The 111488-nt window shown below is 69.6% G+C and carries 113 protein-coding genes, 1 tRNA gene and 1 riboswitch (1 of these 115 running past the window's edge); of the genes, 62 read left to right on the forward strand and 52 right to left on the reverse strand.

The window, feature by feature from the left end; genetic code table 11:
• Positions 1–205 precede the first annotated feature (205 nt).
• Entirely contained in the window at positions 206–370 is a 165-nt protein-coding gene (locus tag ACGFNP_RS58940) for a hypothetical protein (RefSeq protein ID WP_393333626.1), read from the forward strand.
• 48 nt (positions 371–418) lie between these two features.
• On the opposite strand, the gene ACGFNP_RS58945 is transcribed toward ACGFNP_RS58940, so the two are convergent.
• Positions 419–1495, reverse strand: coding sequence for a hypothetical protein (locus ACGFNP_RS58945; RefSeq protein ID WP_358335256.1), 1077 nt, complete (start codon positions 1493–1495; stop codon positions 419–421).
• A gap of 107 nt (positions 1496–1602) precedes the next feature.
• Positions 1603–2040 carry a hypothetical protein gene (locus ACGFNP_RS58950; RefSeq protein ID WP_393333631.1) on the reverse strand — a complete coding sequence of 146 codons (438 nt, stop codon included), beginning with the start codon at positions 2038–2040 and terminating at the stop codon, positions 1603–1605.
• A gap of 221 nt (positions 2041–2261) precedes the next feature.
• Between ACGFNP_RS58950 and ACGFNP_RS58955 the strand changes: the two genes are divergently transcribed.
• Both ACGFNP_RS58955 and ACGFNP_RS58960 read left to right on the forward strand, forming a co-directional pair.
• Entirely contained in the window at positions 2262–2798 is a 537-nt protein-coding gene (locus ACGFNP_RS58955) for a peptidylprolyl isomerase (RefSeq protein ID WP_358335262.1), read from the forward strand.
• A gap of 66 nt (positions 2799–2864) precedes the next feature.
• Complete coding sequence (locus tag ACGFNP_RS58960; protein ID WP_358335265.1) at positions 2865–3737, forward strand: rhomboid family intramembrane serine protease; 873 nt, start codon at positions 2865–2867, stop codon at positions 3735–3737.
• 33 nt (positions 3738–3770) lie between these two features.
• On the opposite strand, the gene ACGFNP_RS58965 is transcribed toward ACGFNP_RS58960, so the two are convergent.
• A complete protein-coding gene (locus ACGFNP_RS58965; protein ID WP_214635368.1) occupies positions 3771–4016 on the reverse strand; it encodes a cell division protein CrgA in 246 nt (81 codons plus the stop codon).
• Positions 4017–4158: 142 nt separating this feature from the next.
• On the opposite strand from ACGFNP_RS58965, the gene ACGFNP_RS58970 reads away from it, so the two are divergent.
• From ACGFNP_RS58970 to ACGFNP_RS58980, 3 genes are read left to right on the forward strand one after another with little or no spacing between them, the layout of a single operon-like run.
• Positions 4159–4764, forward strand: coding sequence for a class E sortase (locus tag ACGFNP_RS58970; RefSeq protein ID WP_358335268.1), 606 nt, complete (start codon positions 4159–4161; stop codon positions 4762–4764).
• Position 4765: 1 nt separating this feature from the next.
• Positions 4766–4924, forward strand: coding sequence for a hypothetical protein (locus tag ACGFNP_RS58975; protein WP_214635370.1), 159 nt, complete (start codon positions 4766–4768; stop codon positions 4922–4924).
• The gene (locus ACGFNP_RS58980) at positions 4921–5493 is read left to right on the forward strand and encodes a gamma-glutamyl-gamma-aminobutyrate hydrolase family protein (RefSeq protein ID WP_358335271.1); all 573 of its coding nucleotides are present in this window, start codon (positions 4921–4923) and stop codon (positions 5491–5493) included. Before ACGFNP_RS58975 ends, ACGFNP_RS58980 begins: the two co-directional genes overlap by 4 nt.
• A 145-nt stretch (positions 5494–5638) precedes the next feature.
• On the opposite strand, the gene pknB is transcribed toward ACGFNP_RS58980, so the two are convergent.
• The 7 genes from pknB to ACGFNP_RS59015 all read right to left on the reverse strand — a co-directional run bounded on the left by pknB (position 5639) and on the right by ACGFNP_RS59015 (position 14380).
• Positions 5639–7489: a Stk1 family PASTA domain-containing Ser/Thr kinase gene (gene pknB / locus ACGFNP_RS58985; RefSeq protein WP_393333636.1), complete on the reverse strand. Its 1851-nt coding sequence runs from the start codon at positions 7487–7489 to the stop codon at positions 5639–5641.
• An 84-nt stretch (positions 7490–7573) separates the two neighbouring features.
• The gene (locus tag ACGFNP_RS58990) at positions 7574–8983 is read right to left on the reverse strand and encodes a protein kinase (protein WP_358335276.1); all 1410 of its coding nucleotides are present in this window, start codon (positions 8981–8983) and stop codon (positions 7574–7576) included.
• A 21-nt stretch (positions 8984–9004) separates the two neighbouring features.
• A complete protein-coding gene (locus ACGFNP_RS58995) occupies positions 9005–10468 on the reverse strand; it encodes a peptidoglycan D,D-transpeptidase FtsI family protein (protein ID WP_393333640.1) in 1464 nt (487 codons plus the stop codon).
• The gene (locus ACGFNP_RS59000) at positions 10465–11856 is read right to left on the reverse strand and encodes an FtsW/RodA/SpoVE family cell cycle protein (protein WP_358335282.1); all 1392 of its coding nucleotides are present in this window, start codon (positions 11854–11856) and stop codon (positions 10465–10467) included. The genes ACGFNP_RS58995 and ACGFNP_RS59000 overlap by 4 nt, the downstream gene beginning before the upstream one ends.
• The gene (locus tag ACGFNP_RS59005; RefSeq protein ID WP_393333644.1) at positions 11857–13152 is read right to left on the reverse strand and encodes a Stp1/IreP family PP2C-type Ser/Thr phosphatase; all 1296 of its coding nucleotides are present in this window, start codon (positions 13150–13152) and stop codon (positions 11857–11859) included. It lies immediately after the preceding gene.
• Positions 13149–13622: an FHA domain-containing protein gene (locus ACGFNP_RS59010; RefSeq protein WP_358335288.1), complete on the reverse strand. Its 474-nt coding sequence runs from the start codon at positions 13620–13622 to the stop codon at positions 13149–13151. The genes ACGFNP_RS59005 and ACGFNP_RS59010 overlap by 4 nt, the downstream gene beginning before the upstream one ends.
• 17 nt (positions 13623–13639) lie before the next feature.
• The gene (locus ACGFNP_RS59015) at positions 13640–14380 is read right to left on the reverse strand and encodes a DUF3662 and FHA domain-containing protein (protein WP_219537008.1); all 741 of its coding nucleotides are present in this window, start codon (positions 14378–14380) and stop codon (positions 13640–13642) included.
• Between the two features lie 202 nt (positions 14381–14582).
• Between ACGFNP_RS59015 and ACGFNP_RS59020 the strand changes: the two genes are divergently transcribed.
• Positions 14583–14665, forward strand: a tRNA-Leu gene (locus tag ACGFNP_RS59020).
• Positions 14666–14974: 309 nt separating this feature from the next.
• On the opposite strand, the gene ACGFNP_RS59025 is transcribed toward ACGFNP_RS59020, so the two are convergent.
• Together ACGFNP_RS59025 and ACGFNP_RS59030 are read right to left on the reverse strand one after the other, a co-directional pair.
• Positions 14975–15988, reverse strand: coding sequence for a hemolysin family protein (locus tag ACGFNP_RS59025; RefSeq protein WP_393333650.1), 1014 nt, complete (start codon positions 15986–15988; stop codon positions 14975–14977).
• Complete coding sequence (locus ACGFNP_RS59030; RefSeq protein ID WP_393333653.1) at positions 15985–17331, reverse strand: hemolysin family protein; 1347 nt, start codon at positions 17329–17331, stop codon at positions 15985–15987. Before ACGFNP_RS59030 ends, ACGFNP_RS59025 begins: the two co-directional genes overlap by 4 nt.
• A gap of 260 nt (positions 17332–17591) precedes the next feature.
• Between ACGFNP_RS59030 and ACGFNP_RS59035 the strand changes: the two genes are divergently transcribed.
• Entirely contained in the window at positions 17592–18869 is a 1278-nt protein-coding gene (locus ACGFNP_RS59035; protein WP_358335298.1) for an LCP family protein, read from the forward strand.
• Positions 18870–18915: 46 nt separating this feature from the next.
• Here the strand turns inward: ACGFNP_RS59035 and ACGFNP_RS59040 are convergent, their stop codons facing one another.
• Complete coding sequence (locus ACGFNP_RS59040; RefSeq protein ID WP_358335301.1) at positions 18916–19572, reverse strand: GPP34 family phosphoprotein; 657 nt, start codon at positions 19570–19572, stop codon at positions 18916–18918.
• A 23-nt stretch (positions 19573–19595) separates the two neighbouring features.
• Between ACGFNP_RS59040 and ACGFNP_RS59045 the strand changes: the two genes are divergently transcribed.
• Complete coding sequence (locus tag ACGFNP_RS59045; RefSeq protein WP_393333656.1) at positions 19596–20201, forward strand: TenA family protein; 606 nt, start codon at positions 19596–19598, stop codon at positions 20199–20201.
• Positions 20202–20244: 43 nt separating this feature from the next.
• Positions 20245–21123 (forward strand): DNA-formamidopyrimidine glycosylase family protein, encoded by an 879-nt coding sequence (locus tag ACGFNP_RS59050; RefSeq protein ID WP_358335307.1) that lies wholly within the window; start codon positions 20245–20247, stop codon positions 21121–21123.
• A 4-nt stretch (positions 21124–21127) separates the two neighbouring features.
• Here ACGFNP_RS59050 and ACGFNP_RS59055 read toward each other — a convergent pair whose 3' ends face one another.
• Complete coding sequence (locus ACGFNP_RS59055; RefSeq protein WP_358335310.1) at positions 21128–22549, reverse strand: MFS transporter; 1422 nt, start codon at positions 22547–22549, stop codon at positions 21128–21130.
• A gap of 76 nt (positions 22550–22625) precedes the next feature.
• Here ACGFNP_RS59055 and ACGFNP_RS59060 point away from each other — a divergent pair, with 76 nt between their 5' ends.
• Together ACGFNP_RS59060 and ACGFNP_RS59065 are read left to right on the forward strand one after the other, a co-directional pair.
• Positions 22626–23060, forward strand: a complete 435-nt coding sequence (locus tag ACGFNP_RS59060; RefSeq protein WP_358335313.1) for a helix-turn-helix domain-containing protein — start codon at positions 22626–22628, stop codon at positions 23058–23060.
• Complete coding sequence (locus tag ACGFNP_RS59065) at positions 23057–23380, forward strand: rhodanese-like domain-containing protein (protein ID WP_358335316.1); 324 nt, start codon at positions 23057–23059, stop codon at positions 23378–23380. Before ACGFNP_RS59060 ends, ACGFNP_RS59065 begins: the two co-directional genes overlap by 4 nt.
• A gap of 12 nt (positions 23381–23392) precedes the next feature.
• Here ACGFNP_RS59065 and ACGFNP_RS59070 read toward each other — a convergent pair whose 3' ends face one another.
• Positions 23393–23713 carry a hypothetical protein gene (locus ACGFNP_RS59070; RefSeq protein ID WP_358335319.1) on the reverse strand — a complete coding sequence of 107 codons (321 nt, stop codon included), beginning with the start codon at positions 23711–23713 and terminating at the stop codon, positions 23393–23395.
• Positions 23714–23834: 121 nt separating this feature from the next.
• Positions 23835–23947, forward strand: a riboswitch (TPP riboswitch).
• Here ACGFNP_RS59070 and ACGFNP_RS59075 point away from each other — a divergent pair.
• Positions 23938–25281: a cytosine permease gene (locus ACGFNP_RS59075; protein WP_358335322.1), complete on the forward strand. Its 1344-nt coding sequence runs from the start codon at positions 23938–23940 to the stop codon at positions 25279–25281. It overlaps the preceding riboswitch by 10 nt.
• Before the next feature lie 29 nt (positions 25282–25310).
• Here the strand turns inward: ACGFNP_RS59075 and ACGFNP_RS59080 are convergent, their stop codons facing one another.
• Complete coding sequence (locus tag ACGFNP_RS59080) at positions 25311–25877, reverse strand: methylated-DNA--[protein]-cysteine S-methyltransferase (RefSeq protein ID WP_393333661.1); 567 nt, start codon at positions 25875–25877, stop codon at positions 25311–25313.
• A gap of 96 nt (positions 25878–25973) precedes the next feature.
• Between ACGFNP_RS59080 and ACGFNP_RS59085 the strand changes: the two genes are divergently transcribed.
• Positions 25974–27842 carry a PAS domain-containing sensor histidine kinase gene (locus ACGFNP_RS59085; RefSeq protein WP_358335328.1) on the forward strand — a complete coding sequence of 623 codons (1869 nt, stop codon included), beginning with the start codon at positions 25974–25976 and terminating at the stop codon, positions 27840–27842.
• A 143-nt stretch (positions 27843–27985) separates the two neighbouring features.
• Positions 27986–28417 carry an ATP-binding protein gene (locus ACGFNP_RS59090; protein ID WP_358335331.1) on the forward strand — a complete coding sequence of 144 codons (432 nt, stop codon included), beginning with the start codon at positions 27986–27988 and terminating at the stop codon, positions 28415–28417.
• Between the two features lie 8 nt (positions 28418–28425).
• Here the strand turns inward: ACGFNP_RS59090 and ACGFNP_RS59095 are convergent, their stop codons facing one another.
• Genes ACGFNP_RS59095 through ACGFNP_RS59105 form a run of 3 tightly spaced genes read right to left on the reverse strand, consistent with a single transcriptional unit; the run spans position 28426 to position 29519 of the window.
• Positions 28426–29073, reverse strand: a complete 648-nt coding sequence (locus ACGFNP_RS59095) for a YidC/Oxa1 family membrane protein insertase (RefSeq protein ID WP_393333665.1) — start codon at positions 29071–29073, stop codon at positions 28426–28428.
• Positions 29074–29127: 54 nt separating this feature from the next.
• On the reverse strand, positions 29128–29349 hold the full coding sequence (locus tag ACGFNP_RS59100; protein WP_358335337.1) for a DUF6412 domain-containing protein: 222 nt from the start codon (positions 29347–29349) through the stop codon (positions 29128–29130).
• Entirely contained in the window at positions 29346–29519 is a 174-nt protein-coding gene (locus ACGFNP_RS59105; RefSeq protein WP_214635541.1) for a hypothetical protein, read from the reverse strand. The genes ACGFNP_RS59100 and ACGFNP_RS59105 overlap by 4 nt, the downstream gene beginning before the upstream one ends.
• 93 nt (positions 29520–29612) lie before the next feature.
• On the opposite strand from ACGFNP_RS59105, the gene ACGFNP_RS59110 reads away from it, so the two are divergent.
• Together ACGFNP_RS59110 and ACGFNP_RS59115 are read left to right on the forward strand one after the other, a co-directional pair.
• Positions 29613–30311 carry a response regulator transcription factor gene (locus ACGFNP_RS59110; RefSeq protein ID WP_214635393.1) on the forward strand — a complete coding sequence of 233 codons (699 nt, stop codon included), beginning with the start codon at positions 29613–29615 and terminating at the stop codon, positions 30309–30311.
• The gene (locus ACGFNP_RS59115; RefSeq protein ID WP_358335340.1) at positions 30308–31420 is read left to right on the forward strand and encodes a HAMP domain-containing sensor histidine kinase; all 1113 of its coding nucleotides are present in this window, start codon (positions 30308–30310) and stop codon (positions 31418–31420) included. Before ACGFNP_RS59110 ends, ACGFNP_RS59115 begins: the two co-directional genes overlap by 4 nt.
• A 21-nt stretch (positions 31421–31441) precedes the next feature.
• Here ACGFNP_RS59115 and ACGFNP_RS59120 read toward each other — a convergent pair whose 3' ends face one another.
• Complete coding sequence (locus ACGFNP_RS59120; protein WP_393333671.1) at positions 31442–31741, reverse strand: hypothetical protein; 300 nt, start codon at positions 31739–31741, stop codon at positions 31442–31444.
• A 320-nt stretch (positions 31742–32061) separates the two neighbouring features.
• Between ACGFNP_RS59120 and ACGFNP_RS59125 the strand changes: the two genes are divergently transcribed.
• From ACGFNP_RS59125 to ACGFNP_RS59180, 12 genes are all read left to right on the forward strand, one after another.
• Positions 32062–32409 (forward strand): STAS domain-containing protein, encoded by a 348-nt coding sequence (locus ACGFNP_RS59125; RefSeq protein ID WP_219537025.1) that lies wholly within the window; start codon positions 32062–32064, stop codon positions 32407–32409.
• Entirely contained in the window at positions 32406–33128 is a 723-nt protein-coding gene (locus ACGFNP_RS59130) for a glycosyltransferase family 2 protein (RefSeq protein ID WP_393333674.1), read from the forward strand. The genes ACGFNP_RS59125 and ACGFNP_RS59130 overlap by 4 nt, the downstream gene beginning before the upstream one ends.
• Before the next feature lie 166 nt (positions 33129–33294).
• Positions 33295–33750 (forward strand): PaaI family thioesterase, encoded by a 456-nt coding sequence (locus tag ACGFNP_RS59135; RefSeq protein WP_358335349.1) that lies wholly within the window; start codon positions 33295–33297, stop codon positions 33748–33750.
• The gene (locus ACGFNP_RS59140; protein WP_393333677.1) at positions 33747–34133 is read left to right on the forward strand and encodes a RidA family protein; all 387 of its coding nucleotides are present in this window, start codon (positions 33747–33749) and stop codon (positions 34131–34133) included. The genes ACGFNP_RS59135 and ACGFNP_RS59140 overlap by 4 nt, the downstream gene beginning before the upstream one ends.
• A gap of 84 nt (positions 34134–34217) precedes the next feature.
• Positions 34218–35033: an SAM-dependent methyltransferase gene (locus ACGFNP_RS59145; protein ID WP_358335355.1), complete on the forward strand. Its 816-nt coding sequence runs from the start codon at positions 34218–34220 to the stop codon at positions 35031–35033.
• A gap of 156 nt (positions 35034–35189) precedes the next feature.
• The gene (gene sigK, locus ACGFNP_RS59150; protein ID WP_358335358.1) at positions 35190–35912 is read left to right on the forward strand and encodes an ECF RNA polymerase sigma factor SigK; all 723 of its coding nucleotides are present in this window, start codon (positions 35190–35192) and stop codon (positions 35910–35912) included.
• Positions 35909–36934 carry an anti-sigma factor domain-containing protein gene (locus ACGFNP_RS59155; RefSeq protein ID WP_393333680.1) on the forward strand — a complete coding sequence of 342 codons (1026 nt, stop codon included), beginning with the start codon at positions 35909–35911 and terminating at the stop codon, positions 36932–36934. The genes sigK and ACGFNP_RS59155 overlap by 4 nt, the downstream gene beginning before the upstream one ends.
• 312 nt (positions 36935–37246) lie before the next feature.
• Entirely contained in the window at positions 37247–37768 is a 522-nt protein-coding gene (locus tag ACGFNP_RS59160; RefSeq protein ID WP_358335364.1) for a DUF305 domain-containing protein, read from the forward strand.
• Between the two features lie 2 nt (positions 37769–37770).
• Positions 37771–38349: an MFS transporter gene (locus ACGFNP_RS59165; RefSeq protein ID WP_358335367.1), complete on the forward strand. Its 579-nt coding sequence runs from the start codon at positions 37771–37773 to the stop codon at positions 38347–38349.
• Between the two features lie 69 nt (positions 38350–38418).
• Complete coding sequence (locus tag ACGFNP_RS59170; protein WP_393333683.1) at positions 38419–39156, forward strand: YcnI family protein; 738 nt, start codon at positions 38419–38421, stop codon at positions 39154–39156.
• Between the two features lie 204 nt (positions 39157–39360).
• Entirely contained in the window at positions 39361–40458 is a 1098-nt protein-coding gene (locus ACGFNP_RS59175) for a serine hydrolase domain-containing protein (RefSeq protein WP_358335372.1), read from the forward strand.
• A 17-nt stretch (positions 40459–40475) separates the two neighbouring features.
• The gene (locus ACGFNP_RS59180) at positions 40476–42710 is read left to right on the forward strand and encodes a polysaccharide lyase 8 family protein (protein ID WP_393333686.1); all 2235 of its coding nucleotides are present in this window, start codon (positions 40476–40478) and stop codon (positions 42708–42710) included.
• On the opposite strand, the gene ACGFNP_RS59185 is transcribed toward ACGFNP_RS59180, so the two are convergent.
• From ACGFNP_RS59185 to ACGFNP_RS59205, 5 genes are all read right to left on the reverse strand, one after another.
• Entirely contained in the window at positions 42707–43879 is a 1173-nt protein-coding gene (locus ACGFNP_RS59185; RefSeq protein WP_393333689.1) for a cytochrome P450, read from the reverse strand. The genes ACGFNP_RS59180 and ACGFNP_RS59185 overlap by 4 nt on opposite strands.
• A gap of 27 nt (positions 43880–43906) precedes the next feature.
• The gene (gene asnB, locus ACGFNP_RS59190) at positions 43907–45721 is read right to left on the reverse strand and encodes an asparagine synthase (glutamine-hydrolyzing) (protein WP_393333691.1); all 1815 of its coding nucleotides are present in this window, start codon (positions 45719–45721) and stop codon (positions 43907–43909) included.
• Between the two features lie 162 nt (positions 45722–45883).
• Positions 45884–46252, reverse strand: coding sequence for a hypothetical protein (locus ACGFNP_RS59195; protein WP_358335384.1), 369 nt, complete (start codon positions 46250–46252; stop codon positions 45884–45886).
• A gap of 124 nt (positions 46253–46376) precedes the next feature.
• Positions 46377–47531, reverse strand: coding sequence for an RNA-guided endonuclease InsQ/TnpB family protein (locus tag ACGFNP_RS59200; protein ID WP_393333694.1), 1155 nt, complete (start codon positions 47529–47531; stop codon positions 46377–46379).
• A 27-nt stretch (positions 47532–47558) separates the two neighbouring features.
• On the reverse strand, positions 47559–47843 hold the full coding sequence (locus ACGFNP_RS59205) for a hypothetical protein (protein ID WP_393333697.1): 285 nt from the start codon (positions 47841–47843) through the stop codon (positions 47559–47561).
• 377 nt (positions 47844–48220) lie between these two features.
• On the opposite strand from ACGFNP_RS59205, the gene ACGFNP_RS59210 reads away from it, so the two are divergent.
• The 3 genes from ACGFNP_RS59210 to ACGFNP_RS59220 all read left to right on the forward strand — a co-directional run bounded on the left by ACGFNP_RS59210 (position 48221) and on the right by ACGFNP_RS59220 (position 50184).
• Positions 48221–48487: a hypothetical protein gene (locus ACGFNP_RS59210; RefSeq protein WP_358335394.1), complete on the forward strand. Its 267-nt coding sequence runs from the start codon at positions 48221–48223 to the stop codon at positions 48485–48487.
• A gap of 367 nt (positions 48488–48854) precedes the next feature.
• Positions 48855–49163 carry a UBP-type zinc finger domain-containing protein gene (locus ACGFNP_RS59215; RefSeq protein WP_393333701.1) on the forward strand — a complete coding sequence of 103 codons (309 nt, stop codon included), beginning with the start codon at positions 48855–48857 and terminating at the stop codon, positions 49161–49163.
• 40 nt (positions 49164–49203) lie between these two features.
• Positions 49204–50184 (forward strand): acyl-CoA desaturase, encoded by a 981-nt coding sequence (locus tag ACGFNP_RS59220; RefSeq protein ID WP_393333704.1) that lies wholly within the window; start codon positions 49204–49206, stop codon positions 50182–50184.
• Positions 50185–50209: 25 nt separating this feature from the next.
• Here ACGFNP_RS59220 and ACGFNP_RS59225 read toward each other — a convergent pair whose 3' ends face one another.
• Positions 50210–50836: a TetR/AcrR family transcriptional regulator gene (locus ACGFNP_RS59225; protein ID WP_358335403.1), complete on the reverse strand. Its 627-nt coding sequence runs from the start codon at positions 50834–50836 to the stop codon at positions 50210–50212.
• 128 nt (positions 50837–50964) lie between these two features.
• On the opposite strand from ACGFNP_RS59225, the gene ACGFNP_RS59230 reads away from it, so the two are divergent.
• The gene (locus ACGFNP_RS59230; RefSeq protein WP_393333707.1) at positions 50965–51939 is read left to right on the forward strand and encodes a Gfo/Idh/MocA family protein; all 975 of its coding nucleotides are present in this window, start codon (positions 50965–50967) and stop codon (positions 51937–51939) included.
• Positions 51940–51956: 17 nt separating this feature from the next.
• On the opposite strand, the gene ACGFNP_RS59235 is transcribed toward ACGFNP_RS59230, so the two are convergent.
• A complete protein-coding gene (locus ACGFNP_RS59235) occupies positions 51957–53057 on the reverse strand; it encodes a hypothetical protein (RefSeq protein ID WP_393333710.1) in 1101 nt (366 codons plus the stop codon).
• Between the two features lie 5 nt (positions 53058–53062).
• Positions 53063–53656, reverse strand: coding sequence for a hypothetical protein (locus tag ACGFNP_RS59240; RefSeq protein WP_358335411.1), 594 nt, complete (start codon positions 53654–53656; stop codon positions 53063–53065).
• Positions 53657–53999: 343 nt separating this feature from the next.
• Here ACGFNP_RS59240 and ACGFNP_RS59245 point away from each other — a divergent pair, with 343 nt between their 5' ends.
• The 3 genes from ACGFNP_RS59245 (at position 54000) to ACGFNP_RS59255 (ending at position 57140) form a co-directional block, all read left to right on the forward strand.
• Complete coding sequence (locus ACGFNP_RS59245) at positions 54000–54551, forward strand: hypothetical protein (protein WP_393333713.1); 552 nt, start codon at positions 54000–54002, stop codon at positions 54549–54551.
• A 338-nt stretch (positions 54552–54889) separates the two neighbouring features.
• Positions 54890–55966, forward strand: coding sequence for a virginiamycin B lyase (locus ACGFNP_RS59250; RefSeq protein WP_358335416.1), 1077 nt, complete (start codon positions 54890–54892; stop codon positions 55964–55966).
• Positions 55967–56114: 148 nt separating this feature from the next.
• Entirely contained in the window at positions 56115–57140 is a 1026-nt protein-coding gene (locus ACGFNP_RS59255; protein WP_358335419.1) for a sulfotransferase, read from the forward strand.
• Here the strand turns inward: ACGFNP_RS59255 and ACGFNP_RS59260 are convergent, their stop codons facing one another.
• The 5 genes from ACGFNP_RS59260 to ACGFNP_RS59280 form a co-directional block, all read right to left on the reverse strand.
• A complete protein-coding gene (locus ACGFNP_RS59260) occupies positions 57141–58046 on the reverse strand; it encodes a hypothetical protein (RefSeq protein ID WP_393333717.1) in 906 nt (301 codons plus the stop codon).
• A gap of 89 nt (positions 58047–58135) precedes the next feature.
• Positions 58136–58591: a thioesterase family protein gene (locus ACGFNP_RS59265; RefSeq protein WP_358335425.1), complete on the reverse strand. Its 456-nt coding sequence runs from the start codon at positions 58589–58591 to the stop codon at positions 58136–58138.
• Complete coding sequence (locus ACGFNP_RS59270; protein WP_393333721.1) at positions 58584–59546, reverse strand: 3-hydroxyacyl-CoA dehydrogenase NAD-binding domain-containing protein; 963 nt, start codon at positions 59544–59546, stop codon at positions 58584–58586. The genes ACGFNP_RS59265 and ACGFNP_RS59270 overlap by 8 nt, the downstream gene beginning before the upstream one ends.
• Positions 59546–60478 carry a 3-keto-5-aminohexanoate cleavage protein gene (locus ACGFNP_RS59275; protein ID WP_358335430.1) on the reverse strand — a complete coding sequence of 311 codons (933 nt, stop codon included), beginning with the start codon at positions 60476–60478 and terminating at the stop codon, positions 59546–59548. The genes ACGFNP_RS59270 and ACGFNP_RS59275 overlap by 1 nt, the downstream gene beginning before the upstream one ends.
• Positions 60479–60542: 64 nt before the next feature.
• Positions 60543–61328: an IclR family transcriptional regulator gene (locus ACGFNP_RS59280; protein WP_358335433.1), complete on the reverse strand. Its 786-nt coding sequence runs from the start codon at positions 61326–61328 to the stop codon at positions 60543–60545.
• 284 nt (positions 61329–61612) lie between these two features.
• Between ACGFNP_RS59280 and ACGFNP_RS59285 the strand changes: the two genes are divergently transcribed.
• The 21 genes from ACGFNP_RS59285 to hypE all read left to right on the forward strand — a co-directional run bounded on the left by ACGFNP_RS59285 (position 61613) and on the right by hypE (position 81015).
• Entirely contained in the window at positions 61613–63019 is a 1407-nt protein-coding gene (locus ACGFNP_RS59285; RefSeq protein WP_393333725.1) for an ABC transporter substrate-binding protein, read from the forward strand.
• Positions 63003–63998 (forward strand): ABC transporter permease, encoded by a 996-nt coding sequence (locus ACGFNP_RS59290; RefSeq protein WP_393333728.1) that lies wholly within the window; start codon positions 63003–63005, stop codon positions 63996–63998. Before ACGFNP_RS59285 ends, ACGFNP_RS59290 begins: the two co-directional genes overlap by 17 nt.
• Positions 63995–64885 (forward strand): ABC transporter permease, encoded by an 891-nt coding sequence (locus ACGFNP_RS59295; RefSeq protein WP_358335441.1) that lies wholly within the window; start codon positions 63995–63997, stop codon positions 64883–64885. Before ACGFNP_RS59290 ends, ACGFNP_RS59295 begins: the two co-directional genes overlap by 4 nt.
• Positions 64882–66651 (forward strand): ABC transporter ATP-binding protein, encoded by a 1770-nt coding sequence (locus ACGFNP_RS59300; protein ID WP_393333733.1) that lies wholly within the window; start codon positions 64882–64884, stop codon positions 66649–66651. Before ACGFNP_RS59295 ends, ACGFNP_RS59300 begins: the two co-directional genes overlap by 4 nt.
• A gap of 5 nt (positions 66652–66656) precedes the next feature.
• Positions 66657–67205 (forward strand): thioesterase family protein, encoded by a 549-nt coding sequence (locus ACGFNP_RS59305; protein ID WP_393333736.1) that lies wholly within the window; start codon positions 66657–66659, stop codon positions 67203–67205.
• Positions 67202–68350: an acyl-CoA dehydrogenase family protein gene (locus ACGFNP_RS59310; RefSeq protein WP_393333739.1), complete on the forward strand. Its 1149-nt coding sequence runs from the start codon at positions 67202–67204 to the stop codon at positions 68348–68350. The genes ACGFNP_RS59305 and ACGFNP_RS59310 overlap by 4 nt, the downstream gene beginning before the upstream one ends.
• A complete protein-coding gene (locus ACGFNP_RS59315) occupies positions 68347–70431 on the forward strand; it encodes an acetate--CoA ligase family protein (RefSeq protein ID WP_393333741.1) in 2085 nt (694 codons plus the stop codon). The genes ACGFNP_RS59310 and ACGFNP_RS59315 overlap by 4 nt, the downstream gene beginning before the upstream one ends.
• Entirely contained in the window at positions 70424–71200 is a 777-nt protein-coding gene (locus tag ACGFNP_RS59320; RefSeq protein ID WP_393333744.1) for an enoyl-CoA hydratase-related protein, read from the forward strand. Before ACGFNP_RS59315 ends, ACGFNP_RS59320 begins: the two co-directional genes overlap by 8 nt.
• Before the next feature lie 177 nt (positions 71201–71377).
• Positions 71378–72418: a hydrogenase expression protein HypE gene (locus ACGFNP_RS59325; protein ID WP_393333747.1), complete on the forward strand. Its 1041-nt coding sequence runs from the start codon at positions 71378–71380 to the stop codon at positions 72416–72418.
• An 18-nt stretch (positions 72419–72436) separates the two neighbouring features.
• Complete coding sequence (locus tag ACGFNP_RS59330; protein WP_393333750.1) at positions 72437–74230, forward strand: nickel-dependent hydrogenase large subunit; 1794 nt, start codon at positions 72437–72439, stop codon at positions 74228–74230.
• A gap of 9 nt (positions 74231–74239) precedes the next feature.
• Entirely contained in the window at positions 74240–74755 is a 516-nt protein-coding gene (locus ACGFNP_RS59335) for a NifU family protein (protein WP_393333753.1), read from the forward strand.
• 11 nt (positions 74756–74766) lie between these two features.
• A complete protein-coding gene (locus tag ACGFNP_RS59340) occupies positions 74767–75426 on the forward strand; it encodes a DUF5947 family protein (protein WP_393333756.1) in 660 nt (219 codons plus the stop codon).
• Positions 75423–75635 (forward strand): hypothetical protein, encoded by a 213-nt coding sequence (locus tag ACGFNP_RS59345; protein ID WP_358335469.1) that lies wholly within the window; start codon positions 75423–75425, stop codon positions 75633–75635. The genes ACGFNP_RS59340 and ACGFNP_RS59345 overlap by 4 nt, the downstream gene beginning before the upstream one ends.
• Positions 75632–76276, forward strand: coding sequence for a DUF6084 family protein (locus tag ACGFNP_RS59350; protein WP_358335472.1), 645 nt, complete (start codon positions 75632–75634; stop codon positions 76274–76276). The genes ACGFNP_RS59345 and ACGFNP_RS59350 overlap by 4 nt, the downstream gene beginning before the upstream one ends.
• A 3-nt stretch (positions 76277–76279) precedes the next feature.
• Positions 76280–77275 carry a hypothetical protein gene (locus ACGFNP_RS59355; protein WP_393333761.1) on the forward strand — a complete coding sequence of 332 codons (996 nt, stop codon included), beginning with the start codon at positions 76280–76282 and terminating at the stop codon, positions 77273–77275.
• Positions 77259–78041: a hydrogenase maturation protease gene (locus tag ACGFNP_RS59360; RefSeq protein WP_358335478.1), complete on the forward strand. Its 783-nt coding sequence runs from the start codon at positions 77259–77261 to the stop codon at positions 78039–78041. Before ACGFNP_RS59355 ends, ACGFNP_RS59360 begins: the two co-directional genes overlap by 17 nt.
• A gap of 51 nt (positions 78042–78092) precedes the next feature.
• Complete coding sequence (locus ACGFNP_RS59365; RefSeq protein WP_393333765.1) at positions 78093–78200, forward strand: DUF6893 family small protein; 108 nt, start codon at positions 78093–78095, stop codon at positions 78198–78200.
• Between the two features lie 8 nt (positions 78201–78208).
• The gene (locus tag ACGFNP_RS59370) at positions 78209–78571 is read left to right on the forward strand and encodes a hydrogenase maturation nickel metallochaperone HypA (RefSeq protein ID WP_214635431.1); all 363 of its coding nucleotides are present in this window, start codon (positions 78209–78211) and stop codon (positions 78569–78571) included.
• Positions 78549–78821: a HypC/HybG/HupF family hydrogenase formation chaperone gene (locus ACGFNP_RS59375; protein ID WP_358035255.1), complete on the forward strand. Its 273-nt coding sequence runs from the start codon at positions 78549–78551 to the stop codon at positions 78819–78821. Before ACGFNP_RS59370 ends, ACGFNP_RS59375 begins: the two co-directional genes overlap by 23 nt.
• Positions 78818–79945, forward strand: coding sequence for a hydrogenase formation protein HypD (hypD, locus tag ACGFNP_RS59380; RefSeq protein WP_393333769.1), 1128 nt, complete (start codon positions 78818–78820; stop codon positions 79943–79945). Before ACGFNP_RS59375 ends, hypD begins: the two co-directional genes overlap by 4 nt.
• The gene (gene hypE / locus ACGFNP_RS59385; RefSeq protein WP_393333772.1) at positions 79942–81015 is read left to right on the forward strand and encodes a hydrogenase expression/formation protein HypE; all 1074 of its coding nucleotides are present in this window, start codon (positions 79942–79944) and stop codon (positions 81013–81015) included. The genes hypD and hypE overlap by 4 nt, the downstream gene beginning before the upstream one ends.
• 33 nt (positions 81016–81048) lie before the next feature.
• Here hypE and hypF read toward each other — a convergent pair whose 3' ends face one another.
• From hypF to ACGFNP_RS59420, 7 genes are all read right to left on the reverse strand, one after another.
• A complete protein-coding gene (gene hypF, locus ACGFNP_RS59390) occupies positions 81049–83334 on the reverse strand; it encodes a carbamoyltransferase HypF (RefSeq protein ID WP_393333775.1) in 2286 nt (761 codons plus the stop codon).
• Positions 83335–83337: 3 nt separating this feature from the next.
• Positions 83338–84030, reverse strand: coding sequence for an SIS domain-containing protein (locus tag ACGFNP_RS59395; protein WP_393333777.1), 693 nt, complete (start codon positions 84028–84030; stop codon positions 83338–83340).
• Positions 84027–84791 carry an SIS domain-containing protein gene (locus ACGFNP_RS59400; RefSeq protein WP_358335494.1) on the reverse strand — a complete coding sequence of 255 codons (765 nt, stop codon included), beginning with the start codon at positions 84789–84791 and terminating at the stop codon, positions 84027–84029. Before ACGFNP_RS59400 ends, ACGFNP_RS59395 begins: the two co-directional genes overlap by 4 nt.
• Before the next feature lie 78 nt (positions 84792–84869).
• Entirely contained in the window at positions 84870–85853 is a 984-nt protein-coding gene (gene cydB / locus ACGFNP_RS59405; protein WP_393333781.1) for a cytochrome d ubiquinol oxidase subunit II, read from the reverse strand.
• A gap of 12 nt (positions 85854–85865) precedes the next feature.
• Positions 85866–87245, reverse strand: coding sequence for a cytochrome ubiquinol oxidase subunit I (locus tag ACGFNP_RS59410; protein ID WP_393333784.1), 1380 nt, complete (start codon positions 87243–87245; stop codon positions 85866–85868).
• Positions 87246–87294: 49 nt separating this feature from the next.
• Positions 87295–87747, reverse strand: a complete 453-nt coding sequence (locus tag ACGFNP_RS59415) for an anthrone oxygenase family protein (protein WP_393333787.1) — start codon at positions 87745–87747, stop codon at positions 87295–87297.
• A gap of 9 nt (positions 87748–87756) precedes the next feature.
• Entirely contained in the window at positions 87757–88950 is a 1194-nt protein-coding gene (locus ACGFNP_RS59420; RefSeq protein ID WP_358335506.1) for an NAD(P)/FAD-dependent oxidoreductase, read from the reverse strand.
• 102 nt (positions 88951–89052) lie between these two features.
• Here ACGFNP_RS59420 and ACGFNP_RS59425 point away from each other — a divergent pair, with 102 nt between their 5' ends.
• A complete protein-coding gene (locus ACGFNP_RS59425; protein ID WP_393333791.1) occupies positions 89053–89634 on the forward strand; it encodes a TetR/AcrR family transcriptional regulator in 582 nt (193 codons plus the stop codon).
• A gap of 189 nt (positions 89635–89823) precedes the next feature.
• On the opposite strand, the gene ACGFNP_RS59430 is transcribed toward ACGFNP_RS59425, so the two are convergent.
• Both ACGFNP_RS59430 and ACGFNP_RS59435 read right to left on the reverse strand, forming a co-directional pair.
• Positions 89824–90177, reverse strand: a complete 354-nt coding sequence (locus tag ACGFNP_RS59430) for a helix-turn-helix domain-containing protein (protein ID WP_358335510.1) — start codon at positions 90175–90177, stop codon at positions 89824–89826.
• 529 nt (positions 90178–90706) lie between these two features.
• A complete protein-coding gene (locus tag ACGFNP_RS59435; protein WP_393333795.1) occupies positions 90707–91441 on the reverse strand; it encodes a MerR family DNA-binding transcriptional regulator in 735 nt (244 codons plus the stop codon).
• Positions 91442–91518: 77 nt separating this feature from the next.
• Between ACGFNP_RS59435 and ACGFNP_RS59440 the strand changes: the two genes are divergently transcribed.
• From ACGFNP_RS59440 to ACGFNP_RS59450, 3 genes are all read left to right on the forward strand, one after another.
• The gene (locus ACGFNP_RS59440; RefSeq protein ID WP_393333798.1) at positions 91519–92724 is read left to right on the forward strand and encodes an erythromycin esterase family protein; all 1206 of its coding nucleotides are present in this window, start codon (positions 91519–91521) and stop codon (positions 92722–92724) included.
• A gap of 256 nt (positions 92725–92980) precedes the next feature.
• Positions 92981–96568, forward strand: a complete 3588-nt coding sequence (locus tag ACGFNP_RS59445; RefSeq protein ID WP_393333801.1) for a lantibiotic dehydratase — start codon at positions 92981–92983, stop codon at positions 96566–96568.
• A gap of 39 nt (positions 96569–96607) precedes the next feature.
• Positions 96608–97402, forward strand: coding sequence for a Stf0 family sulfotransferase (locus tag ACGFNP_RS59450; RefSeq protein ID WP_358335521.1), 795 nt, complete (start codon positions 96608–96610; stop codon positions 97400–97402).
• Here ACGFNP_RS59450 and ACGFNP_RS59455 read toward each other — a convergent pair.
• The 7 genes from ACGFNP_RS59455 to ACGFNP_RS59485 form a co-directional block, all read right to left on the reverse strand.
• Positions 97383–98054 carry a DUF5825 family protein gene (locus ACGFNP_RS59455; protein WP_358335524.1) on the reverse strand — a complete coding sequence of 224 codons (672 nt, stop codon included), beginning with the start codon at positions 98052–98054 and terminating at the stop codon, positions 97383–97385. The two genes, ACGFNP_RS59450 and ACGFNP_RS59455, sit on opposite strands and share 20 nt — an antisense overlap.
• A complete protein-coding gene (locus tag ACGFNP_RS59460; protein ID WP_393333806.1) occupies positions 98051–100060 on the reverse strand; it encodes a RiPP maturation radical SAM C-methyltransferase in 2010 nt (669 codons plus the stop codon). Before ACGFNP_RS59460 ends, ACGFNP_RS59455 begins: the two co-directional genes overlap by 4 nt.
• Positions 100061–100093: 33 nt before the next feature.
• Entirely contained in the window at positions 100094–100891 is a 798-nt protein-coding gene (locus ACGFNP_RS59465; protein WP_393333810.1) for a hypothetical protein, read from the reverse strand.
• Positions 100888–102006, reverse strand: coding sequence for a DUF692 family multinuclear iron-containing protein (locus ACGFNP_RS59470; RefSeq protein ID WP_393333813.1), 1119 nt, complete (start codon positions 102004–102006; stop codon positions 100888–100890). The genes ACGFNP_RS59465 and ACGFNP_RS59470 overlap by 4 nt, the downstream gene beginning before the upstream one ends.
• A complete protein-coding gene (locus ACGFNP_RS59475) occupies positions 102003–104120 on the reverse strand; it encodes a B12-binding domain-containing radical SAM protein (RefSeq protein WP_393333815.1) in 2118 nt (705 codons plus the stop codon). Before ACGFNP_RS59475 ends, ACGFNP_RS59470 begins: the two co-directional genes overlap by 4 nt.
• Positions 104121–104143: 23 nt before the next feature.
• A complete protein-coding gene (locus ACGFNP_RS59480) occupies positions 104144–104302 on the reverse strand; it encodes a hypothetical protein (RefSeq protein ID WP_214635454.1) in 159 nt (52 codons plus the stop codon).
• Between the two features lie 169 nt (positions 104303–104471).
• A complete protein-coding gene (locus ACGFNP_RS59485) occupies positions 104472–106124 on the reverse strand; it encodes a SulP family inorganic anion transporter (protein ID WP_393333819.1) in 1653 nt (550 codons plus the stop codon).
• 143 nt (positions 106125–106267) lie between these two features.
• On the opposite strand from ACGFNP_RS59485, the gene ACGFNP_RS59490 reads away from it, so the two are divergent.
• Entirely contained in the window at positions 106268–108007 is a 1740-nt protein-coding gene (locus ACGFNP_RS59490; protein WP_358335541.1) for a hypothetical protein, read from the forward strand.
• A 13-nt stretch (positions 108008–108020) separates the two neighbouring features.
• On the opposite strand, the gene ACGFNP_RS59495 is transcribed toward ACGFNP_RS59490, so the two are convergent.
• The 3 genes in view from ACGFNP_RS59495 to ACGFNP_RS59505 are tightly spaced (each overlapping or abutting the next) and all read right to left on the reverse strand, a layout consistent with a single transcriptional unit that may run on beyond the window.
• Positions 108021–108866, reverse strand: a complete 846-nt coding sequence (locus ACGFNP_RS59495) for an ATP-binding cassette domain-containing protein (RefSeq protein WP_393333823.1) — start codon at positions 108864–108866, stop codon at positions 108021–108023.
• A complete protein-coding gene (locus tag ACGFNP_RS59500; protein WP_393333827.1) occupies positions 108859–110598 on the reverse strand; it encodes an ATP-binding cassette domain-containing protein in 1740 nt (579 codons plus the stop codon). Before ACGFNP_RS59500 ends, ACGFNP_RS59495 begins: the two co-directional genes overlap by 8 nt.
• Positions 110595–111488 carry the 3' portion of an ABC transporter permease gene (locus ACGFNP_RS59505; protein ID WP_358335549.1) on the reverse strand. 45 nt of this gene lie beyond the right edge of the window, so only the last 894 of its 939 coding nucleotides appear in the window; the start codon falls outside the window, past its right edge; its stop codon occupies positions 110595–110597. Before ACGFNP_RS59505 ends, ACGFNP_RS59500 begins: the two co-directional genes overlap by 4 nt.

The raw sequence follows: 111488 nt of genomic DNA on the forward strand, positions 1-111488 counted from the left end.
GGCGCGGGAGACGCGGAGCCGGCGCCCGCGCGACTTCTTGTGGTGGTCGCCGTCCACGCTCTCAAGCCCGGGGTGGGGGGGGGGGGGGGCGGGGGGGGGGGGCGGGGGGGCGCCCCCCCCCACGGCGGAGGCGCCTGACGGCATCGCGGTCACCCGCACCGACGACGGCCAGATCGCGATCAAGGCGGTCGAGAAGGGGGAGGTCTTGGAGGCGGTCCCGGCCATGCCCGCCACCCCCGCCGACGACGAGGGGTTCACCGCCGCCGAGCCGACCGGCGGCGCCGTGAAGCTGGAGAGGGCCACCGCCCAGAAGGCGGAGGACGGCGGCACGCCGCTCGAGACGATCACGGTCAACTGTGAGTCGAAGTAGGTGAGGCCGCGCCCGCCGTAGCACCGGGGGTGTACGGCGGGCGCGCGCTCACTCGGGGAACGACGGGTGCGGTCCCAGAGCCCAGTACTCGAACAGGCCGTGCCCCACGAGCCCGTCGTACTCGAAACGCCCCACGGCGTCGACCATCCCCCACATCTTGGCCGCGTCGTCAGGCAGTGTGTACGTGACTCCCTGCACGACCGGCCCGGGACCCTGGTACATCCCGTGCTTCCAGTCCGGCTCCAGGCCGTAACCGGTGCCGACCATGAGGTGGACCGGCAGCACGGGCGTGCAGCGCACGTCGAACGCCTTGCCGCCCGGCGGTGAGAACGTGATCGTGGCCTCGACGACGTCACGGGTGCCGGGGGCGTAGACGGGGTGGTACTCGGGCCGGCCCAGGTACTCCTCCTCGCGCCCGTCGGACCAGACCCGGGTGGCCTCCTCCAGCACCCGGCGGCCCTTCTCGTCCTCCTGGACGATGCAGAGGATCGCATGGTCGTCGAACCTCATGGGCGCGTACAGCCAGTAGAAGGTGCCCGCGTTCTTCGTCTGGATGCCCGGCGGCTCGGGCTCGCCAACGGGCCTGATGCCCCAGGAACGGTCGCGGGCGCCCTGCCACCGATCCGGGGTGACCGGTATGTCCACGTCGTCGATGCGGATGTGGCCGGACCAGAGCCCGGTCTGCGCCAGCCGAATGGAGTCGAAGATGACCCGCTCCTGCCAGCGGACGAAGTGCCGTGGCTCGAGCGTCGCCGGGATCGTGCCCTCCCAGGTGAGATCGAAGGACAGGCCATGCTCGTTGGGCTCCAGGATGATCTGGAGCCGTTTGAGCCCTTCGATGACCTTCACCTGGAACGGGCCGATCTCGGTGTTCATCCGGTCGGCGCCGAGCTCGCGCGAGGCTCGGACGACGCGGTGCAGGTTCCCGTAGCGGACGCAGGCGAAGGCGTCGGTGACGCCCAGGTTCGGGTACTGGCCGGCGCCGACGAGCAGCATGAGCTCGTCGGTGCCCGCGTGGCAGTTGAAGTAGTAGCGGTCGTAGAAATTGCGGTCGGAGGTCGCCACGTGCCGCATGACCTGGGCCGCCTGGTGGATGGGGTAGTCGTCGAGCGGGGACAGCGCCATGTCGCTCGTTGTAGCAAGCGCTTGGTATAGGCGTCAACAAGGAAGCGCGCCCAAAACGCCAAGTGCGCCCCCCGCTCGATCGAGCGGGGGGCGCACCTTCGTGCGGATCATGACATCTTGCGCGATGTCTCATCCGCCTTGTCGGACACCGTGGACGCCATCCCTTCGGTGGCGCCCGCGGCCTTGCCTGCCGTGTCGTCGGCCCAGCGCGACGCGTCCGAGGCCGAGTCCTTCATGTGATCGGTCCACTGCTGGGCGTTACGCCGGTAGAACAGATAACCGATCGTGCCCACGGCGAGACCCGTCATCAGGATCATGACCGGCCACTGCCGCGACCTGCGCGGCGTGGGATCGATCTTGTCGGCCGCGGTGGCCAGCATCGCGCTGACCTTGGGGGCGAGCTGATCCTCGACCCGATGCGCGGCCTCCTCGAGCCTCGGTGCCGCCCAGTAACGGGCGTCTTCGATGCGCTGGGCGGTGACCACCTTGGCCTGATCCGCCATCGGCGCCATTTGCCGGCCGGTTCGTACGGCCCGGGCCTTCATACGGCCCATCCACGTGGGTGGGACAACAATGACCACGCGGCGATTTCTCCGTGTCAGGGACACAACGACCTCCCCTGCTTGATGGGGCCCCGAGCCTGACCTGCCCGTAGCGGCGCGGCTCAATCATGGCCGTCCATGGCAGGATGGCTCCCGAGGCCTACGGCCGTCGTCATCAAATCACCAGAAAACCAACCTTGTGCATAGAGGGGGGCTGCTGTCTCGTGGCCGAGAAACTGATCGCAAATCTGCAGACAAATCGCGGAAATATCAAGATAGAACTCTTCCCCAACCAGGCACCCAAGACGGTCCGCAACTTCGTCGAGCTCGCCGAGGGCGGCCGTGAGTGGACCCACCCGGGCACCGGCGAGCGGAGCACCGGCCGTTACTACGACGGCACGATCTTCCACCGGGTGATCCCCGGCTTCATGATCCAGGGCGGTGACCCGCTGGGTGAGGGCATCGGCGGGCCGGGCTACGACTTCGACGACGAGATCCACCCGGATCTCTACTTCAACCGCCCTTACCTGCTGGCCATGGCCAACGCCGGCATCCGGTTCGGCAAGGGCACCAACGGTTCGCAGTTCTTCGTCACGGTCGTGCCCACGCCGCATCTCAACGGCAAGCACACCATCTTCGGAGAGGTGATCGAGGGCCAGGACGTCGTCGACGCGATCGCCAAGACGCCGACCGGCCAGCGCGACAAGCCGAAGGACGAGGTGGTCCTGGAGTCGGTCACGATCGAGCGCGTCCAGGGCTGACCAGAGCGCACGGGGCGGGCTGCAGAGGCTAGCGCGGCAGTGTCGCGCAGGCCGTAGGCTGCGGTCATGACCAGCCAGCCGCCCAGCCCGCCCCCGCAGCCCGAGCAGCCCGCGGAGGCCGTGCCGACGTGCTACCGGCACCCGGGGAAAGAGACCTGGGTCCGTTGCCAGCGCTGTGAGCGCCCCATCTGTCCCGACTGCATGCGCGATGCCGCAGTGGGCTTCCAGTGCCCCGAGTGCGTGGCCGAGGGCAATCGAGGGCTACGGCAGGCGCGGTCGGCCTTCGGCGGCACCGTGGTCGACACCCCATACGTGACGTGGGCGCTCCTGGCCCTCAACGTGCTCGTCTTCGGCGCCCAATACCTGACGGGCAACGTGGTCACCGCGGAGCTGGCCATGCGGCCGTACGAGGTCGTCGCGCAGAACGAGTATTACCGGCTGCTCACCTCGGCGTTCGTCCACGACGGGCCGTTCCACATCCTGTTCAACTGCTGGGCGCTCTACGTCGTCGGCCCCTACCTGGAGCGGGCCTTCGGGCGTACCCGCTACCTGGGCATCTACCTGATCAGCGCGCTGGGCGGCTCGGTGCTCGGCTACTGGCTCGACCCGATCGACCACTTCACGGTGGGCGCGTCGGGGGCGATCTTCGGCCTGTTCGGCGCCGTGTTCGTGGTGGGGCGCAGGCTGAACATGGACGTACGCGGCATCGCCGTGCTGATCGTGATCAACCTAGTGATCACCTTCGTGGTCCCAGGCATCAGCTGGACCGGCCACATCGGCGGACTGATCACCGGATCGGCCCTCGCCGGGGCCCTGGCCTACGCTCCCAAGAGCAACAGGACCCTCTGGCAGGTGCTGACGATCGTGGGAGCGCTGGCCATCCTCGTCGTGCTCGTGGCCGTCAGATCCTCGGCCCTCTTGAGCGGCGTCGCGGGCTGACTTCCCCAGGGTGTGGAAAAACTGTGGAAAAAACTAACGCCAGCGGGTGGAAAGCACCACCCCGAAGATGATGAAAACAAACCCGATCAGCAGATTCCAGTTGTGGAGATCGCCGATGAAGGGCGCGCCGGGAGCCACGTAGTAGATGGCTATCCACAGGATGCCGATGATCCACGACACCACCATGGTGGGCGCCAGCCAGCGGGGGCTGACCGTGACCTGCTGGGACTTCTGCGGCGGCGTGTAAACCGCCTTCTTGCGAGCCTTGGACTTGGGCACTGGAAACTCCTGCTGGGCGCCTGGGCATCCGGATTGTCCACAGGCTATTCGTTGAGCGTAGTTGAAGCGTGCCCAGGATAGTCGCCACGCGCACGAGATGGCGATCCCCGGCCGCCGGTTGGGGCGCGCTTACGCTGAGTGAGTGAGGGCCGTGCTGCGGGCCGCGGGGGAGCTGACCATCACCGCGGGCCTGATCCTGTTGCTGTTCTGCGCCTACCTGCTCTGGGGGACGGGCGTCTACACCCAGCGCATGCAAGTGCAGTTGCAGCAGGAGCTGGGGGAGAGACATGCGCTCCCGAAGATCGAGCTGGGCCGGGCCATGGCCATGCTGCGCATCCCGAGGCTCGGGCGCGACTACCACTACGCCGTGGTGGAGGGCGTGGACACCGAGCATCTGAAGAAGGGCCCGGGCCATTACCCCGGCACCGCCCTCCCCGGACAGATCGGAAATTTCGTCGTATCGGGGCATCGGACCACGTATTTGGCGCCGTTCAACCGGATCGACCAGCTCAAACGCGACGACGAGATCATCATCGACACAGCTGAGGCCCGCTACACCTACCGGGTGACCTCGCAGCACATCGTGGAACCCGACGAGGTGGACGTGCTCAGCCCGGTGCCCGGCAAGCCCGATGCCAGGCCCACCAGGGCCTTCATCACGCTGTCGACCTGCCACCCCGAATACTCCGCCGCCCAGCGGCTCATCGTGTCCGGAGTGCTGAAGAACACCGAACTCAGGAAGGAATGACATGTACGGATGGCTCTGGCGCAGCCTGCCGGGCGGCACGGGCGCCAAGCTGCTGGCGGCCGCCGTGCTGGTCGCCGTGGCGGTGGCCGTACTCTGGTATGCCGTGTTCCCGCTTCTCGAACCCGCGGTGACGCTCGACGAGGTGACCGTACGAAAATGACCCGCGTGCTGGTCGTGGACAACCATGACAGCTTCGTCCACACCATCGTCCAATACCTGCGCGAGCTGGGCGCCACGTGCGAGGTGCGCCCGCGCGACGACGTCTGTGTGAGCGACGCCGACGGCTTCGACGGCGTCCTGGTGAGCCCGGGTCCCGGCACGCCGGAGGCGGCGGGCGTGAGCGTCCCCCTGGTGCGTCACGCGGCCCTGCGCGGCCTGCCGCTGCTCGGGGTCTGCCTCGGGCACCAGGCGATCGGCCTGGCCTACGGTGCCACCGTGTCGCGGGCGCCGGAGCTCGTCCACGGCCGGACCAGCGCGGTGTCGCACGACGGGCTCGGGGTGTTCGCCGGGCTCCCCTCACCGGTGCGGATGACCCGCTACCACTCGCTGGCCGTACGGCCCGACACGGTGCCCGCCGAGCTCGACGTGACCGCGCACACCGCCGACGGCGTCATCATGGGCCTGAGGCACCGTACGGCGCCCATCGAGGGCGTGCAGTTCCATCCCGAGTCCGTGCTGTCGGAGCATGGCCACCAACTGCTCGGCAACTGGCTGCGCGGGATCGTGTAACGCTCGCCCGCCGCCGGACGACAGACAGATGAGCGTCCCCGCCGTTGCCCCCGAGCGGCGGGGGCGCTCTTTTACGTTCCCAGCCCTGATACGCCAGAGCCGCCCTCCCGGTGCGGGAGGGCGGCCCTGGAGGGCGGCTAGGGGGTCAGCCCAGGTCGCCGTCGTCGATCGGTGAGTCGTCGGTCGGCTCCGTGTCCGTGGGCTCTTCCGTAGGCTGCTGCGGGTCGCCCGTGGGCTCGGCCGTCGGTTGCGGGTCCTGCGTCGGCTGTTGCTCGGGACCCGTGGAGACCACGATCGTCACGGTGGTGCTGGGGTTGACCTTGGCGCCCGCCTCGGGGCTCTGCTGGACGACCGTACCCTGCGGCTGGTCGCTCGGCTGCGGGTCCACCTTTGCCTTGAAGCCCGCTCCCCTGAGCGTCTTGATGGCTTCCGACTGGGTCAGACCGATCACGCTGGGGATGTCGGACAGAGCCTTGGGCACGTAAAGGATGACGGTGCCGTCCTTCTCGACCTCCTCGCCGGCCTTGGGGTCGGTCTCGATGACCTGGTCCTGCGGCTTGCTCGAGGTCTTGGTCTTGACCGTGCCCGTCAACCCGGCCTTTTCAAGGAGTGCGTTGGCTTCCTCGGTCGTGGCGCCGACGAGACCATCGGGGACCTTCACCTTCGGCGGCCCCTTGGACACGATCAGCTTGACCGTGGAGTCCTTCGGGACCTCGGTGCCCTCGGCGGGATCGGTCTTGATCACCGTGCCCTTGTCGAACTCGGCGTTGGCCTCCTGCACCACCTCGGTCTTCAACTTCAGAGCGGTGAGCTGGGCCTGGGCGGCCTTCCAATTCTGCGTGGCGAGCGAGGGGATCTTGATCTGCCCGGTGGGTTTGTCGCCGCCACTGCTGAACACCGCGTAACCGATGCCGACGAACGCCCCGATGATAAGCAGCGGGACGATGATCCAGGCCGCGGTCTTGAGCGCCTGGTTGCCGCCGCTGTTGGACGCCCGCCGCCGGCCGCCACGGCCGGTGTGCCCGTCCTCGTACTCGTACGGCGGGACCGCCCGGGTGCCCTGAGTGGCCGGGCCGGTGGCGGCCTGGGTCGCCGTCATCATGCGGGTGCCCGCGCCGTAGTTGCTGGTCATCGCCATCGTCTGGGCGTCGACCGGCTGGCCGGACATCGCCCGCTGGATGTCGGCCCGCATCTCGCCCGCGTTCTGGTAACGGTGCGCGGGGTCCTTGGCCATGGCCTTCAGCACGATCGCGTCGCACCACGCGGGGATCTCGGGGTCGATCTGCGACGGCGGGATCGGCTCCTCACGCACGTGCTGGTAGGCGATCGCCACCGGGGAGTCGCCGGTGAACGGCGGCTGGCCGGTGAGCAGTTCGTAGAACACGCAACCGGTGGAATAGATGTCGCTGCGGGCGTCGACCCGCTCACCGCGGGCCTGCTCGGGCGACAGGTATTGGGCGGTCCCTATCACCTGCGCGGTCTGCGTCATCGTCGCGGCCGAGTCGGCCATCGCGCGGGCGATGCCGAAGTCCATCACCTTGACGTCGCCGTTGCGGGTGATCATGACGTTGGCGGGCTTGATGTCGCGGTGGACGATGCCGCCGCGGTGGCTGTAGTCGAGCGCCCGCAGGATGCCGTCGACGAGCTCGGCCGCCCGTTCCGGCAGCAGCCGGCGGTCGGCCCGCAGCAGGTCGCGCAGCGTCCTGCCGTCGACGTACTCCATCACGATGTAGGGCACCGGGGCGCCCTCGCTGACGTCCTCGCCGGTGTCGTAGACCGCGACGACGGCCGGGTGGTTCAGCGAAGCCGCGGACTGCGCCTCACGCCGGAAACGGGCCTGGAAGGTGTGATCGCGCGCCAAATCCGAGCGGAGAGTCTTGATCGCGACTATGCGGTCCAGCCGGATGTCTCGGGCGCGATAGACCTCGGCCATGCCGCCGCGCCCGACGACGCCGTCGAGCTCGTAGCGACCTCCGAGTCGCCGAGGCTGAGTCATTTCCTGCACTGTCCCTTACCGTTCATCTTGGGTACCGGCCTGCTCGGGGGGGACGCCGGTGTCCATCATCGACCCCGTGGCGCATCACGTCTTCTCCTTCGGCGGGTTTGTTACCCCGGGGTCAGGCGAAGCGCTTGGTGTCGGACTTTTCGGTGTCGTGGTGGGCGTTGGGGTTGGTGTGGGAGTCGGTGTCCGGGTGGTCGGCGTCGGCTTGGGGGTTGGCTTCTTCGTTGGACTTGCCGACACGCTTACCGTAGCCGACCGTGAGGGTACCGGCCTCTTCGACTTCACCGTAATCACGGGCGGTCGCCGAGTGTGAGGCTTGGCCCGAGGAGACTTCGAGGTCGGAGCCGTGCTCGCCGACTCCGACGGGTCGGCGACGCTGGGCGGGCCGGGCACCGCGTCGCGTTCCATGAACGTGAAGGCGCCGAGCCCGACGGCGGCGGCGCATCCCGCGCTGGCGACCAGCGCCATCGTCAGCCTGCCCCTGCGGCGGCGGGGTCCGGTGACCGAGCCGGTGGGCGGCGCGTACATCGTGGCCGCGTGGTCGGCGGACAGCGCGGACGCCTTGCCGTAGGGCTCGCCCGCCGCGGCGGTGACGTGGTCGGTGGTGCGTTCGGCCGCCGGCTGCCGGACCCGGAAGCCCGCCGGGTCGGTGAGCATGCTGAGCTCGGTGGCCGATCTGTTGCCGGCCAGTGACTCGCGCAGCATGTGGGCGCGGTCGGCGACGTCCATCGCCGAGGCCGGCCGGTGCCGTGGGTCCTTGATCAGCAGCGTCATGACCAGCTCGCGCACCGCCGTGGGCACGTCGGCGCCGAGCGGTGGCGGCGGCTCGTTGAGATGCATGAGCGCGATCGCCACCTGGCCCTCGGCCCGGAACGGCGTGCGCCCCGACAGGCACTCGTAGGCCACCACGCCCAGCGAGTAGAGGTCGGTCGAGGGGGTGAGCGGCAGGCCCTGCGCCTGCTCCGGGCTGACGTATTGGGCGGTGCCGAGCACGGTGCCCGTCAGCGTCACCGGAGCCGCCTCCACGGCGCGGGCGATGCCGAAGTCGGTCACCTTGATGGTGCCCTCGGATGTGACGAGCAGGTTGCCCGGCTTGATGTCGCGGTGGATGACCCCCGCCGAGTGGGCGGCGTGCAGCGCCTTGGCCGTCTGGTGCACGACGTCGAGCGCCACTTCGGGGCCGAGCGCGCCGTTGCGGGCCAGGATGGCGGACAGCGGCTCGCCGTGCACCAGCTCCATCACGAGGTAGGCCAGGTCGCTCTGCTCGCCGTAGTCGAAGATCTGCGCGATGCCGGAGTCGCCCAGGGCGGCCGTGATCCTGGCCTCGTTGCGGAAGCGGCTGCGGAAGGTGGGGTCGGCCTGGATGTGGCTGCGCAGCACCTTGACGGCGACCTCGCGGCCGAGGAGCTCGTCCCGGGCACGCCAGACGTCCCCCATACCGCCCGAGGCGATGCGGGAGAGCAGAAGGTAGCGGTTACCGAGCCGCATGATCCAGCAGCGTAGCGGTCATCACTTGTTCAGCACCGCCTCCATGATGGCTTTGCCGATCGGCGCGGCGGTGTGGCCGCCCGTCGCCTCGGCGCCGACGTTGGCGGCGCCCGACTCGACGATGATCGCGACCGCGACCTGCGGGTCATTGGCCGGCGCGAAGCTGATGAACCAGGCGTGCGGCGGCTGCCCGTCGGCCGTCTCCGCGGTGCCGGTCTTGCCCGCCACCTCGACGCCGGGGATCTGGGCCAGGTTGGCGGTGCCGTTGTTGACGACGCTGACCATCATCTCGCGCAGCTTGCCCGCCGTCTCGGAGCTGACCGCCTCCGACCACTCCTCGGGCTCGGCGTCCTGGATCGAGTCGCCCTTGGAGTCAGTGATCTTGTTGACCAGGTACGGCTTCATGACCTTGCCGTCATTGGCGATGCCCGCCGCGATCATGGCCATCTGCAGCGGGGTCATCTGGTTGCTGCGCTGGCCGATGGAGGCCATGGCGAGGGCCGCCTTGTCCTCCTCCTTGCCGAAGGAGCTCTGGGCCACCGACATGGGGATGGCGAGCTGCTTGCCCATCCCGAACTTCTCCGCCTGCTCCTGCATCTTGTCGTAGCCGAGCTCCATGCCGATCTTGCCGAACGGCGTGTTGCAGGACTTCTCCAGCGCGTAGACCAGCGGGACCTGTCCGGCACCGCAGGCCGCGCCGCCGTAGTTGGGCAGGCTGATGTTGGTGCCGGGCAGTGGGAGGCGCTGTGGGGCGTCCATGACCGTCTGGGGGCCGCGGCTGGAGTCGTCCTCCAGGTACGCCGCCGCGGTCACCACCTTGAACGTGGAGCCGGGCGGGTAGGTGCGGTCGGTGACGCGGTTGAGCAGCGGCTGGCCCTTGTCCTTGGCCAGCTCGTCATAGCGGGGGAACACCTTGCCCTTGTCGGTGCCCGACAGTTCGGCCGGCTCGTAGGTGGGCAGCGACACCATCGCCAGGATCGCCCCGGTCTTCGGGTCGAGAGCGACGGCCGCGCCGCGCTTGCCGCTCTCGCGCAGCGCGTCATAGGCCGCCTTCTGGGCCTTCGGGTTGATCGTCACGTCCACATTGGCGCCCTTGGTGGGCTCGCCGGTGAACAGGTCGATGCTCCGGCGCAGCAGCAGGTCGGGGCTGGAGCCGTCGAGCAGCTTGTTCTCGGACCGCTCGATCTGCGACGCGCTCTCCGGCGAGAAGAAGCCGGTGATGTGGGCATAGAGCTTGCCGTCGGGGTACTTCCGGAGGAAGCGGAAGTCGCCTTCCTTCTGCTCCACCGACTGCGCCAGGATCACCTTGCCGCCGGCGGTGATGCGGCCGCGCTCGACGGCGTAGCGGTCGTAGTAGTTGCGCGTGTTGCGGGCATCGCTGCTAAAGGTTTCGGCCCGCCCGACCTGCAGGACGTTCACGTTGATCATCAGGAGCGCGAACATGGCGAGGCAGGCCACGGCCACGCGCTTCAGAGTGCCGTTCATCGCTGGAACACCTGCGTCATTCCTTCGTTCTGGATCGCCTGGGGCGGAGGCTGGCGCGCCGCGTCCGACATGCGTACCAGCAGCGCGATAAGGATCCAGTTAGCCAGCAGCGCCGAGCCGCCCTGGGACATGAACGGGGTCACCAGACCGGTCAGCGGGATCAGGTTGGTCACGCCGCCGACGATGATGAACACCTGCCAGGCGAGGATGAACGACAGCCCGCCCGCCAGCAGCTTGGAGAAGGGGTCGCGGGCGGCCAGCGAGGTGCGCAGCCCGCGCTCGACGATCAGCGCGTAGACCATCAGCAGCGCCATCAGCCCTGTCAGCCCGATCTCCTCGCCGGTGGCGGGGAAGATGAAGTCGGAGAAGGCCAGCGGGATCAGATCGGGATGGCCCTGGCCCAGGCCGGTGCCCATGATGCCGCCGGCGCCCAGCCCGAACAGGCCCTGCATGATCTGGTAGCTGCCACCGAACTGACGGTCGTAGAACACCGGGCTGCTCGGGTCGAGCCAGACGTCGAACCGGTCGCCCACGTGGCTGAAGATCTGCCCGGCCAGCCACGCGCCGCCGACGAAGAGCAGGACGCCGATCAGCACCCATGAGGTGCGCTGCGTGGCGACGTAGAGCATCACCACGAACGCCCCGAACAGCAGCAGGGACGAGCCCAGGTCCTTCTGCATGACCAGCACGCCGATGGCCACCACCCAGGTGATGATCACGGGGCCGAGGTCGCGGGCTCTGGGCAGGTCGATGAAGAGCAGCCGCCGCCCGGCCAGCGCCAGCACGTCGCGCTTGGCGACCAGGTATCCGGCGAAGAAGATGACCAGCGCGATCTTGGCGAACTCCGCGGGCTGGATGCTGAAGACGCCGGAGATCCCGATCCAGATGCGCGCGCCGTTGATCTCCTGGCCGACCACGGGGAGCAGCGGCGAGACGAGCAGGCCCAGCCCGATCAGCCCCGCGGTGTAGGTCATCCGCTGCAGCATGCGCTGGTCGCGCAGCACGATCAGCGTCACCGTGAAGAGCACGACGCCCGCGCCGGTCATGACGATCTGGCTGGTGGCCGACGCGCCGGCCTGGAGCTTGGAGCCGGAGTTCTCCAGCCGGTAGATCATGACCAGGCCGAGCCCGTTGACCAGCGTCACGAGAGGAAGGATGAGGGGGTCGGCCCACGGCGCCCACTTGGCGAGCACCAGGTAGGCGGCCAGCATCAGACCGCCCAGGCCCAGGCCGTACGTCAGCATGCCGGCCGGGATCGTGCCGTTGAGCCCCAGCCCGACGTTGGCATAGGCGCCCATGACGATCGCGACCGCGAACGCCAGCATGGCCAGCTGGGCCCCCCGCCGCTTGGCCGGCATCAGGACAGGTGCTTCCGCCACTTCACTCATCTACTGCGGCTTCGCCTTCGTCTTCGTCGCGCTCGGGGTGGCTGAGGCGCTCGCACTCGGGGTGGCCTTCTGCTCCGTCTGCTCGGCCGTGGCCTTGAAACCGTTGATGCGGGTCACGCCCTCCGCCACGGTCTTGACATCGATGCCGCCCTTGATCAGCGCCTGGTCGGGCTCGGAGAGCTGGGAGAGCGGCTTTCCGGAGTGCTGCGCGACCGAGAAGAACTGAAACGGTCCCACCTCCTGGCGGATGCCCCGGAACACGACCACCTCGTCGCCCTTGGCCCCGACGAAGAACTGGTCCTGAGTCCACTGCCAGCCGAAATAGCCGCCGACGCCGATGGCGACGACGGCCACGCCCAGCACCGAGACCAGCAGGGGCCACACCCGGCGCCGTTTGACCGGCCGCCGGGCCGACTGTGGGCCCGAAGCTTCGAAGTCGTCCTCGGTCAGCACCGGCTGGGGCGCGGTCACCGCTCCGGCCCGTCCCGGCGAGGTGTCGTGAGCGTCGTGCCGCAGGCGGTTCATGCCCGCCGCCCCGACGATCGCCACGTCGGCGGGCACCTGCTGCCCGTCGGTGAGCTCCACCACGTCTGCCAGGACGCAGGTGATGTTGTCGGGCCCGCCGCCTCTGTTGGCCAGGTCGATGAGCTGGCGCACGACCTCTTCCGGGTCGTCGATGTTCGTCAGCGTGGCGTGCAGTGTCTCCGCGCTCACCACTCCGGACAGCCCGTCGGAGCAGAGGAGGTAGCGGTCGCCCACCTGCGCTTCGCGCAAGGTGAGATCGGGATCGACCTCGCCGCTCCCGTCGAGTGCCCGCAGCAGGATCGAGCGCTGCGGGTGCGTCGCCGCCTCCTCCGGTGTGATGCGCCCGTCGTCGACCAGTTGCTGCACCAGTGTGTGATCGTGGGTGATCTGGTAGAGCTCCCCGCGTCTGAGCAGGTAGGCGCGCGAGTCGCCGACATGCACCAGGGCCACCGAGGTGCCGTGCCAGAACATGGCGGTCAGCGTGGTGCCCATGCCCTTGAGGCTGGGATCCCGCCCCACCATCTCGTGCAGCTTGCGGTTGGCGTCGCGTACCGCTGCCTCGATGGCGTTGAGCAGGTCACCACCCTGTTGAGCCTCTTCGAGAGAGGCCATTGCGGCGATGGCGACAGAACTCGCCACCTCACCGTGTGCGTGTCCGCCCATACCGTCGGCGACGGCTAGCAGGCGGCCGCTTGCGTACGCCGAGTCCTCGTTCCCTTCGCGGAGGAGGCCGACGTCCGAGCGGGCGGCGTAGCGGAGTGCGATGGTCATTTGCGCAATTCAATGACTGTCTTGCCGACGCGGATCGGAACACCGAGCGGCACCGGGGTCGGGCGGGTGACTTTTGAGCGGTCGAGGTACGTGCCGTTGGTCGAACCGAGATCTTCCACGATCCACTGACCGTCCTGAGGGAAGAGCCGGGCATGCCGGCTGGAAGCGTAGTCGTCTGTGACTACCAGCGTGGCGTCGTTCGCCCGGCCAATGGTGATGGGCGTCTCCGTGAGATTAATGGTGGTGCCTTGCAGCGGGCCACCCGTCACAACGAGCTGGCGTGGCTCGCCCTTCTTATTCTTCGGCTTAGCCGCCGGTTTGGTGGGCTTGATACCACCCTTGCGTGGACCCGCGGGGGCCGTACGTGATCCGAACAAGTCAGTCCGGATCACGCCGACTGCGGCAATGACGAAGAACCACAGCACAGCCAGGAAGGCGAGCCGGATCAGCAGCAGCGTGAGCTCGGACATGGACCGTTTGTCTACCCCTAATCGCGCCGGAACACCAGAGTCGTGCGCCCCAGGGTCACTCGCGTGCCGTTCTGGAGCTCGACTCTGCGTACCGGCTGGCCATTGACGAACGTGCCGTTCGTCGATCCGAGATCGACTAGGGCGACTTGCTGACCCTCGACGCGAATCTCCGCGTGGTGGCGAGAGACGCCGGGGTCGACGAGACGAAGATCGCAGTCGGTGCCCCTGCCCAGCAAGGTCACCGGAGTGGTGAGCTCGTAGGAGCGGTCGCCCTGCGGATCGTCCTGAGTGGACACGAGCAGCCGGGGCCGCCCGTTGAAGGCATTGGGCCTGGATGGTGGCAGATCACTCGCCGGCTGGCGAATCTCGTCCTGCTCCACAGTGGCGCCGCGGATGACCCCCGACCTGATGCGGAACAACCCCACTGCCAGGTCGGCGGCGGTCTCGAAACGGACCCGGACCGGTCCCACGAAGGAGTAGCCCTGTTCTTTGGCGTACTCCCTGGCGAGGTTGGCCAGCTCGTGGCTGATGCTGTCGGCATAGACCTCAAGCCGCTCGCTGTCAGTCGTGGACAGCTCAACCACGAAGTCGTTTGGCACGAGCGTCCGACCTTGAGCGACGATAGCCGCGCGCTCATCCATCTCCCGCTGAACCGCGCTGGCGACCTCGACCGGCTGAAGGTCAGATTTGAACGCCCGCGCAAAGGCCCCCTCAACCAAGCCTTCGAGCCTTCGCTCGAAGCGCTGAAGGACTCCCACCGGGTACCTCCCTTCCTCCGTGCATATGATCGCGGCCACCGGACGCGCCCAACGCGCCTGGCCTCCGCTCGTCCCACGTCGCGGGGTGGTCCCGGCGCTCGTCAGCTGTCGCGCCCAGCTCCTCCGCTCCCGTGTCTTATGCGATCGTATCCGGGTTCAGTACCAGGGGCTGTTCCGTGCTACTGTTTCTCCGCACCCACAAGGGCGGGTGGCGGAACGGCAGACGCGCACGGTTCAGGTCCGTGTGTCCGAAAGGACGTGAGGGTTCAAATCCCTCCTCGCCCACTCGGTGACAGGGGACCCATGGTCGCGACCCTCACGGGATCGCTTCCCTCGGTCCCCTCGTCGTTTACACCGGGGGATGACCCCCGGACCCCCAGCGTTAGACCCGCTGGTGGTTGATCTCTCGTATGAGAGTTTGCCTTCCTTTAGCGCAGATCCACACTGGCGAAGTGTGCCCCGGTTCGCAAGAGCCGGGGCTTCTTCTTTTTTGGGAATCTCGTGGGTGGCGTTTGGAAGGTAGGGCCGGCCGGTTGCAGTTCGCTTTCGGATTGCTTTCCGGCCGGGTGTGTGTTTTTGGCCACACCTGTGGGGCTAGGCGGCTATTGCTCGGGTGTCTAGGAGCTCGTTGAGTAGGTCGGTCAGGCTTACCATGCCGATGATCTTGCCGGCCTGGGTGACCAGGGCTAGGTGGGCGTGCGCCTCCTGCAGTGCTGTCACTGCTTCGGGGGCTTGGGTTACGCAGGGCAGCTTAGGGACTGGGCGGGCCAGTTCGGTTGCTGTGCGGTTGGGGTGGATCAGGGCGTCTCGGGCGTGGAGGACGCCTTGTACGTCGTCTCTAGCGCCCACCAGGAGCCTTAGGTGGCCGCTCTCCGCTGCTGCTTGTCTGATTTCTTTGGCGTTGGCCGATGGTGGGACGGTGACGAAACGGTCTACCGGGACCATGAGGCGTTCTATGCCTTCTGCCTGTAGGCGGAGGGCTCTTGTGAGGAGGTCGTGTTCTTCTCTGTCCAGGAGGCCCATTCGGCCTGATTCGCCGACCAGCATGGCCAGCTGGCGGGGGGTTCTTGTTGTGGCCAGTTCGTCTCTTGGGCTTACGCCGAACAGGCGGAGGATCACGTTGGTCAGGCCGTTGAGTGTTGACAGCAAGGGGCGCATCAGCCAGGTGAAGCCGCGGAAGGGCAGCGTCAGGAGGAGGGCCGCTCGCTCTGGGTGAGTCAGTGCCCAGGACTTGGGGGCCATTTCGCCTATCACCATGTGGAGGAACGTCACCAGCGCTAGGGCGATGGTCAGTGCGATGGGCATTCGCATGGATGCTGGTATGCCGACTGCGGCGAAGACCGGTTCCAGGAAGTGTTCGATCGCCGGCTCTGTCACCTGGCCCAGGCCGAGTGTGCAGAGGGTGATGCCTAGTTGGGCGCCGGCCAGCATCAGGGAGAGGCGTCGGCCGCCGCCTACCGCTGACTTTGCTGCGATGCGGACCAGGCGGTTGCCGTTGGCGGCCATCTCCTCCAGGCGGTGGCGTTTGGCGGAGACGAAGGCGAACTCCGCTGCCACGAACAGTGCGTTGAGCAGTAGCAGCACCAGGCTGATCAGGATCATCGTCATCGGGCCGCCTCCGCGTGTTGGACCGGTGCCAGCCGTACTCTTTCGGGCACGCGGCGGTTGAGCGACAGGACGGTGAGTTCGGCCAGGTGCTCCTGCTCGTCCTCGGCGAACGGGTCCAGCTCCGGGATGACGGGCACGGTCACGGTGTCGCCGGGTTCGGGCATGCGCCCGAGTTTGGCGAGGACCAGCCCGGCGAGCGTGTCGTAGTCGTCGCTCTCGGGCAGTGAGACGCCGGTGGCCCGCTCGACCTCGTCGAGCCTGAGCCGGCCCGGCACCTCCCAGATGCCGCCCGGCTGCTCGACGGCGCCGTCGGGCTCCGGGTCGTTCTCGTCGATGAGCTCGCCGACCAGCTCCTCCGCGAGGTCCTCGACGGTGATGACGCCGGCGAGGCCGCCGTACTCGTCGATGACGCAGACGAGGTCGTCCTTGGACGAGCGCATCTCGTTCAGTACGGCGGGCAGCGGCAGCGAGTCGGGCACCAGCACCGCGGGGTGGGTGATGCCGATGATCGGGCCGTCGTCGAGACCGGAGGTGATCAGCTCGCGCACGCCCGTCACGCCCACCACGTCGCCGTCGGCGCCGAGCACCGGGTAGCGGGAGTGGCCGCACTCGCGGATGACCTCCACGAGGTCGGAGACCGGCTGCGAGTCGCGGACCACGACCACGCGCGGGCGCGGGACCATGATCTCCTCCGCGGTGCGGTCGCCGAACTCCAGCGCCCGCTCCAGCAGCTCCGACAGCCGCGGGGGCAGCTCGCCCGCCAGGGTGGACTCGGCGATGATCCGCGAGAGCTCCTCGGGGGTCGCGCCGTGCTCCACCTCCTCGACGGGCTCGATGCCGACGCGCCTGAGCAGACCCGTGGCCGCCGAGTCGAACAGCCGGACCACCGGGCCGACCACGGCGAGGTAGGCCAGCGTCGATCCGGCGAGGAACTTGGCGACGGGCTCCGGACGGGCGATGCCGAGGTTCTTGGGCGCCAGCTCACCGAGGACCATCTGTACGACGGTCGCGACGAACACCCCGATGGCCACGGACAGGCCGGTGACGACCCCCTCGGGCAGACCGGTGTCCGTCAGCCATGGGCCGACGATCGTCGCGATGGCGGGCTCGGCCAGGAACCCGACCAGCAGCGCGGTGACGGTGATGCCGAGCTGCGCGCCGGAGAGCATGAAGGAGAGGCGGGAGGTCACCTGGAGCGCCTTCTCCGCGGCCGGATCGCCGGCGGCGGCCTGCTCACGCAGGAGGCCGCGGTCGGCGGCGACGAAGGCGAACTCCTGCGCGACGAAGTAGCCTGTCGCGGCGGTGAGCAGGAAGAGGGCCAACAGCCCGAGATACGCGCTCACCGTGGTGAGCTCCGGAAAGATGTGTTCTCAGGGGATCCCGTGCGTGTGCACGGGCGAATATTCCATGGGTCCGGGGCGGACACGATCATCCCTTCGATGGCGGAAGTCCATAAACCGTAACGATGGGGTTGGCAGCAATGTTTCCGAAGTGACGCTCCGCTAGTTCTGCGTACTTTTCCGTGGGAAAACCTTGGTGAGACGTCTTCACTGGTGGGGGGTTGGACGTAGCGTCTATGACAACCGAAGGGGAAAGAGGTCAAGTGTCTGAGGAAGACCGGACGCGAGCCATGCGCTCGCCGGGCGATGGCCGCCCGCTGCCCGGCAGGAACGCTGACGGCCCGCGCTCAGGTGGTGCTCCCGCGCATCGGATCCCGTCGGCTCAGCAGGTTCCGCCGACGGCCCAGCAGGCGCCGCCGACGAACCTGCCCGCCGAGCCGGTCTCCGACGCGCCGCGCGCCGGCAGCTCGCGCGTGTACGGCCGGCAGCGCTCGGGCGGCAGCCCGATCAAGCCGTTCACACCCAAGAGGGGCTCGTCTCCGTCGGACCCGTCGGACCCGTCAGGACCCAAGCCGCCGCGCAGGCGGATCAAGGGCCGGACCATCCTGGCGATCGTCGCCGCCGTGGTGGCGCTGCTGCTCGTGGTGGGCGTCGGCATGTTCTTCTGGATCGACTCGCGGCTGACCGGGATCCCCGGCGTGCTCGAGGACTACACGGGCCGTCCCGCCGACACCCCGGGCACCAACTGGCTGCTCGTCGGCTCCGACAGCCGCAAGGGCCTGTCGGCGGCCGACCGCAAGAAGCTCGCCACCGGCCGCGCGGCCGGCCAGCGCACCGACTCGATGATGCTGCTGCACATCCCGGCGGGCAGCGACAAGCCGACCCTGGTCAGCCTGCCGCGTGACTCGGCGGTCACCATCCCCGGCAAGGGCCGCAACAAGCTCAACGCCGCGTACGCCTTCGGCGGGCCCAAACTGCTGGCCCAGACGGTCGAGACCGTCACCGGGGTGCACGTCGACCACTACATGGAGATCGGTTTCGCCGGGTTCGTGGAGATCGTCGACGCGGTCGGCGGCGTCGAGATCAACGTCCGCGCCGCGGTCGACGACCCCAAAGCCGGGCTGAAGCTCAAGAAGGGCGTCCAGCTGCTGACCGGCGGGCAGGCGCTCGGCTACGTCCGTACCCGCAAGGGCGGCGCGCTGCCCGACTTCGAGCGGACCAAGCGCCAGCGCCAGTTCCTCGGCGCGGTCGTCAAGAAGGCGGCCAGCCCCGGCGTGCTGATCAACCCGTTCACCTCGATCCCGCTGGCCATGAGCGCCACCGACGCGGTCGCCGTCGATGAGGACACGGGCGCGTTCGACATGCTGTCACTGGGCCTGGCCATGGGCGACAGCCCGGTGACCACGGTCGTGCCGTTCGGCGGCAACGAGATCGCGGGCGGCGGCAGCGCGGTCAAGTGGGACAAGGAGAAGGCCCTGGCCCTGTTCAACGCGCTCAAGGAGGACAAGCCGGTGCCGAAGGACATTCTCGACGCCGGCTGACCCCGCGACTCCGGACGGTCCGGTACGGCTTGCCGTACCGGACCTTTCAGTTACCTGAGGTGGTGGCAGAGCCGATGGCGGCGCTCGTGGCGGCGATGACGAGGACCGAGTTGATCGCGGCGATCGTCTTGGCCACCGCGTCGCCCGCCCACTCGCCCTCGGCGATCTCCTTGACGCGTTTCCTGCTCGCCCCGGGGAACGCCTTGCGGTCGAGCTTGGCCGCGTACATGACGGCGATGAGCACCGCGGTGCGCGCGTCGGGCTCCGCGCCCGCCAGCACGTCGCCCACGCGCTGCCTGACCTCCGCCTCGACGCTGCCGTCGGCCTCCGGCCAGCGGGTGGTGGGGAAGATGGCGAGCACCCGGCCGCGCTCCTCGGTCAGCACGCCCGCCTCAGCGAGCCGGGTCAGCAGCCGCCTGCGCAGCTTGGTGGAGTGGAGCTTCTGGACCCACCAGTCGGGCTTGCGCTCCTTGCCCTCCTCCGCGATGCGGGTCAGCGCCGCGTCGAGCTCGTCGTCGCCCAGCGGGGTGGCGTTCGCGACCGACACCTTCTTGCCGGACAGGGCCACCCGCTCGTTCACCGCCAGCTCCGCCAGGATCGCGCCGCCGAGGGCCGGATCGAGCTGGGTCGAGCCGATCAGCTGCTTGCCCTCCTCCTCGCTGTAGGCGAGCAAGAGCAGTTCTTCCGCGATCGTGACACTCATCCTTTGACACTAACGTGCCGTTCATGGGTATCTCGGAGAAGCTGCACGCGGTGGGACGCCCCCTCCTCGACGCGCAGCTCGCGCATCCCACCGTGGTGGGCATCGGGCGCGGTGATCTGGCGGAGCCGGTGTTCCGGTCGTGGCTGGAGCAGGACTACCTGTTCCTGCTGGACTACGTGCGGGTGTTCGCGCGGCTGGCCTGGCAGGCGCCGGCCGCGCATCTGGGCGACCTCGTGGACCTGGCGCACGCGACCTTCCACGACGAGCTGAGCCTGCACCGGGAGCTGTCGGCCCCGTTCGGGGCGGACCTCGAGAACGCGCGGAAGGGGCCGGCGTGCGCGGCCTACACGGCGTTCCTGCTGGAGTCGGCCGCCGACTACGGCGAAGGGTTGGCGGCGCTTTATCCGTGTATGTGGGGATATTCGGAGCTTGGTCGGCTGCTGGCGGAGAATCTGCCCGCCGAGCCGCGCTATCGGCAATGGGTGGAGACGTACGCCGATCCCGGCTTCGCGGCGCTGACCGTGCGGATCGCCGAGATGATCGATGAGGCCGCCCCGGAGCCCGCGCGCGCCGAGGCGCTGTTCATCGAGGGCATGGCGCACGAGCTGGCGTTCTGGGACGTTCCGTAGTTGTCCACAGGCTGTGGACGACTACGGCACGTACCCTGGTGGCATGCCGGAACTCCCCGAAGTGGAATCGCTCGCCGGTTTCCTGCGCCAGCGGGCGGTTGGTCGTACGGTCCTGGGTGTCGACGTGGTCGCCTTCTCGGCGCTCAAGACGTTCGACCCGCCGGTCACCGCGCTCGGCGGGCTGACCATCACGGGCGTGGCGCGGCACGGCAAGTTCCTCGACCTCGACTGCGACGGGCTGCACCTGGTCATCCACCTGGCCCGCGCGGGGTGGCTGCGCTGGCGCGAGGACCTCTCGGGCGCGAAGCCGGTCCGGCCGGGCAAGGGCCCGCTGGCGGTACGGGTCCGGCTGGCGCCCGACGACGAGGGGCTGGCGCCCGGGTTCGAGCTGACCGAGGCGGGAACGCAGAAGCGCCTCGCCGTCTATGTCACCAAGAATCCGGATGACGTGCCGGGTGTCGCCGCCCTCGGGCCCGACCCCCTCGACGACGCCTTCACCGTGGCCGCGCTCAAGGCCATCCTGGGCGGCAGCCGCACCCAGGTGAAGGGCCTGCTGCGCGATCAGAAGGTCATCGCGGGGATCGGCAACGCCTACTCCGACGAGGTGCTGCACGCGGCCAAGATGTCCCCGTTCAAGATCGCCGCCACCCTCACCGACGCCCAGATCGCCGACCTGCACGAGGCCATCGTCACCACACTGCGCGAGGCGGTCGAGCGGGCGCACGGCCTGGCCGCCAAGGACCTCAAGGCGGAGAAGAAGTCCGGCCTGCGCGTGCACAATCGCGCCGGTCAGGCCTGCGACGTCTGCGGCGACACGATCCGTGAGGTGTCCTTCGCGGACTCCGCGCTCCAGTACTGCCCTACCTGCCAGACAGGCGGCAAGCCGCTCGCCGACCGCCGCCTGTCCCGCCTGCTGAAGTAACGCTTCACGCCCTGGCGGCGACGGGCTCCTCGGCCTCTCCGGCCTGGCCGGTGGGGGCGGCCGGTCGGCGGCGGAGCCCGGTGGCGATGACGAGCGCGGCGACCGCTGTGGCGGCCACGGGCACCAGCAGCGCCGTCCTGATGGCCGCCAGCCCGGCCTCGGCGGAGGTCGCGTCGCCGAGCGCCGCCACGCTGACGGCCGTGACCATCGACAGCCCGAGTGCCGCGCCGAACTGGAAGGCGGTGTTCAGCAACCCGCCGGCCAGCCCCTGCTCGTCCTCCGCGATGCCCTCCGTCGCGACGATCGTGAGCGGGCCGTACACGAAGGCGAACATCAGCCCGATCATCAGCATCGACGGCAGCATGGCCGCGTACGACCAGTCCATCCCGACTCCCACGAACAGGCCGTAAGCCGCCAGCCCGGACAGCAGGCCGCCGAAGATCACCCGGGCGTTGCCGTACCTCTGCACCAGCCAGGGGGTCAGCGTGGGCGCGAGCACCACGTCGGCGGCGGCGGCGAGCAGGGCCAGGCCGGTCTGGACGGTGGACCAGCCGCGCAGCTCCTGCAGGTACAGCGTGATGAGGAACTGGAAGCCGAAGAACGACGCGGTGAGCAGCAGCGCCGTCAGGTTGGCGCGCACCAGCGGCGCGGAGCGCAGGACGCCGAGACGGACGAGGGGCGTGGCCGCCCGCCGTTCGATCGCCACGAACGCCGCCAGCAGCGCCAAGCCTCCGGCGAACGCGGCGACGGTCCAGCCAGGGCCGTCGGCGGGGTGCTCCAGCCGTACCAGGCCGTAGACCAGCAGCGTCATCGCGCCGGTGATGGTCGCCGCCCCCGCCAGATCGACGCCGCCCGCGGGCCGGGGCGTGTGCTGCTCCTTCAGCACCGGGACGGCGATGATCAGGATCGTCAGCGACAGGATGACCGGCGCGAAGAAGACCCAGCGCCAGCCGATCGAGCTCAGCAGGCCGCCGACCACCAGCCCGAGCGCGAACCCGGCCGCGGCCGTCCCCGCGTAAACGAGCAGCGCGCGGTTGCGCTGCCTGCCCTCGGGGAAGCTGGTGGTGATCAGCGACAGTCCGGCGGGCATCATGAACGCGGCCGCGACACCGGTGAAGAACCTGGCGACCAGCAGCACCCACCCCTCGGTCGCGAACCCGCCCAGCCCGGAGAACACCACGAACACGCCGAGCCAGAGCAGGAACATCCTGCGCCTGCCCAGCAGGTCGGCCGCCCGGCCGCCGAGCAGGATGAAACCGCCACAGCCCAGGACGTAGGCGCTCACCACCCCGCTCAGCATGCCCGTGGACAGCCCCAGATCCGCCCTGATCGACGGCAGGGCCACGTTCAGCATGGCCACGTCGGTGCCCTCGATGAAGACGGCTCCGCACAGCACGATCAGCATGCCCCAAGCGCGTTTGGACATGATCAACCCCCGGTTACTTATCGGCATCTCGGTTATCTCTTGTAACCGTGCAAATCATCCGGCAGCATGAGATCCCATGGAAGACGGCACTTCTAAGTCACCCGGTTACTGCGAGGTCACCGTGGACGACGACTACGACGTGCGGCAGTGGGACACCAGGGAGGACTGCGAGGTCCGGCAGATACTCGACCGTGTCGCCGACAAGTGGTCGCTGCTGGTCATCGCACTGCTCGACTGCCAGAGCCTGCGCTTCACCCAGTTGCGCCGCGAGATCGACGGTGTCAGCCAGCGGATGCTCAGCGTGACCCTGCGTCACCTGGAGCGCGACGGCCTGGTCAGCCGTACGGTCCATCCCGTGGTGCCCCCGCGGGTCGACTACGCGCTCACGCCGCTCGGCCGGACCCTGCACCAGACGATCAAGAGCCTGGTCACCTGGACCGAGGAGCACCAGCAGGAGATCGCCCAGGCGCGTGCCGTCTACGACGAGCGACGCGAGATGATGGAGGCATGACGGTTCCAGAGATCCCGGCCAGCGACGTTCCCACCGACGGTTACCTGCTCGACGTGCGGGAGCAGGACGAATGGGTGGCCGGGCACGCGCCCGAGGCAGTGCACATCCCGATGACGCAGATCCAGGGGCGGGTCGAGGAGGTGCCCGGCGACCGGACCGTCTACGTGGTCTGCCGGGTCGGCGGCCGCTCGTTCCAGGTCGCGGCCTGGCTCAACCAGCTCGGGCGCGAGGCCGTCAATGTCGACGGCGGCATGCAGTCTTGGGCGGGCGCGAGCCGTCCGATGGTCAGCGAGACGGGACACCCGCCGTTCGTCGCCTGACGGATTACCTGATCAGTACTTCTTGATGTCCCAGGCGTGGCCGACGGCGTTGCGCTTACCGGGGCATACAGCGACGGATTGCCCCTCGGTACCACCGGTGACCGGCCTCCACGGACCCTTCACCTTCTTGGTGGTCGAGCCGCTGGGACACGTGGCTATGGCCTGCACATACCCCGAGCCTCTGTCGCAGCTGGCCCACGTCTTGTAGGGCTGGTAGTAGATACCGCTGTGGCAGCCGGAGGGCACCGGTTCGGCCAGCGCGGTGCCCGGCGCGAGCGGGATGACGGTCGCGGCGGCCGCGGCCACCACGAGGGACATGATCGTCTTTTTCATGGCGGCGATCTTACTGGGATGAACCGCCCTTATATGGCTTTTCGGACGATCACGTACGAGGGGTGTGAGACCCCCCTGTGGTCAGTCACCTCCTCATAGGGCAAGATGAGGGCGCAAACTGCACAACTGACGCGGGAGCTTGGGGCAACCAGGCTGAGAGGGCAACTACCGCTGTTGCCGACCGCTTGAACCTGTCCGGGTAATGCCGGCGTAGGGAGTGAGCGATGACACATGTCGTTGACGAAGTTCCGCTGACCCTCGAGGGAACTCCCCCAAAGACGCTCGGGCTGCTCGACCAGGGTGCCCTGTGGGCGAACCTGGCCGTGAGCCTGCTGGGGTTCAGCGGAGCGCTGCTTCTGCTCAACCCGCTCGGCGGGGCTCCGCTCACCCTGACCGCCGCCCTGGTGGCCACGCTGGTCGGCAGTCTGGTCGGCAGCGCCATGGTGGGGTTGGCAGCCGTTCCGGGCACGCAGACCGGGCGACCGGCGATGGTGCTGCTGCGCGGGTTGTTCGGGGCGCGGCTGTCGTACCTCCCGACCGTGCTCAACATCATCCAGATGATCGGGTGGGGCGCCTTCGAGCTGTGGGTGATCTCCAAGGGCGCCATGGCCATCTTCGGTGACGCCGTGCCGTACCAGGCGTGGGTGGTGGTGGCGGGGGTGCTGACCACGTCGCTGACCATCTGGCCCCTCGGGTCGATCCGGCTGCTGCGGCGTTACGTCACCATCGGGGTGATCATCTCGCTCATCTGGTTCGCGGTGGCGTTCCTGTCGAAGGCTCCGCCGCAGAGCGGTGGGTCGTGGGCGGCGTTCGCGCCCGCGGTCGACTACGTCATCGCGCTGTCGGTCTCGTGGGTGCCGATCGCGGCCGACTTCGCCCGGCACTCCAGGTCGAGCCGGGCGGCCTTCACCAGCGTGGTCGGCGGCTACACGCTGGCGCAGGTCGCCTGCCTGGGGCTGGGCGTGTACGCGGTGGCGATCGCCGGGTCCGCCGCGGTGGAGGCCGACGGTACGGCCGTGTTCGGGCCGTTCGTCGCGGCGCCGCTGGGGGCGCTGTTCTTCGCGATCCTGGTGCTGCGGGAGGCCGACCAGTCGTTCGCGAACGTCTACTCCACGACCATGTCGCTGCAGAACCTCATGCCGCGCGTCGACCGGCGGGTCATCTCGATCGCCATCGGCGTGCTGACCACCGGCATCGCGCTCGTGGTCGACGTGAACTCGTACGGGACGTTCCTGGGGGTGATCGGGGCGGTGTTCGTGCCGATGTTCGCGGTGCTGGCGGTCGACTACTTCCTGCTCGGCGGGCACTCGCGGTGGAACACCGAGGAGAACGCGCCCGCCCGCTGGTCCATGCTGGTGCCCTGGGCGCTCGGCTTCGTGGCGTACTGGCTGACCACCTCCACGCCCACGGTCCCGGCGTGGGACCACCTCTGGGCGGCGGTGCGTACGGCCATCGGGTTCACCCGGCAGCCGTGGATGAACGGCGCGCTCGGCGCGGCCCTCGTGGCGGCGCTGGTGACGCTGGCGATCGGCGCGGCGGCAAGGCGCACGTCGGCCACCCGCCGCTGAGCACGGGCCTCAGGCTTCGTGTACGGGCGTCAGGCGCGCGAGCGCTGCTCGACGTTGAGGAGGTGGCGTTTGGCCGCCTGGCCGCCCGCGTAGTCGCCGAGCTCGCCGTCGCCCGGCACGATCCGGTGACAGGGCACGATCACGCAGACGGGGTTGGCGTTGAGGGCGTTGCCGACCGCGCGGAGCGCGCGTGGCCGTCCGATGCTCTCGCCGATCTCGTCCAGGGTCGCCGTCTCCCCGTAAGGCACGGCCATCGTCTTCTGCAGCACCGAGCGCGCGAACGTCGTGGCGATGGACAGGTCGACCGGCGTGGCGAAGGCCCGCAGGCGGCCGGAGAAGTAGGCGTCCAGCTCCCTGCGCACCGGGTCGAGCCGCCCGGGGTCGGGCCCGACGAACGCGCCGACATGCCTGACGACCAGCTCGAAGACGACCTCCTCGGCCTCGAAACTGCAGGCCACGACGCCCTTGCCGCTCACCGCCAGCACCAGCCGGCCGACCGCGCCGTCATAGGTGCCGAACGCCACATCGGGCGGCACCTCGCCGCGGTAGGTGGCGGAGGTCACCCGCAGCAGGGCATCGAGATCGCCACTCGACATACCCGTCACCCTCTTCCCCCGCCTGGAAAGGCCGTGCCCGCAGCGTATCGGACGGATCGCCCGACGAACGCCGCACGCCACAGGCACTATGGAGGTGTGGGTGACGACAGAGCAGGCAGTGACGATGAGATCGCACGCGCGGTGCTCGCCAGCTCGCCCAACGCCGTGATCGCGCTCGACCGGGATCAGACCGTACTCGTCTGGAACCGCGCGGCGGAGCGGCTCTTCGGCTGGTCCGCCGAGGAGCTGCTGGGCCGCAGGGCGCCGATCGTGCCGGGGGAGCTGACAGCGGAGCACAACGCGGTGCTCGAACGCGTGCGCACGGGCGGCCAGGTGTCGCTGCGCACCAAGCGGTTGCGCAGGGACGGCACCGTGCTGGATCTACGGGTCGACACGAGCGCGTTGCTCACGGGCAGCGCCGTCGCGGGCTACGTCTTCGTGCACCACCTGACCGAGGCCGACGAGGCCGCCAGAAATCGCATGGCGCGGCGGGCCAGGCTGGTGCGCCGACTCACCGACGTGGTCGGTGACATCAACGCCGAGCTGGAGCTGCCCGCGGTCCTCGACCGCATCGCGGCCAGCCTGACCGAGCTGACCGGCGCCGACGCGGGCGGCTTCGTGCTCATCGAGGACGAGCGGCTGCGGCTGGTGAGCGCTCACCAGCTGCCCGACTCGCTCAAGGGCGTGACGGCCGAGCTGCGCACCAGCCTGGTCGGCAAGCTCTTACGCACCGGCAAGACGGTGATGCTGGAGTCACAGGGCCTCGGCGACCTGGTCTGGGCCGAGCTCGACGGGCTGCACACGATCGCGCTCGGGCTGGCCGCGGTCGGCGGGCGTCCCTATGGCGCGCTGTACGCGCTGTTCGCCAAACGCAAGCCCGGCCACCTGGAGCTCGAACTCCTGGAGCTGCTCGCCGGGCACGCCGGCATCGCGGTCGGCAACGCGGTGGCCTACCAGGAGGCGGTACGCCAGCGGGCGCATGAGCGGGCGGTGTTCGACGCCAGCGCCGACGGCATCGCCGTGCTCGACCGCGCGGGGCGGGTCAGCCAGTGGAACCCGGCCGCGGCCGAACTCACCGCGATGCCGGTCGAGGCCGTCCTCGGCGAGCAGTTGCCCTTTCCGCTGCCCAGCCCGGGGGAGAAACTCACCTACCAGTTGGAGACCGGGCGCTGGCTGGACGTGGTCAGCGCCGAGATCGAGGAGACGGGAGAGGTGGTCATCGACTTCCGCGACGTGACCACGGCCAAGGAGCTGGAGGAGGCCAAGGACCTGTTCCTGGCCACGACCAGCCACGAGTTGCGCACGCCCATCACGATCGTGCGCGGGTTCGCCAGCACGCTCGACTCGCGCTGGGACAAGCTGACCGACACCGAGCGCCGCGCCGCCGTCCACACGATCGCCGAGCGGGCCAGGTCGCTCGGGCAGCTCATGGACCACCTGCTGCTCGGTGCCAGGGCGGGCGCCGACGAGCCGCCGGTACGCATCGAGGCGTTCGATCTGGCCGAGCGGATCCACGCGGCCACGCTGGGGCTGCCCGTGCTGTCCGACAGGCACCGGGTCGAGGTGGCCATCTCCGACGCCCTGCCGCAGGTCAGCGGCGACGCGCTGGCCACCGACATCATCCTCGGCCAGCTGCTGGAGAACGCCTTCAAGTATTCGCCGAAGGGCGGCCTGATCAGCGTCGGCGCCTGGCCCGAGGAGGACGCCGTGGTCGTGGTCGTGGACGACGAGGGAGTCGGCATCGCCGCGCCGGACCGCGAACGGGTCTTCGAACGGTTCGTCCAGGTCGACAGTGGTGACCGGCGCAGGTTCGGCGGTGTCGGCCTCGGGCTGTACATCGTCCGCAGTCTCGCCAGGGCTCAGGGCGGCGATGTGAGCGCCCATCCGCGACCCGGCGGAGGCACCCGAATGCGCCTCGTGTTGGGCAACGCTTCTCTTATCCGATCCGACACACCGATGCGGTAACGACGTGGTCACAGTTGAGCTGATCTATCGTCCAATGTGTACAAGCTGTGATCGAGATGCGGTTTCTGGGATCGAGTAACGGGGCATTTCGGTCGTACCGGGGAAGTGTTCCCGTGGGGGGCACTGGGAGCGGGGAGGTGGGTGTGTCAAGCGTGGTGCTACTGCCGTACGCGCCGTCCAGCGTCGCCGTCGCCCGCCAGCGTCTATCCACTGACCTGCAGGATTGCGGTGTCTTCTCCACCGCGATCGACGATGCCGTCCTCGTGGTGAGCGAGCTGCTGAGCAACGCGCTACGGCATGCGCATCCGCTGCCGTCGGGCATGGTCAGGGTGGCCTGGCTGAAGAGCGACGAGCACATCGAGGTGGCGGTGAGCGATGGGGGCGCCTCGACCGAGCCCCGCGCCGGTCGGCCGACCATGTCGTCGCTCGGGGGCAGGGGGCTCGGCATCGTCGAGTACGTCGCGGAGAGCTGGGGAGTCCGCCACGACGGTGACATCACGACGGTGTGGGCGATCCTGCTCGCCCCCAACGGAACGATGAACGGGCAGGTCCACGCACTCAAAGAGGCCGGGTAACCGGGCGCTCAGACCGGCCGGGCGGCCAGGATCGCGCGCTCGCCCGCGACCCACGCCGTGGAGATCAGCAGGTAGAGTCCCGCCGCCAGCGGCAGCACCGCGGCGGCCAGCACCGAGCCGTACGGCATCAGCGGCATCAGTCTGCGGATCATCGCGGGCTGCTCCGCCGGCAGTGTGGCGCTCACCTTCCGGGCCGAAATCCAGGCCACGACCGCGATCAGCGCGATGACCACGGCGAAGACCAGAAATGGCCCACTGACCAGACCGTAATTGGTGACGATTCCAGCGACATGCTGACCCAGCGGAGCGCCCAGCAGGTCGTGGCCGAGGAAGGCGGTCGGGTGCGTGGCGACCCGATACATCACCCACATGAACGGAAGCTGCCCCAATCCCGGCAGGATCGTGGCCAGAGGCGAGGTGCCTTCCTTCGCGTACAGCTTGGTGGTCTCCTTGGCCAGCCGCTCGGGATTACGCGACCACCGCTTCTGCAACTCGCGCAGCTTGGGCGCCAGCCGCTTCTGGATCTGGGTGGCGCGGGCCTGGCGGATGCCGAGCGGCAGCAGCAGGAGGCGTACGGCCACGGTGAACAGCATGATGGCGACCGCGGCGTTGTCGCCGGAGACGGTCAGCAGGAACGAGACGAGAGAGTCGAACATGAGCCCCTTCAATCAAGAAAGATGGATCAGGGCTCACTGAAGAGAGAACCCCGCTTAGCCGGAAGCGGGGCGTGATGACGGAGCTCGTGGCCGCGGCCGACCGGCGGCGGCGGGGTGGCGCAGGCGCTGGAAGGCCGTACGCCGGGCATAGCTCAGCGGGAAGCCGGGCGCGTCGCCGCCGATGGCGGGCAGCAGCCGGGCGGCCCAGGCGGCGAGCAGCAGGATCGCCACCATGGTCACGCCGATGAGCCAAGGATCGAACAGGAAGAGCGTCACCGTGACGAGGACGACTTCCCGACCAGGGTGACGGCGATGAACACCAGAAGGGCGACGACTCCGATGATGAGCGCGACCTTGAGCAGCCCCATGATCATGGGCAGCACGAAGTTGAAAAGTACGAAGAGCCCCAGAAGGGCGCCCAGTACGAGCATGACGACTCGACTCATGCGCCCACCGTACGTCCTGCGGGCATGATCCGCGAGGCTTACGAACCAATGACGTAAGTGTCGATTCGGGGTGCCCCGCCGTACGGTGAAAGAGTGAATACGCGCATCCTGGTGGTCGACGACGACCCGACCGTGGCCGAGGTGGTGGCGCGTTATCTGGAGCGCGACGGGCACGAGGTCGAATGCGTGGGTGACGGCGCGGAGGCGTTGCGCCGGGCGCTCGCCAGGCCGCCCGATCTGATGGTGCTCGATCTGATGCTGCCCAAGATGGACGGGCTGCAGGTGTGCAAGAAGCTCCGGGAGCGCTGGCCGGTCCCGGTGATCATGCTGACCGCGCTCGGCGAGGAGATCGACCGCGTGGTCGGCCTCGAAACCGGCGCCGACGACTACGTGACCAAGCCCTTCAGCCCGCGCGAGCTGGCGCTGCGCGTCCAGTCGGTGCTGCGCCGCGCCCGCGGCGCCTCGGTCACGGGCGGCACGGGCGTGCTGCGTGACGGCGATCTGGTGGTCGACGTCGGGGCCCACGAGGTGGGGCTGCGCGGCGCCGAGGTGATGCTCACCGCCCGCGAGTTCGACCTGCTGGCCTACCTGATGCGCAACCCGCGGCAGGCCTTCAGCCGGTCGGCGCTGCTCGACCAGGTGTGGGGATGGTCCTTCGGCGACTCGTCCACGGTGACCGTGCACGTCAGGCGGCTGCGGGAGAAGATCGAGCCGGACCCGACCGCGCCGCGGAGGATCGTCACAGTCTGGGGTGTGGGATACCGGTACGAACCGCTCGAAGGCCAGCCATGAATCCCCACCCCGCGATGGTGAGCGACCTGGGGATGATCGTGGCGGTCACCGCGGGGCTGGGGCTGCTGGTGGGCGTCCTGGGCGTGTCCGTGATGTGGTGGCTGCGTACTCGCTCGATCGGGGTCATGCTGGCCGTCGTCATGGTGGTCGCGATCGCGGCCACGCTGGCCGGCGTGGTGGCGATCACGCTCAAGATGATCATCGAGGGCTCGGTCAAGGACATCGTGCTCAGCGTGGTGGCCGTCGGTGGGCTGGTCGGGCTGGGAGTGGCGTTCGTGCTGGCCAGGCGGGTCGTGGGCGAGAGCAGGCGGCTGGTGGCGGCCGTACGCGACCTGCCGTTCACCGCGCCCAAGGGGCTGCCGTCGGAACTGCAGACGATCGCGAACACGCTGGAGGAGGCGTACGAGCGGGAGCGCGCCCTGGAGGGGGCGCGACGCGAGCTCGTCGCCTGGGTGAGCCACGACCTGCGTACCCCGCTCGCCGGGATGCGGGCGATGGCCGAGGCGCTCGAAGACGGGGTGGTGTCCGACCCCGTGACCGTCGCGCGCTATCACCACCAGATCAAGCTGCAGGTGGAGCGGCTGTCGGCGATGGTCGACGACCTGTTCGAGCTGTCCCGGATCCATGCCGGGGCGCTACGGCTCTCTCCAGTCCGGATCGGGCTCGCCGACCTGGTCGCCGACACGCTCGCGGGGGCCGAGCCGCTGGCCCGTGCCAAGGGGGTGCGGCTGACCGCCGAGGCCGCCGAGGCGGTGCCCGTGCGGGCGGACGCGAACGCCCTGGGCCGGGCGCTGGGCAACCTGGTCGTCAACGCGATCAGGCACACGCCGTCGGACCGCACGGTGGTGTTGCGGGCGGCCGTCGACTCGGGCATGGCGTGCCTGTCGGTCAGCGACTGCTGCGGCGGCATCCCCGACGAGGACCTGCACCGGGTGTTCGAGGTGGCCTTCAGGGGCGAAGCGGCCCGGACCCCGGCCAAAGACGGCGGGGCCGGGCTCGGCCTGGCGATCGCCCAGGGCATCGTGGAGGCGCACGACGGGGTGATCGGCGTGGTCAACGACGGGCCGGGCTGCCGCTTCGAGATCCGGCTGCCGCTGGTCCCGGGATAGCGCCTCCGTCAGGTCGGGACTTCAGCCGGACTCCGGAAGGGTGCCGTCGTGGCCACCGCCGAACGACTCCGACATCGCGCGGAACGTCGGGCACGGCCAGCGCCACATGCAACTCCGGCACCGCAGGATGGGATTGTCGGAGTCGCTGGTGATGCCTCCCGCGTCGCGCGGCTGGTGGAGGTCGAACAGCCGCAGCCCGAGCTCGGAGAATCTGAGCAGGTCGTCGCGGGCGTCGGCGAGGAAGTCGAGGTCCTCGCCGGCGAGTTTCGTGTGTACGGGGACGAAGCCTTCGTGATTGACGAGGCTACGCAGGCGTCCCACTTTGTCATGCCACGAGGTGGCCTTCTCGGTGCGAATGAGGATGGCTTCCAGTCGTTCGCGGAGTCGCTGTCGGTGTGGATCTTCGGATCTGTCTGTTCTCATGAATGCTCGGGCCCGTGTCGCCCGGCCCCTCCTTCTCAGTGAAGTAGTGACCAGAAGCGAGGTGCCGGGCCGCCCCCCTCTCCGGCCATGCCGGTGTCACACAGTCAAGCTTCGCGTACTCTCTGTTTTCATGGAGCCCAAACGGAGGACAAAAACCTGTGCTTCCCCTATCGGCGTGACAACGTGACCGGAAGGCTCCGCGCCGCTAGCCTGCCCATGTGGAGCTCAAGGTCTCGACTCGATCACATGCCGGCCATGCGCTAGTCGCCATCACCGGTGAAATCGACCTCTATACGGCACCCCACCTGCAGGCGGAGTTCGCTCGGCTGCTGCAGGACGGGCCCAGCCGCGTGGTCATCGACATGTCCGGCGTGGATTTCTGCGATTCCACGGGGATGAACGTGCTGCTGTCCGCGCTCAAACGCGTCAAGGAGCAGGGCGGGGCGCTCGACGTCGCCGCCCCCAGGCCGGCCGTGCGGAAGATTCTGCAGGTCACCGGCCTCGATTCGGTCTTCACCGTGCATGACGAGGTGCCGCAGGAGTTCCTCATCACCGAGGGCTCATGACGGACACGGCGGTCATCATCCCGGCCAAGGACGAGGCCGACCGCATCGGTGCCACGGTCACCGCGGCGCTCGCCCTGCCGGGCGTCGACCTGGTCGTGGTCGTCGACGACGGTTCGGCCGACCAGACGGGCCGGGTGGCGCGGGCCGCGGGAGCCAGGGTGGTCCGCCACAGCCGCAACCGCGGCAAGGCGGCGGCCATGGAGTCCGGTGCCGAAGCCGTGCGTCTGCTCGACGGTGAGACGCCGCACCACTTACTTTTCCTGGACGCCGATCTGGGCGAGACCGCGCGGGCCGCGGCTCCGCTCATCGAGCCGGTGCGTGCCGGCACGGCCGACATGACCATCGCGGTCTTCGTCACCCGCGTCAGGCTGGGCGGCCACGGCCTGGTCGTCCGCCTGTCCAGGGACGGCATCCGCAGAGCCACCGGCTTCGAGGCCGCTCAGCCGCTCAACGGCCAGCGGTGCATCACCAGAGACGCCTTCGAGGCCGCCCGGCCGCTGGCGCACGGGTTCGGTGTGGAGACGGCGCTGACGATCGACCTGCTGCGCAAGGGATACCGCGTGGAGGAGGTCGAGGTGGAGATGGCCCATCGGGCCACCGGCACGGACTGGCGGGCCCAGGTGCATCGGGCCAGGCAACTGCGGGACGTGGCACGCGCGCTCGCCACCCGGGAGCCGCTAATCACCCAAAACCTCAACAAACTCCGCCCCAAGCACTAGCCCCCTGCGTCGCTGAATCCGGCAAACTTCGTCAGCTTCCCGATCCACTGGGAAAGGGCCGTTTTCCCGCGTCGTGTTTGCCGTGGTGCTTTGCCGTGGTGCGCGCGGGTCGCCTCCGAGTCGCCGGCGGCGGAACTGTCGGCGCGGGCCTGTTGAATACGGGCTCATGGACACCGAACCGCAGAGGCGTGGGCCGTTCTGGGAGATGCTGGCCGGGCGGGTCCCGCCGCCCGCCGCGGCCGAGACCCTGGGCTGGGAGCTGATCGAGGTGGATCCCGACCAGGGCACCATCGAGGTGGCGTTCAAGGCGAGCGAGCGGTTCGTCAATCCGATCGGTGTGATCCAGGGCGGGTTCCTCGCCGCGATGCTCGACGACACGCTGGGTCCCGCGCTGGTCGCGACGCTGCCGGCGGACCAGTTCGCGGTCACCCTCGACCTGCACGTCCAATATCTCCGCCCGGCGCGCCCGGGGCGGCTCACCGGCCGGGGACGGGTGGTGCGGCGCGGCAGGGAGGTGTGCTTCCTGGCCGGCGAGCTCATCGCGCCCGACGGCAAGACCGTGGCCGTGGCCACCGCGACCGCGCACCTCCAGACCCGCCGCGACCGAGAGACTGCGGTGTGATCAAACTCATCCCCATCAACGCCGAAAGCGCTCCTGAAGCCCTCGGCGGCTACACGCAGGCACTGGCGGTCGAGGGGGCGTCCAGGCTGCTGTTCATCAGCGGTCAGATCCCGCAGACCCGAGAGGGCACGGTTCCCGAGGGCTTCGAAGCGCAGTGCAGGCTCGCGTGGTCCAACGTCGTCGCCGCCGTGCGCGAGGCGGGCCTGGAGGTGTCGAGCCTGGTCAAGGTGACGACGTTCCTGTCCGATCGCCGATACGCGGACCTCAACGGCGCGATACGCCGGGAGGTGCTCGGTGAGCACGCTCCGGCGCTGACGGTGATCATCGCCGAGATCTTCGACAGCGAATGGCTTCTGGAGATCGAGGCCGTCGCCGCCGGGTGAGATCACGTACCCGAAATAGGCCACTAAAGTAGCCCTTGGACGAGTGTGGCCAGGGGCCACGGTCACCCTCTGGAATGGAGTGTCATGAGCGATGACAGCCCCGCCGGCCAGTCCGCCTGGGACCGCATTGACACGACCATCCCCCATTCAGCCCGCGTGTGGAACTATCTGCTGGGCGGCAAGGACAACTTCGCGCCCGATCGTGAGGCCGGCGAGCTGCTCCTCCGGACATTTCCCGACTTCGCCGAGGTTGCCCGGCTGCAGCGTGAATTCCTCATCCGTGCGGTGACGTACCTGGTGGAGGAGACCGGTGTCCGGCAATTCCTGGACATCGGCACCGGCTTGCCGACGGCCAACAACATCCACGAGGTCGCCCAGCGCACCGCGCCCGAGACCCGGGTGGTCTACGTCGACAACGACCCCATCGTGCTGGTCCACGCCCGTGCCCTGCTGACCAGCACCCATCCGGGCGTCACCGCGTACATCGACGCCGACGTGCGCGACCCCGACGTGATCCTCGAAGGCGCGGCCAAGACCCTCGACTTCAGCGAGCCGATCGCCCTGGTAATGCTGAGCATCGCCGGGCAACTGCCCGACGAGGACGACCCGTGGGCGATCGTCCGCCGGCTGATGGCCGCGTTACCGTCGGGCAGCTACCTGGTGCTCAGCGACGGCACCAACACCAACCCGGCCTTGATGGAGGCCGTCAGCGCCTACAACAAGGCCGCCGCCAACTCCTATCACCTGCGCGCTCCCGCCCAGATCGGCACCTTCTTCGAGGGACTCGACCTCGTCGAGCCCGGCGTCGTCCCCACTCCCGAGTGGCGGCGGCCGGCCGATGCGTGGGATGAGCCGTCCAAGCTGGTGAGCGCGGTGTGTGGCGTCGCGCGTAAGTCATAACGACTGCTGGAGGTCCCTCGCGCCGCCTGGCCGCTCCGTGGGTTGAGCGCGGAATGTGGCATCGCGCCTAAGCCGTACGGGTTTCTGGACATCCATTGCGCTCTCTGATCCGAACCACCTATGGTCGGCGCCGCGTCGACCACCGTTGGAGGGTGCATGGAAGCGGGACGCGAACCGGGCCGCATCGCAGCGGGACGCGAGCCGAACCGCATCGAGCCGAACCGCATCGAGCCGAACCGCTTCGAGGCGGGACACGAGTCGGGTCGCTTCGCAGCGGGACGTGAGCCTGGTCGTTTCGAGACGGGACGGGAGCCGGGCCGCGGGGGTGGGCAGCCGCCGGGGGTCGAGGAGTTGCTGGAGGCCACCGCGCGGGGTGACAGGGTGGCGTTCGAGCGGCTGTACGAGGCGGTGGCGCCGCGAGTGTTCGGGCTGGTGCTGCGGGTGCTTCGGGACCGGGCCCAGAGCGAAGAGGTCGCTCAGGAGGTGCTCGTGGAGGTGTGGCGCAACGCGGCCCGCTTCCAGTCGGGGCGGGGCTCGGGGCTGGCGTGGGTGCTGACGATCGCGCACCGCCGCGCCATCGACCGGGTCCGCTCGTCTCAGGCGAGCATGGACCGCGAGGAGCGGGCGGCCCGGATGGAGGTGTACCGGCCCTTCGACGAGGTGGTCGAATCCGTTGAGGGCCGGCTGGAACGCGATCGCCTGCGCCGCTGCCTGCAGGGCCTGACCGCGCTGCAGCGAGAGTCGGTCACCATCGCTTATTACGGCGGATACTCCTATCGTGAGGTTGCTGAGCTGGTCAAAGTACCGCTCGCGACGGTGAAGACCAGGATGCGCGACGGGCTGATCCGGCTGCGCGACTGCCTGGGGGTGGAACGATGAGGGGTACGTCCGGCGGGCCCGATCCGCACACGCTGGTGGGCGCGTACGCGCTGGACGCCATTGACGACGAGATCGAACGGCACCGCTTCGAGGACCATCTGGCCGGGTGCCCTGATTGCGCCCTGGAGGTCGCGGGGTTCGCCGAGACCGCGGCCCGGCTGGGTTCCGCTGTGGCCATCGAGCCGCCGCCCGGCCTGAAGGACCGGGTCTTCGCCCAGATCGACCAGGTCCGGCAGGCCCCGCCCACCGTCGCCGACCCCACCCACCAGTGGCAGTCCCAGCGGCGGCCAGAGGAGTGGGCAGAGGGACAGCCGGTGGGACAGCCGGACGAGTGGTCGGAGGGGCGGCCAGGGGGTCGGGCGGATCAGTGGTCAGGGGAGCGGCCGACAGGGCGGTCGGACGAGTGGGCGGAAGGGCGGCCGGCGGGTCGGTCCGAGGAGTGGTCAGGGGAGTGGGCCGAGGGACGGCCGGCGGGTCGGTCCGAGGAGTGGGCCGAGCGACGGGCGCAGCGAGGGTCACGGCGGCGCCCAGAGGGACGGGCGCGGCGGCGGTCACGGTGGCGGCCGTTGGTGGCGGCCGTGGGCGTTGCCGCCTGTCTGGCAGCGGTCGCCGTGTTCGGTACGGTCGCCTTGCAGGCCCGCAACGAGCTGGAACAGGTACGGCGTACAGACCGTGAGGTCGCCGCGGTGCTGACCGCGCCGGACTCCCGTACCGCCACGGCCTCGGCCCGGCAGGGCGGTCGTGGCACGGTGGTCGTGTCACGCTCGCAGGGCAAGATGGTCTTCCTGGCGGCGGGGCTGGCCGATCTTCCGGCAGGCAGCGTGTACCAGCTCTGGCAACTGGCCCCTGGGCAGATCAGGTCGGCCGGACTACTCACCGCCGACGCCACAGGCCACATCGTGCCGGTGATCACCGCACCGGGACCCGGGGTGGCCAAGATCGGCGTGACCGTAGAACCGACCGGCGGCTCCGCGCAGCCGACCACCAAGCCACTGTTCCTGGTGAACCTGCCCACCACCTGACCGGAAACGGCTCCTGGCTCGGGTCGGTCACCCGGCTCGGGTCGGTCATCCGGCTCCGGTCGGCCAGTCGGGCCCGGTTGGTCATCCGGCTTCGATCGGCGCCGGCCGGTCGGCCGGTCCGGGATCGTGCCGGTCCGGGACAGCGGCCATCCATCCGGGGGGCCGTGACGAATACCTGGTGCGGCCGCACCGGCGAGCGCGTCACCCTTGGCCATCTCGTGAGTGGCGCGCCAACCGGTCTGTTGTTGAACTGTTATTCGGCGCGCCACGTATCTCCACGTGACCCATCCCCCCACCCCAGCAAGGGGAAGCATGCGTTGGACCACGATTGCCGGCGCGCTGTTGTGCGTAGCGCTGGCCGGCGGCTGTGCCTCATCAGCGGCGGGAGCGCCCGCCGCCATGGCCGCCTATGACCAGGAAGACATCAAGTTCAGCCAGGAAATGATCACCCACCATCGCCAGACCATTCAGCTGACCGAGCTGGTCGCGCAACGTACCACCACGCCGTACGTACGCGAGCTGAGCGAGAAGCTGGAGGCCAGTGAGAAGGCCGACATCCAGAAGATGTCGTCGTGGCTGAAGTCCTGGCAGGTGGCCGTGCCGCCCGAGGACGCCAAGGGCGTCGCCAAGCAGGTCGCCCAGCTGACCCCGAAGTCCGGCAAGGCCTTCGACAAGCTCTGGCTGTCGCTGATCTCGGCGCACCTCGACCACGGCGTCATGATGGCCTCGGCCGCGCAGAGCGGCGGGAAGCACGGTCCCACGATCGAGATGGCGGCCCGGCTCGTCACCGAGCAGACCGCCGAGATCGCGAAGATCAAGGAGCAGCTGGCCTGACCGTGACTCGTACCCAGGATTCGTGGCGGCAGGTGGGCGTGACGCGCGCCCGGATGCCGTTGCGCCTCGCGCGGTCGGCCTCGTTCACGGTCGTCTGCGTGGCCCTGTCCGCCATCGGGCACTGGCTGGCGGGTGGCACCGCACCCGGGCCGGCCATGGTCGCGGGCGCGGGCGCCGTCGTACTGGCCGCGGCCACCGCGATGGCAGGCAGGGAGCGATCCCGGGCGCTGATCGTCGGGCTGCTCGGCACGGCGCAGGTGGGCCTGCACGTGCTGTTCGCCTCGCAGGGGGAGACCCCGCATTTGGCCGGGGTGCACGGTCAGAGCACCTGGCCGGGCATGTTCCTGTGCCACGCCGTCGCCACGCTGCTGACCGCGTGGTGGCTGGCCGGTGGCGAAGCCGCGCTCTGGTCGCTGCTGCGCCGTCTCGCCGCGCGCGCCGTACGGATCCTCCCGCCCGTCAACGACCCCATGTGGCCGCTCGCCGCTCCCGTGGCCGCGGACCTCGTTCCCGACCGGCCGCGCGAGCACATGTTGCGGTACGCGGTCGTACGGCGCGGACCTCCATTTCGTCCTGCCTGACTCACCAACGACGCGAGCAACCTGCTTCAGCGTCATGTCCGGCATTTCGGAAAACGAAGTGGAGCCCCCATGCTTTACCGCCGAATCGGCACCATCGCCGCGGCAGCCCTGGCCCTCACGGTCGGCCTCTCCCTGCCCGCCCTCGCACATGTCTCGATCAACCCCGGCACCGCGGAGAAGGGCGGCTGGACCAAGCTCGCCTTCCGGGTGCCCAACGAGCGTGACGACGCCTCGACCACCAAGCTCGTCGTCACCTTCCCCACCGACCACCCCCTGCCCTTCGTCTCGGTCAAGCCCGTGCCCGGCTGGAAGGCCGAGCTGACCGAGGGCAAGCTGCCCGAGCCCATCGTCGCCGACGATGGGGACAAGGTCACCGAATCCGTTCTGAAGATCACCTGGACCGGCGGCAAGATCGAGCCGGGACAGTTCCAGGAGTTCGAGGTGTCGGTCGGGCCACTGCCCAAGGACGTGGACGAGATCGCCTTCCCCACCGAGCAGACCTATTCCGGTGGCGACGTCGTCAAGTGGACGGATGAGCCGAAAGCCGACGGCACCGAGGCGGAGCATCCGACGCCCACGCTGAAGCTGGTGGCGGCCTCCAGCGAGGAGCACGCCGGGATGGCCATGCCCGCGGCGGCTCCGCCCTCCGCGCAGTCCGCGCAGAGCGTCGCCATGATGAAGCAGGGCGCTGCTTCGCCGATGTCCGACGGCACCGCCCGGATCATGGGTGTGGCCGGCATCATCGTCGGCCTCGTGGGCGGCGGCATCGGGCTGGTCGGCTTCAGACGGCGCTCGACGACCGCCTAGCGCGTCGGCCTCGGGACGCACTCGACGGCCGCCTGGCGCGTCGTCGCATTGGGGCGCACTCGACGGCCGCCTGGCGTGCCCGCCTCGGGTCGCAGCGCGGCCGTCGAGCGCGTCAGCGACAACCGTTCAGCGCCGCTTCCGATGAGTTTGCGGTGGCTAGCCTGTCTGTACCTGTGACAGCGGTAGCAGGCGGAGGGAGCGGGGATGAGCGACATCCAGCAGCGGGTTCAGCAGGCCATCGACCGGATGGTCGAGTCGGGGGCGGAGCGTGGCGTGCAGGTCGCCGTCCTCCTGCACGGCGAGCAACTGGTGGACGCGGTCGCCGGGGTCGCGGACCCGGCGACCGGACGGCCGGTGACGCCGGGCAGCGTGTTCTACAACTACTCGATCGGGAAGGCGGCGACCGCGACGGTGGTGCACGTGCTCGCCGAGCGCGGCGCCTTCTCGTACGACACGCGCGTGGCGGAGCTGTGGCCGGAGTTCGCCGCGCACGGGAAGGGCGCGGCGACCGTCCGGCACGTGCTGACCCACGCGGCCGGTGTGCCGGGCGTGCCGGCGGACACCACCGTGGAAGACCTGTGCGACTGGGACAAGATGTGCGCGGCGATCGCCGACGCCGAGCCGTGGTGGGAGCCGGGCGCCGCGGTCGGCTATCACGCCTACACCTTCGGCTACATCCTCGGTGAGATCGTCCGCCGGGCGACCGGTAAGCCCATCTCGCAGGTGCTGCGCGAGGAGGTGACCGGGCCGCTGGGTGTGGCCGACGAGCTCTACTTCGGTATGCCGGCCACCGAGCACGGCCGGTTGGCCCGGCTGGAGGACCCGGAGGGGGCAGCGGAGATGATGGCGGGCCTGCCCGCGGACTCGCCGATGTTCAGGGCGGGGCCGGCGGTGACGTTCCCGTCGGCCGCTCTCGGCAACCGGGTGGACGTTCTGGAGGCCGACATCCCGGCGGGTGGCAAGACCTCGGCCCGCGCCATCGCGCGCATGTACGCCGCCCTCATGGGCGACGTCCCCGGGGTGCGCCTGATCTCGCCGGAGCGGCTGCGCGAGGTCACGGCCGTCACCGCCGAGGGCATCGACCAGGTCTTCGGTAATCCGGCCACGTGGGGGCTGGGGTTCGCCATCGGCCTGCCGGGTGTCGCCGAGCCGGTGACGAGCGCGTTCGGGATGGGCGGGGCGGGCGGGAGCTTCGCGTACGGGGACACGGCCAGCGGCATCGCGTTCGCGGTGACCAAGAACCGGCTGACCCCCGACTTCTCCGCCGCCACCGAGCTCATCGGCATCGTCACGAAGGGCTGATCCGCAATAATCCCCCCGTGAACGGATATTCCCGGCGATTATTCCTCCGGCTCGGCGGTGCCGCCGTGGCCGGAGGGCTGATCCCCACCGCGCGGACCGCCCACGCGGTGGACTTCGCGCTCCTGCGCCGCCGGTGGCAGGACGTGACGGCGGGAGCGGGGTTCGACCCGGCTGTCGAGCCGTACCGGACCAGGCTGGCGCGGTTGGGCGCGACGGCGGCCGGCTACCGGGACACCATGGCGCCGGCCGGCACGTCGCTCTGGCCCGGCCTGGTGTTCCCGTCCTTCGCCGAGACCACGGTGCGGCTGCAGGCCATGGCCCGCGCGTACGCCCTGCCCGGGACCGGCCTGACCGGCGACGCGAGCCTGGGAGCGACCGTCGCCACCGGCCTCGACCACTACCGGCGGCAGGTGTACGCGGCCGGCGCCCGCCCGGCCGGCAACTGGTGGCCCTGGCAGATCGGCGTTCCGAAGCGGCTCCTCGACGTGGCTCTGCTGATCGGCCCGCACCTGACGGACCGGCAGAGCAGGGCACTGAGCGAGGCCGTGGACCACTTCGTCCCCGAATGGCGCCTGGCGGACTACAGCGGCAACAGCACCGGAGCCAACCGGGTGGACCTGTGCACGGTGACGCTGCTGCGCGCCATCCTCAGAGCCGACCCGGACAAGGCCGCGCTGGCCGTCTCGGCGCTGTCCCCGGTCTTCCCGTACGTCACCGAAGGCGATGGCTTCTACCGGGACGGCTCGTTCATCCAGCACACGTCCGTCCCCTACCAGGGCGGGTACGGAGCCGTGATGCTGTCCGGCCTCGCGACGCTGTTCGCGGTGCTGCGTGGCACGCCATGGGAGGTCACCGCCCCGAACATCTTCGACATGGTCGAGCGGTCGTTCGCGCCGTTCGTCCACGACGGCTTCTGCATGGATCTCGTCAGTGGGCGCGGGATCGGCCGGGATCCGTACGGTGACCACAGGAGGGGACGGATGATCGCCTCGGCGATCCTGCTGCTGGGTGACGCGGCGCCCGCCGCGGCGCGGACCCGCTGGCAGGGTCTGGTCAAGGGCTGGGCGGTACGTGACACGGTCAAGCCCATGCTCGACGAGGCCGACCTCGGGTTCCACGCCCGCCTCGCCGCCGTCCTGGACGACGACGCGATCCCCGCCTCGCCGGAACCGGCCGGGCACCGGCTGCTGCCCATGAGCGCCCGCGCCGTCCATCGCGGGCCGGGCTGGTGCGCGGGCCTCAGCATGGCCTCCTCCCGGATCGGCCACTACGAGCACGGCAACGGTGAGAACACGCGCGGCTGGCACACCGGCTCCGGAATGCTCTACTGGTGGGCCAAGGGCCACGGCGACCAGTACTCCGACTCGTTCTGGCCGACAGTCGACCCGTACCGGCTGCCGGGCACGACCGTCTCCACCAAGCGGCTGGCCGACGGCGCCGGCGAGGGATGGGGTGCCACCTGCCCGCCGGGCCGCTGGGTGGGCGGGGCCACGGACGGCACGTACGCGGCGGTCGGCCAGCACCTGAACGGCTTCGAGAGCACGATGGAGGCGTTCAAGTCGTGGTTCTTCCTGGACGACGCCGTGGTCTGCCTGGGTGCCGGGATCACCGGGCGGGACGGCGTACCGGTGGAGACCATCGTGGACAACCGCAGGACGGACGCGCTGCTCACACTCGATCAGAAGGCGGGCTGGGCGCATCTGGCGGGTCACGGCGGCTACGTCTTCCACGGCCTCCTGCGCACGTCGCGCGAGAGCCGCACCGCCGGCTCGGTGACCCGGAGTTATGTGACCCTCTGGCTCGACCACGGGGTCGACCCGGACGCGGCCGGTTACGTCTACTCGCTCCTTCCGGGCGCGACCCCGGCCCGGACCCGGGCCCGCGCCACGGACCCGGCCTGGCTGCGGGTGCTCGTCAACACCGCACAGCAGCAGGGGGTCCAGGTGCCGTCGCTCGGCCTGACCGCCGTCAACTTCTGGAACGCCGGGGTCGTCGGCGGCCTGACCGCGTCCGCTCCCTGCGCGGTGCTCGTCAGGGAGCGCGGCGACGGCACGGCCACGGTGACCGTGTCGGATCCCCGGCGCGACCTGAGCGAGCTGACCGTGACCTGGGACCGGCCGGTGACCCGGGTGCTCCGTGGCCATCCGCTCCTGACCGGCGCCACAACCGGCGCGAAGCTCACGCTCAAGTGGGGACGGCTGTCGGACCGGGGCGGCAGCTCCAAGACGATCACCGTACGGCTGGGCCGCTAGCGTGGTGTGATCGTCGTCGGCAGCCGGGTGTATCCGCGCACGCTCGAACTACGAGCCAGCACCGCGTGCTCCAGGTGCACCTCGTAGTCGGGCCGCACCACCGCGGACACCTCGCGCAGCACGACCCGGGCCTCCAGGCGGGCCAGGGCGGCGCCCACGCAGAAGTGCCGGCCCACGCCGAACGCCAGCGTCTCGGAGGTGTCCCGGCCGATCTGGAAGCGCTCAGCGTCAGGGAAGACCCGTTCGTCCCGGTTCGCGGCGCCCATGAGCAGCAGCATCATGGAGTCGGCGGGGACCGTCTCGTCGTACAGCCGCACGTCGCGCGTCACCCGCCGGGCGGTGTACTGCGAGGGCCCCTCGAACCGCAGGCTCTCCTCCACCCACGCGTCGACGTCGGCGAACGCGCGCTCGCGCTGGTCCGGGTACTGCCAGGCCAGGCGCCAGGCGGTGCCCAGCAGCTTGATCGTCGTCTCGTTCCCCGCGGTCCCCAGCAGCATGAGCGTCGCCACGACGTCACCGCGATCGAGCCGGTCCCCGTCGATCTCCGCTTCGAGCAGGGCCGTGGCGAGGTCCTCGCGGGGCCGGCGCCGCCGATCCTCGACAAGTTCATGGTAGTAGCCGGCCAGTCGCGTCATCGCGTCGCGCAGTCTGTCGGTCAGCCGGCCGTCGATGTCCTCGCGCTCCATGATCGCCTCTGACAGGCGCTGCAGCAGGGGCCGGTCCGCTTCCGGAACGCCGATGAGCTCCGAGATGACGTCGACCGGGATCATGCTCGCGAAGTCCGCGACGAAGTCGAACGCCTCCTTGTCCAGCCCCGGCTCCAGGTAGCCCCGGGTGAGCTCGGCGATGCGCGGCCGGAGCCGTTCGACCCGTGCGGGGGTGAACCCGCGGGCGATCAGCGCGCGGATCCGGCTGTGGTCGGGCGGGTCCATCGCCAGGAACGACATGGTGTTCCGCGCGTCGGGGCCCCATTGCTCGATCACCGCGCCGTGGTCGCTGGAGTAGAGCTCGAAGTCCCGCCAGGCCGACTCGACGTCCCGGTGGCGGGACAGCGCCCAGAAGTGGGGGGCCGATTCGTGGTGGTAGAGCGGGGCTTCCTCCCGTAGCCGCTGGTACGTGGGGTACGGATCGGCGCGTAACACAGGGTCGTTGGGGTTGTACACGATCACGATCGGCCGCCTCCTTCTGCCGGGCCCCTACAGCTCCAGGCGGACGCCGTAGGACTCGAGCCAGACGTTCAGGTCCAGGGCCAGCTCCAGGCTGAACCGCGACATCGTCGTGGTCGTCTTGCCGACCGGGACCGCGGTGATGTCCCTGACGGCCGCCGCGTCGAGCAACTCCAGGACCGGTGCCTTCCCGGCGCGGGCGAGGTCACGCAGCGTGTCGCGGAGCCCCTGCTCGTAGGCGACGTCCTGGGTCGCCGGATAGGGGCTCTTGACCCGCCGCAGGATCGACTCGGGCACCAGGTCGGCGACGGCGGCACGGAGCAGGCTCTTCTCCCTGCCGTCGAAGTTCTTCATCGCCCATGGCGTGTTGAAGACGTACTCGACCAGCCGGTGGTCGCAGAACGGCACGCGGACCTCCAGGCCGACGGCCATGCTCAGCCGGTCCTTGCGGTCCAGCAGCACCGGCAGGAACCGGGTCAGGTGCAGGTAGCAGACCTCCCGCATCCGCCGCTCGTGGCCGTTCTGGCCGGGCAGGTACGGCACCTCGGCCAGCGCGGTGCGGTAACTGTCGGCGACGAAGGACGGCATGTCGAGCCGCTCGAACAGCCCCTGGTCGAGCAGATCGCCCGGGTTGTGGTCGCGCATGACCATCGCGAGCCAGGGGAAGGTGTCGGCCTCGACCGCCTGCGGCAGGTGGAACCAGGCGTATCCGCCGAACAGCTCGTCGGCCGACTCGCCGGACAGGGCCACCGTGGAGTGCTCGCGGATCGCCCTGAACAACATGTACAGGGAGCTGTTCATGTCGCCGAGGAATTGGGGCATGTCCCAGGCGCGCACCACCGCCGACCGCAGGCGCGGGTCGGTCAGCTCCGCGGTGTCGAGCGTGATGTCGGTGTGGTCGGAGCCGACGTACTCCGCGAGCTCCTTCACGAACGGCGCGTCCGGGTCACCGCGCAGCTCGTCGGGCTGGAAGTTCTCCGCGTAGCCGGTGAAGTCCACCGCGAACGACCGGATCTGCCCGCGTTTCCTGGCCAGCGCGGTGATGGTGCTGGAGTCCAGGCCGCCCGACAGCAGGCTGCACAGGGGCACGTCCGAAACGAGCTGGCGGCCCACGATGTCTTCGAGCAGGGCGCGGATCGTGCCGACCGTGACGTCGAGGTCGTCGGTGTGCTCGCGTGGCTCCAGCGCCCAGTAGCGGCGCAGGGAGTGTCCCTCCCGGCGTACCCGCAGCAGGTGGCCGGGGCGCAGCTCACGCATGCCCTTGAAGATGGCCTGTTCCGGGCTCCTGCCCATGCTGAGCAGCTCGCGCAGGCCGTCGGCGTCCACCACCGGCTCGGCCAGCGGGTTGGCGAGGATCGCCTTCGGCTCGGAGCCGAACAGCACGCCGTCGCGCAGCGGGTAGTAATACAGCGGCTTGATGCCCATGCGGTCGCGCACCAGCAGGAGCTCCTGGCTGCGGTCGTCCCAGATGGCGAAGGCGTACATGCCGTTGAGCCGGTCGGCGACGCCCTCACCCCATTCGAGGTAACCGTGGAGCACGACCTCGGTGTCGCTCCTGGTGCGGAAGCGGTGCCCCTTGGCCGCCAGCTCGGCCCGGAGCTCGACGAAGTTGTAGACCTCTCCGCTGTAGGTGATGACGACCGGGCCCTCGGCCGTCATGGGCATGTGGCCGCCCTCGACGTCGATGACCGCGAGCCGCCGGTTGCCGAGTATGGCGTGCGGCGACTGCCACAGTCCCTCATCGTCCGGGCCGCGGCAGCACATCGTCTCGGTCATGGCCTGGCCTGTGGCGCGTTCATGGGTCAGGTCGCGCTCGAAGTCCACCCATCCGGCGATTCCGCACATGTGAGAGTCCTCCCAAAGGGCCTGGGAATGGTATGTGCAACGTATCCGCGTGTGGACGGCTGGTCTATGGACAGGAAACGAAATACTCGTACAAATCGTGCGTCAAATATCGCCCATTATGGCCAAAATGGGATGACTTGTCGGACCGAAAATTGCCCGAGGTCAGCCGGATTTCCCGAAATTGATCGAGCCGTAGACGTCACCGGCTTGGAGCACCGGGCCGGTGATGCGGGCGTCGCCGCTGATCGTGTTGGTCACGTCGTGTTTGATCTGGACGAGGCGGGCCGTCTCCGCCGTCCATGATGTCAGCGTCTCCGCGAATTCGGGATCCGCCTGAGCGCGCTCGACCAGGCTTTGGGCGGTCTGTTCTGGAGTCTGTGCCGTTTCGATGGCGGCCACGGCGTCGTCACCGAAACGGCGGCGTACGAGGCCCGTCAAAGAGGTCCAGGCATTCTTGCCGACTTCGCCCGCGGCGCCGCCGACTATCGCGGAGACGACCGCCGTGAGTGCGGGAATGACGCTCGGATCCATCGCGCCTCTTTTCGTCAAGGACGTTCTCCCAGACTAGAGCCCGGCGGGAACACTAGTCAGCTTCTCGGCCGTGAACAGTGAACGACCGAGCTTGCGGCTCCTCGCCGTCGATGGGTTCGATGGTTCAGGCCGCGTCGTCGGCAGCGTGACTCACTGCCCAGCCCGCAACGCCACGTGCGGCGATGTTGCGGGCCGCGTTGACGTCGGCGTGCTCAGCGAAGCCGCACGACGTGCAGAGGAAGGTTTCCTGGTTGGGCCGGTTGTGTTTGTCCACGTGCCCGCAGCGTGAACATCCTTGTGAGGTGTAGGCCGCTTCCACGTGGATCACGGCGAGCCCGGCGTGGATCGCCTTGTAGGTGATGAAGCTTCCCAGTTGGTGGAAGCTCCATGAGTGCAGCGTGACCCGCTGGGGCTTGCGGAGCCGTACCCGGTCACGGATCCCGCCCAGGTCTTCCAGGGCGATCCCGCGGCCGGTGCGTATCGCCTCGGTCACGATCTGCTTGGCGATGGTGTGGTTGGTGTTGGCGGCGAACCGCGCCTCTTTGCGGCGGCGGCGTTTGAGCAGTCGTTTGGCGCTCTTGGTCTGTTTGGCCTGCAGGCGGCGGCGCAGCTCGCGGTGGCGGTGGCGGACCGCGTTGAGGCCCTTGCCGCTGTGGTGGACCCCGTCACTGGTGGTGGCGATGTTGGCGATCCCGAGATCGACGCCGAGGAATGCGGTGGGTTCGGCCAGCGGCCGGTCGGGCACCTCGATGGTGGCGCTCAAGAACCACAGGCCGTCGCGGAACAGCAGATCGGACTCGCCGCGGCGATGCTCTCGCAGCCGGGCGAGCTGGTCGGGCGACCCGGTGAAGGCCAGGTTCTTGATCCGCCCAGTGAGGGTTCCGATCGACACCGTGCGAGCGTCGTGGTTCCACGACAGGCAGCGGTCGTCGTAGGGCTGAGCGGCCCGAGGCCGGAAGACGATCGGTTTAGCCTCGATCTTGGCGCGGCGGGGCGAACCGGGCGGGCCGTAGTTGCCGTGACGCAGGTTGGAGCGCAGCGTGGTGTAGGCGTCGGCGACTTTCTTGATCGCGTGCTGGGCGCTCTGGGCGGGCAGGCCGAACTGCGAGCGAACGTGGCCGTAGGTGATGTTCCGCAGGTCGCGGCTGCGGAAGATCTTGCGTTCGAACGCCAGCCGGGACACCTCGTTGGCGGCCTGATTGGCCGCGCGCAGGGTCGCGTCCAGCGCCACCGCCTGCTCGGGCGTCGGCAGGAGTTTCACCCGCACCACCAGTCTCACATCGAACACACTATCGTTTGGCGTATGTCACCGCGATGGGAATCGAACCCCGATGTCAGACGGGGCCGTAGCGTCGTATATGACCTTCATGCGCATTTGGTCTTCATGCCGAAGGACCGGCGTGGCGTGTTTCGTGTCCACGGCCTGCGCCCAGGAGACGACGCGCGCCTCGACGTCGCGCAGGTAGTCGCCGACCCCGTCGTCGAACGCCGAACCCGCCGCGACGGTGAACAGCACCTGGACACGGGGATCCGAACGGAACAGCGGCAGCACGTCCAGCAGCCGGCTCGCCGAGGTCACCGTGCGCGCCACGCGTACTCCTCGATCAGGGCCCGGCGTGGCGAGCAGACCGCGTCGCGGCGGCACCGTCGGTTACTTTTTCCGTTATTTACCACATTCCTGGCATTTCATTGGAGAGCCGGGGGAAGTCCCGCTCGCCTCTCCAGTGGCGACGATAAATTCCCGGCCCGACATCCTGGGGCCACTCTCCTCGTACAAGGCCGCATTCTCCGACAAATCCGACGTATTCGTATTATGTGTGGACATGTTGTGAAATGAGGTTTTGCCTATCGTCGGGGGACCGGGCCGGTCGGCGGGATTATCGTGGGATATGTTCAGCCGTATCGGCGTATCCCGGGGACCCCGAAACCGGCGCTCTCATCCGAATCCGTTTCAGGGAGTGATCTCTGATGCTCAAGCGTCTGCTTCTCACCGCCTCCTTGGCGGCATCCACCCTCATCGTCACCGGAACGGCCACAACGCAGCCCGCCAGCGCCGCGAGCGTATGTCCGCCCAGCTCCCAGCACGTCACCGCCATGCCGCAGAGCATGGACAAGAAGTGCGAGTGGCGCTGGTGGCACCACAAGTGGTGCAAGTTCTGCTGGCGGCACGGTCACTGGGAACGTGACTGGTGCAAGAGCTGGGACCACGACCACGACCACGGCCACATGAGCTAGCCCCAGCCATCACGACCAGCGCACAACAGTCGCTCCGCGTGGCCTGCCCGCGCGGGGCGATCTCCCATGCCTCCCGACAAAACCCCCGCACTATGATGCGCGGAAACTGGCGGTTTCCGCGTGGCTGACTGCTGCGCTGTCAGCGAATAGACCGGCCAAAGCGCGGTCATTTGGGCCCTCTCGATACCATGGCGGAAGGCGCGACCGGGCAAGGCTCATCACGGCAGCCGACCACCGGCCGGAGTCGTTATCGCGGCCGGTGATAGGGCTTGCTCGCATTGGACGTTTCCGTCGGCTCGCCGAGCGCGTTGACTGATACGTGATCAGCCGACGCATCTCGCGTCATTCTCACCGTGAGGAGGCCGTGATGACCTTGGGCGCTGAAGACCTGGTAGTGACCGCACGTGCCACCCCGAATGGGCAGGCGCCGCGCTGTGACCACGCCGACGTCCTGGTCGCGGAGCAGGGGTTGCCCGAATGTACCGAATGTTTGATCCGCGGCTGGCCCTGGACGAGCCTGCTGGCCTGCCTGACCTGTGGATGGGTGGCCTGCTCCGACGACTCGCCTGGTGGCCACGCCAAGGCGCACTACCAGGAGACCGACCACCCGGTGTTCACCTCGCTGGAGCCGGGCGAGACCTGGCGATGGTGCTACGTGCACGGACGGACTGTATGAGCGAGAAGAGACGAGATTCATGACTATTTCCCAACAACCGGTGAGACACCGGCCGGAATACGACGGCGAATCACCATTCCCCGGCGCGGACCAGCATGCCCAGGCCGGCCGGGTCCAGATAGGGCTGACCGCGACGATCGTGGTTGTGCCGTTCATCGCGCTCGGTATCGCGATTCTCCTGGTCTGGGGCAACGGATTCGCGCTCACCGATCTGCTGCTGGCCGCGGTCTTCTACGTGGTGACCGGGCTCGGGGTGACGGTCGGGTTCCACCGGCTGCACACCCATGGGTCCTTCACCGCCCGGCCGTGGCTGCGGGTGCTCCTGGGGATCACCGGTTCGATGAGCTTCCAGGGCAACATCATCGACTGGGTGGCGGTCCATCGCCGCCATCACGCCTACACCGACCGGCCGGGCGATCCACACTCCCCTTACCGGTACGGCACCAGCCTGCGTGGGCAGCTGCGGGGGCTTGCCCACTCCCATCTCGGCTGGATGTTCACCAACGATGAGACGCCCGCCGCCCGGTACGCGCCCGACCTGCTGGACGACCCGGCGATGGTCAGGGTGGCGCGGGCCTTTCCCGCGCTGTGCGCGCTGTCGCTGGCGCTGCCGTTCCTGGCCGGCTGGGCGATCAGCGGAACCCTGTACGGCGCGCTGACCGCCTTCCTCTGGGCCGGGCTGGTCCGCGTCGCCCTGCTGCAGCACGTCACCTGGAGCGTCAATTCGCTCTGCCATGTGATCGGTAGCAGACCGTTCAAGACCCGCCGCCACGACCGTTCGACGAACCTGTGGCCGCTGGCCCTGCTGTCGTTCGGTGAGAGCTGGCACAACGGCCACCACAGCGAGCCCACCTCCGCCCGCCACGGCATGGAGCGCGGCCAGATCGACCCTTCGGCCGGCCTGATCCGCCTGTTCGAACGGCTGGGCTGGGCCACGGACGTGCACTGGCCCGACCGCGACCGCCTCGAACGCCGCCGCATCGGCCGCCCGCAACAAGCCCGCGCGCCGTCCGACGGCTGAGCGAGATCCGTGGCCGACCGGGAAGTCAGGGAGATGTCTCCGCGGGGCTCATCGGTGCCAGGCCGAGCATTCGGGCGGTGAGCCGGTGCAGGTGGACGCGGAAGCGCGCCACAGTCCTTTCACCCTCCGAGAAACCGCCGGGGGGTGAGGGCATCGTGGCGTAGCGCACGAAAATGATGGTGGTCCAGGCGATCGTTCGCACGCAGAGTTCCACATCGGAGTCAGAATCGATCAGGCCCGCCTCGGCGATTCTTTTGAATACGGTGAAAACACTGTTGACCAGCGGCTCGTTGTAGATCTGCTCCAGGTCGCGCAGATCGGCGGCGTCGCCCAGCCATCGGTGCATCAGCAGAGCGGAGATGTCGGGGTTGCTCAGGCAGAAGTCCAGGTATTCATCGATGAGCGCGTGGACGCTCGCCGCCGCCTGCGGCGCTCCCGACTCGTCGATACGAGAGAGCGCACCCTCCAAGAGCGCCTTCTGTTCCGTGTAACCGCGCCCCATCACCGCCAGATACAGCTCCCGTTTGGAACCCGCGAGTTCCATGACGGTGTCGATGTCCAGGTCGGCGGCCTCAGCGATCTGGACCATCGTTGTCGCGTCGTACCCGAGGGCCGCGAACAGTCGCGACGCGGCCGAGATGATCCTTTCCACGCCCCTCCTTTCCGGAACACGCGATTCGAGCCCCGGTACGCGTGGTCGGCTCTCCTTCCACTCCAACAGATCGGCTGCCAAGCTCCGGCAAAGCGACACGCCGGAAGGGGATCTGGCATCATGCGCTCATGCGAATCGGGACGCTCGGCGCAGCTCGGATCACCCCCACCGCGCTCATCAAGCCCGCCCGTGTCGTACCCGAGGTGGAGGTGGCCGCGGTCGCCGCCCGGGACCGGTCGCGGGCCGCGGGGTTCGCCGCCAAGCACGGCATCCCGCACGTCCACGACTCCTACGAGGAACTGGTCGCCGACCCCTCGCTGACCGCCGTCTACAACCCGCTGCCGAACGCGCTGCACGCCGAGTGGACCCTTAAGGCGATCGAGGCGGGCAAGCACGTGCTCTGCGAGAAGCCGTTCACCTCCAACGCCGCCGAGGCGCGGTCCGTCGCGGACGCCGCGGCGAGCTCCGGCGTGGTGGTCATGGAGGCGTTCCACTACCGCTACCACCCGCTGATGGAACGGGCTCTGGAGATCGTCGGCAGCCAACTCGGCGAGATCCGGCATGTCGAGACCTGGATGTGCTTTCCGCTGCCCAGGTTCTCCGACATCCGCTACTCGCTGAAGCTCGGCGGGGGCGCGCTCATGGACGCGGGCTGCTACGCGGTGCACTGCCTGCGGACGCTCGGGCCGGGCGAGCCCTCGGTCGTGGCCGCGGCGGCGCTCGTCCAGTCTCCGGGGGTCGATCGGGCGATGGCCGCCGACCTGCGCTTCCCCAGCGGTGCGACCGGGCGGCTGCACGCCTCCATGTGGTCGGGACAGTTGCTCAAGATCGCCGCGCGGGTCGAAGGCGAACGCGGGTCGCTGCACATCACCAACTTCGCCGCCCCGCAGTTCTTCCACCGGATGACCGTGACCGTCGACGGCGTGCGGCGCCGTGAGCGCGTCGCGGGCGACCCGACGTACACCTGCCAGCTCCGCGCCTTCGTGGCAGCGGTAGGCCAGGGCACCCCGCTGCTGACCCCACCGGCCGACTCCGTCGCCAACATGACGATCATCGACGACATCTACCGCAAGGCGGGACTCCCGCTGCGCGGCACCGTCTAGCCAGCGGCCTCCCGGGGCTACCTGGACAGGCGGCTTCGACGGCGCAGGGAGAAGCGCAGGGCGAGGACCAGAGTGGTCACGGCCGCCGCGGCGAGGCCGATGATGAGGACCCACGGCCAGGGCGAGTCGATCAGCGCCGGGATGCCCCAGCTGGCGGGCTTGCCGGGGAAGAGCAGCGTCGCGGTGACGGTGTGGTGGATCCGGCCGCTTTCCAGCAGGAGTTCGACCTTCCACGGGCCGTCGGGCAGCCGTTCGTCGAGCACGACGGCGACCGGCGCACTCGCGTTGACCGCCAGCGTGGTGCCCAGCTGGGCTGGGAACGGTCCGGCGCCTAGTCCGCCGGGCCCCTCGCTCAGCCGCATCTTCCCGCTGATGTCCAGGGCGCGCTGACCGGTGTTGTGCACCGTGGCCTGGACCACGGGCATGCCGTCGGCGGTGCGGCCGGGGGTCAGCCGGTCGATGCGGAAGTCCGATGGCGGGTCACCGCCGGGGCCGACGTCGAGATAGATCCTGATCCCGACCCGGTTGACCATCTGGACGCTGCGGGCGGAGCCGGACGCGGATGGGGAGGTCGCCTCGGCGAAGATGGCGCCGTACCGTTCCCCCTTGGTGGCGGACTGGGGAATGGTGATCGTGGCCTTGAGCGGGACATGACTGTGCGGCGGTACGACCAGCTCGGTGCGGTTGATGGACACCCACGAGCTCAGCTCGTTGGCGTCGCGCTCCGGCGTCGGCAGGAACTTGTGATCGCGGATCTCCGCCGCACCGGGATAGACCGAGATGTGCTGGGGACTGCCGGAGGTGTTCTCGATCTCGAAGCGCCGGGAGATCTTGGTGCCGGGGTTGATGTGGTCGACGATGTACAGGTAGGCGCGGGGGTCGTCGCGGCGGTTGGCGGAGGCTTCCAGCAGCTTGATGCCGATGACGCCGCGGGACGGGTCCGGATCGCCCGATCCGCCTTGTGCGAGAGCGGGGGCGCTGATCGCGCTGAGCAGCAGCGTCAGCGCTCCGATCGAGGAGAGCAGCCGCGAGGAGAGCAGCCGCGAGGAGAGCAGCCGCGAGGAGAGCAGCCGCGAGGAGAGCAGCCGCGAGGAGAGCAGCATGGTACGCAGAGCCACCGTGGTCAGGTCACCGTGTGCGTGATCGTGCCGGTGTACTGGCCTCCCACGTTGCTCAGGGCGGTTGCGATGGTGATCAGCGGATTCCACGTTGCCGAGTTGCTGCCGGTGCCACCCGAATGGCTGTAGGCGGTGCGCGAGGCGCTCAAGGCCTGTCCCGTCGCCGGAGGTGGCGCGGCACAGCCGGTCTGGCCGGCGGTGAAGGTGCCGTTGCCGCTTGTGGCGGTGGCGGTCCCCGAGCAGTAGGACACGCTGGCGTTGGTGATGGTCTCCCCGGGGTCGTCACCGCCGCCGGTGGTGAAGGACGACGAGGTCACGGACGTCGTCCAGGTGGGCGTGGCCGAGGCGCGCGCGTCGTTGACGGTGACCGCCCCCAGTTGCCCGGAGGCGTAGCCGCCCGGCGCCGCGTCGTTGGTCAGGTCGACCGTGCTGTTGGGCACGGTGATCTCCAGCGCACCCACGGTCACGTCGAAGGTGGTCGTGGTGTTGCACGCCGTGTTGTTGGCACAGGTGCCGGCTTCGGCCGGCATCCCGGTCAGCGCCCCCAGGGTCATTACCCCCGCCAATCCCACCAGGCTGGTCCTCAAAAGCGTTTTCATGCTGGTGAATTCCCCTTGAATTCGCAGACATCGAAAACCCCGGCCCGCTCCGGACCCAGGATGTGGGGACATTAACATGGAGCGAAAGCGACTCCTTTGCCGATAAGGTCAATCGCCCCACCAAAAAACGCCAAGCCTTCGAATACCGTGATTGACCTGGTCGCAGCCCCCGGTCTATGAGCTGTCCGCCAAAATGCTGCATAAGTGTTGGCAGCGAATTTACCGGCCACGAGGATTGCCCTATGAACGCGGCCCGCCATCCGCCGTTTAGACTGCCGACGACTTTTCGCTTGTCGAATCGGGCAGTCCAGTTCATGCAGGTTCATCGGAATCGAGGAGATACGTGCGGACATTCGCCTCGCTGATGGCGTCGATCGTCGTAAGCCTCGGGCTCGGCGCTCCCGCGGCCCCTGCGGCTGCCGCCGGTGTCATCGGTGCCGCGACGAACTCCACGTTCGCCTTGCACGCCAATACCCTCACGATCACCGTGCCTGCCTCGAGCAACCTGGGAAACGGCAGTCAGGGCAACACGCTCAGCGCCACCCTGGGCACGATCACCGTGGACGATGGCCGTAACGGGTCCATGACCTGGACAACGACGGTGACGTCCACCAACTTCACCACCGGCGGCGGGAGCGCAGGCGAGACGATCACCAAAGGCAACATCTCGTACTGGTCCGGCCCTGCCACCGGCCAATCGGGCGGTGGCTCCCGCTTCCCGGGGCAGCTCACCGCGGCGGACAAGGTTCCGCTGTCCTCGCCGGTGACCGCGTTCAGGGGGACCAAGTCGCCGCTCGCCACCAGCACCAGCTGGCAGCCGAAGCTTGTGATCAGCGTCCCGATCGCGGCCGTCTTGGGCCACTACACCGGCGTCATCACCCATACGGTCACCTGATCACCCGCTTCCCGTCATTCCCCACTGACCCGGCCGCCTGCTGTTTTGGTAACCCGGCCGGTGAATTGGCGGACTCATGACCGGCCACAAACGAAGTCAGCCGAGAAGGAATGGTGGCGCCGGGAGATATTGGGACGGCTGAGCCGGACCGGAGGGCCGGAATGTCCGGTGTATCGAGTATTCGGCGGCATTCGCAGCGGATATTCGAGCATTCCGGACATCACAGCGGCAAAATCCTCCCGGGTCCCTCTGCTCGTCCGTCCGATTTATTTCCGTTCTACCCGAAAGGGAATGTCATGCGTCGACGCTCCAGAATCCTCGGATATCCACTCGCCGTCATGGCCCTGCTCCTGGCGGCCCACATACCGGCCGCCGCATCCGCCGCCAAGCCACCCCAGCCCCCCGCGCCCCCACGCCCCTGGGTCAAGCTCTGCCTCAAGCTCAAGCAGCAGCCGCGCCACAAGCACATCCGATGCACCTTCCCGCCCCCCAATCCGCGCGGAAACGGCCCGATGCGCGTAGCCGACTCCCTGCGCACGCCGACGATCAACGAGAGCGCCGTACCGACCTACGGGGCGGTCCCTGTCGGAATCACCTCCGGGCCGGACGACAACCTGTGGTTCACCGAGAACTACGGCAACAAGATCGGGAAAGTCACCACGGGCGGCGTGTACACCGAATACAGCCTGCCCAACGCGGACTCTCAGCCCGGTCATATCACCACCGGCCCTGACGGCGCCCTGTGGTTCACCGAAGCGACGGGCAACAAGATCGGGCGCATCACCACCTCCGGGACGATCACCGAATACAGCCTGCCGACCAGCGGCGCCTATCCATGGGGCATCACCGTCGGCCCGGATGACAACCTGTGGTTCACCGAGACCAACGTCGACCAGGTCGGAAAGATCACCACGTCCGGGACGATCACCGAGTACGGCCTGCCGACCAGCGGCGCCTACCCCATGTTCATCACCACCGGCCCTGACGACAACGTGTGGTTCACCGAGCCACTCCTCGGCAGCCTCGCGAAGATCACCACCGGCGGAACGGTCACCGAGTACGCCGCTCCCAGCGGCGCGTTGCCCATAGGAATCACCACCGGGTCCGACGGCAACCTGTGGTACACCGACGCCCAAGGAAGGGTCGGCAAGGCCACCACCGGCGGCAGCTTCACCGACTACTCCCTCTCCGATCCCAACAGCTTCCCCTGGGGATTGACTCTCGGCCCGGACGACAACGTGTGGTTCGTCGAACAGAGCAGCAACAACGTCGCCAATGTCACCACAACCGGCACCATCAGCGAATACGGCCTCCCGACCAGCTACTCCGGCCCCATGCAGATCACCGTCGGATCCGACGACAACCTCTGGGTCACCGAGGATGCCGTCGACCAACTCGCCATCGTCACCCCCTGACCTGACCTGATCGGCAGCCGCGCCACCTGGCGTCGCGGCTGCCGATCCGTGCGTCCGTACACGGTGAGCATGCCCTGGCCAAACGCCTACTTGTAACGTCCTACATAATTGGTAGGAAATTAGAAGTTAGGAGTAGGGATTTGGAGGGATGACCGTGCACATGCCGAACTTCCTGGTCGTAGGCGTCCCCAAGGCGGGAACGACAGCCCTGCACGCCGCGCTCCAGCGGCATCCACAGCTCTTTCTGCCCCAGGTGAAGGAGCCCAAGTACTTCCTCACCGACGGCCCGCCGCCCACCAGGGGCGGGCCGGGCGACCTGAAGACGTACCGCGAGCATGTCTGGCGCCGCGCGGACTACGAGGCGCTGTTCGCTCCGGCGCCCGCGGGCACGCTGACCGGCGAGTGCACACCCTTCTACCTGTACGACCGCGACGCGCAACGCCGCATCAAGGCGGCCATCCCGGACGCCAGGCTCATCGTGATCGTGCGGGACCCGGTCGAACGCGCTCACTCCAACTGGACCCACCTGTGGTCGGCCGGGCTCGAACCGATCGGCGACGTGGTGCGCGCCTGCGAGGAGGAGGGCCGGCGGATCGCCGCCGGATGGGCGCACTTCTGGCACTACGTGGCACTCGGCCGGTACGGCGAGCAGCTCGCCGACCTGTACGAGCTGTTCCCGCGCGAGCAGGTGCTGGTCTTCCGCTACCGGGACCTCGTCGACCGGCCGGCCGACACGCTCGACCGGATCTGCGGGTTCCTCGGGGTGGAGCAGGGGCTGCTGACCGAGACGCCGAGGGAGAACGTCACGGCTCATCCCGACGCCAGTCCGCGGCACGCGCTGCTGTCCACGGCCCGGCGGCTCCTGCCCGGGGCCCTGGCCGATCCCGTCGAGCAGCTGCTCCAGCGGCGGGCCGCCCCTCGCCGCCCCCTGACCTGGGAGCAGCGGAGTCAGCTCATCCCGTACTTCACCGAAGACATCAAGCTCCTGCAGCGGGTCACCGGCGAGGACTTCGGTGACTGGCTCAGGCCCCGGGAGCGTTCGGGCGGCCTGGTCGGCGCGCGGCCGCCCGGCCAGCGGCAGTCCAGAAACGGCCGCCCGGCCCGCCTTGAGCAGCCGAGCCCTGAGCGCCCCAGCCCTGATCAGCTCAGCCCGCCCCGACCAGCCGAGCCCTGATCAGCGCAGTTCGGTGCGCAGTTCGTGGGCCCCGTCGGCGCGGGTGTACTCGTAGTAGAGCCGGATCCGGCCGTCCGGCAGGTCGACGATGTCGAGGTAACGCAGTCCGCCGCCCTGGTGCGGCGACATGGCCGCCGGGGTGGTCCCCAGCGGGGTCAGCTCGCCGGGGTCGGGGCCCTCGGCGATCCCGGTGCGCTCCTCGTAGTTCTCGGCCGCGCTGGCCCGGCCGTCGTAGAAGGCCAGCACCCGGTCGCCGTCGAAACGCACCGAGCTGATCCGTACGCCGCGTCCGTCCCACAGCCCCGGCCGCCCGCTCAGCGCCGTGCCCTGCCACGTCCACTCCAGGCCGTCGGCGCTGGTGGCGTAGTCGGTCACCATCCGGTCGGCCTCGTCGGAGTCGGCCAGCGGATGGCAGGAGGCCCACAGATGCCACTTCCCGTCCCGCCGTACGATCACCGGGTCCTTCACGCCGGTCTTGGGGTCGCCGGGCAGGACGGTGTCGCGTGAGCGCGGGTCGAACCCGGCGGGATCGTCGCTCTCCAGCACCTCCACCCGCCAGTGCTTGGTGCCCGGGGTGGCGCAGCTCAGGTAGAGGCGCCAGCGTCCTTCGTCCGTACGCACCAGGGCGGGCCGTTCCAGGGACTCGGCGGCCATCTCCTCGCGGGTGATGGTCGTCAGGGTCTCGAACCGCTCACCGTCGACCGAACGGGCGACGACCACCGCGTACCCGCGGCCCTGTCCCACCGGACGCCGCAGCCGATAGGCGAGATAGATCAGCCCGTCGGCCGCGACCGCGCTGGGCCCGCCCGCCCAGTGCCCCTCGCTCGCGATCGGTGGCAGGACCGCGACCGTCGCGCGGTCAGGATCGGGGAGCAGGGCTGCGTGAACGTCCATGTCGGTCGGCATGGAGTCGAGGCTAGGCCACGGCGTGGAGCTGGACACGGATGCTCACCTTCCCTTTGCATTCCCTTATTCCTACCTAAATAGTCTGAATACTACACGGCCCGACGAGAGAGCGGTTCGTGGGTGGCGAACACGGCGGTCACGAGCTCCTGCCGGTCCGGCGGCATCGGTTCGACGCGCCCGCTGAGCTGGTTGACGTGCAGGTAGACGAATTCGCCCGTGGCGATCTCCTCGTCGCCGCCGTTGCGCAGGCTGTGGCGCATCCGCAGACGCTTGGGAGCGGCTTCGACGAGGAGCGTCAGCACGCGGACCGTCTCGCCGGCGCGGGCCTCCTTCAGGTAGCGCAGGTGCGACTCGACGGTGTAGGTCGTGCATCCGGTTGATTCCTGGTACTTCGCGCCGAGGCCGAGCGCGTCGAGGAGCGCCTCGCTCGCCCGGCCGCACACGAGCGCGTAGTACGCGTCGTTCATGTGGCCGTTGTAGTCGACCCAGTCGGCCAGGACCCGCGTGCTGTAGGCGGCGAACGGCGCCTGCCGAAGGTCAGGCACGGCCCCACCGCTCGGCGTGGCGTTCCAGGAGGAGCAGCAGGTCGACCAGGAAGTCGTCCCGCTCCCGTTCGAGCTGCTCGATCGATCGGCCGGCGGCCTCGGCCGCGCACCCCGACACCATCTGGTCACGCAGCGACGGGGTGAGCGGCGGCGCCTGGAGCCGGGTCCACGGTTCCAGCAGCGCGGGCCCGAAATGGTCGAGCATGTGGGACATGCCGCCGGGGCCGCCCGCGAGATGGAAGGTGAGGCAGGGGCCCATCAGCGCCCAGCGGAGTCCGGGCCCGTACGCGATGGAGGCGTCGAGCTGGTCCACGGTCGCCTCCCCCGCAGCGACCATGTGGAGAGCCTCGCGCCACAGCGCCTCCTGCAGCCGGTTGCCAATGAAGCCGGGCAGTTCGCGGTCCATCTTCAGCGAGACCTTGCCCGCGACACAGTAGAACCGGTCCGCCCAGTCGACCGCGGCGGCCGAGGTCGCCTTGCCGCCGACGACCTCCACGAGGGGGATCAGGTACGGCGGGTTGAACGGGTGGCCGACGACGAAGCGGTCAGGGGTACGGCAGCCGGACTGCATGTCGGTCATGGCGAAGCCGGACGTGCTCGACGCGACGACGACCCCCGGCGGGGCCGCCGCGTCGATGTCGGCGAGGACGCGGACCTTCGCGTCGAGGTTCTCCGGCGTCGACTCCTGCACGAAGCCGGCACCGGAGACGGCCTCATCCAGAGACCCGGTGAAGCGCAGGCGGTCGCGGCTCGCGCCGGCGGCCAGGCCGAGCCGCTCCAGCGTCGGCCACGCGTTGTCGACCAGGGCGGTCAGCCGCTCCTCCGCCTGGGGGCCGGGGTCGAACGCGACGACGTCATACCCCATGCGCAGGAAGTGGGCCGCCCACCCGCCGCCGATGACACCGGTGCCCACGACCGCGACGACGGTCACGGACTCGGGAGCCGCGAAGCCCATCAGAAGGCCACCTGGTCCAGGCCCTTGAGGTCGAGGATCTGGCGGGTCTCCGCCGGGGTCGCCACTTCCAGGGACAGCTCCTCCAGGATCCGGCGGAGCTTGCGCACCTGCTCGGCGTTGGACGGCGCCAGCCGTCCCTTGCCGAGGTAGAGGCCGTCTTCGAGGCCCACCCGCACGTGCCCGCCCATGACGGCCGCCACCGTGACCATGTTGAACTGGTGGCGCCCTCCGCCCAGCACGGACCACTCGTACGTGTCGCCGAGCAGGCGGTCGGCGGTCCGCTTCATGTGGACGAGATGATCGACGTCGGCGCCGATGCCCCCCATCACACCCATGATCGTCTGGAGGAAGATGGGCGGCTTCACCAGGCCGAGCTCCAGATAGTAGGCCAGCGTGTAGAGGTGACCCACGTCATAGGCCTCGTACTCGAACCTGGCCCCGGTCTCCGGGCCGACCGTGCGGAGCATGTGCTCGATGTCGGCGTACGTGCTCACGAACGGCTCGCTGCGGGTGCTTTCGAGGTAGGGCTCCTCCCAGTCGAACCGCCACTGGCCGCGGTGCTTGTCGATCATCGGGAAGCCGCCGTAGTTCATGGTGCCCAGGTTGAGCGTGCACAGCTCGGGCCGCGCCACCTCGATGACCTCAAGGCGCTGCTCGACGGTCATCCCGGTGCCGCCGCCGGTGGTGATGCTCACGACGGCGTCGGTAGCCGCCTTGATGGGCTTCAGGTACTCCATGAAGACCGCCGGATCGGGCGTCGGCCGGCCGTCTCTGGGATCGCGGGCGTGCAGGTGGATGACCGAGGCGCCCGCCTCCACGGCGGCCACCGAGTCGGCGACGATGTCCTCGACGGTGAACGGCAGGTGCGGTGACATCGTCGGCGTGTGACCGGACCCCGTCACGGCACAGGTGAGGATGACCTTGCGAGACATTGGCTTGTCCCTTCGCTCATATAACGAACGGTCATCTCACAATCTGCAATGAGAACCCGGTCTGTCAAGCCCTCGCCGTCGCCTCCGCGATGTCGGCGGCGGCCTCGCACGCCAGAGCGCCGAGCGCGGCGAACCGGTCCTCCGGCACCCGGTCCTTCGGACCCCAGATGCTGATCACGGCGACGGGGCGCTCGTGCTCGTCGAGCACCGGGGCGGACACGCCGTACAGATTCGGCTCCATCTCACCGACGCACACGCCATAGCCGCGCTCCTTCGTGAGCGCCAGCTCCGAGCGCAGCCGCACCTGATCGGTGACCGTCGTGTCGGTGTACGCCGTGAGCGGCCCCGCGAGCAGCGACTCGACGTCGGCCGCCGGCAGCCAGGCCAGCAACGCCTTGCCGGTGGATGTGGCGTGCAGCGGGACCTGGCGGCCCAGCCACTTGGCGCTGAGCACGACGGGCGGGGTGACCTCGTCGACGTAGGTCAGCCCGAGAGGGCGGGCGACCGCGAGGTTGGCGGTCTCGCCGGTCTGCCGGGAGACGCGCTCCACCACGCCGTGGGCGCGCCGGACCAGGCCGTCGACGCCAGCCGCCGTGGCCAGCCGGGCGACGGCGAACCCGATCGCGTACCGGCTGGTGTGCGGGTCGCGCTCGACCATCGAGTGCCGCTCCATCGTGGCGAGCAGCCGCCACGCGGTCGCGCGGTTGAGGCCGCACCGGGCGGCGAGGTTCGCCACGGTCTCGCCTTGCGGCGAACTGTCCGCCACGGCGTTCAGCAGCGCGATCGCCCGCTCCAGCGACTGCACCCTGCCGGACGGCGCTCCATCGTGCTCCTGGCCGGTGTCCGTCATCGTGGCCTCACATTCTGGACTCTTGACCTGTTCGCATGGCGCATCTATTGTCACGCCATTCGAGCATTGATTGCACGATAAGAGCAACGGGACATGATCGCGAGGTCCAAGTTGTGATGAGCACTCGGAATCAGGGCCAGACAAGGCGGGAGATTCTCCGCAACAGTGCCCTGCTCAGCGCAGGAATCGTATCCGGAGGACTTCTCGCCGCCTGCGGCGACAACACCGGAGCCACCCGGCAACCGTCTGCCTCAACCGCTCCCGTGAGAGGCGGCGTCCTGCGTGTGGGCGCCACGGGGGGCAGCGCCAAGGACTCGGTGGATCCGCACAACCCCGTCACGTACCCCGACCAGGCGCGGGTGCTGAACCTCTATGAGCCGCTGTTCACCCGCAGCCCGGCGTACGAGATCCAGCCGCTGGTGGGCGAGAGCCTGGAGACGTCGAAGGACGGGCAGGTCTGGACGCTCCGTCTGCGAGAGGGCGTCCGGTTCCACAACGGCAAGACCGTGGACGCCGACGACGTCATTTTCTCCCTGAGACGGATCATCGACCCGAAGGATCCGGGCTCCGGGGCATCGGGCCTGGCGATGATCGATCCGGCCGAGCTCAAGAAGATCGATGCGCGGACCGTCCAGATCGGGCTGAAGTACCCCTACGCCCTGCTCAAGGACCAGCTCGCGCAGTACGCGCTCGGCATCGTGCCGGTCGGCTTCGACGTACGCAAGCCGATCGGCACCGGACCGTTCGCCTTCGAGTCCTTCCAGCCCGGCGAGCAGAGCTCGTTCAAGCGGTTCGACGACTACTGGGGGGAGAAGGCCTACGCCGACCGGCTCGTCATCATCGACTTCCCGGACGACAACGCCAAGGTCAACGCGCTGCTCAGCGGCCAGGTGGAGGCGATCGACAACCTGCCCCTGTCACAGATCGACGTGGTGAAGGCGGCGGGCGCGCAGGTCCTGATCTCCGAGACCGGCTCGTGGACCCCCTTCACCATGCGGGTGGACGCGGCGCCGTTCAACGACGTACGGGTACGGCAGGCGTTCCGCCTGGCCGTCGACCGTCCGCAACTGATCGCCCAGGCGCTCAACGGCCAGGGCCGGATCGCCAACGACCTGTACGCGCCGTTCGACCCGGCCTACGCGGCCGAGCTGCCGCAGCGCCATCAGGATCTCGACCAGGCGAAGTCCCTGCTGAAGGCGGCCGGTCACGCCGATCTCAGGATCGAGCTGGTCACCTCCACCGGCATCGGCTCCGGCGCCGTCGACGCCGCCGAGCTGTTCGCCGGGCAGGCGCGAGGGGCCGGGATCACCGTCGAGGTCCGCAAGGTCGACTCCTCGACCTTCTACGGTGACCAGTACCTCGGCTGGACCTTCGCCCAGGACTTCTGGTTCACCCGCGGTTACCTGCCGCAGGTCGCCGACGGCTCGCTGCCGGGATCGCCGTACAACGAGACCCACTGGGCCGACAAGACGTTCATCTCGCTGATCAAACGAGCCGGCCGCGAACTCGACGATGCCAAGCGCACGGACCTGCTCAAACAGGCGCAGAAGATCGAGTACGACAGCGGCGGCCACATCATCTGGGGTTTCAGGAACCAGGTGGACGCGTACTCGAGCAAGGTCACGGGGTTCGTCCCGGACAAGAACCTCCCCCTGTCCAACTACCAGTTCCGTCGTGTCTCGATCGGCTGAGGCGGCCGGCCGGGCCCCCGCCTGGGGCTGGGTGGCCTGGCTGGCGCGCCGCCTCGCGCTCGCCGCCATCACGCTCTGGCTGATCTCCGTCCTGGTGTTCGTGACCACCCAGGCTCTGGGCGACCCCGCCAGGGCCATCCTCGGCCGCTCGGCGACCCCGGATCGCCTCGCGGCGCTGCGCGAGCGGCTGCGTCTCGGCCAGCCGCCGGTCGAGCGGTACCTGTCCTGGCTGGGCGATCTGCTGCACGGGAACCTCGGCACGTCCCTGGCCGCGCAGGAGCCGGTGAGCACGCTCATCGGCACCCGGGTGGTCAACAGCGCGGTCCTCGTGGCCGTCTCGGCGGTGCTGATCATCCCGCTCGCCTTCCTGCTCGCGCTCGTGGCGGCGCGACGTCACGACCGGGCGGCCGACCACGCCGTCCAGGTGGTCATGCTCGCCGTCGCGGCGTTGCCGGAGTTCGTGATCGGCATCCTGCTCGTCGCGCTGTTCTCGACCACGGTGTTCCGCTGGCTGCCCTCGGTGTCGATGTCGGTGCCGGGCGCGCCGCCGTGGGCCGACCCGGCGGCGATGATCCTGCCCGTGGCCACGCTGATGCTGGCCGTGGTGCCGTACATCAGCCGCATCCTGCGAGCCTCGCTCATCGAGGTCCTCGAAAGCGACTACGTGGAGATGGCCAGGCTCAAAGGCGTGCCCGAGCGGCTGGCGGTGCGCCGCCACGCGCTGTCCAACGCGATCGTGCCCGGTATCCAGGTGACCGCGCTCCAACTGGCCTGGCTGGCCGGTGGCGTGGTCGTCGTCGAATACCTCTTCCAATACCCGGGGATGGGCGTGAGCCTGGTCGACGCGGTGCGTAACCGGGATATCCCCGTCATCCAGGCGCTGGCCCTGCTGATCGCCGCGATCTACGTCGTGGTGAACCTGATCGCCGACGCCCTGACGATCCTGGTCACGCCGCGGCTGAGGACGGCGATCCGATGAGCGAGCGGAGTGAACGCATCGGCGTCGGCGGCCGGTCGGCCGCGATGCCGTCGCGGCCACGCGCGTTCCGGGCCTCGCTGAGGACGTCACGCATGTGGGCCGGGCTTCTCCTCACCGTGGTCGTGGCCGCCACCGCCCTGGCCGGTCCGCTGGTCGCGCCGCACGATCCGACCGCGATCGTCGGCCGGCCGTACGCGCCGCCCGGCGGGGTGGCCCTGCTCGGCGCCGACTACCTCGGCCAGGACGTGTGGACGCGCTTCCTGTACGGCGGGCGGTCCATCCTGCTCACCTCGGCCCTGGCCACGCTGCTCGGCATGGTGCTCGGCGTCGTCATCGGCCTGGTCGCCGGATACGCCCGAGGCTGGGTGGACGAGGTGATCATGCGCCTGAACGACGTGGTGCTCGCCTTCCCCCAGATCGTGCTCGCCCTCGTGCTCCTCGCGACGGTGGGTCCCGAGCCGTGGCTCGTCGTCCTGGTCGTCGGGGTCTCGCACGCCCCCCGCGTCGCCCGGCTGGCCCGGGGCATGGCCACGACCCTGGCCACCCGCGAGTTCGTCCAGTCGGCCGAGGCGCTCGGCGAGCGGCGTACCCGCATCCTGTTCTCCGAGTTGCTGCCCAACATGTCCGGCCCGCTCCTGGCCGAGGCGGGCCTGCGGCTGACCTACTCGATCGGGCTGGTGGCCTCGATCGGTTTCCTCGGTTTCGTGTCGGACCCTCGGGCGGTGGACTGGGGCATGATGATCAACCAGAACCGGCTGGCCCTGCTGGTACAACCATGGGCGATCCTCGCCCCGACGATCGCGATCGCGGTGCTGACCATCGGGACCAACCTCATCGCCGACGGCATCGCGGGAAACAGCACGCGCGCCCCAGGAGCGCGGTCATGACCGCCGCCCGCTGCTCGGTCGTCGCCCTCCGCGTCGAGCTGGACCACGGCGGCCCGGACGTGGTGGACGGGATCCACTTCGACGTCCGACCCGGCGAGGTGCTGGCGCTGGTCGGCGAGTCGGGCAGCGGAAAGACCACCGTCGGTACGGCGCTGCTCGCGCACACCCGCAAAGGGGCGCACATCGCCGCGGGCGCCGCCGAGATCGACGGCGTCGACATGCTGAGCCCGCCGCGCCGGGCCGCTCGCGACCGGCGCGGCTCCGTCGTCGCCTACGTCCCCCAGGATCCCGCGGCCTCGCTCAACCCGGTGTTGCGGATCGGGTTCCAGATCCGCGAGGTCCTCGACGTGCACGGCGTGGGCCGCCGTGCCGACCGGATGGCCCGCGTCCGTGAGGTGCTCGAGGACGTGGCGCTGCCCACGTCCGGCGAGTTCCTGCGCCGCTACCCGCACCAGCTGTCCGGTGGTCAGCTCCAGCGGGTGGCCATCGCCATGGCCTTCGCGCCGCGGCCCAAGGTGCTCGTGCTCGACGAACCGACCACCGGCCTGGACGTGACCACCCAGGCCCACGTACTGGCCACGGTGCGGGACCTCTGCGAGCGCCATGGAGTCGCGGCGGTGTACGTCACCCATGACCTGGCGGTCGTCGCGGAGCTGGCCCATCGCGTCGCGGTGATGTACGCGGGCCAGATCGTCGAGATCGGCCCCAAGGCGGAGGTCTTCGCCAACCCCTCCCACCCCTACACGCGGGCGCTGCTGGCCGCGATTCCCAGCGTCACCGAGGGGCGCACGCTCGCCGGGATCCCTGGCCGCGCCCCCGCTCCCGGAGGACGGCCGACGGCCTGCCGCTTCCACGACAGGTGCGCGATGGCCATCGCGGAGTGCACGCGGGCCGAGCCTCCCATGACGGAGATGGGCCACGGGCATCAGTCGCGCTGCCTGCGGGCGGAGCACGTACGGGCCCAACCCCTGCCGGTCAGCCCGGCGGCACCGGGACGGCCCGCGGCGGCGGAGACGGTCCTCGACGTCCGCGAACTCCGCGCGCACCACGGCCGGACACCGGTGCTGCACGCGGTGGAACTGCGGGTCGGCCGGGACGAATGCGTCGCCGTCGTGGGGGAGTCCGGCAGCGGCAAGACCACGCTGTCGCGCTGCCTGGCCGGGCTGCACGGCGAATGGACGGGATCCATCACGTTCGAAGGCGAGCCGGTGCCCCCGGTCGCCCGCCGCCGCACCCGGGAGCTGCGCAAGGCGATCCAGTACGTCTTCCAGAATCCGTACCTGTCGCTGAACCCGCGCATGAGCGTGGGGGAGATCATCCGCAGACCTCTGCACCTGTTCGGCCTCGCGCGGGGGAGGGAGGCGGAGCGGCGGGTGCTCGACCTGCTCGACCAGGTGGCGCTCGCTCCCTCGGCCTACCACGTCTTCCCCGACCGGCTGTCCGGCGGGGAGCGGCAACGCGTGGCGATCGCCCGTGCGCTGGCCTGCGAGCCGGACCTGCTCATCTGCGACGAGGTCACCTCGGCCCTCGACGTCTCCGTCCAGGCGTCGATCGTGACGCTGCTCGACGAGATCCGCCGGACCCGTGGGCTGTCGATGCTGTTCGTGACCCACAACCTGGCCCTCGCCCGGTCCATCGCGTCGCGGACGGTGGTGCTCCACGGCGGCCGGGTCGTGGAGGCGGGCCCTACCGGGCAGCTGCTCGACCATCCCGTCGAGCCGTACACCCGCGCCCTCCTCCGCGACACGCCCCGGCTGAAGGTGTGATGCGCATGTCTCGCGTCGTGACGCCGTACGAGGGGAGCGGGCACCGGCCCTGGGACGCCTCGGCGGCCATCCCCGCCCCGCTGTGCCTGCACCGGACGCCGGTGCTGCCCGAATGGGTCGACTACAACGACCACATGAGCGAGTCGTGCTACCTGCTGGTGTTCGGCGACAGCTCCGACGCGTTCTTCCGCTACTTCGGCATCGACGAGCACTACCGGCACGACGGCCACTCCCTCTTCACCGCCGAGACCCACCTGTCCTACCTGCGGGAGGCGGCGAGGGGCGAACCGCTGCGGCTCACCGTCCACCTGCTCGATCTCGACGCCAAACGCCTGCACGTCTTTCACGAGATGCGCCACGGCGACAGCGGCGCGCTGCTGGCGACCGCCGAGCAACTGCTGCTGCACGTGGACACCCGCGCGGGTCGCGTGACCCCGTTGCCGCCGTACCTGCGCGAACGCCTGACCGCGATCCACACCGCCCACGCCGCCCTGCCCCGGCCGCGGGCGGTGGGCCACGTGATGGGGATCAAGACTCCTTCCGTACGACCGTGAGGACGGAATCCGTGCACTTCGCACTCACCACCGAACAGCACATGATCGTCGACACCGTGCGCGGCTTCGTCGAGACCGAGCTCTATCCGTACGAGGACGAGGTCGAGCGGCTGGACGACGTGCCCAAGGAGCTCGCGGACGAGATCAGGCGCAAGGCGCTCTCCTCGGGCCTATACGCCGCCAACATGCCCGCGGAACTGGGCGGGGGCGGGCTGGACGCGTTTGACATGACGCTCGTCGAACGCGAGCTGGGACGCGCGTCCTACGCGTTGCAGATGCTCGTCACGCGGCCGAGCAACATCCTCCAGGCGTGCCGGGACGAGCAGATCGACGTCTACCTGCTACCGGCGATCCGTGGCGAGCGCCACGACTGCCTGGCCATGACCGAGCCCGGCGCGGGTTCCGACGTGCGGTCGATGCGGACCCGGGCGGTGCGCGACGGAGACGACTACGTCGTCAACGGCATCAAGCACTTCATCAGCCATGCCGACCAGGCCGACTTCGTCATCCTGTTCGCCAGGACCGGGCCCGGCATCACCGCGTTCCTCGTCGACACCGACACGCCGGGCCTCTCGGTGCGGCGCGGCTCGCCCTGCGTCTCGCACCGTGGCTACCACCAGTGCGAGCTGTCCTTCGCCGACTGCCGGATCCCGGCCCGGCAGCGCCTCGGCGAGGAGGGCGCCGGCTTCGAGCTGATGGCCGAATGGCTGGGCAGCAGCCGTCTGGCCGTCGCCGCGACCAGCGTCGGACGCGCCCGCCGGGTGCTCGAGTCGGCGACGGAATGGGCCGCGACGCGCGAGCAGTTCGGCCAGTCCATCGGGCGCTTCCAGGGCACCGGTTTCAAGCTGGCCGACATGCTCACCGAGCTGGAGGCGGCGGAGCTGCTGATGCTGCGCGCGGCCTGGAAGCTCGGCCAGGGCAGCATGACCGACCAGGACGCCGCGATGGCCAAGCTGTTCGCCTCCGAGGCGCTGGGCCGGATCACCGATCACGCGGTCCAGATCTTCGGCGGCATGGGGCTGATGACGGAGCTGCCGATCGAGCGCTTCTGGCGGGACGCCCGCGTCGAACGGATCTGGGACGGCACCAGCGAGATCCAGCGGCACATCATCTCCCGCGCGCTGCTGCGCCCGTACGGCGGATGAGCCACGCGAGCCGGACGCACCGGCACAACCTGCGCCGGCTGCTCGCCCCGCGGCACATCGCGGTGTTCGGCGGGCGGCCCGCCGCCGAGGTGATCCGCCAGTGCCGGCAGGTCGGCTTCGCGGGCGAGCTCTGGCCCGTGCATCCGTACCACGACTCGATCGAGGGACTCACCTGCTTCCGCGCGGTCGACGAGCTGCCCAAGGCGCCCGACGCCGCCTTCGTCGCGGTGCCGCGCGAGCCGACGGTGGACATCGTCGCGGCACTCGCCCGGCGGGGCGCCGGCGGCGCGGTGTGTTACGCGTCGGGCTTCGCCGAGGCGGGCGGCGAAGGGCCCGCCCGGCAACGCGGCCTGATCGAGGCCGCCGGCGCGATGGCCATCCTCGGCCCGAACTGCTACGGCCTCCTCAACTACCTCGACCGCGCCGCGCTCTGGCCCGACCAGCACGGCGGCACGCCCGTCGAGCGTGGCGTCGCCATCGTCACGCAGAGCGGCAACCTCGCCGTGAACCTGACCATGCAGCGCCGCTCGCTGCCGCTCGCGTACGTGATCTCGCTTGGCAACGCGGCCGGCATCGGCCTGCCCGAGATCGTGGACGCGCTGCTGGACGACCGGCGGATCACCGCGATCGGGCTGCACATCGAGGGGCTGGACGACGTGGCGGGCTTCTCGCGCGTCGCGATCAGGGCGCTGACCCGGCGGGTCCCGCTGGTCGCGCTCAAGTCGGGCTCCTCCGAGCTCGGCGCGCTGGCCACGCTCGCCCACAGCAGCTCGCTCGCCGGCCCGGACGACCTGTACGACGCGCTGTTCGCGCGGCTGGGCGTGGCCCGGGTCCAGGATCCAGCGGGTCTGCTGGAGACGCTGAAGCTGCTGAGCGTGCACGGCGCCCGGAAAGGCACCCGCATCGCCTCGGCGAGCTGCTCGGGTGGCGAGGCCTCACTGGTGGCCGACCTCGCCCAGCCGCGCGGCCTGACGCTGCCCGCCTTCCCGCCCGCCGTACGGCAGCGCCTGCGCGCCGTGCTGGGCGAGGCGGTCGCCATCGCCAACCCCCTCGACTACCACACCTACATCTGGGGCGATCGGCGAGCCCAGACGGAGTGCTTCGCCGGCCTGCTGGGCGCGGGATTCGACGCCCACCTCCTGGTCGTCGACCTCCCCCGGGAGGACCGCTGCGTGCCGGCGGACTGGGAGACGACGCTGGCGGCGTTCATCGCGGCGACCCGGCGCGCGGGCGGGCCGGCGTGCGTGGTCAGCTCGCTGCCCGAAGGGCTGCCGGAGCACGTCGGCGCCCGGCTCCTGGCCGAAGGCATCGCGCCCATGCAGGGCCTGCCCGAATGCCTGGACGCGATCCGCGCCGCCGCGCTGATCGGCGCCGCCCAGGCGCGGGCCGGAGACGTCCGGCCCGTCACGCCCGCGCCACGGTCCGCGGGGACCACGCCGCTGCTCCTGGACGAGTGGAACGCCAAGCGCGCACTGGCCGCTCTCGGCCTGCCGGTTCCGGAAGGCGCGCTGGTGGGCGCGGAGGAGGCCGGGCCGTACGCCGAGAAACTCGGATATCCCGTGGTGGTCAAGGCCGTGTCCACGTCTCTCCCGCACAAGACCGAGGCCGGGGCGGTGCACCTGAACCTGCGCGGCGCGGATGACGTGCGCGGTGCGGTGGGCCGGATGTCCGGCCTGTCCGAACGGTTCCTCGTCGAACGGATGGTCCAGGACACCGTCGCCGAGCTGATCATCGGCGCCCGGCACGATCCCCGGTTCGGCCTCGTGCTGACCGTCGGTGCGGGCGGGGTGCTGGTGGAGCTGCTGCGGGACGTGGCTCAGCTGCTCCTGCCCGCCTCGCGGCAGGAGGTCCACGCGGCGCTGACCTCGCTGACGATCTGGCCGCTGCTCAACGGGTACCGAGGGCGGCCGCCGGGCGACGTGGCGGCGGTGCTGGACGCCGTCAGCGTGATCGCCCGCTACGCCGAGACGCACGCCGGGCGGCTGATCGAACTCGACGTGAACCCGCTGCTCGTACGGCCCGAGGGGCACGGCGTGCTGGCCGCCGACGCGCTGATCCGGTTGGCGGCGGACCATGGCTGATCCCGTACGGATGTCGGAGGACGGCGGCATCCTGACCGTCACCCTCGACCGGCCCAAGGCGAACGCCATCGACGTCGCGACCAGCAAGGCGTTGTACGCGGCGTTCGAACGGCTGCGTACGGACCCCGGCCTGCGCGTGGCGATCCTCACCGGGGCGGGCGCGCGGTTCTTCTCGGCGGGCTGGGACCTGAAGGCCGGCGAGGCGATCGACGCCGACCACGGTCCTGGCGGCTTCGCCGGTCTGACCGAGTTCTTCACCCTCGACAAGCCGGTGATAGCCGCGGTGAACGGCCTCGCGCTGGGCGGCGGCTTCGAGCTCGCCCTGGCGGCCGATCTGATCGTCGCCGCCGAGCCCGCCGAGTTCGCGCTGCCGGAGGTGCGGCTGGGCATGGTCCCCGACTCGGGCGGGGTCCTGCGCCTGCCGCGGCGACTGCCGTACGTTCTCGCGACCGAGATGCTGGTCACCGGACGGCGCATGACCGCACCCGAGGCGGCCCGCTGGGGCCTGGTCAACCGGGTCGTGCCCGGCGACCGGCTCCTTGAGGCGGCCATGGAGCTGGCCCGCCACGTCTGTTCCGCGGCGCCCCTGGCCATCGCGGCGATCAAGGAGATCGCGCGCACGACCGAGGGACTGGGTGTGGCCGAGGCGTACCAGACGCTCCGTGTCGCCGACCTGCCGCGCTACCGGGCGATGCTCGGCTCACAGGACGCCCTCGAAGGTCCGCGCGCCTTCGCGGAAGGCAGACCCCCGCGCTGGACCGGCCGGTAATGCCCTAGGCGGCATGCGGACGGCACCTCTGAAAGTGCATGAATCGGCAAGGGAAGCGACCTGGTCGTCCGCATTCCTCCATCGACGTGGTCACTATGTGCATCGAGTGCTTACTCCATGTCATTGGCGGCGATACCTAACGCATTACGCCCAACTGCCGAGACGGGGGCCGTGGACATGAGCGAAACCACGACGGACGCCGCTGTGGACGAGGTGCACATTCTGTGGACCTCGGAGGGCATGAGCTGCGACGGCGACACGGTCTCGATCACGGCGGCTTCCCAGCCGAGCCTCGAAGAGGTGCTGCTCGGCCTGGTGCCCGGACTGCCGAAGGTGCACCTGCACAACAAGGTGCTGGCGGCGGAGACGGGCAGCGACTTCATGGCCGCCTTCCACCAGGCCGCGGAGGGCGGTCTACGCCCGTTCGTCTTCGTCGTCGAGGGGTCGATCCCCAACGAGAAGATCAACGGCGAGGGTTACTGGACGTCGATGGGGAACGACCCGGTGACCGGGCAGCCGATCACCGTCAACCAGTGGATCGACCGGCTCGCGCCGCAGGCGTGGGCGGTGGTCGCGATAGGCACCTGCGCGACGTACGGCGGCATCCACGCCATGGCCGGGAACCCGACCGGCAGCATGGGACTCGGCGACTACCTGGGCCACGACTTCCGCTCGGCCGGTGGGCTGCCCATCATCAACGTGCCGGGCTGCCCGGTGCAGCCCGACAACTTCATGGAGACCCTGACCTGGCTGCTGTACCAGGCCGCGGGGCTGGCGCCCATGATCCCTCTCGACAAGCAGTTGCGGCCGACCTGGCTGTTCGGCAAGACGGTGCACGAGGGGTGCGACCGCGCCGGCTACTACGAGCAGGGCGACTTCGCCCAGGACTACAACTCGCCCAAGTGCCAGGTCAAGGTCGGCTGCTGGGGCCCGGTGGTCAACTGCAACGTCCCCAAGCGCGGCTGGATGGGCGGGATCGGCGGCTGCCCCAATGTGGGCGGCATCTGCATCGGCTGCACGATGCCCGGGTTCCCCGACAAGTTCATGCCGTTCATGGACCAGCCGCCCGGTGCGCTGGTGTCCACCACCGCCACCGGCGCGTACGGATCGCTCATCCGCAAGCTGCGCGGCATCACCAACAGGACGGTGAACAAGGAGCCCAAGTGGCGCCACAACGAGCCTGAGTTGACGAGTGGCTACCAACCGGAACAGCGCTAGGCGAGAGGGAACGACGCGGTGACCATCCGATCCAAGGAGGCTCAGGAGACTCGGCAACTGGTCGAGATGTCCTGGGATCCCATCACCCGCATCATCGGCAACCTGGGGATCTACACGAAGATCGACTTCAACAACAACGAGGTCGTCGAGTGTAAGAGCACCTCCTCGTTGTTCCGGGGCTACAGCGTGTTCATGCGCGGAAAGGACCCGCGGGACGCGCACTTCATCACCAGCCGCATCTGCGGCATCTGCGGTGACAACCACGCGACCTGCTCGGTCTACGCACAGAACATGGCGTACGGCATCAAGACGCCACCTCTGGGCGAGTGGATCATCAATCTCGGCGAGGCGGCCGAGTACATGTTCGACCACACGCTGTTCCAGGACAATCTGGTGTTCGTCGACTACTGCGAACAGATCGTCAAGGAGACCAACCCCAGCCTGCTGCGCAGGGCTGAGACCACGGAGGCGCCGCACGCCGACGTCCACGGGTACCGGACGATCGCCGACATCATGCGGGCGTTCAACCCGTTCACCGGCGCGATGTACCGCGAGGCGCTGCAGGTGAGCCGGGTCACCAGGGAGATGTTCTGCCTGATGGAGGGGCGGCACGTGCATCCCTCGACGATCTATCCGGGCGGCGTGGGCACGGTGGCGACACCCCAGCTGTTCACCGACTACCTGTCCCGGCTGCTCAGGGTCCTCGACTTCATCAAGAAGGTCGTCCCGGTCAACGACGACCTGTTCGACTTCTTCTACGAGGCGCTGCCCGGATACGAGGAGGTCGGCCGGCGGCGGATCATGCTGGGCTGCTGGGGTTCCTTCCAGGACCCGGCCGTCGTCGACTACGACTACCGGACGATGGGCGAGTGGGGCCGGGGCATGTTCGTCACCCCGGGAATCGTCCTGGACGGCGAGCTGCGCACCACGAGCCTGGTGGACATCAACCTCGGCCTCCGGATCCTGCTGGGCAGCTCGTTCTACGACGACTGGCAGAACGAGGAGATGTTCGTCACCCACGACCCGCTCGGCAACCCGGTGGACCGGCGTCATCCGTGGAACCAGACGACGCTGCCGAAGCCGCAGAAGCGGAACCTGACGGACGGCAACTACAGCTGGGTCATGAGCCCCCGCTGGTACGACGACCGCACCGGCGATCACCTCGCGCTCGACACCGGCGGCGGGGCGCTCGCCCGGCTCTGGACGACGGCGCTGGCCGGCATCGTCGACACCGGATTCGTCAAGGCGACCGGTCACAGCGTGGAGATCAACCTGCCCAAGAGCACGCTCCTGCCGGAGATGAGGTTCGAGTGGAAGGTGCCCCAGTGGTCCAACACCATCGAGCGCAACCGGGCCCGCATCTACTTCATCGCCTACTCCGCCGCGATGGCCTTCCACTTCCTGGACAAGGCGATGGCCGAGGTACGGGCCGGCCGGACGAAGGTCTTCACCGACTTCGACGTGCCCGATGACGCGATCGGCTGCGGTTTCCACGAGGCGGTGCGCGGGGTCCTGTCCCACCACATGGTGATCCGGGACGGCAAGATCGCCAACTACCACCCGTACCCGCCCACGCCGTGGAACGCGAGCCCGCGCGACAGCTACGGCACTCCCGGTCCGTACGAGGACGCCGTGCAGGGGATGCGCATCTTCGAGGAGAACGGCCCGGAGAACTTCAAGGGCATCGACATCATGCGTACGGTACGCAGCTTCGACCCCTGCCTCCCGTGCGGTGTCCACATGTACCTCGGCGACGGGAAGGTGCTCAAGCAGGTGCACTCCCCGACGCTGGGCACGAGCGTCTCCGGATAGGGGCGGGCGATGTCACTGACCGACCGCGAGGCCGCCGAGCGGGTGGCCCGGGTCGACGCCCTGCTGGACAGCGTCGATTCGCTGCCCGACCCCGGGCTCACCGTCGAGGCGCTCCAGGCGCTGCTCGACCTGTACGGCGAGGCTCTCGCCCGGATCCTCGCGATCGGCGGGGACGCGCTGGGGCCCGCGCTGGCCGAGGACGAACTGGTCGCCTACCTGCTGTTGCTGCACGGCCTGCATCCGCTGGACGTGTCCGTCCGAGTCGAGCGGGCCGTGAGCCGCGTACGGCCCCGGCTCGGCGGCTCGGCCGTCGAGTCGGTGACCGTGGCGGACGGCGAGGCGAGGGTACGGCTCCGGCGCGGTCGCGGGGGCTGCGGTGCCGCGACCGCGCCGTCGGCCCTGCTGGAGGAGGCGATCCGGAACGCCGCCCCGGAGCTCGACCGGGTGGAGATCGATGAGCTCGGCCCGCCCCCGGTCCTGATCACCCTCGACGCCCTGCGCCGCCCGGACGCATGGGCGTCGTGAGGGAGCGCGGCATGGCGCCAGGAGGCCTGCGCGGCTTCATCGCCCGAGCGGCCGGGAGGTCCCCGGCGGACCGGGAAGACGATCCGTGCCGGTGCGAGCTGTGCTCCGCGACCATCCCGGCCGAGCATCGGCATCTGCTCGAACTGACGGTCCGCGAACCACGCTGCGCCTGCCGGCCGTGTGCCCTGCTCTTCGACCACCCACCGGCGGAGGACGACCGCTACCGCCTGGTGCCCGACCGCCGGTGGCACCTGCCGGACTTCGCCCTCGACGACACCACCTGGGCGGCCCTGGAGATCCCCGTACAGATGGCGTTCGCCTGCCACGACACGTCCGAAGGGCGGACCGTGATCCGGTACCCCGGCCCGGCCGGAGCGGTCGACGCCGCGACCGCTCCGGCCGCCTGGGCCTCGGTGGAAGCGGCCAACCCGGTGCTGCGGCACCTGGCCCCCGACGTGGAGGCGCTCCTGGTCAACCGGACCGGCGGCGCGCGAGACCACTGGCTCGTGCCGATCGACGACTGCTTCGCCCTCGTCGCCGTGCTCAGGTCCCGCTGGAAGGGCCTGGCCGGCGGCCAGGACGTCTGGAACGGGGTCGGCGCCTTCTTCACCGAACTGCGGCGCCGGGCCAAGCCCGCGCCCGCGGACCTGTCGAAAGGAGTTCCACGATGACCGGTGCCATCAAGGTGGGCCGCCCCGACGTGCGGCCCGACGCGCCCGCGCACCTGAAGGGCGTCCACGAGGGGAACGCGCTGGGCAACTACGAGCGGCAACCGGGCCACCTTCCCGGCGGCTTCTCGACGGCGGCGCGATCCACCGGCATCAACCCACGGGACCGCGACCCGATCGACCCGGCCATGCCCAACCTCTCCCCGGCATGAGGCCGCCGGAGCTGAGGTTCGCGGTCGAGAAGGCCGAGGCGGTGGACTTCGCCGCCGTGCCCACGGTGCGGTTCACGCTGCGGATCGACGGGACCGGCGCGCCGCCGGTCCGGTGCCTCGCGCTGGACACCCAGATCCGCATCGCCGCCGCGCGGCGCCGCCACGACCCGCCGACCCGGCGGCGGCTCACCGAGCTGTTCGGCGCGTCCGAGGACTGGGGCAGGACATCGAGGAGCCTGCTGTGGGCGCGGGTGGTGACGCAGATCCCCGGCTTCGACGGGGGCACGATCACGAGCATCGACGTGAGCTGCACCTACGACTTCGAGGTGGCGGTCGCCAAGTACTTCCACAGCCTGCCGGACGGCGAGGTCCCGCTGGACTTCCTGTTCAGCGGGACGATCTTCTACGCCGACGCCGGCCTGCTCCGGGTGGCCCGGATCCCCTGGGACACCGACGTCGCGTTCCGGATGCCGGTCCAGGTCTGGAAGGACGTCATGGACCACTACTTCCCGCGCAGCGCCTGGCTCCGGCTGGACCGCGAGGCGTTCGACCGGCTGTACGACTACAAGATCCAGCACACGCTGACGACCTGGGAAGACGTGGTGGGCAAACTGCTGGCGAGCGAACCGGGTGGTGGCTGACCGATGGACCCGGTGACACAGATCGCGCGCGCGGTGCTGTACGAGGGCTACCTGCTGTGGCCGTACCGCCGCTCGGCGCTCAAGAACGCGCAGCGCTGGACCCTGGGCGGCGTCTACCCGGAGCGGTGCGGCGAGACGGGCGACCCGTCGCTGATGCGCGCGCAGGTCCTGATCGAGGCGGACCCGATCGACACCGTCGACGTCCGGGTGTGCTTCCTGCACGCCGTCACCCGCGAGGTGGCCGGCGAGGACCTCGTGCCGGTCCCGGAACTGGTGCTCGGGGGCGAGCGCCACGTGGCCAGGGAGGAGGCGGCCGAGCGGGAGGTCGCCGTGTTCGGGCTCGACCTGGCGGGGCTCGTCCAGCAGCCGGCCCTGGCGGAGATCGACATAGCCGAGGACTCGGACGTCGAATGGCTGATCGACCCCGACGGCCGGCGCGTCGGCGCGCTTTCGCGTAGCTGGCAGGCGTTGCGCGGGCGGATCGAGATCAGGGCCGAACGCCCGCTGCCCGGCGTTTTCCGGATCACCGTCGAGGTCGGCAACACGACCGGCTGGGCGGGCGGGAGCCGTACCGAGGCGCTGAAACACACCTTCCTCTCCGCGCACCTGATCCTGCACGCGCCGCGCGGGCGGTTCGTCTCCCTGACGGACCCGCCGGCGGAGCTGCGGCCCCTGGCGGAAGGCTGCGACAACGCCGGCGCCTGGCCGGTCATGGTGGGCGAGGAGGGCGAGCGGCACACGATGCTCGCGGCGCCGATCATCCTCTACGACTATCCCCGGATCTCCCCGGAGAGTCCGGGCGACCTCTTCGACGCCACCGAGATCGACCAGTTGCTGACCCTGAGCGTGCTCGTCCTGACCGAGGAGGAGCAGCGGGAGATCCGCGACGGCGATCCCCGGGCGCGGGAGATCCTCGATCGCTGCGTCTCGCTCTCACCCGATCGGCTCATGCGGCTGCACGGCACCCTACGGAAGGAAGGACATGACGGCGACGGATGACTTCTGGGCCCGGATGGAACGACGGGGACCGGACACCGTGATCGTGGACGGCGCGACGCTCGGCGCGGGCAGCCGGGTGCGGCTGCGCCCGCGATCGCGGGCGGACATCTTCGACCTCGCCCTGGACGGCCGCGTCGCGGTCGTCGAGAGCGTCGAGCAGGACGAGGCGGGCGGCATCCATCTGGCGGTCGTCCTCGAGGACGATCCGGGCCGCGACCTGGGAGAGGCGAAGCTGCCCGGACACCGGTTCTTCTACTCCGCCGAGGAGGTGGAGCCGATCGTGGCCGACAGCCGGACCGCACGCGTCCTGGTCGCCGGCATCGGCAACATCTTCCTGGGCGACGACGGCTTCGGCGTCGAGGTGGCGCGGCGGTTGTCGGCCGAGCCGCTGCCTGCCGGGGTGGACGTGGTGGACTTCGGGATCCGCGGCATGGACCTGGCCTACGCCCTGCAACGCGACTACGACCTGGTGATCTTCGTGGACGCCGCGCCCCGCGGCCACGCTCCCGGCACGCTGACCGTGCTCGAACCGGCGGAGCCGGAGGCGGGCGTGCCCATGGAGACCCACGGCATGGACCCGGTACGCGTGCTCCGGCTGGCCGCCGAGCTGGGCCGGATACCGCCACGGGTGCTCGTCGTCGCCTGCGAACCGGCGACGGTGATGACCGGGGCGCCGGACGAGGACGTACGGGTCGAACTGAGCGAGCCGGTACGCGCGGCCCTCGGCCCGGCCCTGGAGACGGTCCGGTCCCTTGTCGAGACTTGATCGAAGTAAACGACGGACCGGGGTTCCGGAAAACCGAGGAGGTGGGAACGGATGAGGAAGAGGCCTCTGGTGGGACTGGTGGTGCTGTGCGCGGTGGTCGCGGTGATCGCCGTGCAATGGCCGGAGATCAAGCGCTACCTGAACATGACAAGGATGTAGGGCAGTTCATGCATGAGATAGGAATGTGCGAGGGACTGGTCGACCTGGTCCGTCAGCACGCGGACGGCCGGCGGGTGGCCGGCGTGCGAGTCCGGATCGGCGCCCGTCACGCCGTCGTCGGTGAGGCGTTCGACCAGGCCTTCGCGTTCGCCGCCCTGGGCAGCGCGGCCGAGGGCGCCGCCCTCGACCTGGTCGTCACGCCCGTCACCGTGGACTGCGGCACCTGCGGCCACACGTCGGAGTCCGTCGACGTGCTCGCCGTCTGCCCGCGGTGCGGTGACGACGACGTGGCCGTCCACGGCGGCGACGAGCTGGTCCTGGAATCGGTCCAGTTCGAGGGGGAAGCCGATGTGCCTCGGGATTCCCGGTGAGCTGGTGGGGGCCGTCGAGGAGTTCACCGACCTCGCCATGGTGGACGTCAGCGGCGTCCGCCGCCGCATCAACATGGGGCTGCTCGCCGACGACGACCTCAAGCCCGGCGACTGGGTGCTGGTCCATGTGGGATTCGCCCTGTCGAAGATCTCCGAGTCCGAGGCCAAGGCCGTGATGGACATGCTGCACGGGATCGGGCAGGCGTACACCGACGAGATCGACGCCCTCAAGGAATCGGACATCTCATGAGATTCGTCGATGAGTTCCGCGACGCCGACACGGCTCGGGCGCTGGCGGCGCGGATATCGGCCCGGTGCGAGCCGGGCCGCCGGTACAAGTTCATGGAGGTGTGCGGTGGACACACGCACACCATCTACAAACACGGCATCGAGGACTACCTGCCGGAGGCCGTGACGCTCGTGCACGGGCCGGGCTGTCCCGTCTGCGTCATCCCCATGGGACGGGTGGACGACGCCATCCACATCGCGCGTCAGCCCGACGTGATCATGACCTCGTTCGGCGACATGATGCGGGTGCCCGGGGGCGAGTCCACGTTCCTCGACGCCAAGGCCCAGGGCGCGGACATCCGGATGGTCTACTCGCCCCTCGACGCGCTCAAGATCGCCCGGACGAATCCGGACCGGCGGGTCGTGTTCATGGCGATCGGCTTCGAGACCACGGCGCCGTCGACGGCGGTGACCGTGCTGCGGGCGGCCGAGGAAGGCATCGAGAACTTCTCCGTCTTCTGCAACCACGTCCTGATCATCCCGGCCATCAAGGCGATACTCGACTCGCCCGACCTGCGGCTCGACGGCTTCATCGGGCCCGGCCACGTCTCGACGATCATCGGCTGCCGGCCGTACGAGTTCATCGCGCGCGACTACGGGCAGCCGTTCGTGGTCGCCGGGTTCGAGCCGCTCGACATCCTCCACTCGGTCGACATGCTCCTCGGCCAGCTCGCCGAGGGCCGCGGCGAGGTGGAGAACCAGTACGCGCGGGTGGTGCCGTGGGACGGCAACCGGATCGCCATGGAGGCGATCGGGACGGTGATGCGCGTACGCCCGCACTTCGAATGGCGCGGACTCGGCTTCATCTCCCACTCGGCGCTGGGCATGGCCAAGGAGTACGCCGCCTTCGACGCGGAGCGGATCTTCGACATCCCCGGTACGCGTATCGCCGACCCCAAGGCGTGCCAGTGCGGCGAAGTGCTCAAGGGCGTGCTCAAACCATGGGAGTGCAAGGTGTTCGGCACCGCGTGCACCCCTGAGACGCCGATCGGGACCTGCATGGTCTCGTCGGAGGGGGCGTGCGCGGCGTACTACAACTTCGGCCGGTTCAGCCGGGAACGAGTGCGGGAGGCGACCCGGGCATGACCACGGAGAAGCAGGTTCTCGACCGGATCGAGCGCATCAGGCGCCGCCGCCCGGTGGTCCGGGAGGAACGGATCACGCTGGCGCACGGCTCCGGCGGCAAGGCGACCCGGAACCTGATCGACGCGATCTTCCTGGAGGCGTTCCGCAATCCGCTGCTCGCCCCGTTGGAGGACGGGGCCACGCTGGCGCTCGACAGCTCGCGGGTGGTGTTCACCACGGACGCGTTCGTGGTCTCGCCGCTGTTCTTCCCCGGCGGCGACATCGGTGACCTGGCGGTCAACGGCACCGTCAACGACCTCGCGGTATGCGGCGCCCGCCCGTTGTATCTGTCCGCCGGGTTCATCCTCGAAGAGGGGTTCCCGATCGGCGACCTGCGGCGGATCGTCGCCTCGATGGCCGCCGCGGCCGAGCTGGCGGGCGTCTCGATCGTCACCGGCGACACCAAGGTCGTCCAGCGGGGCAAGGCCGACGGGTGTTATGTCACCACCGCGGGGGTCGGCGTCGTCGACCGTCCGGCGACGTTGTCCATCTCCGCGGCCCGGCCCGGCGACGCGGTCATCGTGTCCGGTCCGATCGGTGAGCACGGCGTGGCCATCATGCTGGCCCGTGGCGAGCTCGGCATCGAGGCGGACACGCTCTCGGACACCGCCCCGCTGAACGGCCTGGTGGCCGACCTCCTGGACACCCTCCCCACCCAGGTGCGGACGCTGCGGGACGCCACCCGCGGTGGCGTGGCCACGGTGCTGAACGAGGTGGCGACCGCCTCGGGCGTCACCGTGGTGATGGACGAGGAGTCCGTACCGGTCCGGCCGGAGGTCACCGGGATGTGCGAGCTACTCGGGATCGACCCGCTGTACGTCGCCTGCGAGGGCCGGCTGGTCGCGGTCGTCGACGGCGAGCACGCCGAGCGGGCGGTCGAGATCATGCGGAGCAATCCGGTCGGCGCCGGAGCCGCGATCATCGGCTGGGTGGGGGAGGACCCGCCCGGCCTGGTGCTGTTGAGAACCGCCTTCGGCGGCACCCGCATCGTGGACATGCTGGTCGGCGACCCGCTGCCGCGCATCTGCTGAGGCTCGGTCCTGAGCGTGATCCGCGGATCACGCTCAGGACCGAGCCTTCGCCACCATGGCAGCTCGGTCCCGAGCACCCGCCACCGCGGCCTGCCCGAGACTGATGCCGCCGTCGTTGCAGGGGACGCGCCGGTGCAGCAGCACGCGCAGGCCGTGGTGGCGCAGCCCGTCGACCACGGCGCCGAGCAGGAGGGTGTTGCAGAACACCCCGCCCGACAGCGCGGCCACCTCCAGCCCGTTGGCGGCCGCGACCCGGGCCGCCGCCGTCACCACCGCCGCGGCCAGCCCGTGGTGGAACCTCGCCGCGATCACCTCCGCCGCCTCGCCCCGGCGCAGGTCGCCGACGACCGCGCGGATCAGATCGGTGGTACGGATGACCGTTCCGGCGACGGTGACCGGATACCCGTCGCGGACACCCGGGTCCGCCCGCTGCTCCAGCTCCACCGCCGCCTGCCCGTCGTAGCTGATCGTGTCCCTGACCCCGAGGAGCGCGGACACCGCGTCGAACAGCCGGCCCGCGCTCGACGTCACCTGCCCTGCCGGGCCGTTCACCAGGAGGGCCGCCACGGCCGGCCACCGGTCCTGGTTGCGGCGGACCACCCCGAGGTCGTCGAAGGATCCGGGTCCGAACGCGCGGTGCAGGAAGGCCGCGGCCATCCGCCAGGGCTGCCGGATCGCCGTGACGCCGCCGGGCATCGGCACCGGCTCCAGGTGCCCGGCCCGCTCGAAGTCCGCCAGGTCGGCCACGAGCAGCTCGCCGCCCCAGATCGTGCCGTCCGTACCGAAGCCGGTGCCGTCGAGGGCGATGCCGACGACCGGGCCGGACTCGCCGTTGTCGGCCAGGCAGGACGCGATGTGGGCGTGGTGGTGCTGCACGCCGAGCGGCTGAACGCCGTCGAGGCTGAGGGCGTACTTGGTGGACAGGTATTCCGGGTGGAGGTCGTGGACCACCACCTCCGGCTCGATGCCGAACAGCCGCCGGAAGTGGGCGACCCCGTCGGCGAAGGCCCGCATCGTCGCGTAGTTCTCCAGGTCGCCCAGATGCTGGGAGACGACCGCGTGGCTCCCCGTGGCCAGGCAGAACGTGCTCTTGAGCTGCGCTCCGCACGCGAGAACCGGCCGGGGGAATGCCCAGGGCAGCGCGATCGGCGCGGGCGCGTGCCCTCGGGCTCGCCGTACCGGCACCTCCGTGTCGCGGAAGATCCGGACCACCGAGTCGTCGAGCCCCGTGTGGATCGGCCGATCGTGGGTGAGGAAGGCGTCGGCGGCCAGCCGCCGCGCGTCCTCGTCGCGGTGCGCGATCGGCTCGCCGGACAGATTTCCGCTGGTCAGCACGTATGGGCGGCCCAGCTCCCTGGCCAGCAGATGATGCAGCGGCGTGTACGGCAGCAGCACGCCGAGATCACGGTTGCCGGGCGCCACCGAGGCGGCGACCGGGCAGCCGGGCCGCCGGGGCAGCAGTACGATCGGGCGGCGCGGGCCGGTGAGGGCGGCCACCACCCCGCTCGCCGCACCGTCCAGATCACACAACTCTCGTACGGCGGCCAGGTCCGGCGCCATCACGGCGAACGCCTTGTCCCCGCGGTGCTTGCGGGCCCGCAGGGCCGCGACCGCCTCCTCGTCGGCGGCGTCCACCGCGAGGTGATGGCCCCCGAGCCCCTTCACCGCGAGGACGGACCCGCTGCCGAGCAGCGCCGCCGCCTCGGCCACCGGATCGCCCGCGATCACCGCGCCGCCGGACGTGTGCAGCGTGAGCGTGGGACCGCAGCCGGGGCAGCACACCGGCTGGGCGTGGAAGCGGCGATCACCGGGATCCCGATATTCGGCCTCGCAGGCCGTGCACATGGCGAAGCCGCGCATGGTGGTGGCGGCGCGGTCGTACGGCACCGATGTGATGATCGTGAACCTGGGGCCGCAGTTGGTGCAGTTGACGAAGGGGTACCGGTAGCGGCGGTCGGCCGGATCGAACAGCTCGGCCAGGCAGTCGTCGCAGGTCGCCGCGTCCGGTGACACCTGCGCGCGGCGGGATCCGCCGGTCACGCTCTGGACGATCCGGAATCCGCCGGCGCCGGTGGGCGACACCGGTTCCACGCTCACCCGGTCCACGACCGCCAGCTCGGGCGGGTTCCGGCGGACCGCCTCGATCAGCGCGGCCACCGCCTCCGGAACGCCTTCCACCTCGATGAACACCCCGGAGCCGTCGTTGGCGACCGTGCCCGACAGGCCGTGCCGGACGGCCACGCCGTGGACGAACGGCCGGAACCCCACGCCCTGGACGATGCCCTCGACCCGGATCCGGGAGCGTACGATCCGGTCCAACGCTCAGGCCGTCTCGTCCAGCGCCCGCCGGACCGACTCCCACAGCACATGGCACACGGTGGCCTGCGCCTCCTGAATCCGATGGACGGACGGGGACGGGATGACCAGCAGGTGGTCGACGGCACCGCACTCGGCCAGCTGACCGCCCCCTGACCCGGCGAGCCCGACCGTCACCATGCCGAGGTGTTTGGCCTCCTGGAGTCCGCGCACCACGTTCAGCGAGCCGCCGCTCGTCGAGATCCCCATCGCGATGTCCGCGGCGGTGCCCAGGGCGGCGAGCTGCCGGGCGAAGACCGCGTCGAAGCCGATGTCGTTGGCGAGCGCGGTCAGCAGCGCGACGTCGGCCGTCAGCGATATGGCCGGCAGCCCGTGCTGCCTGTCTCCCGGCCGGTGCGCCAGCCCGTGTCCTGGTCCGCGGTGCGGTCCGCGTTCCGGCGCGAAGAACAGGTGGGCCACCGCCTGGGCGTCGGTGCTGCTGCCGCCGTTGCCGAAGGTGAACAGGCGGCCCCCAGCGGCGAACGCCTCGGCGAGGGCTTGGCCGCACGCGGCGATCCCCGGGCCGAGCAGGGTGAGCACCTCCCGCCGCAGCGCGACGATCTCCCGGGCCTTCTCCACCGTGGACCGGGTCACGGTGGTCAGCAGCGGTTCGGCGTCGCTCTCGGCTGAGGACAGGAAGGGGTAGAGCGCGTCGGTCACGGTCTTCTCTCCACTACCGCGATGGCCTCTTTCGCGTGCACCAGGACCACGTCGCCCGCCCGCGCGTCGACCAGTCGCACGCTGATCTCCGCTTCGCCGCCGGGGGTGTCGGCCAGTGCGAGGTGTCCGGGCCGCAGGGCGGTGATCCGGACGGGTACGGCCGCGTCCGAGCAGGTCACGCAGACCTCGTCGGGGCACTCCTCCGTCAGCCGGGGGTCGTTCAGGAACACGTGCACCAGCTCCCAGAGGACGTGATAGGTCGTCATGTGGATCTCCCGGGCGATCCGCGGATCGCGGCTGCGTGCCACGAGAAGGTGATCGACCACCGGCAGGTCGACGCCGGCCTTCGTCAGCGCGAGCGTCATCATGCCCAGGTCGTGGGCCGCCGCGAGCCCCGCCGCCACCTCGCCATCGGCGTCGTCGGTCGTGATGCCCACCGCGATGTCCCCGGCCCGCCCGAGCAGCCGCAACTGGCTCGCGAAGACCCCCGCATGGGCGAGCCCGCTCAGCGCCGACGCGTCGTTGGCCAGCGAGACCGCCGGCAGCGCCCGCTTCCCCACGATCACCGGATGAACGAACTCCACCGCGAGATGCGCCGCGTCGGCCGCCGACTGGCCGGTGCCGAAAGTCAGCAGCCGGCCGCCCCGCTGGAACCGCCGGGCCACGTCCTGACACGCGCGGGCGATCCGCTCGGCATCCTCCGCCAGCGCGCGGCCCGCCGCGTCCCGTTCCTGGAGAGACGTGCCGAGAGCGAGTGTCATGAACGGTCCTTTCCACGGCTCTCGATGCGCTGTGCCCCGGCGTAAATATTGGCAATCCCATGAAACTGTTAATTGATCTCAACCGGCGCCGACTCGGTGGCGGAAGACCCAGTAGGTCCAGCTCTGATAGAGCACCACCAGCGGCAGGAAAATCGCCGCGACCCCGGTCATGATGCTGAGCGTCTTCGGTGTCGCGGCCGCGTTCTCGATGGTCAGGCTGTAGGCCGGGTTGATCGTCGATGGCAGGACATCGGGGTGGAGGACCACGAACAGGCTGATCACGGTCACCCCGATGGCGACCGCCGACAGCAGGAACGCCCACCCTTGACGGCCCCTGGCGATGGCGCCCAGTGCGCACACGAAGGCGAGGACGGCGAAGACGGCCAGGATCGCCGTGCCGACCACGCCGCCGTAGATCTGCGTCCAAGCCAGGAAGACCACCGCGAGCACGGCCGCCACGACGCCCGTCTTGAGCGCCACCCCGGCCGCGCGCCGGCTGATCTCCCCGCGGGACTTCAACGCCAGGAAGACGGCTCCGTGCGTGGCGAACAGGGTCAGCGTGGTCAGCCCACCGAGCAGCGCGTAGGGGTTGAGCAGGTCCCAGAACGTACCGACGTACTCGTGATCGGCGTCGAGTCGCACGCCCCGCACGATGTTCGCGAACGCGATCCCCCACAGCAGTGCGGGCACGAACGAGCCGGCGATGATGCCCGCGTCCCAACGCCGCCGCCAGGCTGCGGAGTCCCGTTTGCCGCGATACTCGAAGCCCACCCCGCGTACGATCAGCGCCAGCAGGATCAGCAGCAGCGGCAGGTAGAACCCGCTGAACAGCGAGGCATACCACTCGGGGAACGCGGCGAAGGTGGCACCTCCGGCGGTGATCAGCCACACCTCGTTGCCGTCCCAGACGGGGCCGATCGTGTCGATCATCACCCGGCGTTCCGTGTCGTTCCGGGCCACGATCGGCAGCAGCATGCCGACGCCGAAGTCAAACCCCTCCAGGACGAAGTACCCGACCCACAGGACGGTGATCGCCACGAACCAGACCTCGGTGAGCTCCACTTGGCGAGCCTCCTAGTAGGCGAACGACGGCTCGCCGCCGTCATGCGGCTCGGCGTCGTCGGCGGACGGTGGGGTCGCTCTGCCGTACTTGATCATGAGGCCGACCTCCACCAGGGCCAGCCCGCCGTACAGGAGGGTGAAGACGATCAGCGAGGTGAGCACCGTACCCGCGCCGACGCTGGGCGAGACGCCTTGGGCGGTCTTCATCTGGGTGAACACGATCCACGGTTGCCTGGCCATCTCGGTGAAGATCCACCCGAAGCTGTGCGCGAGGAAGGGCAGCACGACCGACCAGACGGCGACCCGCCAGATCCAGCCCGTGCCCCGGACCTGCCGTCCACGGGTCAGCCAGAGCAGGACGAGCGCCACCAGCGCGGCCAGCATGCCGAACCCGATCATCAATCGGAAACCCCAGTAGGCGACCGGGATGTAGGGACGGTAGTCGCCCGGGCCGAACTTCCGCTCGTAGGCCGCCTGGAGGTTGTTGATGCCCTCGACCTTGCCGTCGAACGAGCCGGTGGCGAGCTGTGACAGCAGGTTCGGGATCTCCAGCTGGTAGATCGGCTTGGTGCCGTCCAGCGTCCCGATGGTGAACAGGGAGAACGGCGCGGGCTGCCGCGTCTCGTAGAGCGCCTCGGCGGCGGCCATCTTCATCGGCTGGGTCTGCGTCATGATCTTGCCAAGGACGTCGCCGGAGACAAGAGTGCCCAGAGCACCCACCAGCACCGCGGCGATACCGAGCCGCAGCGACGGACGGAATACCTCAAGATCCTGCTTTCTGGCCAGATGCCAGGCGGAAACGGCCATCAGGATCACCCCACCGGCCAGCCAGCACCCGAAGACCGTGTGCGGAAAGGTGGCCAGCACCACCTTGTTGGTCAGCACGGCTCCGAAGTCGACCAGCTCGGCACGCCTGTTGACCTTGAAACCCACGGGCCACTGCATGAACGAGTTGGCGGCCAGGATGAAGTAGGCGGACACCATCGTCCCGAACGCGACGATCCAGATGCACGCGAGATGCACCCTCTTCGGCAGCCGGCCCCAGCCGAAGAGCCACAGCCCCAGAAACGTCGACTCCAGAAAGAACGCCAGCAACGCCTCCAACGCGAGCGGCGCGCCGAAGATATCGCCGACGAACCTGGAGTAGGTGCTCCAGTTCATCCCGAACTGAAACTCCTGCACGATCCCCGTCACCACGCCCATGGCGAAGTTGATCAGGAAGAGCGTGCCGAAGAACTTGGTCGCGCGAAGGTAGGCGGCGTTACCGGTGCGCACCCACGCCGTGTTCAGGATCGCCACCAACAGCGACATCCCTATCGTGACCGGCACAAACAGGAAGTGGTACACCGTAGTAACCCCGAACTGCCAGCGCGCGAGCTCCAAGGCATCCACGACTCTTACTGTAAGTGTCCGAGTATGCACACCTTGTCATGACACGCCGCTAGAAGATCGCTGCGGCCACGAGGAAGGCGAGTCCCGCGATGCCCGCGACCACCCGGACGATATGGAAGGACACCCAGCGATCGCGGAGTCGCTGCCAGTCGTCCGGCAGGGTGCTGACAGTCCAGGTCGCGATCTGCTTCACGATGGGGACCTCGACCGCCACGGTCACGAGCAGAGCGACGACGAGCAAGGCGAGCGCCACCAAGGCCAGGTAGAAGCCCTGCTTGCCGTATGACAGGAACAGCACCGGAACGATCGAGGTCAGCGCGAGGGGCATCAGAACGGTCATAGGAGTGGCCAGGTTCCGGTTCATCCGATGGGCGATCGCCAGGAACACCGCCGCCTCGAAATGCGCCATGGATCTGCTCAACGCCAGCCACGGTCCCCAGAAAACCCCAACGACCAGGGCGGAAAGCAGGACACTGACGAGCTCGAACACCTTCGTCACCATGTCGCCGCCTCAGGCCGTCATGGTGCTGTCCGTGGTACGCGACTGCCCGCGGCGGTAGTCGGCGGCGGCCTCCCGGTACGTCTGGTGTTCCGCCTCGTGGTCGGGGAAGTCGTCCGAGGCGAAGAACGTGTCGAGTCCGCCGTTGGCGGCGACGGCGTGCTGTCCCGAGCGGGGCAGCATGACGGCCTCGTATCGGGTGAGTGCCTCGTCGAGGGTGGCTTCCTCGGCGATGGCGTGGGCGAGCTCGGCTCCGTCGAGCATGGCGAGGTTGACCCCGTACCCCCCGAGGGGCGCCATCAGGTGGGCCGCGTCGCCGAGCAGCGTCGCGCCGGGCGTGCGCGCCCAGGTGAGCGGGGCGGGAAGGGCGTAGATCGGGCGGTTGAGGTAGCCGCCGTCGACGTCCGTGAGGAAGGGCAGCAGCTCCTCGGCCCAGCCGCTGAACTCCTTGAGCAGGAACCGTCGTACGGCGGCCGCGTCATCCAGGTCGACGCCGGCCTTGCCGTGCCAGTCGAGGTCGGTACGCATGGCCAGGTAGGCGCGGATCTGGCCGTTGCTGTTGCGCTGGCCGATGATGCCCCGGCCGGCGCTGTCCATGGCGAACAGGTGGCCGTCCCCGACGAGTTCCGCGATCTGGGGATGACGGTTTTCCACGTCCTCAAAACGGACGTCGAGGAACGAGACGCCGGTGTAGTCAGGCGTGGCGTCGCTCAGGAGCGGCCGGACCCGAGACCACGCACCGTCGGCGCCGATCACCAGATCCACCTCGGCGGTGACGCCGTTGCCGAACTCCAGGCGGTGCCCGCCGTCGCCGAGCGGGGTCGCGGTGACCAGCTTGTGTCCCCATCGCACGGTGCCGGGCCGTACGTGCTCGGCGAGCATGGCGCGGAGCTGCCCGCGGTCGATCTCGGGGGCGGCGGTGTCGTCCTGGTCGGGGACGAACGCGTCGAGCACGGTGCCGTGCTGGTCGAGCCGGCTCTTGGCCTGCCCTTCGAGCCGGGCGAGCTTCATGAACTCCTCGAACAGACCGGCGTCTTCCAGGGCGATCTGTCCGGAGTCGGCGTGCAGGTCCAGGGTGCCGCCGGCGTCACGGGCTTCGACTGAGGCGTCGGCGTCGTACACGGTGACGTCGATGCCGTGCCCTTGCAGCACGCGGGCGCACACCAGGCCGCCGGGGCCGGCGCCGACGATGGCGATACGTTTCATGGCTTGGGATCCTCACTTAACGGGCGTTCGTTCAGCGGTCTCGACAGTAACTGAACGGGCGTTCGTTGAGCAAGTAGACTGAGGCGACCGAAGGGACCATCCATGTCGACGAACACGGGAAGCGACCGGCGTACGGGCACCGAGACCCGCGCGGAGATCCTCCGCGTCGCGCTGCGGCTGTTCACGGAGAAGGGGTACGAGGGCACCTCGACCCGCGACATCTCCAGCGCGCTCGGGATGACGAAATCCTCGCTGTACTACCACTTCCAGAACAAAGAGGAGATCGTGGCGAGCCTCGTGGAAGCGCGCCGGCACGAACTCGACGACTTCATCGAATGGCTCGCCGCGCAGCCGCCCACCCCCGATCGACTGGAGAAGGCGGCGCTGCGCTGGGTGCGGGGCACCACTCCCGAACGCCTTCAGGTCATGCGTTTCGCGCAGGCCAACCAGCCGGTCATGAGGCGGCTGGCGGAAGGCGGCGGGGATATCCGTTCAGACTTCGACCGGGTCATCGACCTGCTCGTCGACGAAGGCGCGAGCATGGAGGACCGGCTCTTCACACGCATGGTCTTCGACACCGCCGGCGCCGCGCTCCTGTCGGCGCGGGGCACGGAGGCCGGGCCGGAGGATGTCATCGCGGCCTCCCTGCGCGCGAGCACCGCACTCGCCCGCGCGATCTCGTAGGCGGTCAGTCCCAGGTCGGAGGTACTCCGCCGGGTGGCGGGCGCCGAAGCCGCCGACCGGGAGGATGTCGGCCCCCTGGGCGAGGAACCAGGCCAGGGCGCGTCAGAGCGCTGAGACAACCTGTCGATTTCGCGAGGGCCTGATCGGCGCTTGCGGGATCAGGCCACACGACTGACGAAGCTGAAGGCGTCAGCCTTCGGCCGGACGCTCGCGAGCGCTGTTGATCCGCAGCGCTTCGGCGAGTTGGTCTTCCAAGATGACAATGCGGCAGGCAGCGTCCAGGGCCGTGCCCTGGTCGACGAGCTCTCGGGCCCTGGCCGCCAGACGGAGCTGGTAGCGGGAGTATCGACGGTGTCCGCCGCTGGAGCGTTGCGGCTCGATCAGTTTGGCGACGCCCAGTGCGCGCAGGAACGCGGCGGTGACGCCGAGCATCTCCGCAGCCGCGCCCATGCTGTAGGCGGGGTAGTCCTCATCGTCGAATCTGTCCTCGGCCTTGCTCTGAGCGAGCGTGGCGTCGTTGCCTGCTGGGTGACTTTGATCCATAAATACCTTCCGACATGCGCACAGGGGGCCCCGGCGCGTCTTGCGCCGGGGCCCCGAAGAGGTTCAACACCATCTATCGGCCATGTGGCCGACCTTCTGTCGTCCGCATCAGCCGTATATGACGGCGCTGATGCGGGGATCGCGGATTCTTGACCGTAGACCACCTTCCGATCTGTGGAACTGCGGTACCCGAGCGGCGCGGAAAACAGCCGGCAACGGGCGATCCCGATGGCGTTCAACACTCCCTTCTCTCAAGCGAACTTGCTCTTTCCACTTCACCTACGGCAGCGCGTCCACGGTCAGGGCCCCTTACCACTGCGCTGGCCCCGTCACGTCCGACCTTCTGCCATCACCTTCTACTTCTATCCAGCTCATCCGGGCAGTTCGTCGTGTTGCTGGTTTTTCATGCCCGTGTGGATTCGTTCCTTGCGATGTCAGAAACATTAGCGTCCACAGCCGCGAATGTCTACCTTGGCCGCTACAGATTTTCGACCCTGGTCGGGTTAGCTGTGACCTCGCCGACAGAGCGCTACGGAGTCCCCAGATAGGTGTCGAGCGCGGCCGCGCCCGCCAGCATCGCCAGGCCGCGCGCCGTCAGCCGGTCGCGCCACTCCCGCATCGTCGCCTGCAGCGGCTCCGGCCCGCCCGCCGTCCGTACTCGCTCCAGCACCCGCGCGATCTGCTCCAGCCCGTGCCCGCCCCGCCGCAGCTGGTGGGCCAGCAGCACGTCGCGTTCGTCGGCGGAGGTGTAGATCCGGTAGCCGGTGCGCGGGTCGCGCCGGGGCACGATCAGCCCGGCCCGCTCCCATTTGCGCAACGTCGCCGGTCGGATGCCGAGCCTGCGCGCCAGCGGCCCGATGAACGTCACACCCGGCGCCGGCTCACGCTGTGGCGCTGGCTCAGGCTGTGGCGCCAGGTCGCGCGGCGACTTCAGCTCACGCGGTGGCGCCAGGTCGCGTAGCGCCCGTTCCACGGCCTCCAGCGTGTGCCGGTCGCCGGCCAGCTGCGCGTGGCTCTCGTCGATCAGCCGCAGCGCCTCCTCGACCGCGCCGCCGTTCACGGCCCGCATGATCGCCCCCGCGGTCGCGTGCCCGTGCGCGGGGATCAACGCCAGGAACGCCCGCAACGCCACCGCATGGCGCGGCGCGTAGGCGCGGTAGCCGTGCGGCGACCGCTCGGCCGGCGGCAGGATCCCCGCCTCCTCGTAGTTACGCACCGCCTGCGTGGACAGGCCGTGCTCGCGCGCCAGATCTATGGGTCGCATTTTGAAGGTACGTCCTCGTCAGCAGCCCGAAATATCAGAAAAGCTTACAAATAAAGTTCAACGATACCGTTGAAGGCATGACAACCTCGATCCGGGACGCCACCCGTCCCTTCACCGGTGACGTCCTGACCTCACTCCTGCCCCCAGCCACCCGCCTGCTCGGCCTCGGCGAGCCCACCCACGGCGTCGAAGCCTTCCTCGAACTGCGCAACGAGCTCTTCCGCCACCTCGTCGAACACGCGGGCTACCGCTCGATCACCATGGAGAGCGACTGCCTGCTGGCCCTGGCCGCCGACGCGTACGTCACCGACGGCATCGGAACCCTCGACGACGCGACGAACCTCGGCTTCAGCCACCGCCTCGGCGCCTCACCCGCCAACCGCGAGCTCCTGCGTTGGATGCGCGCCTACAACCAGCGGCGTCCGCCGCACGAGCGACTCCACTTCTACGGCTTCGACGGCCCCCTGGAGATGGCCGGCCCCGCCAGCCCCCGCGTGGCGTTGACCGCACTGCACGACTACCTCGCCACCCACCTCGACCTGGCCTGGAGTCGCGAGACCCTTGACGAACTGCTCGGCCCCGACGAGCGCTGGACCAACCCGGCCGCCACCATGGATCCCACCCAGTCCGTCGGCCGCACCCCCGAGGCAACCGAACTGCGCCTGATCGCCGACGACCTGCGCGCGCTGCTCACCGCGCACACTCCCCACCTGACGGCCGCCACCTCCCCCGGCGACTGGTGGCGCGCCGGCCTGTACGCCCGCACCGCCGCCGGGCTCCTGCGCTACCACGCCGGCCTGGCCGACACCGCGGCCACCCGCGTCGGCACGCTGATGTGCCTGCGCGATGCGATGATGGCCGACAACCTCGACGCCATCATCGACTGCGAGGCCCGTCGCGGCCCCACCCTCGCCTTCGCCCACAACCGCCACCTGCAGAAAGACAAGAGCCGCTGGCTGCTGCCGGAGGGCTGGGGCCCCCTGGCGGGCCGGACGCTGGAGTGGTGGAGCGCCGGCGCCATCATCGGCACCCACCTCGGCGACCAGTACGCCTTCGCCGCCACCACCTTCGGCACCCGCGGCTCCGACGTCCCCCACCCCGACACCCTCGAAGGGCTCCTGTCGACCCTCCCCGACGCCCGCGCCGTCATCGATCCCCGCCGCCTCGCCGCGGCCCTCGACCGGAAGCTGACGCCCCGCGTCCCGGCTGACCACACCTACTTCGCCCTCGACCCGGCCACCACCGACCAGATCGACGCCATCATCTTCGTCAAGGAAATCTGAGCAGCGACGTAGGCAACGGGAGGCCCTTTCCGCCGAGCGGGTTTCCCAGGGCCTCTGACCTCGCCCGCCGCAGCACCGCGCAGAGCATGACGAAGACGACCTAGCCGCGTAGCCCGTCGGCGCATCGTCCGGCTCTCGGGTGGGCAGCGATCGTCTTGCGGGACAAAACGGGGCACGTGCGACACTCGGGGTGGCGGCCCCGCCGAGCCGCCGTCCCGGACGCCGCCGTCGGCTGCTGGACGTGGGAGGCATCAGGGTGAATGCGCAGCGTTCACGGCCGTACCGCCACCTTGACGCGGCACTGATCCGCGCCACCGCGCACCCGGACGAACCAGATCTCCCACCATGGCCCGAACCGGACGGCGAGACCGGCACCGAACCCGACAGCGAGGTGGGCGCCGAACCGAACGGCGAGACCGGAGCAGAACCGGCCGCCGAGACCGGCGCCGAACGGTGGCGCGAGTGGCTCGTCCAGGTATGGGCGCGAGATTCCGTGGCGGCGGCCGTATCCATGGCCAGTCCGGTCCTGGCGGCCCAGGTCGAGGCGGTGTGCGCGGGCCGCCGCCCCCGCCCCGCCCGCCTCCGGCGCATGGCACTGTCACTGGCCCGCTATCTGGTGCGGATGCGCGGCCGGGCCACACCTTTCGGAACATTCGCCGGCGTGGCCCCACTCCGTTTCGACACAACACCGACGGGCTGGACCACCGTCCCTCCCCCTGGCGAGACGTCGGCGAGCGATGTCCCACGCACTGGCGCGGCGTCGGCGGGCTGGACCGACGCACCACACCCTGGCGAGACGTCGGCGAGCGATGTCCCGCGCATTGGCGCGGCGCCGACGGGCCAGATCGCGGTCCCGCACCCTGGCGTGGCGTTGGCGAGCGATATTCCGCAAAAGGGCGCGGCGTCGGTGGGCCTGACCGGAGCACCGCGCACGAGGACGACGGCGGACGGCGTGTGGCTGGCCGCGGTGATCGGTCGGCTGGAGTCGGCCCCGGAGCTGCGGCGTCGCCTCCCCGTCGTGGTGAACGATCTCGCGTTCGTACGCGGGGAGCGGCTGGTGGTGCCCTGGCAGCCGCACGCCGGTGACCCAGCCCGCAGCGAGCTGTCGGAGGTGTCGGTGCGGCACGGCCCGGCTGTCCGGACGGTCATGGACCTGGCCCGGGCGCCCGTTCAGATCGGCGAGCTGATCGACGCGCTGGCGGCCACGTTCCCCGGTGCCAGGGTCCCGGCGATCGAGGCGATGGTCGCGGAGCTGGTCACGTGCGGGGTGTTGATCACCAGCCTACGTCCCCCCTCGACCAGCGTCGACGGGCTCGCGTACGTACTGGACCGGCTGCGAGACGTGGCGGCGGACCCGCTCGGCGAGGCCACCCCGCTGGTCCAGGAGCTGTACGCGATCCACGAGGAACTGCGAGTCGCCGACCACGCGACCGGCGAGGCCGCCGTGCGGGCCAGGCGAACGGTCGCCGATCGGATGCGGGCCGCGCTGCCGGTCGAGGTCGTACAGCCGCTCAAGGTGGACCTGCGGCTGGACGGCACCGTGGTACTGCCGCCGGAGGTCGCGGCCGAGGCAGAGGCCGCCGCCGGGGCGCTCCTGAGGCTGACACCGCACCCGGCAGGGCACCTGGCCTGGCGGGAGTACCACGTCAGATTCCTGGAACGGTACGGAGTCGGCGCAGTCGTCCCGATCGAGCAGCTCGTCGACGACACGGCGGGGCTCGGGTTCCCCGCGCACTACAGGGAGCCACGGCAACCGGCCGAGCCCTTGTCCCGCAGGGACCGTCGGCTGCTGGCGCTCGCGCAGCAAGCGGCCCTGGACGGCGCGCGGGAGATCGTGCTGGACGACGCCGCGATCGAGGACCTGGCCGCAGACGGTACGAACGACGCCGCGATCGAGGACCTAGCCGTGGATGGTAGGGATCGCGCGGCGATTGACCGCCTGGCCGCAGCCGGTAGGGACCGCGCGGCGATCGAGCGCCAGGCCGCAGCCGGTAGGGACCGCGCGCGACCGCTCCCGTACATGGAACTGGTGGCCGAGGTGTGCGCACCCACCGCCGGCGCGCTGGCCGCCGACGCCTTCACCATGACGGTGCTCGCCGTCGACGGCACGGCGGCCTGCCTGAGCGGCCGGTTCGTCGACCTGCTGCCGGACGGTGACCGGCGGCGGATGGCCGGTCTGTACGATCGGCTGCCGGTTTCGGTGGACGGGGCCGTGCCGGTGCAGTTGTCGTTCCCGGCCAGGAACGCGCGTACCCAGGAGGTCGCCCGCACCCCGCTCCTGCTGCCGGAGCTGATCACTCTGGCCGAGCACCGCGCCGGCTCGCCAGGCCGGATCCCCTGGCGGGATCTGGCGGTCACCGCGGACAACGATCGGATGTACCTGCTGTCCCGGTCCCGGCGGCAGGTGGTGGAGCCGGTGCTGACCAGCGCGGTCGCCCGGCGGGCCATGCCGCCGATCGCGCGCCTGCTGTTCGAGATCCCGCGTGCTCGGGGCGCCGTGGTGTCGCCGTTCTCCTGGGGGGCGGCGGCGGGTCTGCCGTTCCTGCCGCGGGTCCGCTACGGCCGCAGCGTGCTCGCTCCCGCGCGGTGGCGCATCTCCGCCGACGCCCTGCCCGGGCCGGGCACCGCGTGGCCGGATTGGGTGCGGGCCATGACAGACCTGCGTGCCCGTCTGCGGCTGCCCAGCACCGTGTCCGTGGGTACGGAGGATCGCCGTCTGCGGCTGGATCTGGACGAGCCCATGAGCCTGGCGCTGCTGCGCGCCCACCTGGACGGCGCCGGCCAGGCCGCCGTCGTGTCGGAGGCGGCGGGTCCCGCTGAGCACGGCTGGTTCGGCCGTCGCGCGCACGAGATCGTCATCTCGCTGGCCGCCACCACGCCGTCCGCCCGCGCACCCGCCGTCGTGACCCGGCCGGGGCCGCTGTCGCTGGTCGGGCGTGAGGACGGGGTCCTGCCGGGGGCGGGCGTTCTGTTCGCCAAGCTGTACGGGCACCCCGGAATGGTCGACACGATTCTCACCAAGCACCTGTGCGACCTGCTGGAGACCTGGGACGAGCCGCCGATGTGGTGGTTCGTGCGCTACCGCGACCCTCGCCCGCACCTGCGGCTGCGCCTGCACCTCGCCGGCGGCCACGAGTACGGCCCGGCCGCCGCCCGGGTCGGGGCGTGGGCCGCCGATCTTCGCGGCCGGGGCCTCGTTGGAGACCTGGTCCTGGACACGTACCACCCGGAGACCGCACGGTACGGATCGGGAGAGGTGCTGGCCGCCGCGGAGGCCGCCTTCGCGGCCGACTCCGCCGCCGTGGTCGCCCAGCTCGCGGCCCTTGCCACGGCTCGCCAGGTACACCCGCACGCGCTCACCGCCGCGAGCCTGGTCGATCTCACGGCTGCCATGGCGAAAGACCAGGCAGCGGGGGTGCGCTGGCAGATCGACCATCCCCCGAGGGGGCCCGCTCCCGCGAGTGACCGCGCGGTCGTCCGCCAGGCGGTCGGCTTGGCGGACCTGAGCGAGGACCGGCCCGCGTTACGGGCCATCCAGGGCGGCTCGCGGATCGTCGCCGCATGGCAGGACCGGCGGCGAGTCCTGGCCGCCTATATGGAACGGCTCGCCGCCGACGCCCCGCACCTGAGCGAATCGGCGGTGATGGAGTCCTTCATGCACATGCACCACTTACGAGCGCTCGGGATCGACCGCGACGTCGAACGCGACTGCCGCAAGCTGGCCCGCGCCGTCGCACTGGCCTTCGCTGCCCGCGACGGTGCTGCCCGCGACGGTGCTGCCCGCGACGACAGCGCCCGCGACGACAGCGCCCGCCACGACGCCGCACCAGGCGATGACGCTTGACGTGTTCTGTGTGATCGCATGGCGCGGTGGTAGGTATGGATGGTGGCGCCTTTCTTCCGGACCAACAGCCGGGAATTCGACTTTCCGCCGTTCGCCGGGCTGCCGCCGATTCGCTACGTCCTGGCCGCGGCACCGCGTTCCGGCAGCAATATGCTCGTCCGCGCGCTCTGGCACACCGGGCGGGCCGGTTTCGCCGACGGATATCTCACCGACACCCACGTCCTCGACTACTTCGAGCGCTGGGGATTCGACACCGCCGATCCGGCCGACTTGGTAAAAGGCTATATCGCTAAATTAATGACCTGCCGGACCAGCCCGAACGGAGTTTTCGGCATCAAGGTTCACGGCGAGCACCTACAGGGACTCGAAGTCGACCTGGACGAACTCCTCATGTCGCCCCACTACATCTGGCTGCGGCGCAGGGACCGGCTCCGGCAGGCCATCTCGTACGTCCTGGCCAGGCAGACCGGAGTCTGGATCGTGGACGGAATCTACTTGTCCACCAGCCGAGCACTTTCCGAGCCCCAGTACGACTACGCCGAGATCCGCCGCCACCTGCAACACCTCGACGGCGAGACGAGGGTATGGCAGCAGTATTTCGACCGCCGCGACCTCGTCCCGCACGTCGTCTTCTACGAGGACATGCTGGCCGACTATCCGAAAACCGTCCTCGGCTGCCTGCGATACCTGGGCGTGGACCCGCCCGATTCCCTGCCGGAACCCGGTATCAAACGCCAGTCGGGCGAGATCACCGAACGGTGGCTGGACATGTTCGAGCGGGACAGCGCCCGATACGGAGACGGCGCGGAAACCGTCAAGGAATCGTCGAGCTGAGGGGCCAGCGCCTTATCCGATACGGCGTCCACCACACGAACCCGCCCACCCGATGCAGCAGGTCAGCCCGCAGGTAGCGCTCCGTCACCGCCGGCGAGAGGGCCGTCACCCGCACGCCGCGCAGCAGCGGCGCGATCGCCTCCTCGCGGTGCGGATTGCGAATGACCAGGCGTTTGAACGAGCCCGTCCGGCGGTCGCGGATCTCGATGAAGCCGGGACCGAGCCGGTAGCCGCATTTCGCGATGTGGAAGGAGTCCCGCCACGCGGCCGCGATGCCGTCCCCGGCCGAGCCCACGACGTCGTCCCCGTCGGAGCCCGCGTACACGGCCGCAGGCGGGTGGAGGTGGCTGAGCGGCCGCCAGCCCGCTGTCCCGGCCGGCATGTGGATGGTCCAGTCGACCGCGATGCCGTGGCTGGTCAGCTCGCGGATGACGGTGAGAGCGGCCACCGCCGCGGCACCGTCCGCGTCGTCCAGATCGACCGTGTCGTCCAGTTGGGCGAGCTGGACGCCGTCTTCCGCCACCCGCGACACGGTCGCGACGGGGTCATCGGTGACCTCCACGCGGCCCGTGTACATGCCCGGAACCCGCATGGCCGCCGGGTCGCGGTCCTTCCACAGCCTCAGCGTGACGCACGCCGGCGGCGCGCTCATCGGGGCGTCCCGACCGGAACCGCCGCCGCCGGGACCGTCATCGCCGCGAGTGCCGGTACGAGCGGCTCGCCCCGGCTGAGGTTCTCGCCGTCGAGACGCATCAGGTCCTGGTTGGCGACGGCCGGCGCGACGTGGACCGCCTGCCCCGCGTCGCAGAAGATCAGGCCGAGCGCGCGCCAGCGGGCGAGCAGCGCGTCGATCAGGTCCTCGGTCACGCCGTCGTGCCGGGCCGCGGCCTTGCGCGTGAGCCCCGCCGGGCTGTGCGGCGTGTCGAGCAGACGGAACACCATCACCTCCAGCGGTTCGGTGAGGTCGAGCAGGTGCCAGGAGAAACCGGGCCGGGTGTCGACGAGGACGATGTGGTCGCCCAGGTCGCAGTGGGTCAGGCGGCTCCGCGAGTAGGCGTCCTTCCAGTCGGCGACGGCCGCGCGCAGGCGGTCGAGGCAGCCCGCGTCGATGCCGCGGCGCGGCGAGTCGAAGACGTAGACGAGGTCGGCGAGCTCGGCTTCGGGCAGGTCGTAGATGTGCCGGTACTGCGCGGCCGGACGGAGCTCACCGAAACCCAGCTCGGGCCGGTCGAAGTACGGGCTGAAGCGCTCGACCTTGATCCGGGTGGCGTTCGACGGCGGCATGAGGTGATGCAGGGCGGGCACCTGGTCGATCACGCTGTCGTAGTCGGCCTCGGACTCGCCCGGGAAGCCGTAGAGGTAGTTCCAGTTCAGGTTGATGCCGACGGTCTCCGAGTCGCGCAGCAGCCGGACGTTCAGGCAGCCGCTCACGCCCTTGTCCATCAAGGTGAGCACCCGGCTGCTGAGGTTCTCCACCCCGGGCTGCACGTAGTCGATCCCGGCCGCGCGCAGGGTCTCCAGCTGGTCCCGCCGCAGGTTCGACTTGATCTCGTAGCCGATCCGCAGGTCGTAGCCGGATTCCTGGAGGCGCGGGGCCATCGAGGACAGGTACGTCATGTCGAGGATGTTGTCGGTCACCCAGACGTCGAGGACCCGATGCCGTTCGACGAGGGTGAGGATCTCGTCGACGAACCGGCCGGGGTCCTTGCTGCGGAACTGCATGAGCGAGCCGTTCAGCCCGCAGAACGTACAGTGGTGCTTCTCGCCCCACCAGCAGCCGCGCGACCCCTCCACGGTGAGCCGCGGTTCCACCCAGGTGCCCGCGACGGACCTCGCGTGCTGGTCGAAATAGTCACCGAAGTCGGGCGGGACCAGCGCCTCCGGCGGCAGCGGCCGGGCTTCCACCCGGTTCGTGACGGACTCGCCGTGCGGCCCGCGCCAGCACAGACCGGCGATCCCGCTGACATCGCCCGCGGCTCCGGCTCCGGCTCCGGCTCCGGCTCCGGCTCCGGCTCCGGCTCCGGCGCTGGCCCGGGTGCCGGCCCCGGCGCGGATCGCGGTGAGCAGCTGCGGGAAGACCAGCTCGCCCTCGCCGCGCACGATGAAGTCGACGTACGGGAAGTTCCGGTGCATCGCCGCGCCCTGCGGTCCTTCACAGTTCGGGCCGCCGAACACCGTGACGGCCTCCGGCGCCCGCTTCTTGACCTCGCGCGCCGCCGCGAGGGCCGCGGCGTTCTGGGCGAAGGTGGCGGTGAACCCGACCACGTCCGGCTCCATGGCCGCGATCCGGGCGGCGGTCTCCTCGATGAACAGCGGCGCGAGCTCGTGGAGTTCCGTCGCCTTGGCGAGCATCCGCTCCGGCACGCTGCCGCCGAGGAACTCGGCGTACTCCGCCACCTTCCACCGGGGCCGCTCGTTCAGCGCCGCCGAGAAGATCCACTCGCTGTGGCCGGAGAAGTAGGAGCTCACGAAGGTGTCGTACTCCTCGAACGTGAAACCGACGTGGGCGTGCACCCAGTCGATGTAGTCGAGGTTGGCGTGTATGACATCGACCTCGTCATCGGGGAACACGTCGAGGACCCGGCGCTTGAGCACGCCGAGCGAGAGCGACGGTGCGTCGATCGACGACCACGGCATGTCCACCAACACGATGTGCATGGGTCTTGCCCCTCATCTCCAGGTCGTACCGGGTCACCACAGGCCACGCCGGGACAGCGCGCGCCGCGCCGCGTCGCTCTCGGCCGTCGGGGTGGCCGCGAACGCCGCGGCCACGCGCTCGGAGACCACGCCGCGGGTGACCCCGGCGGGCGTGGCGAAGTACGCGTACGGTACGGCTCCGTCTCCGGCCGCGGCCTCGCCCCAGGAAGCGAGGGCGGCCGGCGCGTATCGGCGGAGGGCTGCATGACCGCGGTCCGTCTCGACGATCCCCTCGCTCTCGATGACGAACGACAGCGGCTGCTCGCAGGCCAGCGCCGTGAACAGGGCGATCATCAACTCGTGGTCCACGGTCTCCCGCAGGATCGCGGCGTCCGGCCGCGTCCCGGCCAGGCCGAGCAGGTACGACGCGAACGCCTCCTCCACCGACACCCCGGACCCCGAGTACGGAATCAGCCGGAACCTGGCGAAACTCGGCGACCCGAGGAAGCCGTCGAGCAACTCTGCCTCGCCGGTGCCGGTGCCGGTGCCGGTGCCGGTGCCGACGCCGACGCCGACGCCGGTCGCCGCGAACAGCGACACGCTGCGCGGGAACGTGGCCGCGAGGCTGCCCCCGGTGCCGAGCCGCCAGATGTTCGAGCGGAACCGGCGCGCGGCGGCGTCGAGCTCGTCAAGGTCGATCGTCTCCAGGCACTCCAGCTCACCGGCGTCCGCGGCCACGGCTGCGGCGCCTTCGGTGGCGAGACGCTCCCGCAGTCGGCTGTCGAGCAGCAGCCGCATGATCAGCTCGGTGAGCCGCTCACCGTCGAGAGACCGCACACCCGGCGCGCTCACCGCGCCACCCCGTCCTGCCGCGCCGTCGCTTCCTGCCCCAGCGTCGCTTCCTGCCGCGCTGTCGTATTCTGCCGCAGTGCTGCGTCCTGTCGTGGCGCCGCGTCCTGCGATGCTGTGCCGTCCCGCCATGCGGCGACCAGCGTTTTCAGCCGGCCGTAGTTTCGCCGCGACTTCTCGACGAGGTGGCCGTCGTCGCGGAACATCGGGTCCTCGTAGGTCACGCCTAGCAGGTTCGGGCAGCGCGGCAGCAGGTACTCGGTGAGTTCGAGCTGCTCGTCCAGCAGGACGCCGTGGTGCAGGTCGCGGAACTTGCCCTTCACGATCTGACAGCCGGACAGGTGCAGCTCGCGGCAGCGCTCGAGCGGCAGCGCCTCGATGTCGTCGACCATGTGGCGGCCGGTACGCCCGCGCAGCCACTGGTAGCTGAGCAGGTGACCCACGTCGAGCGTCACCCGCACGTCGGCGTCGTCAGCGAGCCGGGTGAAGTACGCGAACGCATCGAGATGCCCCAGAACGAACGACCCGCCCTCGGTGAAGCCGGGGAATTCGACGTGCAGCGGCAGCTCCAGGAGGCCGGCCGTCTCGGCGACGTTCCGCGTGGCGATCTCCAGGCCCGGTTCGGTCAGCGGCGGCGGCAGTGGGTACGGCAGCGGGCAGCCGCGGAGGTTCCAGATGCCGAGGTCCTCGACCACCCAGCGGAATCCGTAGCGGGCCGCGAGCTCGTTGGTGTACTCGACCGCGGGCCGCCGGTCGTAGCGTTCGGGCGTGCCCATGTTGAACTCGGTCTGGTGGAAGGCCCGGTCGAGCCCTGGGGGCAGCGCCTCGAAGAAGCGGTCGTAGGCGCGTACGTAGTCGGCCACCCGGGGGGTCGCGCGTGAGCGTGGCTGGTAGGCGAAGGCCGCGTACGCGAAGTCGGCGCCGTGGCGCTGGGCGAAGGCGCGTACCCGTGGGGTGATGTTCCCGCCGTCGTCCGTCTCCACGAACCCGACGCCCCGCCGCCCCAGCGCCCCTCCGCCCCACGGCATGTCCATGAGGAGACCGAACCCCAGCCTGCCCTCGCCGGACCTGCCCGCCGCGACCGCCTGCCTGGCCCCTGTCGTGATGTCGGTCGTCATATCGGCCTCCTGACGGCTTCGCCACCTGCGACGGCGGGCGTCTCCAAACGCACCGCGCCCGACCGGTCCGCGCCCGATTGGTCGGCGCCTGCTGGGCCTGCGCGTGCCTGTTCCGCGCCCGTCTGATCTGTGGCCGCCGTCGCCTCGACCAGGCTGGCCAGCAGGCGTCGGCCGTGGGCGGTGCGTGCCCCGAGCAGGCCGTCGGCTCGCTGCTCGACGTCACGCCGAGGCAGCGCGTAGAACCGCTCCCAGACCAGGTCGGCAACCACGATCCGACCCTCCCCATCCCCGGTGCCTGGGCTCTTCGCGTCCGGGACCCTGGCCACGTCAACGCCCGCCGGTACGGTCCGTACCCACGGATACGGTCTGACGGCCGCGACGCCCGAGCGGTCGACAGCCACCCGCGATCCGGCGCCGGGACGTCGCGGCAGGATCGCGGTCGCCTTGCCCGGCCGGACCGTGTGAAAGACCCGCACCAGGCGGTCGAGCGCCTCCGCCCGGGTCGGGCCGTCGCGCACCGTCAGCGGATGGCCGACCCGTCCGGAAAGGTAACTGAGCTCGGGATTCCCGGCGAGCACACCAGAAGTGTCCAGAGAGAGGCCGAAGCCGTCCGGGTCTCGCGCGAGCCTGCTGCCGGGCTCGGACACCATCAGTTCCAGCGCGTCGATGCCGATCCGCTCCTGGTTCGCCGCGAGGAACCGCAAGGACTCCTCGAACTCGGCCTCCGTCTCGTCGAAGACGTAGCCCATCACGGAGAACCGCAGGACGATGCCCGCCGACGCGACGTTCTCGACGATCCGCTGGTAGTCGGCCGCCCGCACCCCCCTGTCCATCAGGTCGAGCAGCCGCTGGGAGGTCCCCTCGTAGCCCACCGACATCAGCTCGCAACCGACCTCGGCGAGGCTCCGGCAGAACGCCGGATCGGCCAGCGTCGCGTCCAGCCTGCTGCGTACGCCGAACCCCACCTTGACGCCGCGGTCGCGCACCTCGCGCATCGCCTTCACGATCAGCCGCAGGTTGGTGTTCTCATCGGAGATCGACACGAACTCCGCGCCCGTGTCGCGGACCACCGCCTGTACGGCGTCGGCGATCTGGCGCACCGTCCCCTGCTGGTAGGCGCCCGGCGCGAGAGATCGGTTGCCGTACGAGCAGAACGCGCACCGACCCCAGTAGCAGCCGACGCACGAGATGATCGCGACCTCCATGGTCTCGTTGAGGTAGGACCGGACCGGCAGCCCGGCGAAGTCGGGCGGCCCGAGGTCGTGGAAGCGCAGCGTGACCGGCTGCTCGGACCGTTGGGGCGCGGCGTGGGGCAGCCAGATCATCCCGGGGACCGCGTCCTCCGGGGCACTGCCGTCCAGCGCGTCCAGCCAGCGTTCGAGCGGCTGCTCGCCGGCGGTCCAGCACAGCGCGTCCACCGAGGCCCGGACGCCGGGCAGCCGCGCGAGCTCCTCGTGCCGGATCATCACCTGCTGACCACCGAGGCAGATCTTGGCGTCCGGCCGCAGCCGCCTGACCCAGGCGGCGATGAGCAGCGCGGGCGCGAGCTGGCTGAAGAACGCCACGGACAGGCCGACCACGCGCGGACGATGCCGGGCCAGCAGCGCCTCGACCATGCCGTACAGCCGCTCGATCGGCAGCCCCGACGCGGCGGGCGGCGACAGAGCGGCCTGCTGCGCCGCACTGTCGAGCTGGGTCAGATCCCGCCATGTCCGGACGAGGAAGGTGTCACGCACGAGCAGCTCGATCGCGTGGTGGGCTAGGCGGACCGCACGGGCCGGGCCCAGTTCGCCTGGCGGTTCCTTCCGCAGGACGTGGGCCCGGAGCTCGTCGATGTGTCCGGCGACGACGTCGGCCATCGCCCGTCGGTACCAGGCGCCCGCGCCGGTGTCCGGCTGGTCGCGCAGCACGTCGCCCAGCGACTCCGGATGCCGTAGCAGGTCGTGCAGCAGGGCGATGTTCAGGTCGGCCTGGTGGACGCGCCGCCCTCGCCGCCGTAGATGACCGCTGAGGTAGGGCAGGCTCAGATAGGGAAAGAACCTGGCTTCGGTCTGCGGCGGAAAAATGAGCAGGACGTCGACACCCTCGCCGCCTGCCTCCTGCCCAGACGGCACGATCTGCCCGGACCGCAGTCTCGTCAGGCCCTGGCAGGCAGGTCGCCGGTGTCCTCGGCCGCCTTGTAGGTGTAGGAGTGGTACGACCCGCTGAGCTTGAGCTCGCTGGATTCGATCACCTCAAGCTGGTCCAGCTCGGTGAATTCGTCGTCGATGAGCATTTCGGGTTTCACCGCGGCCACGGTTCCTCCTCGTGGGAATCTGCCGACAGTCATGGGCTTAACCTGTTCAACGATAGTCAAGCGATTCTTCGCGTCAATAGCCGCTAAAAACGGGCGCGGCCGAGTTGGCATAAATGCCTTTTCCGGCCAACCTCAACGGTGGGCTTTTCCGGCATAATAGGAACAGTGGTCACAGGTCCCGAGTTGACTGCTCAAAGGCGGCCACAGCGGTCGGCAGCGTGGGAAATAGGTGCTCAGGACCGATGGCGGCAGTAAGCCCGTAGGCATCGAGTGAGGTGCGCAGATCCTGCTTGACCCGGGCCATCGCGAACACGATGCCCCGGCGGACCAGTTCGGCGCGCAACGCCTCGACGGCGTCCAAGGCGGTGATATCCACCTCGACGTTGGCCTCGACGTTGAGAACGAACCAGGAGACCGCGCCCTCATGCTGGTCGACGGCGGCCAGAGCGCGGCGCCTGAAATCCTGGGCGTTGGCGAAGAAGAGCGGGGAATCGTAGCGGTAGACGATCAGGCCGGGCACCGTGCGCGCCTCGGGATAGTCGTCGACGTCGTGCATGCCGGCCAGCCCCGGCACGAGGCCCAGGATCGCGTCGTGGGGGCGGGCCACGCGGGCCAGCATTTCGGCCACGGACAGGGCGACCGCGAGCAGCACCCCGTACAGGATGTCGAAGACCAGTACCCCGGCGAACGCACCGAGCGCGAGCAGCAGTTCGCTGCGCCTGAAGGCGGCCAGCCTGCGGAACTCGGCCAGGTCGATCAGCCGGAAGGCCGCGTAGACCACGATGGCGCCGAGCGCGGCGGCGGGGAAGTGGGTGAGCAACGGCCCGGCGAACAACAGCACCGCGACCACTCCCACCAGGGCCACCAGGGAGTACAGCTGGGTGCGGCTGCCCGCCGCGTCGCCGAGTGCGGTACGGCTGCCGCTGCTGCTGACCGGGAACCCGCGCAGCACCCCGGCACCCACGTTGGCCACGCCGAAGGCGAGCAGCTCCTGGTTGGCGTTGATCTCCTGGTTGTGCCTGGCGGAGAAGGAGCGCGCGGTGAGCATGTTGTCGCTGTAGCCCACCAGGAGCACGCCGAGAGCGGGCAGCACCAGCTCGCTGAACTCACCCAGGGCCGGCATGGCCGGCGTCGGCAACCCGGAGGGGATCGTGCCGACCACCTTGATCCCGTAGCGCTCCAGCCCGAAGACCGTGACGCAGCCGGTGGCCAGCAGCACGGCGAGGAGGGGCGCGGGTGCCCGTGGCCAGCGCCACTGCAGCAGGAACAGGAAGGCCAGGACGGTCGCGGCCAGCAGCAGCGTCCACGGATGCAGCTCCGGCAACCCGCCGGCGAAGGAGACCAGCTGGTCACGGAAGGTGTCGCCGGACACCGAGGTCCTGGTGAGCTTGCCCAGCTGGCTGGCGATCATGATGACCGCCACGCCGGCCAGGTAGCCGACCAGGATGGGCTTGGACAGCAGGTCGGCGACGAACCCGAGCCGCAGCAACCAGCAGACCAGCGCGAGCAGCCCGACGACGACCGCCAGACCGGCCGCGAGCGCTGCGTACCTGGCCGGATCGCCCGCGGCCAGTGGGGCGATGGCGGCGGCTGTCATGAGCGCGGTCGTCGACTCGGGGCCGATCGACAGCTGCCGGGAGGAGCCGAGGAGCGCGTACAGCGCCAGCGGGGCCAGGCTGGCCCACAGCCCGGTCACCGGAGGCAGCCCGGCGACCGTGGCGTACGCCATGACCTGGGGGACCAGGTAGGCGGCCACGGTGAGCCCGGCCAGCAGATCACCGCGCAGCCATTCGCGCTGATACCCGGGCAGAAGTGAGGTCACGTTCTGCTTTGTACCGCACACCGAGGTTCTTAAGGCTCAGGGTGGTCGGGCGGAGAGCACCTGATGTTAGCGGCGGCCCGGCGGCGGATGATGCGTGCAGCAATGCCACCCGTTTCGCTCCCTCCGAACAGGAAGGCATGCCCATGCACCCACCACGCCGGTTATGGCGGCTGGGCCTGATCGCGGTCGTGGCCGCACTCGCCACGACCATGTTGAGCGGCGTTCCGGCCAGCGCAGGACCGCCGACCGTCCGGCCGACCACGCCGCCGACCGTACCGACGCTCACGCCCGTCCCTCCACCCACCATCCCGCCGACCGTGCAGCCGACGACGCCGCCGCTCATCTGGGCGGGGGTCGGTGACAGTTACACGAGCGGTGAAGGCGCGAGCCGGAACCACGTCTACAAGGGAAAGTCGAACGGCGACGAGGACTGGCGGCACCAGAGCGGGCTCGCGCCGTTCCTTCTGGCGTTCAACTACCTGAAAGTGAACCGCTACCAGCTCGGCGACTACACGGTCTTCCCCACCGAGATCCCCACCACGTGGGGCAACGACCGGATGATCTTCAACGCGTCGTCGGGGGCCGAGACCATCCATCTCACCAAGCCGCAGACCGAGTGCAAGAAGTGCACTGCCATCAGGAACGCGCCCCAGCTCCAGGGCATCCCCTCCGACACCAACCTCGTCTACTTCGGGCTCGGCGGCAACGACGCCGACTTCGGGTCGCTGATGTCCACCGCGTTCGACGTGTACTTCTGGCGGTGGACCAGGGCGAACTGGGTCGCCCGGCAGATCCGCGCCGTTCAGATGGAGGTCAACCGGCTGATCAACAAGATGCCGCAGGTCTCGGCGAACGTCGAACAGGGCCTGGTGGAGGTGAACAAGGCCGCGGACAAGGCGGACATCATCGTCGCGCTCTACCCGCTGGCCGTCAAACAGTCCGGCAACTCTGACACCACGCAGATCTCCGGCGCGGCGCTGGACCTGATGTATTCGTTCGCAGCCGAGGTGAACAAGGCGATCAAGGACGCGGTCGACCGGTTCCGCGTCAGGTTCCCGAACGTCAAGGTGCACGTGTTCGACCCGAACACGGCGGGGCCGAACAACACCAGCGTGGTGGCCGGTCACGAGCTCGGCCAGCCGGACTCGTACTTCAACGGGGTGCGCTACCGGGGCAGCATCTTCGCGCAGCTCCGGTTCTTCTCGGCGTACCAGGAGAGCTTCCACCCCAACGAGCCGGGCGCCGTGGCGCTCGGACAGGCGCTGGCGACCTGGATGACCCACGAGTTCCCCGCCTGGTTCCCGAACGGGCCCGATTTCAACCGCGTCCATGTGGACGCGCAGGCCTCCGCCGAGGACCCGGACGCCGACCAGCAGTTCGAGGAATGGGCGCTGGCTCATCCGGATGAGGTGTGCGAGGAGACCGACATCGACAGCATCTGCCACTTCATCAACACGGACGGTGAGGTAACGATCCCGATCGAGGTGGTCCTCAATCCGGTCCCGCTCCAGCCGATCCCCGGAGCGCCCGCGGTCGGCGGCCCAGGCGGCGGCAGCCCTGGCGGCGGCCCGTCACCGTCGACCTGGATTCCGGCCACCTACAGCAGCGCGCCGTCCGGCCTGCCGCCGGGCGGCATCCCGTTCGACAACACCCCCACCTCGGACCCCTGCGAGATCAAGACCGCGGAGCCGGGGTTGCAGGTGACCGTGACGGTCACGACCTCCAGGCTGAGCGGCGGTGGCCTGAGGGAGCCCATGGATCTCACCTGGGTCCAGTTCATGCGGACCGTGAAATCCGACCCCTGCCAGAAGAAGGAGAAGATCGACCCGAAAGACATCCAGCAGATGATCGACGACTGGCTGTCCACGGGCGACAGCGGCTGACCTCCCCATCGCCTTAAAGCCCCGCCTGCACGTCCTGCTCGGCCTGCTGGGCGAGCAGGCGGTGGCGGTTGGCCCGGTTGACCTCCTGCCGGCGCGGATCCGGGATGGGCGCCGCGAGCAGGAGGCGCTGGGTGTACGGGTGCTCGGGGGTGGAGGTCACGACATCCCCGTCCCCGTCCTCGACCAGCTCCCCTCGATACATCACCGCCACCCGATGGCTGATGTAGCGCACGACGCCCAGGTCGTGCGACACGAACAAGTAGGCCACACCCAGCGACTCCTGCAGCTCGATCAGCAGGTCGAGCACGGTCGCCTGGGTCGACAGGTCAAGTGCCGACACAGGCTCGTCGCAGACGACGAGCTTCGGTCGCAGCGCGAGTGCCCGGGCGATCGCGACCCGCTGACGCTGGCCGCCGCTGAACTCCCGGGCATAGCGGTCCACGGCGTCTTTCGGCAGTTGAACCTTGTCGAGGAGTTCGCGTACCTGCGCCTGGGCGGCCTGACGCTTGACGCCCGTGATCCAGAGTGGCTCGGTGAGGATGTCGCCGACCGTCATGCTCGGGTTGAGCGAGGTGTAGGGATCCTGGAAGACCACCTGCAGCTCGCGCGCGAGCCCGCGACGCTCACGGCGCGAGGCGTGCCCGATCTCCCGGCCCTCGAACCGGATCGAGCCGCCGGTCACCGGGGCGAGGCCGAGAATGGCGCGCCCGAGTGTGGTCTTGCCCGAGCCCGACTCGCCGACCAGACCGACGGTCTCGCCAGGCTGCACGTTGATCGAGACCCCGTGAAGGGCACGGAACGGTCGCGAGCGGAAACCCTTGGACGGGTACTCGACAACGAGATCCTGAACCTCAAGCACGACCGTCCTCCGTAACCCGGGCGAGCCGAGCGGGCCGCCCGTCGAGCATCGAGCCGAGCAGCGACCGCGTGTAGTCGTGCCGCGGCGTGTCGAAGATCGCCTGTGCGGGCCCGTCCTCGACGATCTCGCCCTGCCTCATCACGAGGACGCGATCGCAGATGTCGGCCACGACACCGAAGTCGTGCGTCACGAACAGCACACCGAGCCCCTTCTCCTGCTGCAGGTCACGGAGCAGGTCGAGGATGTCGGCCTGCACCGTGACGTCGAGTGCCGTGGTCGGCTCGTCGGCGATGAGCAGCTCGGGATCGCAGGACACGGCACCGGCGATGAGGACTCGTTGCGCCATACCGCCGGAGATCTCGTGCGGGAAGGCGCGGTACGTACGGGCCGGGTCCGGGATGCCCACCCGGGCGAGCAGGTCGAGCACGCGGTCACGAGCCGCCGCGCGGGAAAGACCGAGGTGCACGCGGACGACCTCGCTCAGCTGGTTGCCGATCCGGAACGACGGGTCGAGGTTGCTCAACGGCTCCTGCGGGATGTAGCCGATCCGGCGCCCGCGCACGGTACGCAGGAACGAGGCCGAGCGGCCGAGCAGCCGCTCGCCGGCGAGCGCGATCGCCCCGGAGGTGACCTCCCCACCGGTCGGCAGCAGGCCGAGCACCGAGAGCGCGACCTGGGTCTTGCCCGATCCGGACTCGCCGACGAGGCCGACGACCTCGCCGTGCGCGACATCGAGCGAGACCCCGTGTACGACCTCGACGGAGCCGCCGCTGTAGGCGACGCGCAGCTCGCGGACCGAGAGCAGCGCGTCCGACGGAGCCGCCCCGTTCCCGGCCGGGGGAGCCTTGACGCTGCGGCGGCGGACCGGCTTCACGGCGCCGGCCTGCAGGGCGTCCCGCAGACTGCTCGCGACCAGTGCGAGGGCGGACGAGGTCAGGAAGAGGGCGAGGCCGGGCCAGAACAGCATCTGCGGAGCCTGGAAGATGTTGAGGAAGCCCTCGTTGAGCATGGAGCCCCAGCTGGCGGTCTGAGGATCGCCGAAGCCGAGGAACTCCAGTCCGGCCTGGATGTTGATGCAGATCGCCAGCACCATCGCGCTGTGCATGATGAGCGGCCCTCGTACGACGCGGAGCATGTGCCGGGCGATGATCCTGGTGTCGCTCAGGCCGGACACCATGGCGGCGTCGATGTAGAGCTCGTTGCGTACCCCGCTCACCGTGGCACGCACCAGGCGGTAGGCGCCGGGCGCGAGAATGACGCCGAAGATGACCATCGACGTCCAGATGGAGGGGCCGAACGCCGTGCGCAGCGCCAGCAGGACGATGATCGCCGGCAGCGCCTGAAGCAGGTTGGACGTCCACGAGCTGACCGAGTCGAAAGTCCGGCCGTAGTAGCCCGCGATGAGCCCGGCGGGCAGACCGATGACGAGCGAGGTGAGCAGGGCGATGGTCGCGCCGAGCAGGCTGACCTGGGCGCCGTACAGCAGCCGGGAGAGCAGGTCGCGGCCGGCGCTGTCGCCGCCGAGCGGGTGCGCGGCGGAGATCGGGGCGAAGATGTCGTCGAGCGACGACCGGGCTGGGTCCTGCGGGGCGAGCACGGCCGCCAGCACGGTCGCGAGCAGGATGAGCACCAGGACCACCAGCGAGATGACCCCGAGCGGGTCGTGCATCACCTTGCTGATGACGCCACGCCGTGCCGGCACCGCTGCGGGGACCGGGATCGAGAGACTCATGAAAGACGCACCTTCGGGTTGAGCAGGCCGATGGCGAGGTCGACCACGAGGTTGACCAGCACGACGATGGTGGTCATCACCAGGACCACGCCCATGATGACCGGGACGTCGCCGTTGACCGCCGCGTTCGTGGCGGCGAGGCCGAGTCCGGGGAGCGCGAAGATGCGCTCGACGAAGACGGCGCCGCTGAGCGTGCCGATGAAGGTGAGCGCGACGACCGTCAGCGCCGGCGCGCTCGCGTTGCGCAGGACGTGCGCGACGACTCGCCAGGACGGCAGGCCGCGCGCACGGAGCGTCCGTACGTAGTCCTGTTCGAGGACGTCGATCACGGATCCGCGCACCTGCTGCGCCACGCCGGCGACCGCGCCGACCATGAGCGCGACGATGGGCAGGGTGATCGAGGCCAGCCACTGGCCGGGCGAGGCGGTGAAGGCGACGAATCCCGTCGCGGGGAAGAGCCGCAGTTGCAGCGCGAGGTTCGACACGAGCAGCAGCGCGAGCCAGAAACCCGGCACCGCGAAACCGACGATGGCGAGCACCTGAAGCGCGATGTCGAGGACACCCCGGCGGAGCGCGGCGGCGACGCCCAGGGCGAAGGCCAGCAGCGTCGAGACCAGGATCGAGCCGATCACGACGGTGAGGGTGACGGTGGCCCGGCTGGTGACCAGGGAGCCTATGGGCTCCGCCGTGAACCAGGAGCGGCCGAGGTCCCCCACGGAGAGATGCCCGACATAGTCGAAGAACTGGACGTACAGCGGCCTGTTCACACCAAGCTCGGCCGCCTTGGCGGCGACCTGCTCGGGCGTCGCGGTCTCACCCAGGATCTGCCGCGCGGCGTTCGCCGCGTTGCCGAACATGAGCAGGAACGTGAGGGAGGGGACTACCAGGAG

It is taken from the genome of Nonomuraea sp. NPDC049269, assembly GCF_043197155.1.
GTDB lineage: Bacteria > Actinomycetota > Actinomycetes > Streptosporangiales > Streptosporangiaceae > Nonomuraea.

What these genes read in the sequence shown, in the direction of transcription:
- ACGFNP_RS58945 (WP_358335256.1), bottom strand. Translation starts at nt 1,495, where the DNA reads ATGGCGCTGTCCCCGCTCGACGACTACCCCATCCACCAGGCGGCCCAG.
- ACGFNP_RS58950 (WP_393333631.1), bottom strand. Translation starts at nt 2,040, where the DNA reads ATGAAGGCCCGGGCCGTACGAACCGGCCGGCAAATGGCGCCGATGGCG.
- ACGFNP_RS58960 (WP_358335265.1), top strand. Translation starts at nt 2,865, where the DNA reads ATGACCAGCCAGCCGCCCAGCCCGCCCCCGCAGCCCGAGCAGCCCGCG.
- ACGFNP_RS58975 (WP_214635370.1), top strand. Translation starts at nt 4,766, where the DNA reads ATGTACGGATGGCTCTGGCGCAGCCTGCCGGGCGGCACGGGCGCCAAG.
- ACGFNP_RS58980 (WP_358335271.1), top strand. Translation starts at nt 4,921, where the DNA reads ATGACCCGCGTGCTGGTCGTGGACAACCATGACAGCTTCGTCCACACC.
- pknB (WP_393333636.1), bottom strand. Translation starts at nt 7,489, where the DNA reads ATGACTCAGCCTCGGCGACTCGGAGGTCGCTACGAGCTCGACGGCGTC.
- ACGFNP_RS58990 (WP_358335276.1), bottom strand. Translation starts at nt 8,983, where the DNA reads ATGCGGCTCGGTAACCGCTACCTTCTGCTCTCCCGCATCGCCTCGGGC.
- ACGFNP_RS58995 (WP_393333640.1), bottom strand. Translation starts at nt 10,468, where the DNA reads ATGAACGGCACTCTGAAGCGCGTGGCCGTGGCCTGCCTCGCCATGTTC.
- ACGFNP_RS59000 (WP_358335282.1), bottom strand. Translation starts at nt 11,856, where the DNA reads ATGAGTGAAGTGGCGGAAGCACCTGTCCTGATGCCGGCCAAGCGGCGG.
- ACGFNP_RS59005 (WP_393333644.1), bottom strand. Translation starts at nt 13,152, where the DNA reads ATGACCATCGCACTCCGCTACGCCGCCCGCTCGGACGTCGGCCTCCTC.
- ACGFNP_RS59010 (WP_358335288.1), bottom strand. Translation starts at nt 13,622, where the DNA reads ATGTCCGAGCTCACGCTGCTGCTGATCCGGCTCGCCTTCCTGGCTGTG.
- ACGFNP_RS59025 (WP_393333650.1), bottom strand. Translation starts at nt 15,988, where the DNA reads ATGACGATGATCCTGATCAGCCTGGTGCTGCTACTGCTCAACGCACTG.
- ACGFNP_RS59040 (WP_358335301.1), bottom strand. Translation starts at nt 19,572, where the DNA reads ATGAGTGTCACGATCGCGGAAGAACTGCTCTTGCTCGCCTACAGCGAG.
- ACGFNP_RS59045 (WP_393333656.1), top strand. Translation starts at nt 19,596, where the DNA reads ATGGGTATCTCGGAGAAGCTGCACGCGGTGGGACGCCCCCTCCTCGAC.
- ACGFNP_RS59050 (WP_358335307.1), top strand. Translation starts at nt 20,245, where the DNA reads ATGCCGGAACTCCCCGAAGTGGAATCGCTCGCCGGTTTCCTGCGCCAG.
- ACGFNP_RS59055 (WP_358335310.1), bottom strand. Translation starts at nt 22,549, where the DNA reads ATGTCCAAACGCGCTTGGGGCATGCTGATCGTGCTGTGCGGAGCCGTC.
- ACGFNP_RS59060 (WP_358335313.1), top strand. Translation starts at nt 22,626, where the DNA reads ATGGAAGACGGCACTTCTAAGTCACCCGGTTACTGCGAGGTCACCGTG.
- ACGFNP_RS59065 (WP_358335316.1), top strand. Translation starts at nt 23,057, where the DNA reads ATGACGGTTCCAGAGATCCCGGCCAGCGACGTTCCCACCGACGGTTAC.
- ACGFNP_RS59070 (WP_358335319.1), bottom strand. Translation starts at nt 23,713, where the DNA reads ATGAAAAAGACGATCATGTCCCTCGTGGTGGCCGCGGCCGCCGCGACC.
- ACGFNP_RS59075 (WP_358335322.1), top strand. Translation starts at nt 23,938, where the DNA reads ATGACACATGTCGTTGACGAAGTTCCGCTGACCCTCGAGGGAACTCCC.
- ACGFNP_RS59080 (WP_393333661.1), bottom strand. Translation starts at nt 25,877, where the DNA reads ATGTCGAGTGGCGATCTCGATGCCCTGCTGCGGGTGACCTCCGCCACC.
- ACGFNP_RS59095 (WP_393333665.1), bottom strand. Translation starts at nt 29,073, where the DNA reads ATGTTCGACTCTCTCGTCTCGTTCCTGCTGACCGTCTCCGGCGACAAC.
- ACGFNP_RS59105 (WP_214635541.1), bottom strand. Translation starts at nt 29,519, where the DNA reads ATGAGTCGAGTCGTCATGCTCGTACTGGGCGCCCTTCTGGGGCTCTTC.
- ACGFNP_RS59115 (WP_358335340.1), top strand. Translation starts at nt 30,308, where the DNA reads ATGAATCCCCACCCCGCGATGGTGAGCGACCTGGGGATGATCGTGGCG.
- ACGFNP_RS59130 (WP_393333674.1), top strand. Translation starts at nt 32,406, where the DNA reads ATGACGGACACGGCGGTCATCATCCCGGCCAAGGACGAGGCCGACCGC.
- ACGFNP_RS59135 (WP_358335349.1), top strand. Translation starts at nt 33,295, where the DNA reads ATGGACACCGAACCGCAGAGGCGTGGGCCGTTCTGGGAGATGCTGGCC.
- ACGFNP_RS59145 (WP_358335355.1), top strand. Translation starts at nt 34,218, where the DNA reads ATGAGCGATGACAGCCCCGCCGGCCAGTCCGCCTGGGACCGCATTGAC.
- sigK (WP_358335358.1), top strand. Translation starts at nt 35,190, where the DNA reads ATGGAAGCGGGACGCGAACCGGGCCGCATCGCAGCGGGACGCGAGCCG.
- ACGFNP_RS59155 (WP_393333680.1), top strand. Translation starts at nt 35,909, where the DNA reads ATGAGGGGTACGTCCGGCGGGCCCGATCCGCACACGCTGGTGGGCGCG.
- ACGFNP_RS59160 (WP_358335364.1), top strand. Translation starts at nt 37,247, where the DNA reads ATGCGTTGGACCACGATTGCCGGCGCGCTGTTGTGCGTAGCGCTGGCC.
- ACGFNP_RS59170 (WP_393333683.1), top strand. Translation starts at nt 38,419, where the DNA reads ATGCTTTACCGCCGAATCGGCACCATCGCCGCGGCAGCCCTGGCCCTC.
- ACGFNP_RS59175 (WP_358335372.1), top strand. Translation starts at nt 39,361, where the DNA reads ATGAGCGACATCCAGCAGCGGGTTCAGCAGGCCATCGACCGGATGGTC.
- asnB (WP_393333691.1), bottom strand. Translation starts at nt 45,721, where the DNA reads ATGTGCGGAATCGCCGGATGGGTGGACTTCGAGCGCGACCTGACCCAT.
- ACGFNP_RS59195 (WP_358335384.1), bottom strand. Translation starts at nt 46,252, where the DNA reads ATGGATCCGAGCGTCATTCCCGCACTCACGGCGGTCGTCTCCGCGATA.
- ACGFNP_RS59210 (WP_358335394.1), top strand. Translation starts at nt 48,221, where the DNA reads ATGCTCAAGCGTCTGCTTCTCACCGCCTCCTTGGCGGCATCCACCCTC.
- ACGFNP_RS59215 (WP_393333701.1), top strand. Translation starts at nt 48,855, where the DNA reads ATGACCTTGGGCGCTGAAGACCTGGTAGTGACCGCACGTGCCACCCCG.
- ACGFNP_RS59230 (WP_393333707.1), top strand. Translation starts at nt 50,965, where the DNA reads ATGCGAATCGGGACGCTCGGCGCAGCTCGGATCACCCCCACCGCGCTC.
- ACGFNP_RS59240 (WP_358335411.1), bottom strand. Translation starts at nt 53,656, where the DNA reads ATGAAAACGCTTTTGAGGACCAGCCTGGTGGGATTGGCGGGGGTAATG.
- ACGFNP_RS59250 (WP_358335416.1), top strand. Translation starts at nt 54,890, where the DNA reads ATGGCCCTGCTCCTGGCGGCCCACATACCGGCCGCCGCATCCGCCGCC.
- ACGFNP_RS59255 (WP_358335419.1), top strand. Translation starts at nt 56,115, where the DNA reads ATGACCGTGCACATGCCGAACTTCCTGGTCGTAGGCGTCCCCAAGGCG.
- ACGFNP_RS59260 (WP_393333717.1), bottom strand. Translation starts at nt 58,046, where the DNA reads ATGCCGACCGACATGGACGTTCACGCAGCCCTGCTCCCCGATCCTGAC.
- ACGFNP_RS59270 (WP_393333721.1), bottom strand. Translation starts at nt 59,546, where the DNA reads ATGGGCTTCGCGGCTCCCGAGTCCGTGACCGTCGTCGCGGTCGTGGGC.
- ACGFNP_RS59275 (WP_358335430.1), bottom strand. Translation starts at nt 60,478, where the DNA reads ATGTCTCGCAAGGTCATCCTCACCTGTGCCGTGACGGGGTCCGGTCAC.
- ACGFNP_RS59280 (WP_358335433.1), bottom strand. Translation starts at nt 61,328, where the DNA reads ATGACGGACACCGGCCAGGAGCACGATGGAGCGCCGTCCGGCAGGGTG.
- ACGFNP_RS59295 (WP_358335441.1), top strand. Translation starts at nt 63,995, where the DNA reads ATGAGCGAGCGGAGTGAACGCATCGGCGTCGGCGGCCGGTCGGCCGCG.
- ACGFNP_RS59300 (WP_393333733.1), top strand. Translation starts at nt 64,882, where the DNA reads ATGACCGCCGCCCGCTGCTCGGTCGTCGCCCTCCGCGTCGAGCTGGAC.
- ACGFNP_RS59305 (WP_393333736.1), top strand. Translation starts at nt 66,657, where the DNA reads ATGTCTCGCGTCGTGACGCCGTACGAGGGGAGCGGGCACCGGCCCTGG.
- ACGFNP_RS59315 (WP_393333741.1), top strand. Translation starts at nt 68,347, where the DNA reads ATGAGCCACGCGAGCCGGACGCACCGGCACAACCTGCGCCGGCTGCTC.
- ACGFNP_RS59320 (WP_393333744.1), top strand. Translation starts at nt 70,424, where the DNA reads ATGGCTGATCCCGTACGGATGTCGGAGGACGGCGGCATCCTGACCGTC.
- ACGFNP_RS59325 (WP_393333747.1), top strand. Translation starts at nt 71,378, where the DNA reads ATGAGCGAAACCACGACGGACGCCGCTGTGGACGAGGTGCACATTCTG.
- ACGFNP_RS59335 (WP_393333753.1), top strand. Translation starts at nt 74,240, where the DNA reads ATGTCACTGACCGACCGCGAGGCCGCCGAGCGGGTGGCCCGGGTCGAC.
- ACGFNP_RS59340 (WP_393333756.1), top strand. Translation starts at nt 74,767, where the DNA reads ATGGCGCCAGGAGGCCTGCGCGGCTTCATCGCCCGAGCGGCCGGGAGG.
- ACGFNP_RS59345 (WP_358335469.1), top strand. Translation starts at nt 75,423, where the DNA reads ATGACCGGTGCCATCAAGGTGGGCCGCCCCGACGTGCGGCCCGACGCG.
- ACGFNP_RS59350 (WP_358335472.1), top strand. Translation starts at nt 75,632, where the DNA reads ATGAGGCCGCCGGAGCTGAGGTTCGCGGTCGAGAAGGCCGAGGCGGTG.
- ACGFNP_RS59355 (WP_393333761.1), top strand. Translation starts at nt 76,280, where the DNA reads ATGGACCCGGTGACACAGATCGCGCGCGCGGTGCTGTACGAGGGCTAC.
- ACGFNP_RS59360 (WP_358335478.1), top strand. Translation starts at nt 77,259, where the DNA reads ATGACGGCGACGGATGACTTCTGGGCCCGGATGGAACGACGGGGACCG.
- ACGFNP_RS59365 (WP_393333765.1), top strand. Translation starts at nt 78,093, where the DNA reads ATGAGGAAGAGGCCTCTGGTGGGACTGGTGGTGCTGTGCGCGGTGGTC.
- ACGFNP_RS59370 (WP_214635431.1), top strand. Translation starts at nt 78,209, where the DNA reads ATGCATGAGATAGGAATGTGCGAGGGACTGGTCGACCTGGTCCGTCAG.
- ACGFNP_RS59375 (WP_358035255.1), top strand. Translation starts at nt 78,549, where the DNA reads ATGTGCCTCGGGATTCCCGGTGAGCTGGTGGGGGCCGTCGAGGAGTTC.
- hypD (WP_393333769.1), top strand. Translation starts at nt 78,818, where the DNA reads ATGAGATTCGTCGATGAGTTCCGCGACGCCGACACGGCTCGGGCGCTG.
- hypE (WP_393333772.1), top strand. Translation starts at nt 79,942, where the DNA reads ATGACCACGGAGAAGCAGGTTCTCGACCGGATCGAGCGCATCAGGCGC.
- ACGFNP_RS59400 (WP_358335494.1), bottom strand. Translation starts at nt 84,791, where the DNA reads ATGACACTCGCTCTCGGCACGTCTCTCCAGGAACGGGACGCGGCGGGC.
- ACGFNP_RS59415 (WP_393333787.1), bottom strand. Translation starts at nt 87,747, where the DNA reads ATGGTGACGAAGGTGTTCGAGCTCGTCAGTGTCCTGCTTTCCGCCCTG.
- ACGFNP_RS59420 (WP_358335506.1), bottom strand. Translation starts at nt 88,950, where the DNA reads ATGAAACGTATCGCCATCGTCGGCGCCGGCCCCGGCGGCCTGGTGTGC.
- ACGFNP_RS59425 (WP_393333791.1), top strand. Translation starts at nt 89,053, where the DNA reads ATGTCGACGAACACGGGAAGCGACCGGCGTACGGGCACCGAGACCCGC.
- ACGFNP_RS59430 (WP_358335510.1), bottom strand. Translation starts at nt 90,177, where the DNA reads ATGGATCAAAGTCACCCAGCAGGCAACGACGCCACGCTCGCTCAGAGC.
- ACGFNP_RS59435 (WP_393333795.1), bottom strand. Translation starts at nt 91,441, where the DNA reads ATGCGACCCATAGATCTGGCGCGCGAGCACGGCCTGTCCACGCAGGCG.
- ACGFNP_RS59440 (WP_393333798.1), top strand. Translation starts at nt 91,519, where the DNA reads ATGACAACCTCGATCCGGGACGCCACCCGTCCCTTCACCGGTGACGTC.
- ACGFNP_RS59450 (WP_358335521.1), top strand. Translation starts at nt 96,608, where the DNA reads ATGGTGGCGCCTTTCTTCCGGACCAACAGCCGGGAATTCGACTTTCCG.
- ACGFNP_RS59455 (WP_358335524.1), bottom strand. Translation starts at nt 98,054, where the DNA reads ATGAGCGCGCCGCCGGCGTGCGTCACGCTGAGGCTGTGGAAGGACCGC.
- ACGFNP_RS59460 (WP_393333806.1), bottom strand. Translation starts at nt 100,060, where the DNA reads ATGCACATCGTGTTGGTGGACATGCCGTGGTCGTCGATCGACGCACCG.
- ACGFNP_RS59470 (WP_393333813.1), bottom strand. Translation starts at nt 102,006, where the DNA reads ATGACGACCGACATCACGACAGGGGCCAGGCAGGCGGTCGCGGCGGGC.
- ACGFNP_RS59490 (WP_358335541.1), top strand. Translation starts at nt 106,268, where the DNA reads ATGCACCCACCACGCCGGTTATGGCGGCTGGGCCTGATCGCGGTCGTG.
- ACGFNP_RS59500 (WP_393333827.1), bottom strand. Translation starts at nt 110,598, where the DNA reads ATGAGTCTCTCGATCCCGGTCCCCGCAGCGGTGCCGGCACGGCGTGGC.